The sequence below is a fragment of the Actinophytocola sp. genome (assembly GCF_036378875.1).
Taxonomy (GTDB): domain Bacteria; phylum Actinomycetota; class Actinomycetes; order Mycobacteriales; family Pseudonocardiaceae; genus Actinophytocola.
This window is the reverse complement of sequence record NZ_DASUVO010000168.1, coordinates 113411-228753: the sequence shown is the minus strand read 5'-3', so window position 1 is coordinate 228753 and position 115343 is coordinate 113411. Positions and strand designations below refer to the sequence as shown.

General features: G+C 69.7%; 97 protein-coding genes and 1 pseudogene (2 of these 98 running past the window's edge). 47 read left to right on the top strand and 51 right to left on the bottom strand.

Features of this window, described 5'->3' with window-relative positions; genetic code table 11:
- The 8 genes from VF106_RS47180 to VF106_RS47145 all read right to left on the bottom strand — a co-directional run.
- Positions 1-598, bottom strand: the start of a protein-coding gene (locus VF106_RS47180) for a PKD domain-containing protein (protein ID WP_330846643.1). It extends 998 nt beyond the left edge of the window; only the first 598 of its 1596 coding nucleotides appear in the window; it begins with the start codon at positions 596-598; its stop codon lies off the left edge, out of view.
- A 194-nt stretch (positions 599-792) separates the two neighbouring features.
- Positions 793-1692 (bottom strand): hypothetical protein, encoded by a 900-nt coding sequence (locus tag VF106_RS47175; RefSeq protein WP_330846642.1) that lies wholly within the window; start codon positions 1690-1692, stop codon positions 793-795.
- A gap of 56 nt (positions 1693-1748) precedes the next feature.
- On the bottom strand, positions 1749-6182 hold the full coding sequence (locus VF106_RS47170; RefSeq protein ID WP_330846641.1) for an nSTAND1 domain-containing NTPase: 4434 nt from the start codon (positions 6180-6182) through the stop codon (positions 1749-1751).
- Between the two features lie 42 nt (positions 6183-6224).
- Positions 6225-6782, bottom strand: coding sequence for a hypothetical protein (locus tag VF106_RS47165; protein WP_330846640.1), 558 nt, complete (start codon positions 6780-6782; stop codon positions 6225-6227).
- Between the two features lie 13 nt (positions 6783-6795).
- Positions 6796-7188, bottom strand: coding sequence for a hypothetical protein (locus tag VF106_RS47160; protein ID WP_330846639.1), 393 nt, complete (start codon positions 7186-7188; stop codon positions 6796-6798).
- Positions 7189-7322: 134 nt separating this feature from the next.
- On the bottom strand, positions 7323-7691 hold the full coding sequence (locus tag VF106_RS47155) for a VOC family protein (protein ID WP_330846674.1): 369 nt from the start codon (positions 7689-7691) through the stop codon (positions 7323-7325).
- A gap of 35 nt (positions 7692-7726) precedes the next feature.
- Positions 7727-8641 carry a ketopantoate reductase family protein gene (locus VF106_RS47150; RefSeq protein ID WP_330846638.1) on the bottom strand — a complete coding sequence of 305 codons (915 nt, stop codon included), beginning with the start codon at positions 8639-8641 and terminating at the stop codon, positions 7727-7729.
- Positions 8642-8985: 344 nt separating this feature from the next.
- The gene (locus VF106_RS47145) at positions 8986-10275 is read right to left on the bottom strand and encodes a hemolysin family protein (protein WP_330846637.1); all 1290 of its coding nucleotides are present in this window, start codon (positions 10273-10275) and stop codon (positions 8986-8988) included.
- A 152-nt stretch (positions 10276-10427) separates the two neighbouring features.
- On the opposite strand from VF106_RS47145, the gene VF106_RS47140 reads away from it, so the two are divergent.
- The gene (locus VF106_RS47140) at positions 10428-11213 is read left to right on the top strand and encodes a putative hydro-lyase (RefSeq protein WP_330846636.1); all 786 of its coding nucleotides are present in this window, start codon (positions 10428-10430) and stop codon (positions 11211-11213) included.
- Positions 11214-11220: 7 nt separating this feature from the next.
- Here the strand turns inward: VF106_RS47140 and VF106_RS47135 are convergent, their stop codons facing one another.
- Positions 11221-12189, bottom strand: a complete 969-nt coding sequence (locus tag VF106_RS47135; protein ID WP_330846635.1) for a GlxA family transcriptional regulator — start codon at positions 12187-12189, stop codon at positions 11221-11223.
- 43 nt (positions 12190-12232) lie between these two features.
- Here VF106_RS47135 and VF106_RS47130 point away from each other — a divergent pair, with 43 nt between their 5' ends.
- Positions 12233-12649, top strand: coding sequence for a cupin domain-containing protein (locus VF106_RS47130; protein ID WP_414639232.1), 417 nt, complete (start codon positions 12233-12235; stop codon positions 12647-12649).
- Here VF106_RS47130 and VF106_RS47125 read toward each other — a convergent pair.
- From VF106_RS47125 to asnB, 5 genes are all read right to left on the bottom strand, one after another.
- A complete protein-coding gene (locus tag VF106_RS47125) occupies positions 12640-13377 on the bottom strand; it encodes a hypothetical protein (protein WP_330846633.1) in 738 nt (245 codons plus the stop codon). The genes VF106_RS47130 and VF106_RS47125 overlap by 10 nt on opposite strands.
- A 16-nt stretch (positions 13378-13393) precedes the next feature.
- Complete coding sequence (locus tag VF106_RS47120) at positions 13394-14962, bottom strand: vWA domain-containing protein (protein ID WP_330846632.1); 1569 nt, start codon at positions 14960-14962, stop codon at positions 13394-13396.
- Positions 14959-16074, bottom strand: coding sequence for a hypothetical protein (locus VF106_RS47115; protein ID WP_330846631.1), 1116 nt, complete (start codon positions 16072-16074; stop codon positions 14959-14961). Before VF106_RS47115 ends, VF106_RS47120 begins: the two co-directional genes overlap by 4 nt.
- A gap of 159 nt (positions 16075-16233) precedes the next feature.
- A complete protein-coding gene (locus VF106_RS47110; protein ID WP_330846630.1) occupies positions 16234-18168 on the bottom strand; it encodes a sensor histidine kinase in 1935 nt (644 codons plus the stop codon).
- A 383-nt stretch (positions 18169-18551) separates the two neighbouring features.
- A complete protein-coding gene (gene asnB / locus VF106_RS47105; protein WP_330846673.1) occupies positions 18552-20477 on the bottom strand; it encodes an asparagine synthase (glutamine-hydrolyzing) in 1926 nt (641 codons plus the stop codon).
- 137 nt (positions 20478-20614) lie between these two features.
- Here asnB and VF106_RS47100 point away from each other — a divergent pair, with 137 nt between their 5' ends.
- The 8 genes from VF106_RS47100 to VF106_RS47065 all read left to right on the top strand — a co-directional run bounded on the left by VF106_RS47100 (position 20615) and on the right by VF106_RS47065 (position 29323).
- Positions 20615-21418, top strand: a complete 804-nt coding sequence (locus VF106_RS47100) for an MBL fold metallo-hydrolase (protein WP_330846629.1) — start codon at positions 20615-20617, stop codon at positions 21416-21418.
- 151 nt (positions 21419-21569) lie between these two features.
- Positions 21570-22112: a DedA family protein gene (locus VF106_RS47095; protein ID WP_330846628.1), complete on the top strand. Its 543-nt coding sequence runs from the start codon at positions 21570-21572 to the stop codon at positions 22110-22112.
- On the top strand, positions 22096-24192 hold the full coding sequence (locus tag VF106_RS47090; protein WP_330846627.1) for an alkaline phosphatase family protein: 2097 nt from the start codon (positions 22096-22098) through the stop codon (positions 24190-24192). The genes VF106_RS47095 and VF106_RS47090 overlap by 17 nt, the downstream gene beginning before the upstream one ends.
- Positions 24189-25289 (top strand): alkaline phosphatase family protein, encoded by a 1101-nt coding sequence (locus VF106_RS47085; protein ID WP_330846626.1) that lies wholly within the window; start codon positions 24189-24191, stop codon positions 25287-25289. Before VF106_RS47090 ends, VF106_RS47085 begins: the two co-directional genes overlap by 4 nt.
- 9 nt (positions 25290-25298) lie before the next feature.
- On the top strand, positions 25299-26069 hold the full coding sequence (locus tag VF106_RS47080; RefSeq protein ID WP_330846625.1) for a cyclase family protein: 771 nt from the start codon (positions 25299-25301) through the stop codon (positions 26067-26069).
- Positions 26066-27673 (top strand): thiamine pyrophosphate-binding protein, encoded by a 1608-nt coding sequence (locus VF106_RS47075; protein ID WP_330846624.1) that lies wholly within the window; start codon positions 26066-26068, stop codon positions 27671-27673. Before VF106_RS47080 ends, VF106_RS47075 begins: the two co-directional genes overlap by 4 nt.
- Before the next feature lie 97 nt (positions 27674-27770).
- A complete protein-coding gene (locus tag VF106_RS47070; protein WP_330846623.1) occupies positions 27771-28304 on the top strand; it encodes a hypothetical protein in 534 nt (177 codons plus the stop codon).
- A gap of 32 nt (positions 28305-28336) precedes the next feature.
- Positions 28337-29323, top strand: a complete 987-nt coding sequence (locus tag VF106_RS47065; protein ID WP_330846622.1) for a LuxR C-terminal-related transcriptional regulator — start codon at positions 28337-28339, stop codon at positions 29321-29323.
- On the opposite strand, the gene VF106_RS47060 is transcribed toward VF106_RS47065, so the two are convergent.
- Positions 29300-32749 carry a S8 family serine peptidase gene (locus tag VF106_RS47060; RefSeq protein WP_330846621.1) on the bottom strand — a complete coding sequence of 1150 codons (3450 nt, stop codon included), beginning with the start codon at positions 32747-32749 and terminating at the stop codon, positions 29300-29302. The two genes, VF106_RS47065 and VF106_RS47060, sit on opposite strands and share 24 nt — an antisense overlap.
- Before the next feature lie 164 nt (positions 32750-32913).
- Here VF106_RS47060 and VF106_RS47055 point away from each other — a divergent pair, with 164 nt between their 5' ends.
- The 3 genes from VF106_RS47055 to VF106_RS47045 all read left to right on the top strand — a co-directional run bounded on the left by VF106_RS47055 (position 32914) and on the right by VF106_RS47045 (position 34463).
- On the top strand, positions 32914-33462 hold the full coding sequence (locus tag VF106_RS47055; RefSeq protein ID WP_330846620.1) for a hypothetical protein: 549 nt from the start codon (positions 32914-32916) through the stop codon (positions 33460-33462).
- A 210-nt stretch (positions 33463-33672) separates the two neighbouring features.
- A complete protein-coding gene (locus tag VF106_RS47050; RefSeq protein ID WP_330846619.1) occupies positions 33673-34104 on the top strand; it encodes an STAS domain-containing protein in 432 nt (143 codons plus the stop codon).
- Positions 34065-34463 carry a hypothetical protein gene (locus tag VF106_RS47045; RefSeq protein ID WP_330846618.1) on the top strand — a complete coding sequence of 133 codons (399 nt, stop codon included), beginning with the start codon at positions 34065-34067 and terminating at the stop codon, positions 34461-34463. The genes VF106_RS47050 and VF106_RS47045 overlap by 40 nt, the downstream gene beginning before the upstream one ends.
- A 49-nt stretch (positions 34464-34512) precedes the next feature.
- On the opposite strand, the gene VF106_RS47040 is transcribed toward VF106_RS47045, so the two are convergent.
- The gene (locus VF106_RS47040) at positions 34513-34953 is read right to left on the bottom strand and encodes a DUF4383 domain-containing protein (RefSeq protein ID WP_330846617.1); all 441 of its coding nucleotides are present in this window, start codon (positions 34951-34953) and stop codon (positions 34513-34515) included.
- Positions 34954-35103: 150 nt separating this feature from the next.
- Positions 35104-36063, bottom strand: coding sequence for a magnesium transporter CorA family protein (locus VF106_RS47035; RefSeq protein WP_330846616.1), 960 nt, complete (start codon positions 36061-36063; stop codon positions 35104-35106).
- Positions 36064-36143: 80 nt separating this feature from the next.
- Between VF106_RS47035 and VF106_RS47030 the strand changes: the two genes are divergently transcribed.
- A complete protein-coding gene (locus VF106_RS47030; protein ID WP_330846615.1) occupies positions 36144-37178 on the top strand; it encodes an alpha/beta hydrolase in 1035 nt (344 codons plus the stop codon).
- Here the strand turns inward: VF106_RS47030 and VF106_RS47025 are convergent.
- The 3 genes from VF106_RS47025 to VF106_RS47015 all read right to left on the bottom strand — a co-directional run bounded on the left by VF106_RS47025 (position 37175) and on the right by VF106_RS47015 (position 41123).
- Positions 37175-37759, bottom strand: coding sequence for a hypothetical protein (locus VF106_RS47025; RefSeq protein WP_330846614.1), 585 nt, complete (start codon positions 37757-37759; stop codon positions 37175-37177). The genes VF106_RS47030 and VF106_RS47025 overlap by 4 nt on opposite strands.
- 16 nt (positions 37760-37775) lie before the next feature.
- Entirely contained in the window at positions 37776-39305 is a 1530-nt protein-coding gene (locus VF106_RS47020) for an alkaline phosphatase D family protein (RefSeq protein ID WP_330846613.1), read from the bottom strand.
- 153 nt (positions 39306-39458) lie between these two features.
- Positions 39459-41123, bottom strand: a complete 1665-nt coding sequence (locus tag VF106_RS47015) for a cytochrome c biogenesis protein DipZ (protein ID WP_330846612.1) — start codon at positions 41121-41123, stop codon at positions 39459-39461.
- 123 nt (positions 41124-41246) lie between these two features.
- Here VF106_RS47015 and VF106_RS47010 point away from each other — a divergent pair, with 123 nt between their 5' ends.
- Positions 41247-41894 carry a fasciclin domain-containing protein gene (locus VF106_RS47010; protein ID WP_330846611.1) on the top strand — a complete coding sequence of 216 codons (648 nt, stop codon included), beginning with the start codon at positions 41247-41249 and terminating at the stop codon, positions 41892-41894.
- A 67-nt stretch (positions 41895-41961) separates the two neighbouring features.
- Here the strand turns inward: VF106_RS47010 and VF106_RS47005 are convergent, their stop codons facing one another.
- On the bottom strand, positions 41962-43923 hold the full coding sequence (locus tag VF106_RS47005; RefSeq protein ID WP_330846610.1) for a Xaa-Pro dipeptidyl-peptidase: 1962 nt from the start codon (positions 43921-43923) through the stop codon (positions 41962-41964).
- 181 nt (positions 43924-44104) lie between these two features.
- Between VF106_RS47005 and VF106_RS47000 the strand changes: the two genes are divergently transcribed.
- The 4 genes from VF106_RS47000 to VF106_RS46985 all read left to right on the top strand — a co-directional run bounded on the left by VF106_RS47000 (position 44105) and on the right by VF106_RS46985 (position 47970).
- Positions 44105-44929, top strand: coding sequence for a hypothetical protein (locus tag VF106_RS47000; RefSeq protein WP_330846609.1), 825 nt, complete (start codon positions 44105-44107; stop codon positions 44927-44929).
- A 400-nt stretch (positions 44930-45329) separates the two neighbouring features.
- Positions 45330-46169 carry a hypothetical protein gene (locus VF106_RS46995; RefSeq protein ID WP_330846608.1) on the top strand — a complete coding sequence of 280 codons (840 nt, stop codon included), beginning with the start codon at positions 45330-45332 and terminating at the stop codon, positions 46167-46169.
- 78 nt (positions 46170-46247) lie between these two features.
- Positions 46248-47078 carry a hypothetical protein gene (locus VF106_RS46990; protein ID WP_330846607.1) on the top strand — a complete coding sequence of 277 codons (831 nt, stop codon included), beginning with the start codon at positions 46248-46250 and terminating at the stop codon, positions 47076-47078.
- Between the two features lie 73 nt (positions 47079-47151).
- On the top strand, positions 47152-47970 hold the full coding sequence (locus VF106_RS46985) for a hypothetical protein (protein WP_330846606.1): 819 nt from the start codon (positions 47152-47154) through the stop codon (positions 47968-47970).
- Positions 47971-48031: 61 nt separating this feature from the next.
- On the opposite strand, the gene VF106_RS46980 is transcribed toward VF106_RS46985, so the two are convergent.
- Both VF106_RS46980 and VF106_RS46975 read right to left on the bottom strand, forming a co-directional pair.
- The gene (locus VF106_RS46980) at positions 48032-49012 is read right to left on the bottom strand and encodes an NAD-dependent epimerase/dehydratase family protein (protein ID WP_330846605.1); all 981 of its coding nucleotides are present in this window, start codon (positions 49010-49012) and stop codon (positions 48032-48034) included.
- A 171-nt stretch (positions 49013-49183) separates the two neighbouring features.
- Positions 49184-49708 carry a sigma-70 family RNA polymerase sigma factor gene (locus tag VF106_RS46975; protein ID WP_330846604.1) on the bottom strand — a complete coding sequence of 175 codons (525 nt, stop codon included), beginning with the start codon at positions 49706-49708 and terminating at the stop codon, positions 49184-49186.
- Between the two features lie 752 nt (positions 49709-50460).
- Here VF106_RS46975 and VF106_RS46970 point away from each other — a divergent pair.
- The 5 genes from VF106_RS46970 (at position 50461) to VF106_RS46950 (ending at position 55563) form a co-directional block, all read left to right on the top strand.
- Positions 50461-51981 carry a DUF1996 domain-containing protein gene (locus VF106_RS46970; RefSeq protein WP_330846603.1) on the top strand — a complete coding sequence of 507 codons (1521 nt, stop codon included), beginning with the start codon at positions 50461-50463 and terminating at the stop codon, positions 51979-51981.
- A 182-nt stretch (positions 51982-52163) separates the two neighbouring features.
- Positions 52164-53492: a DUF1996 domain-containing protein gene (locus VF106_RS46965; RefSeq protein ID WP_330846602.1), complete on the top strand. Its 1329-nt coding sequence runs from the start codon at positions 52164-52166 to the stop codon at positions 53490-53492.
- Between the two features lie 38 nt (positions 53493-53530).
- Complete coding sequence (locus VF106_RS46960; RefSeq protein WP_330846601.1) at positions 53531-54058, top strand: ferric reductase-like transmembrane domain-containing protein; 528 nt, start codon at positions 53531-53533, stop codon at positions 54056-54058.
- Positions 54055-54261: a ferredoxin gene (locus VF106_RS46955; RefSeq protein WP_330846600.1), complete on the top strand. Its 207-nt coding sequence runs from the start codon at positions 54055-54057 to the stop codon at positions 54259-54261. The genes VF106_RS46960 and VF106_RS46955 overlap by 4 nt, the downstream gene beginning before the upstream one ends.
- Positions 54262-55563, top strand: coding sequence for an NAD(P)/FAD-dependent oxidoreductase (locus VF106_RS46950; RefSeq protein WP_330846599.1), 1302 nt, complete (start codon positions 54262-54264; stop codon positions 55561-55563). It begins immediately after the preceding gene.
- A 679-nt stretch (positions 55564-56242) separates the two neighbouring features.
- Here VF106_RS46950 and VF106_RS46945 read toward each other — a convergent pair.
- Positions 56243-57229, bottom strand: a complete 987-nt coding sequence (locus VF106_RS46945; protein ID WP_330846598.1) for a helix-turn-helix domain-containing protein — start codon at positions 57227-57229, stop codon at positions 56243-56245.
- A gap of 97 nt (positions 57230-57326) precedes the next feature.
- On the opposite strand from VF106_RS46945, the gene VF106_RS46940 reads away from it, so the two are divergent.
- Both VF106_RS46940 and VF106_RS46935 read left to right on the top strand, forming a co-directional pair.
- Entirely contained in the window at positions 57327-58358 is a 1032-nt protein-coding gene (locus VF106_RS46940) for a saccharopine dehydrogenase family protein (RefSeq protein WP_330846597.1), read from the top strand.
- Positions 58359-58389: 31 nt separating this feature from the next.
- The gene (locus tag VF106_RS46935) at positions 58390-59346 is read left to right on the top strand and encodes a pentapeptide repeat-containing protein (protein ID WP_330846596.1); all 957 of its coding nucleotides are present in this window, start codon (positions 58390-58392) and stop codon (positions 59344-59346) included.
- On the opposite strand, the gene VF106_RS46930 is transcribed toward VF106_RS46935, so the two are convergent.
- Positions 59301-60032, bottom strand: coding sequence for a hypothetical protein (locus VF106_RS46930; protein WP_330846595.1), 732 nt, complete (start codon positions 60030-60032; stop codon positions 59301-59303). The two genes, VF106_RS46935 and VF106_RS46930, sit on opposite strands and share 46 nt — an antisense overlap.
- 105 nt (positions 60033-60137) lie before the next feature.
- Positions 60138-60929 (bottom strand): helix-turn-helix domain-containing protein, encoded by a 792-nt coding sequence (locus VF106_RS46925; RefSeq protein WP_330846594.1) that lies wholly within the window; start codon positions 60927-60929, stop codon positions 60138-60140.
- Between the two features lie 68 nt (positions 60930-60997).
- Between VF106_RS46925 and VF106_RS46920 the strand changes: the two genes are divergently transcribed.
- Complete coding sequence (locus VF106_RS46920) at positions 60998-61966, top strand: aldo/keto reductase (RefSeq protein WP_330846593.1); 969 nt, start codon at positions 60998-61000, stop codon at positions 61964-61966.
- Between the two features lie 852 nt (positions 61967-62818).
- The gene (locus tag VF106_RS46915; protein WP_330846592.1) at positions 62819-64252 is read left to right on the top strand and encodes a gamma-aminobutyraldehyde dehydrogenase; all 1434 of its coding nucleotides are present in this window, start codon (positions 62819-62821) and stop codon (positions 64250-64252) included.
- Here VF106_RS46915 and VF106_RS46910 read toward each other — a convergent pair.
- The 6 genes from VF106_RS46910 to VF106_RS46885 all read right to left on the bottom strand — a co-directional run bounded on the left by VF106_RS46910 (position 64249) and on the right by VF106_RS46885 (position 69898).
- A complete protein-coding gene (locus tag VF106_RS46910) occupies positions 64249-64395 on the bottom strand; it encodes a hypothetical protein (protein ID WP_330846591.1) in 147 nt (48 codons plus the stop codon). The genes VF106_RS46915 and VF106_RS46910 overlap by 4 nt on opposite strands.
- A 61-nt stretch (positions 64396-64456) precedes the next feature.
- On the bottom strand, positions 64457-65653 hold the full coding sequence (locus tag VF106_RS46905; protein WP_330846590.1) for a saccharopine dehydrogenase family protein: 1197 nt from the start codon (positions 65651-65653) through the stop codon (positions 64457-64459).
- Positions 65650-66450, bottom strand: coding sequence for an ABC transporter permease (locus VF106_RS46900; RefSeq protein WP_330846589.1), 801 nt, complete (start codon positions 66448-66450; stop codon positions 65650-65652). The genes VF106_RS46905 and VF106_RS46900 overlap by 4 nt, the downstream gene beginning before the upstream one ends.
- Complete coding sequence (locus VF106_RS46895; RefSeq protein ID WP_330846588.1) at positions 66451-67350, bottom strand: ABC transporter permease; 900 nt, start codon at positions 67348-67350, stop codon at positions 66451-66453.
- 250 nt (positions 67351-67600) lie between these two features.
- Complete coding sequence (locus tag VF106_RS46890; RefSeq protein WP_330846587.1) at positions 67601-68737, bottom strand: ABC transporter ATP-binding protein; 1137 nt, start codon at positions 68735-68737, stop codon at positions 67601-67603.
- A gap of 3 nt (positions 68738-68740) precedes the next feature.
- Positions 68741-69898, bottom strand: coding sequence for a polyamine ABC transporter substrate-binding protein (locus tag VF106_RS46885; protein ID WP_330846586.1), 1158 nt, complete (start codon positions 69896-69898; stop codon positions 68741-68743).
- A gap of 107 nt (positions 69899-70005) precedes the next feature.
- Here VF106_RS46885 and VF106_RS46880 point away from each other — a divergent pair, with 107 nt between their 5' ends.
- Entirely contained in the window at positions 70006-70452 is a 447-nt protein-coding gene (locus tag VF106_RS46880; RefSeq protein ID WP_330846585.1) for an Lrp/AsnC family transcriptional regulator, read from the top strand.
- Positions 70453-70531: 79 nt separating this feature from the next.
- Positions 70532-71884 carry an aspartate aminotransferase family protein gene (locus VF106_RS46875; RefSeq protein ID WP_330846584.1) on the top strand — a complete coding sequence of 451 codons (1353 nt, stop codon included), beginning with the start codon at positions 70532-70534 and terminating at the stop codon, positions 71882-71884.
- On the opposite strand, the gene VF106_RS46870 is transcribed toward VF106_RS46875, so the two are convergent.
- Complete coding sequence (locus VF106_RS46870) at positions 71881-72960, bottom strand: serine/threonine-protein kinase (protein WP_330846672.1); 1080 nt, start codon at positions 72958-72960, stop codon at positions 71881-71883. The genes VF106_RS46875 and VF106_RS46870 overlap by 4 nt on opposite strands.
- 66 nt (positions 72961-73026) lie before the next feature.
- Here VF106_RS46870 and VF106_RS46865 point away from each other — a divergent pair, with 66 nt between their 5' ends.
- Positions 73027-74601, top strand: a complete 1575-nt coding sequence (locus VF106_RS46865; protein WP_330846583.1) for a phytoene desaturase family protein — start codon at positions 73027-73029, stop codon at positions 74599-74601.
- Positions 74602-74709: 108 nt separating this feature from the next.
- Here the strand turns inward: VF106_RS46865 and VF106_RS46860 are convergent, their stop codons facing one another.
- The 8 genes from VF106_RS46860 to VF106_RS46825 all read right to left on the bottom strand — a co-directional run bounded on the left by VF106_RS46860 (position 74710) and on the right by VF106_RS46825 (position 83814).
- On the bottom strand, positions 74710-75141 hold the full coding sequence (locus tag VF106_RS46860; RefSeq protein WP_330846582.1) for a hydrolase: 432 nt from the start codon (positions 75139-75141) through the stop codon (positions 74710-74712).
- Positions 75138-75581 carry a response regulator gene (locus VF106_RS46855; protein ID WP_330846581.1) on the bottom strand — a complete coding sequence of 148 codons (444 nt, stop codon included), beginning with the start codon at positions 75579-75581 and terminating at the stop codon, positions 75138-75140. Before VF106_RS46855 ends, VF106_RS46860 begins: the two co-directional genes overlap by 4 nt.
- On the bottom strand, positions 75574-77109 hold the full coding sequence (locus VF106_RS46850; RefSeq protein ID WP_330846580.1) for a sensor histidine kinase: 1536 nt from the start codon (positions 77107-77109) through the stop codon (positions 75574-75576). The genes VF106_RS46855 and VF106_RS46850 overlap by 8 nt, the downstream gene beginning before the upstream one ends.
- Complete coding sequence (locus VF106_RS46845) at positions 77102-78277, bottom strand: PP2C family protein-serine/threonine phosphatase (RefSeq protein ID WP_330846579.1); 1176 nt, start codon at positions 78275-78277, stop codon at positions 77102-77104. Before VF106_RS46845 ends, VF106_RS46850 begins: the two co-directional genes overlap by 8 nt.
- A 126-nt stretch (positions 78278-78403) precedes the next feature.
- Positions 78404-80671, bottom strand: a complete 2268-nt coding sequence (locus VF106_RS46840) for a phosphatidylglycerol lysyltransferase domain-containing protein (protein ID WP_330846578.1) — start codon at positions 80669-80671, stop codon at positions 78404-78406.
- A 41-nt stretch (positions 80672-80712) separates the two neighbouring features.
- The gene (locus tag VF106_RS46835) at positions 80713-82302 is read right to left on the bottom strand and encodes an ABC transporter permease (protein WP_330846577.1); all 1590 of its coding nucleotides are present in this window, start codon (positions 82300-82302) and stop codon (positions 80713-80715) included.
- Complete coding sequence (locus tag VF106_RS46830) at positions 82299-83189, bottom strand: ABC transporter ATP-binding protein (RefSeq protein WP_330846575.1); 891 nt, start codon at positions 83187-83189, stop codon at positions 82299-82301. Before VF106_RS46830 ends, VF106_RS46835 begins: the two co-directional genes overlap by 4 nt.
- Complete coding sequence (locus VF106_RS46825; protein WP_330846574.1) at positions 83182-83814, bottom strand: TetR/AcrR family transcriptional regulator; 633 nt, start codon at positions 83812-83814, stop codon at positions 83182-83184. Before VF106_RS46825 ends, VF106_RS46830 begins: the two co-directional genes overlap by 8 nt.
- Before the next feature lie 123 nt (positions 83815-83937).
- Here VF106_RS46825 and VF106_RS46820 point away from each other — a divergent pair, with 123 nt between their 5' ends.
- The 3 genes from VF106_RS46820 (at position 83938) to VF106_RS46810 (ending at position 89588) form a co-directional block, all read left to right on the top strand.
- A complete protein-coding gene (locus VF106_RS46820; RefSeq protein WP_330846572.1) occupies positions 83938-88281 on the top strand; it encodes an ExeM/NucH family extracellular endonuclease in 4344 nt (1447 codons plus the stop codon).
- 62 nt (positions 88282-88343) lie between these two features.
- Positions 88344-89222, top strand: a complete 879-nt coding sequence (locus VF106_RS46815) for a TIGR03619 family F420-dependent LLM class oxidoreductase (protein WP_330846571.1) — start codon at positions 88344-88346, stop codon at positions 89220-89222.
- Between the two features lie 42 nt (positions 89223-89264).
- Complete coding sequence (locus VF106_RS46810) at positions 89265-89588, top strand: ArsR/SmtB family transcription factor (RefSeq protein WP_330846570.1); 324 nt, start codon at positions 89265-89267, stop codon at positions 89586-89588.
- A 48-nt stretch (positions 89589-89636) separates the two neighbouring features.
- Here the strand turns inward: VF106_RS46810 and VF106_RS46805 are convergent, their stop codons facing one another.
- On the bottom strand, positions 89637-90275 hold the full coding sequence (locus tag VF106_RS46805) for a DUF397 domain-containing protein (protein ID WP_414639235.1): 639 nt from the start codon (positions 90273-90275) through the stop codon (positions 89637-89639).
- Positions 90209-90358 (bottom strand): annotated as a pseudogene (locus VF106_RS51105) (Scr1 family TA system antitoxin-like transcriptional regulator); the annotation flags it as partial. The gene VF106_RS46805 and the pseudogene VF106_RS51105, both read right to left, overlap by 67 nt.
- Before the next feature lie 70 nt (positions 90359-90428).
- Here VF106_RS51105 and VF106_RS46800 point away from each other — a divergent pair.
- From VF106_RS46800 to VF106_RS46790, 3 genes are all read left to right on the top strand, one after another.
- Complete coding sequence (locus tag VF106_RS46800; RefSeq protein ID WP_330846568.1) at positions 90429-90665, top strand: hypothetical protein; 237 nt, start codon at positions 90429-90431, stop codon at positions 90663-90665.
- Positions 90666-90760: 95 nt separating this feature from the next.
- Positions 90761-91609, top strand: coding sequence for a TIGR03620 family F420-dependent LLM class oxidoreductase (locus VF106_RS46795; RefSeq protein WP_330846567.1), 849 nt, complete (start codon positions 90761-90763; stop codon positions 91607-91609).
- Positions 91610-91778: 169 nt separating this feature from the next.
- Entirely contained in the window at positions 91779-93770 is a 1992-nt protein-coding gene (locus VF106_RS46790; RefSeq protein ID WP_330846566.1) for an APC family permease, read from the top strand.
- Between the two features lie 51 nt (positions 93771-93821).
- On the opposite strand, the gene VF106_RS46785 is transcribed toward VF106_RS46790, so the two are convergent.
- Positions 93822-94676 carry a hypothetical protein gene (locus tag VF106_RS46785; RefSeq protein WP_330846565.1) on the bottom strand — a complete coding sequence of 285 codons (855 nt, stop codon included), beginning with the start codon at positions 94674-94676 and terminating at the stop codon, positions 93822-93824.
- Positions 94677-94811: 135 nt separating this feature from the next.
- Between VF106_RS46785 and VF106_RS46780 the strand changes: the two genes are divergently transcribed.
- Positions 94812-97790, top strand: coding sequence for an AfsR/SARP family transcriptional regulator (locus VF106_RS46780; protein ID WP_330846564.1), 2979 nt, complete (start codon positions 94812-94814; stop codon positions 97788-97790).
- On the opposite strand, the gene VF106_RS46775 is transcribed toward VF106_RS46780, so the two are convergent.
- On the bottom strand, positions 97777-98238 hold the full coding sequence (locus tag VF106_RS46775; RefSeq protein WP_330846563.1) for a hypothetical protein: 462 nt from the start codon (positions 98236-98238) through the stop codon (positions 97777-97779). The two genes, VF106_RS46780 and VF106_RS46775, sit on opposite strands and share 14 nt — an antisense overlap.
- Before the next feature lie 121 nt (positions 98239-98359).
- Between VF106_RS46775 and VF106_RS46770 the strand changes: the two genes are divergently transcribed.
- From VF106_RS46770 to VF106_RS46755, 4 genes are read left to right on the top strand one after another with little or no spacing between them, the layout of a single operon-like run.
- Positions 98360-99388: an alpha/beta hydrolase gene (locus tag VF106_RS46770; RefSeq protein WP_330846562.1), complete on the top strand. Its 1029-nt coding sequence runs from the start codon at positions 98360-98362 to the stop codon at positions 99386-99388.
- Positions 99385-100113: an esterase family protein gene (locus VF106_RS46765; protein ID WP_330846561.1), complete on the top strand. Its 729-nt coding sequence runs from the start codon at positions 99385-99387 to the stop codon at positions 100111-100113. The genes VF106_RS46770 and VF106_RS46765 overlap by 4 nt, the downstream gene beginning before the upstream one ends.
- A 9-nt stretch (positions 100114-100122) precedes the next feature.
- A complete protein-coding gene (locus VF106_RS46760; RefSeq protein ID WP_330846559.1) occupies positions 100123-101352 on the top strand; it encodes an ATP-grasp domain-containing protein in 1230 nt (409 codons plus the stop codon).
- Positions 101349-104510 carry an AfsR/SARP family transcriptional regulator gene (locus VF106_RS46755; RefSeq protein WP_330846558.1) on the top strand — a complete coding sequence of 1054 codons (3162 nt, stop codon included), beginning with the start codon at positions 101349-101351 and terminating at the stop codon, positions 104508-104510. The genes VF106_RS46760 and VF106_RS46755 overlap by 4 nt, the downstream gene beginning before the upstream one ends.
- Here the strand turns inward: VF106_RS46755 and VF106_RS46750 are convergent.
- The 4 genes from VF106_RS46750 to VF106_RS46735 form a co-directional block, all read right to left on the bottom strand.
- Entirely contained in the window at positions 104476-105624 is a 1149-nt protein-coding gene (locus VF106_RS46750) for a GyrI-like domain-containing protein (protein ID WP_330846557.1), read from the bottom strand. The two genes, VF106_RS46755 and VF106_RS46750, sit on opposite strands and share 35 nt — an antisense overlap.
- A 76-nt stretch (positions 105625-105700) precedes the next feature.
- Positions 105701-106294 (bottom strand): dihydrofolate reductase family protein, encoded by a 594-nt coding sequence (locus VF106_RS46745; protein WP_330846556.1) that lies wholly within the window; start codon positions 106292-106294, stop codon positions 105701-105703.
- Positions 106295-106344: 50 nt separating this feature from the next.
- A complete protein-coding gene (locus tag VF106_RS46740) occupies positions 106345-107052 on the bottom strand; it encodes an isocitrate lyase/PEP mutase family protein (protein ID WP_330846555.1) in 708 nt (235 codons plus the stop codon).
- Positions 107049-107501 carry a carboxymuconolactone decarboxylase family protein gene (locus VF106_RS46735; RefSeq protein ID WP_330846554.1) on the bottom strand — a complete coding sequence of 151 codons (453 nt, stop codon included), beginning with the start codon at positions 107499-107501 and terminating at the stop codon, positions 107049-107051. Before VF106_RS46735 ends, VF106_RS46740 begins: the two co-directional genes overlap by 4 nt.
- 46 nt (positions 107502-107547) lie before the next feature.
- On the opposite strand from VF106_RS46735, the gene VF106_RS46730 reads away from it, so the two are divergent.
- Positions 107548-108909, top strand: coding sequence for an aminotransferase-like domain-containing protein (locus VF106_RS46730; protein WP_330846553.1), 1362 nt, complete (start codon positions 107548-107550; stop codon positions 108907-108909).
- 149 nt (positions 108910-109058) lie between these two features.
- A complete protein-coding gene (locus VF106_RS46725; RefSeq protein WP_330846552.1) occupies positions 109059-109700 on the top strand; it encodes a dienelactone hydrolase family protein in 642 nt (213 codons plus the stop codon).
- A 328-nt stretch (positions 109701-110028) separates the two neighbouring features.
- On the opposite strand, the gene VF106_RS46720 is transcribed toward VF106_RS46725, so the two are convergent.
- The gene (locus VF106_RS46720; RefSeq protein ID WP_330846551.1) at positions 110029-110568 is read right to left on the bottom strand and encodes a GNAT family N-acetyltransferase; all 540 of its coding nucleotides are present in this window, start codon (positions 110566-110568) and stop codon (positions 110029-110031) included.
- Positions 110565-112385: a molecular chaperone HtpG gene (gene htpG, locus VF106_RS46715; RefSeq protein WP_330846550.1), complete on the bottom strand. Its 1821-nt coding sequence runs from the start codon at positions 112383-112385 to the stop codon at positions 110565-110567. The genes VF106_RS46720 and htpG overlap by 4 nt, the downstream gene beginning before the upstream one ends.
- A 141-nt stretch (positions 112386-112526) precedes the next feature.
- Between htpG and VF106_RS46710 the strand changes: the two genes are divergently transcribed.
- From VF106_RS46710 to VF106_RS46700, 3 genes are all read left to right on the top strand, one after another.
- Positions 112527-114200: a PHP domain-containing protein gene (locus VF106_RS46710; protein ID WP_330846549.1), complete on the top strand. Its 1674-nt coding sequence runs from the start codon at positions 112527-112529 to the stop codon at positions 114198-114200.
- Positions 114200-114700 (top strand): hypothetical protein, encoded by a 501-nt coding sequence (locus VF106_RS46705; protein ID WP_330846548.1) that lies wholly within the window; start codon positions 114200-114202, stop codon positions 114698-114700. Before VF106_RS46710 ends, VF106_RS46705 begins: the two co-directional genes overlap by 1 nt.
- A gap of 107 nt (positions 114701-114807) precedes the next feature.
- Positions 114808-115343, top strand: partial view of an alpha/beta hydrolase gene (locus VF106_RS46700; RefSeq protein WP_330846547.1) — the start only. It continues 979 nt past the right edge of the window; 536 of the gene's 1515 nt are visible here — the first part of the coding sequence; it begins with the start codon at positions 114808-114810; the stop codon falls past the right edge of the window.

The window sequence follows — 115343 nt, the reverse complement described above, 5'->3', positions numbered from 1 at the left end:
GCACGTCCGGTGCGCCGGCGTCGGTGTACCGGGCGCTCACGACACCCGCGCCGGCGGTCAGCACGCCCGTGCAGTCCGGCCCAGCGGGCACCTCCGTCGCCTCGTAGCTCACGACGACCTTCGTGCAGTCGACGACACCGTCGTCGGTCACCGCGACCCGGAACGGCACGGGCTCGCCCGGCGCGGCCACGGTGCCGTCGGCCGGCGCCTCGATCACGACGGCCGGCCGGGCGTTACCCGCGACGACGGGCAGTTCGCCGGACGAGACGAGGCCGTACTCGTCCTTCACCGTCACCCGCGCGACGTGCTCGCCGGGCGTGGTGAACGTCCAGGACGCGGTCCGGCCCTCGGCGTCCTGGACGCCGTCGCCGGTGAAGTCCCAGGCATAGCTGAGGAAATCCCGGTACAGGTCGGCGTCCGCGACGAAGTCGACCGTGAGCGGCACGGGCCCGGAGTCCACAGTGGACGAGACGGCCACCGCGGGCGACGGTTCGATCGGGAGCGGGTCGAACGGCTGCGCCGAGGCGCCGGCCGTGCCGACCAACCCGGATCCGACGAGTGCGAGCACGCCGAGCAGGACTCTTCCGGAGCGCGACATTGCGGCCTCCGCAGGGGTAGAGGCTTTTGTGCGACTCACCCGAAACTATGCACGCCGTCACCGAAAGTCAACGATACTTCGCACACCGTGGCACGGCCCGGCGTCCTGAAAGACGCGATCAGGACGCTCAACGACATGACCGCGTCTTTCAGGACATCCCCCCGGGGCACCCCCAGCCCTCGGGACACCGGCGCTCAGCCCTGTGTGCGCGCGGCCAGTTCCACCTCGTCCAGGTCTTCCGCTGTCACCAGGCGGTATTCGGCCACTCGCTTGCCCACCGCGAAGCGGGGGTTCTGTATGCGGCCGTTGCGGGCCTCGGAGTACGGGTCGGCCAGCTCGCCGAAGGCGATCTGCGACACCGTGCGGATCGCGTCGTCGACGCGTTGGGGGCGTTCCAGGTTCCACGCGTCGCCGCGGCGCCAGTGCAGGATCCGTTCGTAGATCCGGCGGTTCGTCGGTGGGAACGGGGAGTCGTCGTCGCCGGCCAGCCATGGTTCGGCCAGTGCCAGGGCCACGTACCACTCCTTGGAGTGGCGGGTCAGCTGTCCCTTGCGCACGTGGGGCTTCAGCTCGGTGTCGTGGTGCATGGGCGTCGCCGGGCGTTCGGCCGGGAGTTCCGCGTGCACGGAGAACGTCATCAGCAGGTCCGTGTACAGGTCAACGCCGACCCGTTTGCCGGCCAGCACGACCAGTTCGTTCTTGCCGGCGTCCAGCAACGCCGTCATGCCCTGGATCAACGTCACCCGGCGCGCGCCGCCCGGGGCGTCCAGCAGGCTCGACAGGCGGCCCTCTCCGGCGCCCATCCACCGCAGCCACGCCGCCTCCGCGCCGACGACCACCTCGGCGAGCGTGCCGGACACGTGTGGCGCGCACCCCGGCAGCCGCAGTTCGAGCCGGCCCGGCCGTGGGCCCTCCGGCGAATGCGGGTCGCGCCCGAACACCATCCGCTCGCCGGGACCGAGCATCACCGGGTGCAAGTCGTTGCCCCGCACCATGACCTGCGGCATCCCGCTCCCCACCGCCAACCGACCGCCGAGAGAGCAGGCTACCTTGCGGGCACTCCCCAGCGGCGTCCGCACGTTCGACACCGTCATACCGGCGATCCTCCCAAGGTGGCGGGGAAACCGGAGGAGGAACGTTCCGCCGGGGGTCAGCAGCCGATCGAGGCGAGGTCCTTGGCGCCGGCGTCGGCGAGGTTGGCGCAGATCTGCTTCGCGGACTCCTCCGGGTCGAGCCGCCAGATGCCGACGTCGGTGTCGGTGCCACCGGTCGCGAGCAGACGGCCGTCCCGGGAGAACACGACCTCGTTGAGCGACGAGAGATGCCCGGTGAGGATGGCGGACAACCGGCGGTCCGGCAGGTTCCACAGCCGCACGAACGGGTCGTCCGTGGTGATCGTCGCGAGCGTGCGGCCGTCCGGCGAGATGGCGATCTCCCGGATGGCCGAGGTGTGCTGGCCGAAAGCCCCCCGCAGCTTGCCGGTCACGGCGTCGCGAATCTGGATGACGCCACCGGTGCCGCCCGTGAGGATCGACCGGCCGTCGGGGGTGAACGCCGCTGTCGTGAGCGCGTCGGCGTCCAGCGGGGTCCGTTTCTCGTCGGTGAAGTCGGGCGCCCGCCACGACACCATGGTCGCCGTGTCCTGGCCCTCGGTCTCGGTGCCGGGGAGGTCCTCGAGGTTGCCCAGCGCGAGCAGACGGCGGCCGTCCGGGGAGAACGTCAGGTCGGTCGGCGTCAGCGTGCCGATGTCCAGGTCCGCGCGCTTCTCGAGCGTGTCGACGTCCCAGACCCCGACCCTGGAGCTGAGCTCGTCCCCGACCGTGTTCAGCGGGGACTGGTGCGCGGCGGCGAACATCGACCCGTCCGGCGACACCGCGATGGCGCCGCGGAACTCGCGGTCGTCGAGGCTGATGGTCCGCGAGCGCACGACCCCGCCCTGTGTCTTCGAGATCGTGAACGTGGCGTCCGCGGAGCCGGCGATCCGTACCCCGTCCTTCGTGTACCGAAGGGCGAACGCGGCGGTGGGCAAGGTCATGTCGTCCCCGGACTTCTCCCCGTCGCCGACCGTCCAGGTCTCGAGCGCGCCGTCGGCGTCGGCGGCCGAGGCGGACCTGCCGTCAGGGGCGAAGTCGAGGCCGGTCACGGACGCCTTCGGGCTGGAGTTCCAGTACGGGCTGGAATGCCAGAGCAGTACCCGCCCGTCGTTGGTGCCGCCGACCCTGGTGCTCCCGTCGCGGGACACGGCGATCGCCTGCACCGTCTTACCGGCAGTCGTGCCACGCTGCGGCCCCTGCGTCAGGGCGCCGTCGAGGCTGCCGGTCTGCGGGTCCCACACGGTGAGCGCGGTGGTGTCGCTGTTGGTGTACAGCACGTTGCCGTCCGAACTGAACGCGAGCGCCGACGGCCCCTGACCAGGGTCGGTCACGTGCCGGGTGATGTCGGCGAACTCGCGCACCAACTCGCCGGTCGTCGCGTCCCAGAGCCGGATCGTGTTGTCGGAGATGCTGGCGCTCGCGAGCAGGTCGGCCGAGAAGTTGACGTTGACCGACACCAGCCGGTCCGGGTCGACCACGGCGGTCTCGGCGTGCTTCGTGTTGGTGGAGACGAGCGTCGCCGTCTCCGGGTCCCACAGGCTGAGGCGGCCGTCGCCGTTGCCGAGCGCGAGCCGGTGCCCGGTCCGGCTGTAGGCGAGGCTGAACGTGTTGGTCTGCCCGTCCGCCACCCAGCGGTTCAGGTTGCCGGTCTTCGGGTTCCACTCGCCTATCCCGACGGTCGCGTCCTCGCGCAGTGCCGGCGACGCGACCGCCGTGCCGTCCGGCTTCCACGCGACGGGCCCGATCGCGATCTGAGCGCCGTACACGAGGCGCCCGACCATCTTGCCGTCCGGGATCGACCAGATCGTCACGCCGCTGTCGTCGCTCTTCGAGTCAACGGCCGACACCGCGAGCATGCTGGCGTCGGGGGAGAACCGCACCGCGATCACGGTGTTGGCCACGGTGATGTCGATGTCCAGCCGCTTGCGGGCGTCCAGGTCCCAGACCACGACCTTGCCATCGCCCGAGCCGAGAGCCACCAACTTGCCGTCCGAGCTGACGTCGATCGTGTACACCTGCCCGAGACCCGATGGGAAGGTCGACGGGTAGGTGAGCGTGGGCGCGGACAGCAACGCGCCACGAGCCTCCACGGTCTGACTGGTGTGCCAGCCCTGGACGGCCTTGCGCATGGCACCGACCGGGTCGGTGTCGGCTTCCGCGAGCGACTCCGCCGCGAGTGCCTGGGACTCGGCGTCCTTGCGTGCCTGGTCGGCCTCGCCGCGGGCGATGAACGCGATGCCGCCTGCGACCAACGCGAGGACGAGCAGGGTCGCGAGGCCGACGACGACCCCGCGCAGCCTGCGGGTGTTGCGTCGCCGTTCCTTCTCACTGGCCAGCAGGAACGCGCGTTCGTCCTGCGTGAGGTCGACCCGTCCGTTCGCCCAGTCCAGCGCCGCGGCCAACCGTGCGCCCCGGTACACGTCGCCGCGGTCCTGCCCGCCGGCCCGCCAGCCGGCCGCCGCCTCGCCGAGCTGCTGGCGCACGAGAAGGCCGTGACGGTCCTCCTCCACCCACTGCCGCAGGCGCGGCCACGCGGTCAGCAGCGAGTCGTGCGACAGGGACACCGACTCGCTGTCGACGGTGACGAGCCGCGCGGCCACCAGGCTTTCCAGGATGCGGGGCGGCACCTCGGCACGGCTGGCGCGGCGTTTCGCGATGCCGCCGCCGTCGAGCAGGGTCACCATGCGTAGCAACGCGGCACGCAGCGCCCACCGGTCCGGTTCTGCGAGCCGGTTGAACACGCCGTCCGCGGTGAGCGCGACGGCCCGGTCGACCCCGCCCGTGCGCTGATATCCGTTGAGCGTCAACCGGTTCCCGCTGCGGTTGTGCCACGTCTCGCGCAGCGCGTGGGCGAGGCGGGGCAGCGCGCCGAGGTCACGTCCCGCACCGACGTCGGTGATGAGGCGGTCGACGAGGCCGGGCTCGAGTTCCAGCCCCGCCGCCTCGGCCGGCTTGGTGACCACCCGAGCCAGCTCCGCGGCGGTCAACGGGCCGAGCACGTACGGCGCGTCCAGCGACGGTTTCAGTGGCGGCAGCGTGATGCAGTGCTCGACGAAGTCCGCCCGCACCGCCACCACGACCCGTGCTGGCCACGCGCTCGCGAGCGCGATGGCGAACGCCTCCCGCTCACGGGTGTTGCGGCACAGGGTGAACAGTTCCTCGGCCTGGTCGATGGTCACCACCAGCGGCGCGTCACCGACCGCGGCACGGCACAGCTCGCCGAAGTCACCCGGCCGGCGCCACAGCCGCTGCGCGATCTGGTTGGCGTCCGTGCGGGTGAGGGCGGCGAGCCGCGCGGCCAGCGTGCCGAGCGGCCGGTCCCCCGGCGTCATGGCGAGCGACCGTTCCCCCGCTTTCGCCTGTGCGGCAAGCAGTCCGGCGTTCAGCAGCGACGACTTGCCGGCACCGGACGCACCGACGATGATCAGCGGTCCGTCGTTCGCGCGCTGGCGGGAGAGCCGGGCCAGCAGGTCGCGCACGGACTGCTCGCGGCCGAAGAACCAGTCGCTGTCCCGGATACCGAAGCTCTGCAGTCCCGGGTACGGGCAGCTGTCGGTGAACTGGCTGGTGTGCGGGCTCGCCTGTTCCCGCAGGAAGTTCATGAGCAGGCCGACGAAGTGGTCGCCGGAGGACGGCGCGTCCATCCGCACGGCCGTCGGCGCCTCCGCCGTGACCGCGGCGGCCGCAGCCATCAGCTCACCGGCCGACGGGTAGCGCCGCTTGGGGTCCTTGTCCATGCCGGTCCGCACGACGAGGTCCATGGCAGGCGGGATGCGCCGGTCGAACAGCGACGGCGCGGGCGGCGGGTCGTTGAGCTGGGCGGCGAGCTTGCCGACGGTGTCCGGCGCGGGGAACGGCACCCGTCCGGTGAGGCACTGGAACAGCACGCACGCCAGGGAGTACACGTCCGAGGTCGCGTCGATGGTGCCTTCGGAGCCGCGCATGAGGCGTTCCGGCGCCATGTAGTCGAGCGTGCCGACGTAGTCGCCCGTGTTGGTCAGCTGCGTGACGTCCTCGGCGAGCGGGCGGGCGATGCCGAAGTCGGCGAGGTAGGCGTTGCCGGCCTCGTCGAGCAGGATGTTGGCCGGTTTGACGTCCCGGTGCAGCACACCGGCCGCGTGTGCGGCGTCGAGCGCGCTGGCCACCTGGGTGAGTACCTGGATCGTGCGCTCTGGCGAGAGCGGGCCGTCGGCGAGCACCCGCTTGAGGTCCGGTCCCTCGATCAGGGCCATGTCGAGGTACAGCCGGCCATCGATCTCGCCGTGGTCGTGGATGGGCACGACGTGCGGCTGGTCGAGCGCGGCGACGAGCTTGGCCTCACGGCGGAACCGCGCCCGGAACTCGAGGTCGGCGAAGGTGGGCAGCCGTTTCAGTGCGACGTGTCGGTCGTGGCTGGTGTCGTAGGCGCGGTGCACCTCCCCCATGCCACCGCGCCCAAGCAGCTCTTCTATCCGATACGGACCGAAAATCTCCGGAACCGTATCCGTCATCTAGCGCCTCACCTTCGCGATTCTTTTGGGAGTGCGAGCCTACTAGCTACAGGCATCGATCATGGCGCTGATGGCGGCTGTGCGTGCTTCGCCCTCCAGGCCGTCCCACAGGTAGCGCTGCGTGGCCTCGACGCAGGGCTGGAGCGCGCCGTTCTTCGTCTCCAGGTCGCTGTTGTTCTGCTCGGCGGTCGACTTCTCCTCCTTCGCGGCGGAGACCTGGCCGCGGACGTCGGTCAGCTCGGACTTCTTGTCCTGCAACGTCGACGTCGCCTTCTCGTGCGCGCTGCCGGCGGCGATGTACAGGCCGCCGAGCACCCCGGCGGCCACGAACATGACCACCGCGACCACGGTCAGGACCAGTCGCGACCGGGACTTCCCGGTCGGCTGCGGCGTGGGTTCCTGGGGCGAGTAGTAGGAGGAGAACGTGGAGGCGTCGGGGAAGTTCGCGGTGCGCGGCTGTGAGGGGAACGGGAAGGACGGATGCGGCTGCCCTTGCGGCGGGGTGCCGGGCTGGGCGGGGAACGGGTAGGACGGGTGCCCCGACGAGTACGGCGGCGGCTGCGAGCCCGGCGGGTAGGACGAGGGCGGGTAGTTGGTCATCAGCCTTCTCCTCTCACCGCGCGCAGACGATCTGCATCTCGCTGTAGGCAGCCTCGAATTCCACGTCGGTGCCGTCCGCCGCGTCGATGGTCTTCCTCGACGCGTCCGCGCAGGCCTGGAGCTGTTCGTTCGTGGTCTGGAGGTCCTTCCCCTGCTGCTCCAGTTCGTCCACAGTGGACTGCGTGTCGGCCAGCGCGTCCTGTTCGGCGTCGATCTGCCGTTCGGTGACGCCGACCTGGGTCTCCACGTCGCCCACCTCGCCCCGCTCCATGATCCACAAGGTGAGGAACACCCCGGCCGCGACCACGAGCACCGCGACGAGAACACTGAGCACGATCGTGGTCCGGCGCTGCGTTCCGTTCGGCATCCCTGGTGGTGGCCCGGTCGGGTTGACTGGCTGAATCACGGCGACTCCCACGTTTCGGCGTGCACTCGCTGTCAGTCTCGTCGGATCCGACCATTGGGGTAAGCGGAAAGTTCCACGTCCGACTGAAATTGCGCCGACCGGACGAACGCGGGGCCCGCTCGGGGCAGTTACTTTCAGTCAGCTTCGTTCACCCAGAGGCAGAACGGGTGTCCCGCCGGGTCGAGGCACACGCGGACCAGCTCCTGCGGCTGGAAGTCCGCCACCTCGGCGCCCTCGGCGACCGCGCGCGCCAGCTCCGCGGGCAGGTCGTCCACCTCGATGTCCAGGTGCGCCATCATCAGCGGCGCACCCGACTCCGCCGGCCACGCCGGCCGCCGGTAGAGCTTCTCGGTCTGGAACGACAGGCGGGCCGTGCCGCCCGGTTCCCGCAGCGACACCCAGTCCCCGCCGTCCTCGATCACCTCCCAGCCGAGCAACCGCCGGTAGAAGTCCGCGAGCGCGCGGGCGTCCGGCGCGTCCAACACCGCGCCCGTGTAGGTCATCGTCATGCCGGATACGTTGACCTCGGCGCCATGGACTAAACGGCTGGCCCGAGTTCGAACGGCGCCAGGATGTCCGCGACCGTGCGGTTCCGCGGTGTCGGCACCCCGAGCCGCTCGCCGAGTGTGGCGACCGCGCCGGACAGCCACGGCAGCTCGAGCCGGCTCCCACGCATGAGGTCGTGGTGCATGGACGCGGCCATGTCGGCCGGCAGCGTGTCGACGAAGGCCATGCGTTCGTCGACGAAGTCGTCCGCAAACTCGATGCCGGACGCGCGGCCGACCGCCACGACCTCCGCCATCACGTCACGCAGGAGCGTGCGGGTCCTGGCGTTCGAACGCACGACGCCGATGGTTTGGCGGGTCGCGGTCGTCGTTGCGGACATGCCGACGAGGAACACGAACTTCTCCCAGGTCACGCGGGCGATGTCGGCGCTGACCGACGCGTCGACGCCGGCTTTCACGCACGCGGCGAGCAACTGGTCGGTCGTCGCCGACGGCTTCCCGTCGAACTCACCGAACACCAGCTTCTGCAGCGTGCCGTTGTGCGTGACCACGCCGGGCTCGGCGATGGCAGCCGAGATGTAGCTGACCCCGCCGAGCACCGCGCCCGCCGGCACGTGTGCGCGCAGGACGTCGTCCTTGTCCACCCCGTTCTGCAACGACATCACCCGCGCGCCGGCGTTCGGATCGAGCTGGGCCACGACATCCTCGGTGTCCCACAGTTTGACGGCCACGATCACGAGGTCGGCCGGCCCCGCGTCGGCGAGCTTCGCCACCGCGTTCGCGGTAGAGCGGAACTCGCCGAGCGGACTGCGCACGAGCAGCCCCCGTTCCTGGATGGCCGTGAGGTGCCGCCCTCTCGCCACGAACGTCACGTCGTACCCGGCCGCCGCCAGCCGCGTGCCGAAGTACCCGCCGACGCCACCCGCGCCCACCACCACGATCCGCATGTCCCCCACCTTCCCCGCACCCGCTCGCCCAGTGTCCACTCCAGACCGTCGCGAACGACCGCTCGCGGTCCGCCCCCCCCCCCCCCGCAGGTTACCTACTGCCCTTTCGGCCTTGCCCCTGACACCGGTGTGAACGCGCGCCGCGGGCGACGAAACATGGTGCGTCCTATACAGACGGTGGACTCATGTGCCCGGTGTCCTGAAAGACGCGATGGGGAGGTGCGCACTGCTGCGAACGGTGTGCCACCGGCGCTGTCCCGAAAGACGCTTTCAAGTCGTTGAACGTCATCAGCGCGTCTTTCGAGACATCGGCGATGCCCCGAACGCGTCTTTCGCCCTTGTCGTCAGGCGGTGATCGGCGGGCCGCTCGGGTGGTGGTGCAGGCGGACTTCCGTGATGGCGTGGTGCGCGACCGCGGTGACCTCGATCGTCCACTCGGTCAGTACCACGCGGTCACCCGGTTGGGTGGGGATGCGGCCCAGCGCGGTGAGCACGAGGCCGGCGACCGTGGCGTAGTCGCCGTCCGGGCGGTCGGTGAGTTCCACCCCGACGTCCACCAGGTCGTGGACCGGGAACGTGCCGGGCAGTTGGAGCGCGCCGTCCGGGCGGGTCTGGACGGCCATCACGTCGCGGTCGGTCTCGTCGTAGATCTCGCCCACGATCTCCTCGAGGAGGTCCTCCAGGGTGACGATGCCGTCGATGGCCCCGTGTTCGTTCGCGACCAGCGCGAACTGCTCCCGTTCGTCCTTGAACCGGCGCAGGGCGTCGGACACGCGCACGGAGTCCGGGAACACGACCGGCGGGCGGGCCACGTCCACGAGTGCCCGCCTGTCGTCCAGTAGATCGCGGAGGGTCACCACGCCGATGACATCGTCCAGGTGACCGTCCTGCACGATCGGGGCGCGGCTGTGACCGGACGAGGCGAGCGCGGCGCGGGCCTCCGCGATGGGCACGTCGGCGCGCATGGTGAACACGTTGCGGCGCGGCACGAGGACCTCCCGCAGGATGCGCTCGTGGATCTCCAGCGCACCGGTGATGATCGTGCGTTGCTCGGCGTTGAGTCCCCGGTGGCCGATGACCAGGTCACGCAGCTCCTCCGGGCTGAGCTGCTCGGACGCGGCTCTCGGGTCGCCGCCGAACAGCCGCACGACCAGGTCGGTGGTCCGGCCCAGCATCCACACGGCGGGCCGCGACACGCGGGACAGGAGGTCGAGCGGCCGGGCCACGCCGAGCGCCCAGCTTTCCGCGTACTGCATGGCCAGTCGTTTCGGGGCCAGCTCGCCCAGTACGAGGGTGACGAACGTCAGAATCAGCGTGATCACCCCGATGGCCACGACCTCCCGTGCGCTGCCGAGGAACGCGAACAGCGGCGCGACGCGCTCGGCGAGCGACACGGCCGCGGCCGCCGACGCGAGGAACCCGGCGAGGTTGATGCCGATCTGGATGGTCGCGAGGAACCGGTTCGGGTCACGCGCGAGCCGTACGAGTGTCCTGGTCGCGGCCGTCCCGCGTCGTTCCAGCCGCTTGAGCTGTCCTTCCCGCAGCGAGATCAGCGCGATCTCGCTGCCGGCGAACACGCCGTTGAGGACTATCAGGACGACGACCAGAAGGATGTTCCACCAATAGCCATTCACGTGGTCCCGCTCCCTGCACCCGACAGGGCGACAACGCTACCGAGTGGAAACAGTTCCATCCCCCGGCACACATTGTTCGTATCCGTAATTCCATCTGTTGTACTGGCTGGGCCAATCCGCAAGGGGCTGTCCGAAAGGGAAGGCGGCCGGTGATGACGCAGGAGACAACCCAGGTGTCGCACGACGGTCCGGCTGAGGTCCGGGCGCGGGCGACGGGTCCGACGGCCGGCCTCGCGCCGGGGTACACGCAGGCCAACCTCATCGCGGTGCCGCGTGACTTGGCGTACGACATGCTGCTGTTCGCCCAGCGCAACCCGAAGCCGTGCCCGGTGCTGGACGTGAGCGACCCCGGCAGCCCGCGCACGGTCCTCGCACCGGACGCCGACCTGCGCACCGACGTGCCCCGCTACCGGGTCTGGCGGGACGGCACGCTGGTCGACGAGCCAACCGACGCGACACCCCACTGGCGGGACGACCTGGTGGCGTTCCTGATCGGCTGCAGCTTCACGTTCGAGGCGGCGCTGGTGGCGGCCGGTGTGCCACTGCGACACGGCCGCAACGTGCCGATGTACGTGACGAACCGGGAGTGCCGCCCGGCCGGCCGCCTGCACGGCCCGATGGTCGTGTCGCTGCGGATGATCCCGGAGTCGCTGGTCGACACGGCCATCCGGGTTACCGCGCTGATGCCGGCCGTGCACGGCTCCCCGGTGCACGTCGGCGACCCCGGCGCACTGGGCATCGCCGACCTGGCGACGCCGGACTTCGGCGACGCACCCGTCGCCGAACCGGGTGACGTGCCCGTGTTCTGGGCGTGCGGGGTGACCCCGCAAGCGGTGCTGATGGCGTCCCGGCCACCGTTCGCGATCACCCACGCCCCCGGCCACATGTTCGTGACCGACGTCGAGGACTCCGAGTACCAGCTGCTCAGCCAGCGGTAGCCGGCGTTCACGCCGCCGGGCCGAAGCGGCGGCGATAGGCCGACGGGGACAGGCCGGTGTGGCGGCGCAGCTGCGCACGCAGGTTCGCGGCCGTGCCCAACCCGCTCGCCTCGGCGACGCGGTCCAGCCGCAGCTCACCCCGTTCGATCAGGCGGCACGCCAGCGTGACGCGTTCGTTCGTCAGCCAGGCCAGCGGGGTGGTGCCCAGCTCGGCGCGGAACCGTCGGTGCAGGGTGGCCGGGCTGGCGGCGGCGCGGGCCGCGAGGTCGGGCACGGACAGCGGCTGGTCCAGCCGAGCGCGTGCCCATGCGAGCACCGGCGCGAGCGAGCTGTCCGCGACCGTCGGCACGGGACGCTCGACGAACTGGCGCTGACCGCCGTCGCGGTGGCCGGTGAACACCAGTCGTCGGCTCACGGCGTTCGCGATCTCGGCGCCGTGGTCCCGTTGGATGAGGTGCAGCCCGAGGTCGAGCGCCGCGGCACTGCCGGCGGCGGCCGTGAGCACGTCGCCGTCGTCGACGAACAGCACGTCCGGTGTCAGGTGGACGGACGGGAAGCGGCGCGTGAACTCGTCCGCCCACTTCCAGTGCGTCGTCGCGCGGCGGCCGTCGAGCACGCCGGCCTCGGCGAGCGTGAACGCACCCGTACAGAAGCTCACCAGCCGTGCACCCCGTTCGGCGGCACGCAGCACCACCGCACGGATCGCCTGGCTCGACGGGTGCTCCGGGTCGGGACGGTTCGGCACGATCAGCGTGTCGGCCACCTCCGCGGCGGCCAGGCCGGCGATGCCGGTCATCGTGAACATGCCCAGGTGCATCCGGACCCTCGGCCTGGCCGCGCACAGCGTGAAGTCGTACCAGGGCCGGCCCAGCTCCGGGCGGCGCAGACCGAACAGCTCGGTCGCGACCCCCATCTCGAAGGGGTTCGAGCCCTCGTCCACGAGCAGCGCCACCCGGTGCGAGAATTCTTGCGGCATGTGCGATTCCTAGCACTCGCGTGGCGGACGCGCCACCGCGACGATGATCGGCATGAGCCAACCCCTGGACCTGCGGGCCGTCCTGGCCGGCTTCACGGAGGCGTGGAGCCCGCGGATCGTCGCGAACGTCAACGACTACGACGTCCGGCTCGCCCGGTTCGCCGGTGAGCACATCTGGCACGTGCACGAGAACACCGACGAGTTCTTCCTCGTGCTCGACGGGACGATCCACATCGGACTCCGTGAGCCGGGTGGCGAACGTGGTGTGACGCTTGGCAAGGGCGAGCTGTTCGTGGTGCCACGCGGCGTTTTCCACCGACCGTCCTCATCGGACGGCGCGGTGGTGCTCCTCGTGGAGCCGACGGGCACCCTCTCGGTGGGTGACGACCACGACGAGGTGCCCGACCACGTCACCGTGACCACCGGGCAGCCGGTGACTCACAGCTCCGGCTACCGGTAGAGCGCGAGGGCCGGGTCGATCACCAACTTGCGTGTGTCGGGGTCCCATCCCTGGATCCGGCCGAGACAGCGGGCCGAGAACGGTCCCGACGGGACGTCCGCGAGGAGTTGGCTGTTCAGACAGGTCACGCTGAGCAGCGGTTCGTCCCCGGGCGTGACGGGGTCGCCGTACGGCGCCGACAGCACGATCGTCTCATCCGTCTTGTCGGTCACCCGGAACCGGCCCGTCACCGAGACGAACACGAAGGAGCTGAGGTCGGAGAGGCGTGCTTCGCGGGCGGCGTTGCGGTGACGTGCCGACCGCAACGCGCGGTCGAGGCCCTTGCCCGGTTCGAGCAGCCGCTCGAAGAGGTTGACGTAGACGATGTTGTCCGTCCGTTCCAGTTCCTCGACGATGCGGCCGATGACCGTGATGGGGCCGACGTCCCGGATGTACCGGCTGATCTTCTCGCTCTCGGCGTCGCGGCTCGCGCGGCCCTGGATCCCCGCGACCTTGGCACCCAGGCTGGTTCCCGTCTCGGTCCGGGTCGTCTCCTCGACCTCCTGTTTGAGCGCCTCGTAGTTGCCCTGCAGGTAGAGGTTCATGACGTGCTTCTCGTGGAGGTAGAAGCAGATCCCCACATGCCCGGGATCCGGGGTGCGCTGGTGCCGGCGCACGGCGAGCAGGTACGCGCCGACGGTCAGCACGGCGGCGAGCAGAGCGGCGCCCGTCAGCAGCCACGGGATCATTCCTTCTCCCAAGGGGTTATCGGCAGCCACGGATTTCCGTGAAGGCGTCGTGCAGTGACGTGGCGGTGGCGTCCACCATGCGCCCGCCGGTCGTCCTCGCGGCACGGTCGAGCTCGCCGGGATCCGCGTCGCCGAACCGAATGGTGTACGTGTGCACCGTGCGGACCTCGGGCGGGAGCGCCCCGTAACGCCCGAGGAACTCGTCGAGGCTTACACCGACGTTGTTGCGGCCGTCGGTCATGAGAACGATCGTGACGGGCTGTCCGGGGTTCTCGCCGACGATCCGCGCGGCTAGCTGGTAGCCGTGGTCGAGTGTGGACCAGACGGCGGTGTGCCCGTCGAACTCGTCGGGCGCCAGAAAGTCGCGCATGGCAACGGCGTCGGTCGGGCCGTTGACGGTGAAGGTCTGTTCGGCGAGCACCTGCCCGCCGAACCGGGTGAGAGTGAAGGTCTCTCCTCGGTAGAACCGGACGAACCTTCCGGTCGAGGTGTCGTCGGCGCCGCTGAGCCCGGTGAACGTCGACCGCAGTGCCGCGATGCGCTCGCCTTTCATTGATCCGGAGAAGTCGAGGAGGAAGATCACGTGCCCCGGTTTCCTGGCGTCCGGCTCGTAGTTGGCCAGCAGTGTGTCGATGACTTCCAGCTGGGCGGGGAAATACAGGGCGTTGCCGATCGCGGTGTCCAGACGGGAGTCGCGCCGCACGTCCGGATCGACCGGGCGGCGCAGAGTCCGCGCCATGATCCGTTCCTGGACGGGTTCGCTCCTGAGCCAACCGACGACCGTGTCGTAGTCCGCGCGGCGCTCGGGATCGAGTAGCAGCAAGGGGTACTCGGAGAGCACCATGCCGTCTTCTGGGTAGATGATCTCCAGCGGTTCCTGGAGTTCGCCGCTGGCGTTGAGGGAGAGCAGCACCGACTCGTAGCTGATCAGCCCGTCGGCCTTGTCCTGGTCCGCGACGAAGTCGGACACCAGCTGGTTCGAGCTGGCCGAGGTGAGGGTCTGTCCACTGAGGAACCCGCGGAGCCGGTCGCACGCGACGTCCTCCTGGCGCAGCGCGCTCCCGGTGCCGGCGGCCGCGGTCGCCACCCCGACCAGCGCGGACATCCCGCTGTTGGTGCGACCGGGGTCGGCCATGCCGAAGCGGACCAGCCCGGCGGCCGCGCCGTCGGCGATGTCCGCCCAGGACAGTTGCGGGTCCGGGGCGTTGCGCCGGAGTTGTTCGGCCGTCTCCGCCCGCACCCCGAACACCACCGGGGACGTCATGATCTTCGTGGACAGCGGTGGCGGCTCGGTGGTGCCCGAGGCCTCGTACCGGAGTTGGAAGTAGCGGTCGGACGACAGCCACGCGAGATCGTGGTCGTAGTCGCCGGGCACGAGCTCGTTGGCGGCGTCCAGGCTGCCCTGGTAGTCCAGCACGAGCTCGATCCCGGTCTCCCGGCGCAGGTCGTCGAGCAGCGGCCGCATGTCGGCGAGCTCGGAGCTGGCCAGCACCCGCAACGTGGTGGTGGCCGGCTCGTCGGCCGTGCACCCAGCGAGCCCGAGAACCGCGCAGACCAGGAGCACGACCAGCCGGCGCCTGGTCATTGCGAGCACCTGCCGGCCTTGCGGATGAGGCTTTCCAGCAGGTCGAGGTTGGGAAGGAACGCCCTGGTGGCGTCCGTGCGGCGAGGGGCGGGAATGGCCTGGCCCTCGAGGTACCGGAACAGCTGGTTGCTCCCGACGGTGTCCGTCGCGTCGAAGACCCGGTAACCGAGCTGCATCATTCTTTCCCGCAACGCTTCATCCGTCGCGAGCAACTGGGCGAGCTTGTCGGCCGGGCCTGGCTTGAGCGAGATGAATTCGGGGTCGGTCTGGAATTCCTGTTCCGGATAGAGGAGCACTCGGTCGGTGTCCAGCACCTCGAAGCGATCCAGGTGGTCGATCTGGTAATTCAGGTACTGGTGCTCGTACACCACGACGATGGGGCCCTGACTCTTCCCCTCCGGGGTGACGTACGAGTTGAACAGGCCCGCCTCCGGCATGCCGGTCGCGGCGATGAGCGGCTGGATCTCCTGCGCGAGGCGGTCGATCTCGGCCTCGGTCTGCGGTGGGTTCCCGTTGTTCTTCACGAACGCGACCAGACCGAGGTAGGTGGCGCCCGAGTTCGACCGGCACACACCGGAGGTGTGCGCGAGGATCCGGTTCCCGTTCTTCACTCCCGCATCGAGTCCGGTCCACGTCTGGTCCAGTTCACCTCGTCTTATGAATTCGGCCATGTTGAGCGTGTAATAGAGCGGCGGCCCCGACCCCTGTTGCTGTGGTATAGCGATGTTCTCCAGTGCCAGCGCGTCGGCGTACTCCCGGTAGCTGGCGAGCACGATGGGACTGCTGAACAACTCGTTGGTCCTCTGGTACATGCCGTTCTGCCGGCGATGGTTCTTGATCAGGTCGGCCGCCGGTTGTCCGGACGGAAACGCGAAGTCGTACTCGTCGCCCGCCGAGTTGATCACCTCGAGCGCCACCTCGCGGGAACCCCGCGTGGTGACCTCGACCCGGAGATTGTGTTGGCGCAACAGCGTTTGGACCCTGTCGTCCTTGAAGAAGTCCTCCTTCGAGGCCATGATGCCTTTCACGGTCACGACCGCTTCGGCCGGTGTCCGGGTCTCACTGAGGTGGATATCGGCGAGGCCGACGAGCGCGACACACAGGGCCGCCACGAAAGCCCGTCCGAAACGGGATCCCCAGAAGCGGGGTGGAGGAGAGATAGTCAGCAGAGGTTCGTCAACGGTCGTCCTGCCAGCCGTCACACCCGAATGGTACGCGGCACCACCGACAATTCGTCGCCTTTTCCGCTGTCCCAGGAAGATCGGGTTTTGTCAGCGCACGCGGTAGGGGAACTCGGCGAGCAGTTCGAACTCGCCGACCATGTGCTGGGCCGTGAAGCGGCCGTCCACTGCCTCGACGCGGGCGCGGAGGTTGGTCAGGCCGTGACCGGTGGCGCGGCCGCCCTCCCGCGCGGCGTCCTCGGCCACACCGTCGTTGCTGATCCGCAGGCGGAGCATGTCGCCCTCGTCGACGAGCGCGATCGTGCAGAGCCGTGCCGCGCTGTGCCGGAGGATGTTGGTGACGGCCTCCCGCACCACGGTGGCCAGCACGGCGTCGACCTCCTTGTCGACCTCCGTCGCGGTCGGGGGTGGACGGTCGGGTAGGCGCACGACGATCCCCGACGAGGTGAGGATGTCGTAGGCCAGCCCCAACTCCGCGGCCAGCGACAGCCGCAGGCTCTCCTCCGCGACCAGACGGGCGTCGTTGCCGGCCTTCAGACAGAGCCAGAGCAGCTCGTCGATCTCGGTCCGCACCCTGGCGTCGTCCCTGCCGATCAGCGCGCCGATGAGGTCCGTCTTGAGCGCGACGGCGGAGAGTCCGAGCCCGAGCAGGTCGTGGGTGTCACGGGCCAGACGCAGGCGTTCGCGCACGGCCGCGAACTCGGCGAGCTCGACCCGCAGGTCCGCCAGCCGCACCGCGAGACGCGCGAGCCGGGACAGGCCGTACACGAGCAGCCCGAACGCGACCGCGATGGCGCTCGCGTATCCGGTCCACCGCAGCAGCACGCCGGTGATGGAGGTCGCGGTCGGCGCCAGCAGGCTGAGCACCGGCATGGTCGCGGCGATCACGCCGAACCAGAGCCACCGCCACCAGCCGTTGATCAACAGCAGTGCCGAGCCGGCGAGGAACGGGACGAAGATCAGCCCGATGCCATCGTCGATGAACGGATACTGCGCGTAGGTCAGCACCGCCTGGAGGGCGAAGGTCCACTGCCAGCCGCGTGGCCGGTGCCGGACGGAGTGCCGCAGCTGCAGCACGACGATCGAGACCGACACGACCGCGGCGAGCGCGAGCACACCCGGCGGGAAGGGGTCGCCGTCGGGTAGGGCGACGTTGAGCAGGTTCTGCGCGGCGAACATCATCACCACGGCGAGCAGCACGCCCTTGGCGAGACGTGGCGCGAGCATGGCGACGTCCTCCCGCGGTTCGCGTGCCGGCTCGGACCAGTCGTTGTGGTCCAAGGTCATCGCCCGTGCCTCGGCGATCATCTCCCGGGCGGTCACGCCGGCGGCACAGATCTCCGTGCGTGCCGCCGCCGGGTCGTCCGGCAGCGCGCGCTGCGCGGCCTTCGCGCGCTGCGCGACGATCTGGATCCGCTCGCCGATCATCGACCGCAGCCGCTCCGCCACCGCCAGCCGCTGCCGGGTGACCGCGGCGACCGCCAACTCGTCGCGGGTCGCGTTCACCTGCCGCACCAGCTCGGCCAGCCAGGTCAGGCCGAACAGGCCAAGAGCGTTGTCGGCGAACGTGAACAGCAGCCAGATGGACGAGTTCAGCTCCGGCTCGTACGGCAGGCCGACCGTGAGCCAGAGGATCTCCTCGAGCACGAGCAGCAGACCGAACACCACCCACGAGGTGGGTGCCGACACCGCGAGCAGCACGAGCCCGGCGAGCAGTCCGGACAGTCCGCTGACCCACCCGTTGCCGAAGATCGCGAACGGCACGTAGGTCAGCACGGCCTGGGCCCCGAGCAGCCACCAGCGCCACCTGGTCCACTGCTCACGCGCGAGCCCGCTGGCGAACCACACCGGCAGCACGAACAGCGCGAGGACGAACAGCATGTACCAGAACTCGCCGTGGTCCACCGCGTCGAGGGCTCTGCCCGTCAGAAGGGCGGCAAGGAAACCGAGCACGACGGCGCCGGTCCCGCGGATCGCGCGGGCGGCGCCGTCCGGTAAGCCGGAGGCATCCTCAACTGTGCTCACAGATAAGAACGTAGCCGACTACCCCCCGATTTCCTCATGCAAAAGGGGCAACTCGTGGACGCCGAGCAGGCGACCGTGTGGCCCAGCGGTCCTCTTGGGTATGACAGGCGTCATGACACCCGATCATGACGGTCGTCATGAACCGCCGGATTCTCCGTGCGCGTGGGGTTTTCGGGGCTTGGCGTCGTCGGCCGGCCACCAGCGCTCCACCATGCGCGCCACAGCACACCACTGACGATCTGGCACCCATCGTCCACGCCGGGCGTGGCGAATGACGAGCCCGGCCGGTGCGTGCACGGTCGCTCACACTCTGCTCATCATGCTGCTCGTTAGCGCGGTACCCCGGTCCCCGTGGCGCCGCGCGCCCAACCTGGCAGACCTGTTCAGAGCTTGATCGGGTAGGCCGGCTCCGGGACGCGGACCTTGATGCGGTTCTCCACGAAGATCCCGTGCCACAGCATGAACACCAGCAGGGCCCACAGCTGCCGGCTGCGGTCCAGCTCCCCGGCGCGGTGCAGGTCCAGCATGTCCATCACCGCGCGGCGGTCGAGGTGCTCGTCGGTCTGGGACTCGGCGATGATGGCGCGCGCCCAGTCGTACATCTCGTTGCGGAGCCAGTGCCGGATCGGCACCGGGAAGCCGAGCTTGCGGCGGTTGAGCACGTGCGGCGGGATGATCCGCTTCAACGCCTGGCGCAGCGCGAACTTCGTCGTCCCACCGGCCAGCTTCATGTACCTCGGCAGACGGGACGCGATCTCGAACACCTCGGTGTCGAGGAACGGCACCCGCAGCTCGAGCGAGTTGGCCATCGTGACCTTGTCGGCCTTGACGAGGATGTCGCCGCGCAGCCAGGTGAACAGGTCCACGTGCTGCATGCGTGCCACCGGGTCCCAGTCGCGGGACACCCGGTACCAGGGCATGGTGACGTCCTTGAACCCGATGTTCTCGTTGTAGTGGCGCAGCACCGCGCGCAGCTGCTCGTCGCGGAAGTTGCGGGCGTTGCCGTAGTAGCGGTCCTCCAGCGACAGCGCGCCGCGGCGGAGCAGGTCCTTGCCGCGCACGCCCTCGGGGATCTTGGTGGAGACCTTGCCGAGCACCTTGCGCATGCCGTCGGGCATCTTCTCGAACGGCGCCAGCGACACCGGCTCGTTGTAGATGGTGTAGCCGCCGAACAGCTCGTCCGCGCCCTCGCCGGACAGCACCGCCTTCACGTACTTGCGGGCCTCGCGGGCGATGAACCACAGCGGCACCAGCGCCGGGTCGGCCACCGGGTCGTCCAGGTACCACACGATCAGCGGCAGGGCGTCCATCATCTCCTGCGGCGACACGGTCTTCACGACGTGCCGCACGCCGATGGCCTGCGCGGTCTCGGCGGCCACGTCGACCTCGGAGTAGCCCTCGCGTTCGAAGCCGGTGGTGAACGCGATCAGGTTCGGGTTGTGCTCGCGGGCCAGCGTCGCGGTCGCGGTCGAGTCGATGCCGCCGGACAGGAACGCGCCGACCGTCACGTCCGGGTCGGAGATCATGTGCTTGCCGACCGAGTCACGCATGACCTCGGCGATCTCGTCGTACAACCGCTCGGAGTCCGGCACGGGCCGCGCGTCGAAGCGCGGGAAGAAGTACCGCTCGAACTGGATCCGCTGCCCCGGCCGCACGTGGAAGAACGTGCCGGACTCGACGCGGCGGACGGCCGTGTGCATCGACTCTGGCTCCGGCACGTACTGGAGCACCAGGTAGTGCTGCAGGGCCCGGCGGTCCAGCTCCTCGCGGATGCCGAGCGGGCCGGACAGCTCAAGCAGGCTCTTCTTCTCGCTGGAGAACGCGACGCCGCCGGGGCCGCCGGCCCAGTACAGCGGCTTGATCCCGAACTGGTCCCGCGCCCCGAAGATGACCTTCTCCTGCGCGTCCCAGATCAGGAACGCGAACATGCCCCGCAGCTTCCTGACCGCGTTCGGCCCGAGGTGGTGGTAGGCCGCGACGATCGCCTCGCCGTCACCCTTGGTGTTGAACCGCACCCCGAACCGGTCCGCGAGCTCCATGCGCAGCTCGCGGTAGTTGTAGATCTCCCCGTTGAAGTTCAGGGTGTAGCGGGTCGGGTTCTCCGGCGGACCCCAGATCAGCGGCTGGTGGCTGTGCTCGAGGTCGATGAACGCGAGCCGGTTGAAGCCGTAGACGACCTCACCCTGTGCCCAGGTGTCGGTCTCGTCCGGACCGCGGTGCCGCTGGCAACGCATGGCGGCACGAACGGCATCCCGCCTGGCGGTCGCGTGGTTCTCGGTGGCGCAGATCAGTCCAAGCAGACCGCACACGCGTGACTTCACCTCGTTACGTCATCGGGGGATGTCCACAACTATGCCTTATGGCGACTCCTGCGAGGACGTGCGGGGCGAGTGGCAGGTTGCTCACGGGGCGGGCGTCGGCCCTCGCGAGTTGTAATACTCGACAGGTGAGTTCTCTTGGGCTGCGGTTCGTCGGACACTCCACCGTGCGGGTTGAGCTGGGCGGACACGTCGTGTTGACCGACCCCGTGCTGACCAACCGGGTGTCGGCGCTCACCAGGGTGACGCCGCCCAGTACCGCCGCCGATCGGGCCGACGTCGACCTCGTGCTGCTCTCCCATCTGCACGGGGACCACGTGCACCTGCCGTCGCTGCGGCTGTTGCATCCGCATGTGCGGGTGATCGTGCCGCGCGGTGCCGGGGACTGGCTGCGTGCGAAGGGCATCCGCCGGGTCGACGAGCTCGCGCCAGGAGAGGAGCTGGAGCACGGCGACCTGCGCGTCATCGGGGTGCCGGCCGACCACTCCGGGCACCGCTGGGGGCCACGGCTGACCCACGGTCCGCAGGCGAAGGCCATGGGGCACGTCATCGAGGGCGGGGGCCGCCGGGTCTACGCCGCCGGGGACACCGACCTCTTCCCGGAGATGGCCGACCTCGGCGACCTCGACGTCGCGTTGCTGCCGGTCTGGGGCTGGGGGCCGACGCTGGGGCCCGGCCACCTCAACCCGGAACGCGCCGCCACCGCGGTCGGTCTCCTCAAACCGCGTGTCGCCGTGCCCGTGCACTGGGGGACGCTCGCGCTCACCGGTCTGACCAGGGCGCCGGGCAAGCACGGCCGGCGCATGCGGCACCTGCTCGAACACCCGCCGCGGGAGTTCGAGGCCGCCGTGTCCGAAGCCGGGTCACCGACGAAGGTGCTGGTCACACCGCCGGGCGAGGATGTCCGCCTGCTCGACGGCGTGCCTGAGTAATGAGCGCCGTTCGCGGAGCTTGCGGAGCGAACCATCGACACCACGCCGACGAGCACCGCCCCGGAGCCTGCGAGGGGGCGGCGTGAGCGGCGTCTTAGGGATTGACTGGACTCATCCGTCCTCTATCGGCTACCCCGTCATCTTCAGCGGGGTGCTGATCGGTTCGATCGTGCCGGTGCTGCCGACCGGCGCGGTGGTCGGCGCGGGGGCTGCGCTCGCGATGACCGGCCAGCTGAACCTCGTGCTCGTGGTGCTGCTGTCCATGGCCGGGGCGCTGGTCGGCGACCTCGTCACGTTCGCCGCGGGCCGGGGCGGGCGGGGGCCCATGACCAGGTTCTTCGAGCGGCGACAGTCGAGCGAGAAGCTGACGAGCGCGCGGGAGCGGTTCACCCAGCGCGGCTGGGTGCTCGTGGTGATCGGGCGCATGGTGCCGGCCGGGCGGATCCCCGTGCTGCTCGCGGCCGGCGCTTTGGACTACCCGTGGCGGCGGATCGTTCCCGCGGCCACCGGCGCCTGCCTGTTGTGGGCGGTCGCGTACGCGCTGCTCGGCGTCGTGAGCGGCGGGCTGTTCGACAACCCGCTCGTCGCCACGCTGATCGCGACGATGCTGATCCTCGTGATCACCATGCTCGTCGGACTGGTGGCGCGGCTGCGCGAACGCAAGCGGGAACGCGACCGTGTCCCAAGCAGCTGACCGGGGACGACTCCTTCGTGGCGGGCGGGTCGTCGCCCGCCTCGTGCTCGTCTGGGCGCTCGTCGCCGTCGCGCTGCACCTGCTCGACCTCTGGCTCGTCGACTTCTCCCTGCCGCGCTGGTGGCAGCCCACCGCGTTCGCCGCGATCCTCGGTGCGCTCAGCGCGGGACTCTGGCCGCTGATCATGCGGTTCGCGCCGCCCCGCGCGGTGCTGTTCCTCGGGCTCGGCTCGTTCCTGCTGCTCGGCGCCGGTGTGCTCGGCATCTCGTTCGTGGTGCCGGACGTGGTGGTGGCGACCCTCGAGACCGCCGTGATCGTCCTGGTCGTGATGGCCGCGGTCGCCGGCCTGGTCTCCAGCCTGCTCGCGATCGACGAGGACGAGCTGTTCTTCCGCCGCGCGGCCCGCCGGTTCCGCCGCGACGGCACGGACATGGCCGACGAGCCGCCCGGCGTGCTGCTGTTACAGATCGACGGCCTCGGCTACGACACCGTGCGCCGCGGCATCCGCGACGGCGACCTGCCCACCCTCGCCCGCTGGCTGGCCAAGGGCAGCCACGCCCTCACCGGCTGGCACTGCGACTGGAGCTCCCAGACGGGGGCCAGCGTGTGCGGCCTGCTGCACGGCAGCAACGACGACATCCTCGGTTTCCGCTGGTACGAGAAGGACCGCGACCACGTGATGGCGTGCGCGCACCCGACCGACGCGGCCGAGATCGAGCGCCGCCACTCGGACGGCCGGGGGCTGCTGGCCGGCGGCGGAGCGGCCCGTGGCGGCCTGTTCACCGGCGACGCCGACCACGTCAGCTTCACGATGAGCGCGATCCCGTTCCTGACGCGGCAGAAGCGCGGGGACACGATCGGCGCCGGCTACTACGCCTACTTCGCCAACCCGATCAACGTGGTGCGCACGTTCGGGTCCGCGCTCGTCGACGTGCTGCGGGAGATTTCCGCGTCGGTGCGGCAGAAGCGCGCCGGGGTGCGGCCGAGGGTCAAGCGCGGCCCCTTCTTCCCGTTCGCGCGGGCCGGGACCACGGTCATCGCCAGGGACCTGGTGGTGTCCGCGATCATCGGCGACATGCTGGCCGGGCGGCCGGTCGTGTACGCCGACTTCCTGGGTTACGACGAGGTCGCCCACCACACTGGCATCGAGCGGTTCGACGCGCTGGCCGTCATCCGGTCCATCGACCAGCAGATCGGCCGGCTGTTCCGTGCGGAGCGGCTCGCGCCCCGCCGCTACGAGCTGGTCGTGCTGTCCGACCACGGTGTCACGCAGGGCTGGGCGTTCACCGACCGGTTCGGCGAGTCGATCGAGCAGTACATCGGCCGGCTGTGCGGCGGGCACCCGGAGGACGGCGGCGCACGCAAGCCGCCGCGGTCGGCGTGGCAGCTTGGCGCGGCGATGGCCGAGGCGTCCACGGGCGACGGGCCGATCGCGATGGCGTTGCGGAAGCGGGCCGCGAAGGCCGGTGCGCCGGACCGGCACCGCACGGCGGAGGGCCACCCGGCGGCCGTCGCGCGCGCGGCACCCGGCGTGGTCGTCGTGGTGTCCGGGCATGTCGCGATGGTGTCGTTCACCGAGCATCCTGGCCGGGTCGACATCGAGACCGTCGAGCGGGACTTTCCCGACCTGCTGCCGGCGCTCGTGGACCATCCCGGTGTCGGGTTCATGCTGGTCCGCAGTGTTCGGTCGGGCCCGGTCGTGCTTGGCCGGGACGGCGTGCGGCGGCTCGACATGCCCGGCGACGACGGGGTGAAAGGCACGGACCCGCTCGCCGGCTACGGGCCGCACGCGGTGGAACTGATCCGGCGCACGAACGGGTTCGCGCACTGCCCGGACATCGTGATCAACAGCCGGTACAACGAGATCACCGACGACGCGTCACCGTTCGAGGTGCACGTCGGCTCGCACGGCGGGCTGGGCGGCGGACAGTCGCGTGGTTTCCTCATGTACCCGGCCACACTGCCCAGCCCGGGCGAGATCGTGGGCGCCGAACAGCTGCACCGGGTCGTGCGGGACTGGCTCACCCATCTCGGCCACCCGGTGCCGCAACCCGAGGGAGAGTTGGTGGCGGAGACGTGATCCCCGACTACGACCGTTCACTGGCCCAGGTGCTGCCCGCGCTGCTCGATGGCGGCCTGTCGATCGAACCGGCACGAGCCGCCGCGTTGTTGCTGGTGGACGGGCTTGGTTCGGAGCTGTTGGCCGCGCACGCGGCCGACGCGCCGTTCCTCGCGACACTGACCGACGCCGGACCGCTCACGGTCGGCTTCCCGTCCAGCACGGCGATCAGCATCGCCTCGCTCGGCACGGGCCTGCCACCGGGTGGGCACGGGCTGCTCGGCACGTCGATGCTGGTGTCCGACGGGGTCGTGATGGACACGCTGCACTGGACCGAGCACGGCACGCAGAAGAAGGTCGACCTGCGCGAGCCGTTCCCGCCCGAGTCGCTGCAGCCGGCCGGCACGGTGTTCGAACGGGCCGCCGCGGCCGGGGTCGAGGTGACCGTGCTGTCGCCACCGAAGTTCGAACGGTCCGGCCTGACGAGGGCGGCGCTGCGGGGCGGGCGCTACCTCGGCGCGTTCGCGTTCGGCGACCTGGCCGCCGGGATGCTGGCCGGCCTGGCCGAACCGGGCCGGCGACTCGTGTACGGCTATCACTCGGACCTCGACACGTTGGGGCACGTGTACGGGCCGGGATCGCCACAGTGGCGGCTGCAGCTCGCACAGGTGGACCGGCTGGTGGAGAGCATCGCGACCCGCCTGCCACCGGACGCCCTCCTGGCGGTGACGGGCGACCACGGCATGGTGACCATGGACCACACCTTCGACGCCGAGTCCGATCCGAACCTGCTCGCGGGTGTGCGGGTGTTGAGCGGGGACCCACGGGGACGGCACGTGCACGCCGAACCCGGCGCGGCGACGGACGTGCTGTCCGCGTGGCGGGACGTGCTCGGGGACGCGGCCTGGGCGGTGTCCCGTGAGCAGGCCGTCGACGAGGGCTGGTTCGGGCCGCTGTCCTCCCGGTACGCCGACCGGATCGGGGACGTCGTCGTCGCCGCCCTCGGCACGGCCGGCGTGATCCGTCCAAGGGCGGAGCCGCTGCTGTCCGGGCTGATCGGACAGCACGGCTCACTCACCTCGGCGGAGCAACTGGTGCCACTGCTCGTCGTGCGGTAGACCACAACCATGCCGCTGCTCACGGACCTGCTCGACGCGATCTCCGGTGGGCGGGTCGAGATCGTCGACCTGACCGCTCCGCTGTCCGCCGACACCCCGATCCTGCAACTGCCGCCGCCGTTCTCGAACACGATTCCGTTCTCGTTGGAGCTGATCAGCCGCTACGACGACAACGGGCCCGCCTGGTACTGGAACAACATCCACACCGGCGAGCACACCGGCACGCACGTCGACGCGCCCGTGCACTGGGTGTCCGGCAAGGACGGCGTCGACGTGTCGAAGGTGCCGCTGCCCAACCTCGTGGCGCCCGCTGTGGTGGTCGACGTGTCGGAGCGGGCCGCCGCGGACCCGGACTTTCTGCTGTCGATCGACGACGTCAGGGCGTGGGAGGCCGAGCACGGTTCGCTGCCCGCCGGCTGGTTGCTGCTGCGCACCGGCTGGGACGAGCGGTCGACCGACGCCGAACGCTTCCTCAACGCCGACGACACCGGTCCGCACACGCCCGGGGTGTCAGCGGAGTGCGCGCGGTGGCTCGCTGAGGAGACCCCGCTCGTCGGGCTCGGCGTTGAAACGGTCGGGACGGACGCCGGTGCCGCGCACGGTTTCGAGCCCGCTTTCCCGTGCCACCACTACTTTCTCGGCGCCGGCAAGCTGGGGCTGACCCAACTGCGGAACGTGGCGTCGCTTCCGCCGACCGGTGCCGTGCTGGTGGTCTCGCCGCTGCCGATCGTCGGCGGCTCCGGCAGTCCGGCCCGGGTGTACGCGCTGGTCGAGCGGTGACCTCCACCGCAGAACTCGTTGGCGCGACACTGGCGGAACTCGGGGTGGCGCAGGCGTTCGGCGTGGTCGGCAGCGGCAACTTCGCGGTCACCAACGCGTTGCGGGCGGGTGGGGTGCCGTATGTCGCCGCCCGCCACGAGTGTGGCGCGACGGTGATGGCGGACGCGTACGCGCGGATGAGCGACCGGCTGGCCGCGGTGACGCTGCACCAGGGCTGCGGGCTGACCAACGCGCTGACCGGCATCACGGAGGCCGCCAAAAGTCGGACGCCGCTGCTGGTGCTGGCCGCGGACACCGCGGGCGCGGCGGTGACCGCCAACTTCCGCATCGACCAGGCCGCCGCGGTGACGACCGTCGGCGCGGTCGCCGAGCGGGTCCACTCCCCCGAGTCCGCGGTGGCGGATGCGGTGCGGGCGTACCGGACGGCCGTGCACGAGCGGCGGACCGTGGTGCTGAACCTGCCGCTTGACGTGCAGGCGGCGCCGGCCGTGCCGACACCGGTGATGGTTCCCGTTGCGCCGCAACCGGTTCGGCCCAACGCCGAGGCGGTTTCCGCGCTGGCGGCGGCGTTGCGTGCGGCCCGGCGGCCGGTGTTCGTCGCGGGCCGCGGGGCCCGGCACGCGGGGCGTGAGCTGCGCGAGCTGGCCGACGCGGTCGGCGCGCTGCTGGCCACATCGGCCGTCGCACATGGACTGTTCGCGGATTCGGTGTGGTCGCTGGGCATCTCGGGTGGTTTCGCGTCGACCCGCACGGCGTCGCTGATCGCCGACGCCGACCTGGTCGTCGGCTGGGGCTGCGCGTTGAACAAGTGGACGACCAAGCGCGGCGAGCTGCTGGGCGGGACCGTCGCTCAGGTGGACGTGGACCCGGCGGCGTTCGGCGCGCACAACCGGTGTGACCTGGGCGTGGTCGGCGATGCGGCCCAGACCGCGGCGGACGTCCTCGCCGCACTGGAGGGATACACGCAGGACGGTTACCGGACTGCGCCGGTGGGCGCGGTGCGCCTGCGAGACGAGCGATTCGACGACGAGTCCACAGCGGACCGTATCGATCCGCGCACGCTGAGCGCACGCCTCGACGACCTGCTGCCCTCGGCACGGGTCGTGTCGGTGGACTCCGGCAACTTCATGGGCTACCCGAGCGCGTACCTGTCGGTGCCGGACCAGTACGGCTTCTGCTTCACGCAGGCGTTCCAGTCGATCGGCCTCGGCCTGGCCACCGCGATCGGCGCGGCGCTGGCCCAACCCGACCGCCTCCCGGTGGCCGCACTGGGCGACGGCGGTTTCCTGATGGGCGTCGCGGAGCTGGAAACCGTGGTACGCCTGGGCATCCCGATGGTGATCGTGGTGTACGACGACGCGGCGTACGGCGCCGAGATCCATCATTTCGGCCCGGACGCGGACCACTCGACCGTCACGTTCCCGGACACGGACCTGGCCGCGCTGGCCACCGGTTTCGGTTGCTCGGGCCTGACCGTCCGCACGGAAGCCGACCTGACCGGCGTCACCAACTGGCTGTCCGGCCCCCGCGACCGTCCACTACTGATCGACGCGAAACTCACCAACGACGGCGGCTCCTGGTGGCTGGCGGAGGCGTTCCGGTAGCGCTGATCTACCCTCGCCGCTGTGGATCTTCCTCTCGTAGCCGTGGCCATGGACCACGGGCTGCGGAGCAGACTTCCCAACGACGAGACGAGTGCCGATGCTGACCGACTTCTTACGTGACCAGGTTTTCACCACCGCGTGGTTCGGGCTCATGGCCTTCGTGTGGTTCGGCTGGTCGCAGGAGGACCCGCCCAAGCGCTGGCGGGTCTGGCTGGGTCTTGGATCAGTGCTGGGCCTCGGGTTCGCCGCCGCCTTCGGCGTGTTGACCGCGACGAACTGGGACGAGCCGACCGCGCTGGAGGGCAAGTACGTCTGGTTCGGGGTCCTGGTCGCGGCCGAGGTCGTCGCCGCCGGGGTCGGGTGTCTCGTGCTGGCCAGGCGTGGCGCGTCGCGGTGGATGGCCTGGTGGGTGGCGGTCGTCGTGGCGGCGCATTTCCCGCCCCTGGCACTGTTTCTCGACGACATCGGGGTGGCCTTGGTCGGCGTCGTCCAGCTGGTCGCGCTCGGGATGGTGGCGCGGCGCCTGCGGGGCGACACCGTCACGAGCAGCCGCCTGGCCGGGCCGGTCATGGGCGCGACTCTGCTGCTGAGTGCCGCGATCAGCGCCGTCCTCACCGTGCCGGGGCTGTGACAAACGTCGGGACGCGGTGTTTCAATCCGGCCATGTTGGAAGCCATTGGGTTGACGGCTGACCAGGAGCGGGTCTACCGCGTCGTGCTCACCATGTACCGGGCACGTCCGGCTGAGCTGGCGGATCGGGTCGGGTTGGGCATGGACGCCGTCGCGGGCGTGCTCAGCTCACTGCACGACCTCGGCCTGCTCAGTCGGACCGGCCGGTCCGAGTACATGCCCGTGCCGCCGGACGCCGCGTTCGGACCGCTGCTCCTGCGGGGTCAGGAGGCACTCGAGGCGGCGCGGGGCAGCGTGCACGAGCTGGTCGACACCTACCGGGTCGGGGCACGGCGGCGGGACTCGGCCCGGCTGGTCGAGGTGATCACCGGCGCGGCGGCGATCCGGCAGCAGGTCATGAACATGCAGCTCGGGGCTCGCAGCGACCTGCGCTGGTTCTGCCGCTCCGGGCACGTGGCCATGCCGTCCGAGGACAACGCCGAGGAGTTCGAGGCGCTCGCGCGCGGGGTCTCCTACCGCGTGCTGTACGAGACCGCGCTCGTCGAGGAGCCCGGCATGATCGAGAACATCGAGCGGGGTGTGCGGCACGGTGAGATCGCGCGGGCCACGTCCACCCTGCCGATCCGGCTCATGATCGCCGACAGTGCGGTCGCGCTGTGTCCGCTCGTGCAGCACACCGCGAACGGCGACGAGCCGACCGCCGCCCTGGTGCACGACAGCAGCCTGCTCGCCGCGCTCATCGCGTTGTTCGAGGCCTACTGGGAACGTGGCTCGCCGCTGCGATTCGACGGGGCGCCGGTCGGCCCACTGGCCGGCGACGAACGCCAACTGCTGTCGCTGCTCGTCGCCGGCGTCACCGACAAGGCCATCGCCACGCAGCTGCGGGTCAGCCAGCGCACCGTGCAGCGGCGCATCTACGAGCTGATGCGCCGCACCGGCGCCGACACCCGCATCCAGCTCGGCTGGGAGGCGAGCCGGCTCGGCTGGCTCGACGGGCTACCGCACGCCGTACGCACGTAACACCTTCTGCTCCACCGAGTTCCCGGCCCGGTCGGTCGCCTGTACCTTCAGCGAGACGAACCCGCCACGCCGGTGGTGCACGGTGGCCGCGTGCCGCCGGTCGAGCCGGACCTCCGTCCATGTGCGACCGTCGTCATAGGACAGCCAGGCCCGCACGTCCGCCTGCGTGCTCGGGGTGAACGTGAGCCGGGTGACGCGGGCGGCCTCGTTGTTCAGGTCGGTGTCCACGTCGTAGTCCACGTTCAGCAGCGGCAGCGTCGCGTGCTCGACCCGCTGCGACCGGAACGTCCACGCGGTCTCGGTGGCGGTGGCGTACAACCACTCCGGGGTGGCGCGGGCCGTGGTCAGCTCCAACCGGTAGGTCGCGCGTTCCGACGCCACCGCGAACTCACCCCACGCCGACGGTGCCTCGGCGACGAGCCGCCCGTTCCGGTACAGGCGCGCCGAGGTCCTGTCCGGTGGGGTGTCGTCCCAGCCCGCGCCCTCCGCGCGGCCGTAATGCCCTGCCGCGTCGACGAAGTCGGGGACGCGCACGGTCAGCGTGTCACCGTCGCGAGTGGACTCGAGCGCGGCGGGTCGGACGACCGGGGCGAACCACGACTCGGTGACCCGCTCTCCCGCCCGGAAGGTCCTCGGCGTGTCCACGAGCCCGTTGGCGAGCGGGTTCATGCTTTCCCAGCTGCGGTAGTGGCGGACGCGGTGCTGCCAGATCGTGTCTCCCGAGGTGACCGTTTCCGGGCGAACGCGCCCGGTCTCGACGATCCGCTGGTACTGGTTGATCGCCGTGGTCTGCCATGGCCGCCACGCGAACCGCTGCTCCTTGGCGTACGGGTCGCCGCCCGAGTTGTGGTACTCGGCCCGCACGGTCGCCGAGTTGTGGCCGGACACCCGGTGCACGACCTCCCTCGGCACCCGGTCGCGCTCGACCTGCATGACGTCGTACAGGTACGGGCTGTCCGGGGTGCCGTCCAACGACATCCGCACCCGGCCACGGTCGAGCGCGGCGGCGAGGCGGGCGCCCTCGGCCGGGAGGACAGTCGCCATCGGCACCGGCAGCTGCGGGACGGCAGCCCTCGACACGCCCGGCATCGTCAGCAGTACGAGCACGGCGCCGCCCTTCTTCGCCGCGGCGGCAATTCCTTCCCAGTCCGGGTTCGGGTCGGGCGCGACCAGTGCGATCTTGCCGCGTACCCGCGTGAAGTCCCCGGCCGGCACCAGGTCCAGCGTGCGCCGCCCGTCGATCCGTGGCGAGTCACCGAGATACCGCGGCTCGAAGTCGAGACCGCCGGCACTGGCCCACAGCGGCGGCGCGACCAGGCTCCACCGGGCACCGAACTCCAACACGCCGGTGGTCTTCGCCGTGGGCGTGACCCACAGCTCCCGCGTGTTGTCGAATTTCATGGCGTAGTTGGTGATGTGACGGTCGCCGAACTCGCGGTGCGCGTAGAAGCTGAAGATTCCTTGCTGTGTGGCCCTGTGCGGGGTCTCGACGCGCACCTTGGTGGTTCTGCCGGCGTCCAGTGTGTACTCCCGCGGTCCCGTGACACGGAACGCCGGGTCGATGATCTGGTAGGAGACGCTCTCGTCGGGTGAGGAGAGCAGTGCGGTCAGGTAGTTGTCGCCTTCCGGCACCGACAGGGTGACCGACCCGCCGGCGTGGATGTAGTCGAGGACGTCCTGTCGGCGGTCGGCGCCGTACACCGCGACGTACTCGGTGAACAGGGGTTCGCCGTTCGGACCCTTGGCACGGAACGTGATCTCGTGCGTGGGGGCGGTCTCGGTGACGCCGATGGAGGTGCGGACGGTGATGGTGCCGGCGGTCGCGACGAGGCGGCCGCCGTGCGCGCCCGGGGTGAGCCTGGCGGGGTCGGCGGTCACGGTCGCCGTCGCGCTGCCGTTCGCCGGCACCTCCACCGTGGACTGTCCGAGTTGGACGGCGTCGGTGGTGGTGCTCAGCCGCAGCGACACGGGGACGGCCGTCGTGTTGACGTAGGTGACCTGCTTCGTGGTGATCTCGCTGACCTCACCGAAGTCCAGTGTGCCGGTCGCGTACACGCCCTGGCTGACGGCCCGGTCGACGGCGACCCGGCCGGCGCCGTGCTCGTACACCGACCGGGCCGTGTCGCCGACCGCCGTGCTGACCAGCGCGTCCTTGAGTCGCTGGCCGGTCCAGTCGGGATGTTGCCCGGCGAGGATCGCGGCGGCGCCGGCCACGTGCGGCGCGGCCATCGAGGTGCCGGACGCGGCGGTGTACTGGCCGTCGACCGGCGAGCCCATGCTGGTGCCCGCCGCCCGCGCGGCCACGATGTCCACGCCGGGCGCGGTGAGGTCGGGCTTGACGGCAAGGTCACCGAGGCGGGGTCCCGTGCTGGAGAAGTACGCGAGCTTCTCGTCGCGGTTGACGGCGCCGACGGTCAGGGCGGACGACGCGGCGCCCGGCGAGCCGATCGTGTTCGGGCCGGTCTCGCCGGAGTTGCCGGCGGAGACCACGAACAGCGTGCCGGTCTCGGCGGTCAGAACGTCGACGGCCTGGCTGAGCGGGTCGGTGCCGTCGGTCGGGTCGGCGCCGAGGCTCATGTTGACCACGTCGGCGCCAGAGCGGGCCGCCCATTCCATGCCGGCGAGCACCCACGACTCGTAGCCGGACCCGTTGTCGTCGAGCACCTTGCCGACGATGACGTCCGCGCCGGGGGCGACCCCCTTGCGCCGCCCGCCGGACGCCGCTCCCGTGCCGGCGACCGTGGCCGCCACGTGCGTGCCGTGTCCGAAGCGGTCGGTCGCGTCCGGCGTGTCGGTGAAGTTCTCGGCCGCGGTCACCACCCCGGCCAGGTCGGGATGGGTCGGGTCGTATCCGGTGTCGAGCACGGCGACCGTGGTGCCCGTGCCGTCGTGACCGGCGGCCCACGCCGCGGGCGCGCCGATCTGGGGCACGCTGTGTTCGAGGGTGGCGCGCAGCTTGCGGTCCAACCGGATGTTCTCGACGCCCGGGTCCGCCAGCAACGCGGCGTCGGCGGCGACGGCTCGCGCGTTGATGCTGGGCAGGTCCCGTCCCCTGGCTTTCGGTGCGCCCTCGGCGTAGGTGACGATCAGCGGCAGCGCGCCGTCGTAGCCCTGCGCCGCGAGCCCGGTGACGTCGAACAACGCCGGGTCGAGGCGGTCGCCGAGCCGCGGCAGCACGTCGGCGGGCAGCACGGACAGCCGGCCGTCGACCTCCTGCTGGTGGAACGTGACGTGCTCGCGTCCCGGCCCCGGCACGACGGTCGCGGCCTGCCTGCCGTCGGCGAACCGTTCGAGGTGCACCACGTCCCCGGTGACGAGGGTGACGGAGAAGGTCGAGCCGCTGGTCGTCGGTACCGGCTCGGCCGCGGCCTGGGGCGCGGACAACCCGGCGAGGACCAGTGCCCCACCGGCGACGACGGCTGACACCCTGCTTCTCCACTGCATGCCCCGTAGGCTCGTGGCACCGCCGGCCGCTGTCAGTACCAACGTGATGGCCAAGCTGCGACATGTCGGACATCCGTCAAAGTGATGAGTCCGTCCGCGACGTTGTCCTGACGAGAATCCGCCGCGGCCCCGGCACGCTGTGGATCATGCTGGAGCTGTTGCGGGACAACCCGATCGCGGCCGTGATCGTGCTGTGCGAGGTCGGCCTGTGGGTGATGGTCGGCGCCGGTCTGGTGCTGCGGTACCTGATGCGGTCGCGGCGCACGAGCACGGTGGTGCTGGCGGCCATCCCGCTGCTCGACCTGGTGCTCGTGGTCGCGGTGGCCCTCGACCTGAACCGGGGGACACCCGTCTCGTCGATCCACGGCCTCGGCGCCGTCTACCTGGGATTCAGCGTCGCGTTCGGCCCCGCGCTGGTGCGGTGGGCGGACGTGCGGTTCGCGCACCGGTTCGCGGGTGGGCCCCGGCCGGTGAAGGTGCCGAAGCACGGGCCGGAACGACGGCGACACCTGTGGCGCGAGTGGTATCGAGTGGTGAACGCGGCCGCCATCGCGTCGGTCACGCTGCTCGGGCTGGCCTGGCTGTTCACCAACGGTGACCAGCATCTGTACGGGTATATCCAGGGGTTGTGGATGCTCGTGGGGATCTGGCTGGTCGCGGGTCCGCTGTGGGAGCTGGGAAAAAGGTCCGAGTGACCGTCCTCAGGAGAACCCGGCCGTCGACGGACCACCGCCCCGCTCGGTCCAGGTCATTGAGTGAGGCAGTGGTCCGCGTGGTTCGGAGTACCCATGGGTCCGCCGTTACAACGCGCGGGTGGATTGTTTGCACCGAACGGGCTACGGTCGTGGTTGTTACCAGTTAAGCCGCAGCTGGAGTTGGCACCCCTTCCGAGGAGGCACGGGCGGGTGGACTCTCCTTATCTGCGTGTGCGGCACGCTTGCCACGACAAGGGTCGCGAGGTGTGGACCCTCGTCGGCGAGGTTGATCTGGCCACGATCCCTTTACTGCGCTACGCCCTGGGCGAGGCCGAGGCCACGCACACGGTGGTGAACCTCACCCACGTCGAGTTCCTGGACCTGGCCGGAGCGCGGGCCATCGCACTCGCCGCCGGGCACGCGCGGGACACCGGGCGGCGGTTCTCCGTCGTGGCTTCCACCACGGCGGTGCTTCGTGTGCTGGTGGCGAGCGGTCTGGCCGACGGGCTGGAGATCCACTCCGACCTCCGTGAGGTGTTTCCGCCGGGGAAATCCGGGCATTCCCGTGGTGATCTCGCCCCGCCGACGGAGGAGGAGACACGATGGCGACCACACCGTCCGAATCGGATCCGGCGGCGTTGAACGCCGCGGAGGACCTGGACGAGGACCGGCTGCGGCTCGACCCGCTCGAGGAGGGCATGGACCCGCCGGAGCACTGGTCACCGGCGATGGACCAGGCCACGACCGCCCGGGACGAGCGCGAGGGCCGCGACCTCGACGACCGGCTGCGCGAGGAGCAGCCGGACGACACGACTCCCCCACCCGAACCCCGCGACGAGTTGGACCGCATGGACGCCGAGGGCGAGCTGGAAGGCCGCCCGGCGACCGGCGACGGCGAGATCCCGTTCGCACGCGACTTCGAGGAGGGAGCGCGCCGGGGTCAGACCGAGGACGAGGGCTCGGTGGCGCGGGAGTTGCGGACACCTCGACGCTCGGAGTAATGCACACGAAAGGGCGGGGTCGGACAGCCGGCCCCGCCCTTTCATGTGCTCACGCCACCCGACGCGAGGTGCGGCCGCGCAGCGCGACGCCAAGACCGATCATGGCCACCGCGAGGATGAGGTGCAGCCAGTTGTCCGCGCCGTTGACCGGCACGAAGTTCGCCGCGCTGTCCTGGTCGATGAACAGGCCGTACAGCCACAGCACCGCGTACACCACACCACCGCCCACCAGGAAGTTGCTCGCGCCGGAGACCGTGCGCGCCAGCGCAAGGCCGACGATGCCGAACAGCAGGTGGACGATGTTGTGCAGAATCGAAACGTGGAACACGCCGAGCAGCATGGCGGTGGACTCGTGGCCGGCGAACGTCATCCCGTCGTAGTCCGTGGTCACCCCTGGAATGAAGCCGGCGAGGCCGACCAGGAGGAACACGACAGCGATGACCATGGCGGCCAGCTGCACGGGGCGTCTCGTACTCATGGTGTTGGTCATGACAATCCCTCCTCGAAGCTGAGAACCAGACGCCCCGAATACCCCGGTTCCGGAGGCCAAACCGGGGGTGTTTCAGCCGTTATGGACGAATTACCCGGCATTCACGTACCGAGCTGGCGCCATCACGCGTCGCAACGGCAGACGCGCCCGTCACAGCCAGTCCCGGCGCTTGAACATGAGGTAGAGCCCGCCGCCCACCACCACGATGACGGCGGTCGAGGTCCAGAACCCCCACGGTGCGGCGAAACCGGGATACGGCACGTTCTGTCCGTAGAACCCGGTGATGGCCGTCGGCACGGCGATGATGGCCGCCCAGCCGGTCACCTTCTTCATGATCATGTTGAGCCGGTTGCTCTGCAGGCTGAGCTGCGTCTCGCGAATCGTGGCGACGAGCTCGCGCAACGACTCCGTCCACTCCGCCACGCGCAGCACGTGGTCGTAGACGTCCTGGAAGTACGGCGCCATGGCCGGGTCCGTCGCGCGCCGCAGCACGGTGGTCACGACGTCCTGCATCGGCAGCACGACGCGTCGCAGCGTCACGAGTGACCGGCGCAGAGTGAGAGCCCGGCGCTGCATGTCGCGGTCGATCGGACGCTCGGCGAAGACCATGTCCTCCAGGCCCTCGATGTGCTCGTCGAGGGCTTCCACGACGTCGAAGTGCGAGTCGACGACATGGTCCAGCAGGCCGTGCACCAGGAAGTCGACGCCGTTCTTCGCCAGGTGCGCCTGGTTGTCCCAGCGCCTCACCACCTCGTCGATGTCGAACACCTCGCCGGGGCGGACCGTCACCACAGCCCGGTCCGTGATGAACACGCCCAGCTCGGCCTTGGTCAGCTCGAAGGTGTCCTGGTGGAACACGGCCGAGTAGGCGGTGAGGTAGCAGTGGCCTTCGTACTCGTCGACCTTGGGCCGCTGCCGCGAGTCGACGGCGTCCTCGACCGCCAACTCGTGCAGCCCCAGTTCGTCGGCCACCAGCGCGAGGCCCTCCTCGTCCGGCGACCCCAGGTCCAGCCAGACCACCAGCTCCTCGTCGCGCAGGTACTCGGAGATCTCCGTCGCCGGGACGTCCTCCGCCTCGAGCACCCCGTTCCGGTACAAACGTGTACGCACAGGGTTCACCGTAGTGACCGGGGCATCGCCGCGCCGGGCGGCCGAAACCGCCGGGGCCCGGATCCCCTACGCTCCGCGGCATGCTGCCCTGGTCCTCGCCGCTCGCCGGCCGCATCGAGCACTCGACCGTCCACAGTGAACTTCTGCGGGACAACCCGCTCGGCGACCCGCACGAGCGGCCGGTCTACGTCTACCTGCCGCCCGGCTACGACGAATCGGGGCGGAACTACCCGACCGTGTACGTGATCCAGGGCTACACCGGGCACGTCGGCATGTGGTTCAACCGAGTGCCGTTCCGCCGGCCGTACCCCGAACTGGCCGACGAGGTGTTCGCCGCCGGTGACACGCCGGCCGCGATCGTCGTGTTCGTCGACGCGTGGACCGCGTACGGCGGCAGCCAGTTCCTCGACTCCCCCGCCACCGGTCGCTACCACTCGTACCTGTGCGAGGAGGTCGTGCCGTGGGTCGACACCCACTACCGCACGCTCGCCGACCGCGCCCACCGAGCCATCACCGGCAAGTCCAGCGGCGGCTACGGCGCGATGATCACCCCCATGCTGCGCCCGGACCTGTTCAGCGCACTGGCCACGCACGCGGGCGACGCGTTGTTCGACGTCTGCTACCCGCCGGACTTCCCGCGCCTGGCCCGCATCCTGCGCGACGAGTACGGCGGTGACTACCGGGCCTTCCTGACCGACCACGGCCAGCGCCTGCACGGCACCAGGGACAGCGACCTCGACCTCATCGAGATATACGGCTACGCGGCGGCATACTCGGGCAACGAGGACGGCACGGTGTCACTTCCCTTCGACGACACCGGCGCCCTCGTGCCCGAGGTGTGGGCCCGCTGGCTGGCCTGGGACCCGGTCCGCATGGCCGCCGAACCCCGGTACGCGGAAGCCCTCCGCTCCCTGTCCGCGATCTGGATCGACGCGGGCCGGTCGGACGAGTACTACCTCGACCTCGGCGCGACCGCCTTCCACCGCGCACTCACCGACGCCGGCGTACCGGACGACCGCGTCCACTTCGAACTGTTCGACGGCCGCCACGGAGCCATCGAGTACCGCTACCCACTGGCACTGACCTGGTTGTGCCATCGAATCGCGGCGACCTAGTCGGTGGCGCGGATCTGGATCGCGATCAGGTCGTAGTGGGAGTACGAGTTGATGTCGTCCGTCATCTCGAGGCGGATCTCGAAGCCGTCGCGGTGCCAGGTTTCCTCTGGCTCCAGGCCTTCGGTGCGCTTGTCCGGTTCGCCGAGTTCGGCGCGCAGGAGGTTGGACAGGCGGGCGAACTCGTCCTCGAAGGCGTCGCGGTCCGCGTCCGGGTCGCGTTCCCACGACTCGGCGTACTCGTCGTCGAGGTCGTCGACGTCCTCGACGTCGGACTCGAAGTCGTCGTCGAAGTCGTCGGCGTCCTCGTCGATGTCCAGTGCCGGCCAGGACAGCGCGCACGGCAGCCGGAGCGACCCGCCCGGCTCGCCGGGCGGGTCACCGAGTTCCAGCCGCCACCCGTTCTCCTCGTCGCCGAAGAAGTGGGGTGAGCCGGCGCCGCCGGACCATTCGACAGGGGTGCCGGCCACGGCCCAGCCCGCCTGTAACAGCGCGGCTTCGACCCCGGCGGGGGTCCAGTCGCTGGTGAGGGAGAGCAGCACCCTGATTTCCGCCGGTCCGACCGGCAGCTTCTTCATCGACACGCAGTGCAGGGTACTACTACCGCTGGGGCACAAGGGTTTTCGACCACAGGCTGACTCCCTGTCCATCACGGAGGTCGACCGTGAGCGCCCCGCTGCCCCCGTCGACGTTCACCTCGCCGAAATGCTGGAACCCCTCCAGCGGTGAGGTGTTGGCACGTGGCGGGACGTGCGTGAACACGGCCTCGGGCCCGAACGTCGGGTCGAGGGTGTTCGGGCCGAAGGCGCCGGCGTGCAGCGGGCCGGACACGAACTCCCAGAACGGGTCGAAGTCGCCGACGGCCGCGCGGTCCGGCGAGTAGTGGTGGGCGGCGGTGTAGTGCACGTCCGCGGTGAGCCACACCACGTTGCGCACCCGGCGGCGCGCGAGCGTGCGCAGGACGCCGGCCAGTTCGTGTTCCCGGCCACCCGGCACGCCAGGCAACCCGTTCGCGACGCCCTCGATGTCGGTGCCGTCCGGGACGGTCAGGCCGATCGGCAGGTCGGCGGCCACGATCTTCCACGTGGCCCGGCTGCGGGTCAGGCCATCGACCAGCCAGCGCGCCTGCCGCGCGCCGAGGATCACGCCCTGCCCGTCACGCGGCGAGGTGTTGGCGTCCTTGTAGGTGCGCATGTCGAGCACGAACATCTCGACGTGCTTGCCGTAGCAGAAGCTGCGGTACACGCGACCGTCGACGGCCCGGTTCTGGTCGATGGGCTGCCACTCGTGGAACGCCTGGAACGCGCGGGCTGCGAGCACGTCGACCCGCTTCTCGGTGTACTGCGGCAGCGTGAGGATCTCGCCCGGGTACCAGTTGTTGGTGACCTCGTGGTCGTCCCACTGGACCACGCTGGGCACCTGCGCGGCGAACGCGCGCACGTTCTCGTCGAGCAGGTTGTAGGCGAACTGGCCGCGGAACTCGTCGAGGGTCTCGGCGACCTTCGTCTTCTCCTGCGTGACGAGGTTGCGCCACACGCGGCCGTCGGGGAGCGTGACGGTCTCCTGCAGCGGGCCGTCCGAGTACACGGTGTCGCCGCTGTTCAGGAAGAAGTCCGGCCGGCGGGCGAGCATGGCGCGGTAGGCGGTCATGCCACCGATGTCCGGGTTGATGCCCCAGCCCTGCCCGGCGACGTCACCGGACCACGTGAACCGGACGTCGTCGCGGCCGGTGGGCGCGGTGCGGAAGGAACCGATGAGCGGCACGCTCCGGGTCCGCCCGTCGATGTCCTCGGCCGTGACGCGGTAGTGCACGGTCCGGCCGGGTGCCAGGTGCCGCAGCCGCAGCTTGCCGGTGCCGCCGGAGTCCGGGGTGAGCAGCGGGCCGCGGATGGTCCTGGCCCGCCGGAAGTCGTCGTCGTAGGAGACCTCGACGAGCATGCGTGATGGCCGGTCGGCGCGGGTCCACACGACGGCGCCGTCGGTGGTCACGTCCCCGGTCTGCACGCCGTGCGTGAGCGCCGGCCGCTGCCCTGCCGCCAGCGCGAACCCCGGCACCCCGGCCGCGAGCACCCCCGCCCCGACCGCACCCGCCCGCAACACCGTCCGCCTGCTGACCCGCTCATTCGTCATGCCGTCTCCTCGCCCGCTGCGTGGCGCCGGAACGCTCCGCAGGCTCCGCTACTCCGGCGCCCTCCGCGGGCTCCGAGCCGACCTGGACATCGATGACTCGCTCCGCAAGCTCCGCTCATAGGCGCTTTCTAGCCGCTTTCGGCGAACGACGCATCAACCAAAGGTGAACGAATAGGCCTGGACACCGGCGCCGACCGAGACGGTCAGCGCGCCATAACGCACGTCCTGAGTGGACACAAGGCGGTACGACCGTGGCGTGCCCGACACCTCGATGGGTGCCTCGCCACACGTGCAGCTGACTGTGCCGGTGCCGGACAGGACCATCCGCACCTCCTTCGCGCGGTAGCTGAGGCTGATCAGCGCGCCGGGGCCGCCCGGCGTGATGTGCTGGCTCGTGACCGTCCACGGTCCTGACAGGACGAAGCTGTGCATCGGTCGCTTGTCCGGTGGCACGAAGGTCCCGGTGCGGTAAGGCTGTGTGCCGGCGAAGTTCACCTCTTTCGTCCCACCCAGGTAGGTTTCGCGGGTGATGACCGATGTGTCCGGCGTGTCGTCGGCGGTGTCGGTCGGCTTCGGCAGCGCGGTCGACGGGTCCGCGGCCACGAGCAGCTCACGGATCAGCCTCTCCGTGGTGTCGTAGCCGCCCTCACCGAACCTGATGTGCCGCACGGTGCCAGACGCGTCGACGAGATAGTGCGCCGGCCAGTACCGGTTGCGGTAGTTGGTCCACGTGGCGAGCGAGTTGTCCAGCGCGACCGGGTAGCGGATGCCGAACCGGCCGACGGCGTCGGCGACGTTGCCAGTCTCCTTCTCGAAGGCGTACTCCGGCGCGTGCACGCCGATCACCCGCAGGCCCACGTCCCGGTAGGCGGCGTCCCAGGCGATCACGTGCGGCAGCGAGCGCTGGCAGTTGATGCACGAGTACGCCCAGAAGTCGATCAGCACCACCTTGCCGCGCAACGACTTCATGTCGACCGGTTGGCTGTTCAGCCACTGCTGGACGCCGCGGATGTCCGGCGCGGTCCCGCACCGCTCCAGCTCGGTCGCGCCTTCCGTGCACAGGTCCAGTTCCTTGTTCTGCTCGTTCTCCAGACCGCCGAGCTCCAGCGCCGCACGCACCTGTCCGTTCTCGTTGATCCGCTCCTGCAGGCCGGCCGTGTAGTCGGGCACCGCGCGCTGCAGCAGCTGAGGCAGGTTGAACACCAGGCCGACCGCCAGCACGAGCATCACGACGCCGGCGGTGACGCGAACACCGCGCTGCCGCTTGCGGAAAGCCTGTACCCGCTGGGTGATCCCGCGCCCGGCCAACGCGAACACCAGCAGGGGCGCGGCGGCGCCGAGCGCGAACGAGACGGTCAGCACGACGGTGTCCACGCCGATCCGCCCGGTGGCGCCCGCGACGGTGATGGCGGCGAGAATCGGCCCCGCACAAGGAACGTAGACGGCGCCGAGCGCGAGTCCGAGCGAGAAGCCGTTCCTGCTCGCGTCCGGGCGGCGCTGCGGGAGCCAGGCAAACGGTTTCTCCAGCACATGGGAGAACCTCGGCACGATCAGCCCGATCCCGATGAGCGCGAGCACGACCAGACCGGCCCAACGCAACACGTCCTGCGGCAGCCCGAGCACCGACAGGAGCAGCGACCCGAACAGCGTGACGAGCGTGAAGCTCACGACGAGACCCGCGATCACGAGGTACGGCCGCGCCTTCCTCTGTCCTTTCTCGACGGAGGAGAAGAACACGACCGGCAGCACCGGGAGGATGCACGGCGAGATGCCGGTGACAAGACCACCGACGAGCCCGATCAGCGCGAGTGTGAGCATGCCCGTGGTTCGGCGCCGGCACTGTCGCGGATTGCCCAGTAACGAGTGGGTAACGCACCCATCCGCCGCCGAACGGTCCCCGAATCACCGACGTTCGCAGGACAACAACAGGGAGACCAACTCATGAAGTCCACCATCCGACGCGGCGCGTTGGCTGTTGGGATCGCGTTCGTCGCGCTCCTCGGCACTGCGTGTGGGAACTCCGAGGAGCCGTCCGCGTCCACCCCAGCTCCCGAGACGACGTCGACGTCCAGCGCGACGGGCATGGCCGATCCGGCCGCCGACCTGGTCGGGCCCGGCTGCGCGGGCTACGCGGACCAGGTGCCGGACGGACCCGGTTCGGTGGCGGGGATGGCCGCCGACCCGGTCGCCGTGGCGGCGAGCAACAACCCGCTGCTCACGACGCTGGTCTCGGCCGTGTCCGGACAGCTCAACCCGAACGTGAACCTCGTCGACACGTTGAACGGCAACGAGTTCACGGTGTTCGCCCCGGTCGACGACGCGTTCGCCAAGGTCGACGCCGCGACGATCGAGATGCTGAAGACCGACTCGGACACGCTCACGAAGATCCTGACCTACCACGTGGTGCCCGGCCAGGTCACCCCGGAGGCGATCGTGGGCGAGCAGACCACCGTCCAGGGCGGCAAGGTCACGGTCTCGGGCTCCGGTGACAACCTGAAAGTCAACGACGCCAACGTGGTCTGCGGCGGCGTCCGCACCGCCAACGCGACGGTCTACCTGATCGACTCGGTGCTCACGCCGCCGATGTGACCGTCCACTCAGGCTGGAGGGACCTCTTCGTGTCCCCTCTCGGAGAGGTCCCTCCACTCCAGTGAAATCAGCCGATCGGGACGCGATGGGCGTCCCGGTCGGCCTCCCGTGCTTCCGGCGCGACCACGTTCGTCGCCGAAACCGTTGGCGCGACAGAGGTTTCCGTCAGGGCCGTGGCACCCGGCGCCAGCGACACCGGCAGACCCAGCCTGCTGCGGCCGAGGTCGACCTCGACCGTCGCGCCCGTGTCGAACGGCACGGTGTACTGCGGGTCGGACACCGTCAGCACGAGCCCGAGCACGCGACCCGCCGGCAGCACCACGTCGTGCGCCATGAGGTCGAACTTCACCGTGTACCAGCGACCCGGTTCCAACTGGGTCGGTTTGGTCAGCGAGTCGCGGTGTGCCGCGTCCACCCAACCTCGGGTCAGTACCGCGGCGTCGGCGGTGACGACGTCCTTGACCGTGTCGCGGTAGCAGGCGTCATCGGCCGGGGTGGACACGCCGAAGCAGGACTCGGTCGTGAGGTCGCGGATGCCTTCCTTGGGCCCGAGGTAGTTGATCCGGGTGGCGGCACCGTAGTCGACGAGACGTGCCGACAGCTCGGTGTTGGGCCGGTCCACCTTGACCCGCAACGAGATCGTGGTGGTGCCGCTGATCCGCAGGTCTCTCGGCAGCGGCGCGGACAGGAACACCTGCCGCCCCGCGACGGCCGCGTTGGGGTTGGCGATCGCGTCCCGCTCCCGCAACGCGGGGGTGTCCACCATGGTCTTCACGGTGCCGGGCCGGCTCGGTGCGAGGCCGAGCGTGCCGGTCGTGCCGTCACCGGCGCCGAGCGCAACGGGCAGCGTGAACGTGCCACGCGCCGGCCAGGTCGGCTCGTCCACCCACGTGTCCGGGGCGCGCTCGATGGTCGCCATCGGCTCACGCATGACGCCGTTCGGCAGGTCCTGCAGCCAGTAGTCGAACCAGCGGTGCAGGGTGGCGACCCACTCGGTGCGGCGGAAGTCGAACGGGTCGACGTGCCCTTCCTGGCCGAGCCAGATCTTGCGCGGCACCCGGTGCTTGGCCAGCGCGTCCCACCACTGCGCGAAGTGCTTGGTCTCGACGTTCTGGTCGTTGATGCCGTGCACGACGAACACGCTGGCCTTGACCTTGCGCGCGTCGGGCACGAAGTCCCGCTCGGCCCAGAACGCGTTGTAGTTGCCGGTGGCGTTGTCCGACCCGGCGAGGATGGCGTCGCGTACCGGCTGGCACACCTCCTGCGGCCGGCCGTTGACGAACCCGGAGAGCCAGTGCGGGCCGCCGCTCACGGTGTAGAGAGCGCCGTTGTCGCGGTAGTAGTCGTACCAGCTGGAGATGGCCGCGATCGGCACGATGGTCTCGAGCCCCTCGACGCCGGTGGCGGCGACCCCGTTCGCGACCGTGCCGTCCCACGACTTGCCGATCATGCCGACCTTGCCGCTGGTCCAGGTGGCGCGGGCGGGGGTGCCGTCGGCGTAGGCGCCCTTCGCGCGTCCGTTCAGCCAGTCGATGACGGCCCTTGTCCCTTCGATCTCCTCACGGCCGCCGACGTCCCCGCACCCGGTGGACCGGCTGGTGCCCGCGAAGTCGACGGCGGCGAACGCGTACCCGCGCGGCACGAAGTAGTTGTCGTAGAAGAGCGGGAACTTGGTGACCGTGCCGTCGGCGGCGTACACCTTCCGCTCGCTCTCGTTGCCCCGCCCGCAGCACTGGTAGTAGGGCGAGGCGTCCATGATCACCGGCACCTTGCCGGCCGCCGCCTCCCTCGGCCGCACGAGGTCGACCACGACCTTGTCGGGGGCGCCGTCGCCGTCGTTGTCGAGCCGGGTGGTGACCCAGACGCTCTCCCGAATGGCGCCGGCATAGTCGTAGACGGGAACGGTCCGGGTGCCCTGGACGTGCGGTGGGCGGGGTGTGGCGGTCGCGGCCGGCGGTGAGAGCAGCGGTCCGGCGAGCGCGGCCGCCAACACGATCAGACCGGCCCTGCGCAGGGAAAAGGAGGCCATGGCCGCAACCTACCGGCGGCCCTCTCCCAGTGGAAGTTTCACCATTTGCCGCCCGTGGCTGCGCCGAACGGCCCAGCGGCTGGAAGTAATTGTGCGGACAATTCGCGGGCGCACAACCCCGGGCCCGCGGCGGACTATATTCACCTTTGCAATCGTTCGATTCGAAACACTGGGGAAATAAATGAAGAAGCTCAGATTCGGCGCTGTCGCGACTGCCGTCGCGACAGCAGCACTGTCCGTCGTCATCGCGCCCGCCGCGAGTGCCGCACAACCGGAAATCCGGTCCAGCGCCGACGGCGTGCAGGTCACCGGCGACTGGGACGGCGACGGCATCGACACCGCGGGCTGGTTCGACTTCGAGACCGGCACGTGGTCGCTGCGGAACACCAACTCCTCCGGCGGAGCCGACGTGCAGTTCACGTACGGCGGCCCATGGGAAGGTGGATACCCGATCGTCGGCGACTGGGACGGCGACGGCGACGACACCATCGGCCTGGTCCGTGGCGGCAACTGGCTGCTGCGCAACAGCAACTCCACCGGCACCGCGAACCTCGACTTCCTCTACGGCAACGCCGACTTCGAAGAAGGTCACAAGGTGGCCGGCGACTGGGACGGGGACGGGGACGACACGCCGGGTCTGCGCCGCGGCAACAACTGGCTGCTGCGCAACTCCAACAGCTCCGGCGTCGCGAGCCTGGACTTCACCTACGGCGACCCGTTCGACGGGTTCACCGTGGCCGGCGACTGGGACGGCGACGGTGACGACACCATCGGCGTGGTCCGCATCAACGACTGGCAGCTGCGCAACTCCAACAGCACCGGTTTCGCGGACGTGGAGTTCCTGTACGGCAACGGCTTTCCCAGCCACTGGCCACTACCCGGCGACTGGGACGGCAACGACAGCGACACCGCGGGGGTAGTCGAGGAGAGGCCGTCCCCCTTCACGTGGTTCTTCCGCAACGAGAACTCGACCGGACCGGGAACCATCGTCTTCGACTTCGAGTGACATGACGGGTGGGTGGGGGGCAGTGGGGAGCCCTCCACCCTCGTCACGCACGCCGTCGGTGATCATCGGCACAGCGGGATCGGCCGGCCCATCGAGTCGTCGGCCACCTTACCGGGACACACTGCGCCATTCGGGCGAATGACTGGTCCGCTGAGACCATTCGGCTGGACGATATGCATGGTTTCCGTGCGTACGACCGCCACGGATTACCCGGAAGTTTCATACTCGTTGACGCCGTCACATTCATCCGGTAGGTTTGCGGCGCAATGTGGGGACGATCAACTGGGGAAGAATTTTGGCCGCCATGCGGCCTTCACTGACGCGTCGGGGTATTCGCGCGATCGACTGCGTGCGAATAGTTTTGTGAATCCAATTTATTGAAGAAAGGCAAGAATTGAGCATGCCTCGATTCGCTGTCGTGGCGACCGCCGCGGCAGCGCTGGTTGTTGTCACCGGCACCACCGCCACCGCCGCGCCCGAGGGCACCGAATTCGGCATCCAGTCCACGTCCACCGGCCAGTTCCTCAGCGGTGACTGGGACGGCGACGGCGACGACACGCCGGGCCTGTACGACTACGACTCGGGCACCTGGTTCCTGAAGAACAGCAACGAAGCCGGCGACCCGGACCTGATCTTCACGTTCGGCAACGCTCCGGAAGAGGGCTGGGCGATCGTCGGCGACTGGGACGGTGACGGCGACGACACCATCGGTCTGCTCCGCGGCGGCACGTGGCTCCTGCGGAACACCAACGACACCGGTGTTGCCGACCTGACCTTCCAGTACGGCGACGACGACGAGTCGGGCCTCCCGGTGACCGGTGACTGGGACGGCGACGGGGACGACACCCCCGGCCTCGTCCGGGACAACGTCTGGTTCCTGCGCAACGCCAACAGCACCGGCAACGCCAACACCGCGTTCGTGTACGGCGACCAGAACGAGGTCGGTATCCCCGTCACCGGCGACTGGGACGGCGACGGCGACGACACGCAGGGCCTGGTCCGCGTGGGCAACTGGCTCCTGCGCAACGACACCACCACGGGCCCCGCGGACATCGCGTTCGCCTACGGTGACGCGTTCCCGAGGCACTGGCCGGTGCCCGGCGACTGGGACGACAACGACACCGACACCCCGGGTGTCGCAGAGCCCCACGAGGACGGAACCGTCCGGTGGTTCCTCCGTGACGAGAACAGCAGCGGCCCGGGCACGACAGTCTTCGACTTCCCCGGCGCCGAGCAGTAATTCAGACAGTTGACGAGCGGGGAGCCTTTCCCGGGCTCCCCGCTCGTACTGTGTCCAATGAAAGGCAAGACATTGCACATGCGATTCGCGGTCGCGGCAACAGCCGTGACAGCACTGGTGGCCGTCAGCGGCACGGCGGCCACCGCCGCGGCCGAAGACCGGAACGGCAACCCTCGAGTGGGCGTCCAGTCCACCGCCGCCGGAGTCCTCCTCACCGGTGACTGGAACGGCGACGGCATCGACACCGCCGGCTGGTTCAACTGGGAAACGGGCACCTGGTACCTGAAGAACGCCAACACCACCGGCTTCCCGGACCTGGCCTTCAACTTCGGCGACAGCCACGAGATCGGCGACCCGGTGGTCGGCGACTGGGACGGCAACGGCACCGACACCATCGGGCTGGTCCGGGGCGGCACCTGGCTCCTGAGGAACTCCAACTCCACCGGCGCCGCCGACCTGGCCTTCGGCTACGGCGACGCCGACCCGGGCGGGTTCCCGATCGGGTACCCGGTGACCGGTGACTGGGACGGCAACGGCACCGACACCCCGGGGCTGCGCCGGGACAACGTCTGGCTCCTGAGGAACTCCAACTCCTCCGGCGGCGCTGACGGGACCTTCACCTACGGCGACCAGTTCGAGACGGGCTACCCGGTGGTCGGTGACTGGAACGGCGACGGCTACGACACCATCGGCCTGGTCCGTGCCGGCACCTGGCTCCTGCGAAACTCCAACTTCTCGGGCGGTGCCGACGTCGCCTTCTCCTACGGCGCCCCGTTGCCGGAGCACTGGCCGGTTCCCGGCGACTGGGACAACAACAACACCGACACCGCGGGCGTCGCGAACGCGACCACCTGGTACTTCCGCAACTCGAACACGAGCGGCGTCGCCGAGATCGTCTTCGACTTCTGATCACGCTGACGTCTGACCCAACAGCACGGGCGGGTTCCCCCGCCCGTGCTGTTGTCCAAGAAAGGTAAGACCTTTGAGCACACGTCGACTCGCTGTGGTGGCGAGCACCGTGGCGGCGCTGGTGGCCGTCACGGGCGTCTCCGCCACCGCCGAACCCGGCCCCGGCATCCAGTCCACCACTGGGGTGTTCGTCACCGGTGACTGGGACGGCGACGGCATCGACACCGCCGGCTGGTACTTCAACCCCACGGGCGTCTGGCAACTGCGGAACTCCAACACCGACGGCCAGGAGGACCTGTCGTTCACGTTTGGCGACACCAACGAGGTCGGCTACCCCGTTGTGGGTGACTGGGACGGTGACGGAGACGACACCATCGGCCTGGTCCGCGGCGGCACGTGGCTGCTCCGGAACTCCAACACCGCGGGCACGCCCGACGTGACCTTCACCTACGGGGACACCGGCTCGAACGGGCGCCCGGTCGGGCGTCCGGTGGCGGGTGACTGGGACGGCAACGGCACCGACACGCCCGGCCTGCGCCGGGACAACGTCTGGCTCCTGAGGAACTCGAACTCCACCGGCGGCGCCGACGGCACGTTCACCTACGGCGACCAGTACGAGACGGGCTTCGAGGTCGTCGGCGACTGGAACGGCGACGGCTACGACACCATCGGCCTGGTTCGCGCGGGCAACTGGTTCCTGCGCAACTCCAACTCCTCGGGTGCCGCCGACGTTGCCTTCTCCTACGGCGCCGAGTGGCCGGACCACTGGCCGGTGCCGGGTGACTGGGACAACAACAACACCGACACCGCGGGTGTCGCCGAGCCCGGCACGTGGTTCTTCCGCAACTCCAACACGACCGGCGTCGCCGAGATCGTCTTCGAGTTCGTCTGACCCGACCAGCACCAAGACGAAGGCGGGGAGCCCGGAAGTGGGGCTCCCCGCCTTCGCTGTGTCAGCGCACCGTGTACACGCCGGTCGTCTCCGCGTGGTAGCCCTTCGCGCCGACGGCCAGTGCGAGCGGGCTGCGGAAGTCCTCGCCGGCACGCAGGCAGGACAGCACGTGCGCGAAGTCGTACCTGGGGGTCCAGCCGAGCGCGGCCCGGGCCCGGTCGTTCACGTACACCCGGTCGATCTCGTCGAACATGCGCCAGCCGCGGCGTGCGTACTCCGCCGGCTGGTCGGGGAACAGGCGGGCCACCACGGACGGTGCCGCGCCGTGCAGGTCGGCCAGGTCGGCGCGGGTGAACGGGGTCGTCGCGCTCACGATCAGGCGGGTGAAGCCCAGGTCGGGCGCGCGGGACAGCGCGAGCAGGTGCGCGTCCACCACGTCCTGGATGTCCACCCGCCGGTACAGGTACTCGTTCGCCTTGAGGTTCGCGTCCTCGTAGGCCTCGCGGACCTCGTCGCGGTCGTCGGGCTCGGGGAAGAAGCGAGACGTGCGCAACACCACCACGGGCAGCCCGTGGTCGCGGTGCACGAGCTCGCACAGGTTCTCCGCGGCCGTCTTCGTGACGCCGTAGATGTTGCGGGGCACCGGCACGACGTCCTCTGTGATCCACGTCGCCGGCTGGCCGTCGCCCGGGGTCAGTGCCTTGCCGAACGCGCTGGTCGTGCTGGTGAACACGAAGCGGTCGACACCGGCCGCCACGGACTCCTCCAGCAGGTTCAGCGTGCCCGTGACGTTGGTGTCGACGAAGTCCTGCCGGTCGTGCGATCCGACGTGCGGCTTGTGCAGCGTCGCGGGGTGTACGACCGCGGTGACACCGCGTAGGGCCGCGCGAACCACGTCCCGGTCGGCGATCGAGCCGACCACCGTCGTGTACGGCGAGTCCATGACATCGAGCCCGACGACGGATCGACCCTGGTCAGACAGCACTCGTACCAACGCTTCACCGAGATGCCCGGCGCTTCCTGTGACAAGAATGCGTTCCACGACGCCTCACGTTACGTAGGCCGCGCAACCGGAATTGTCGAAAGGAGCTGAGGCGGGTAGGCGCTGTCACCATCTGAAAAGATCAACAAAAGGAAAATCCTTGCCGGTAGACCATGCGAGCCCTCCCAGAAGCGGCTGTTCGGCCTACCGTACTTACGCCAAAAGGCGTTGTCACTCCTTTTCCAGCGCGTTACGGAGTGCCTTCAGCGCGTAGTAGACGCGGGACTTGACCGTTCCCTGCGGCACACCGAGGACCTTCGCAGCTTCCTCGATGGTGCGATCGCGCAGGTAGGTCTCCGCGAGGGCCTCGCGGTGCTTGGGGCTCAACGCCTGCAGGGCGTCGGCGATGACCATGGCGGACAAGGAGTTCTCCGAATCGTCGGGTACTGCCATCGTCTCGAGCGGCGCGGCGTCTACCTCGGTGGGACGCACCCTTGAGCTGCGTCTTCCGTCAATCACGAGGTTGCGTGCGACCGTGTACAACCACGCGCGCACGCCGAGGGACTCGCGGTCGAGTCGATCCGCGTTTCGCCAGGCGCGGACCAGAGTCTCCTGTACTACGTCTTCGGCCCATTGCCGGTCGTTGCCGGTCAGGTACAGTACGTGACCAAACAACGCTCCGCCGAACTCTCTGTAGAGAGTCCTGATGAGCGCCTCGTGTCTATCCGAGACATCTTCCGCGCCGACGGATTCCAATCTTGGACGCCGGCTCACGGGGAGACATCTTTGCCGTAGATGCCCCCGGAAGTCGAGTGACCCAGGTCACACTTGTTTTCTTGTCGTGACTGAACCGTGATTCTTCGTTGTCCGTACTTGCTGGTGACCGCACGTGCTGGTGTTCCCGGAGGAACTCCTTGCAAAGAAAGGAAAACTCATGAGCACCCGATGCGACCGGCGAGCGGAGGTCGCGACGATCGCCCCTCTTGATCACCGTGCCACCGCTGGCGATGCTTGATCCAGTATGGACGGAGAACGCCTCGGTCGTGTCGTGGCGGTGACGCTACTGGCGCCGCCCACCCCGGTTGCCTACGCGGCCGGCGGGGTGGGCGGACCAGGAGCGTCCGGCCTCCCGCCGTCCCCCAGCAGCGCATCCCCCGCCGTGCAGTTGGGCGGCGGCGGGGAGGCCACCACCAACGGAAAATTCCTCACCAGCGTGCGGTCAACCGGGTACTGGGCGGTCCCGGTGAGCCAACAGTCCAGACGATACGCGAGCAACGCGGGTCCGCGTGATCGTTCCCTCCGACAACCTCGTGGTCGACCACCTGATCGGCCGGGATAGCACCCGGCCCATCACGCCGCTGCGCCAACGGAGCCGGCGCCGGCGAGGTTCGAGCACACAACCGCACTGGGACCGGCGACCTCGTCACCCGAGGTAACGCCCGTCGCGATGCGCCACCTCCGCTCGCGACGACAAGTCCTGCGCAACACATGAAACGAGGCAACCATCGATGGCTCGACACAAGAACCCGCAATACAACCGGAAACGCCTGGTGATCGCGGGTATCGCGGCCGTGGCGACGCTCGGTGCCGCGGTCGGCATCGGCATCTACGGCAGTGCATTCGCCGATCGTGGGGGCAACCAGAACCCGGTCGCGAGCGAGGAGTGTCTGCCAGCACCAGGGGACAACGCGAACCCGGAACAACCGCCCGAAGAGAACGCTCCGCCCGAGCAGGGCGACAACCAGCAGGGCGACCAGCAAGGTGACCAGCAGGGCGACCAGCAGCAGGGCGACAACCAGCAAGGTGACGACCAGCAGCAGGGCGATGACCAGCAGGGTGACCAGCAGCAAGGCGACCAGCAAGGTGACCAGCAGCAGGACGACCAGCAGCAGGGTGACCAGCAGGGCGACCAGCAGCAGGGCGGTCAGGGCGGCTACGGCTTCGCCGCGAACGCGCCTCTGTCCCTGAACGGCGAGCGGCCGAAGGGCAGCCAGCCGGGTGGTGACGGCGACCAGAACGGTGGCGGCCAGAACGGTGGCGGCCAGAACGGTGGGGACGACGATTACAGCGGCCCGAAGCCGCCCACGCAGGCGCCTGAGCCGCCGGCCGACGCGCCCGTGGACGAGTTCCCCGGTGGCGAGGAGTGCGAGGACCAGCTCGGTCCGGTAGCGAACGACTTCATCGACATCAACAAGGTCGAGCCGAACAACCTCGCGGACTCCCCGGAGACCCAGGATGGCGGTTCTGAGGGCACGTTCGTGTCGGATTGCGGCGTCAACGAGGAGGGCCACTTCAACTCGGCCAACTTCATCGTCGCGCCGGGTAACGAGAACGGCGCCGAGCACACCCACGACTACGTCGGCAACGAGGACTCTGACGGCTTCTCCGACAACGACAGCCTGGCCGCGGCCGGCACGACCTGTGAGAACCAGGGCGACAAGTCGGCGTACTTCTGGCCGGTCATCCGCGTTCGCAACGAGGGCTCGGACGCCGTCGACCCGCTGAACGCGCACAACGTCGGTGACATCCAGCGGCCGGTGTCGGCGAAGCTGGAGTTCCGCGGCAACGCGGTCGACCAGGTCGAGGCCATGCCGCAGTTCCTGCGGGTGCTGACCGGTAACGCCAAGTCCTTCAGCCAGAACGGGACCAACCAGAACGCGAAGTGGACCTGCACCGGGTTCGAGAACCGCATCACCGCGAAGTACCCCCTCTGCCCGGAGGGCAGCAACACCGTCCGGATCGCGGACTTCCCCGGCTGCTGGGACGGCAAGAACACCGACAGTGCCGACCACCGTTCGCACGTGGCGTTCGCCAACCAGAACGGCGAGTGCCAGAACGGCTTCGTGGCGATCCCGCAGCTGCGGATCACGATCACCTACGACCTGCCGCAGGGCGAGATCTTCGCTCTGGACGCCTTCCCGACCGAGTTCCACAGCCCAGTCACTGACCACAACGACTTCGTGAACGTGTTCGACGAGGACCTGATGGACCAGGTCGTCGACTGCATCAACAACGGACAGCAATGTTAGTGAAGATCAACGGCTACTAGCCGACGACGAGGCGTACGCGAGCCGACCGGCTCGCGTACGCCCACGTCTGCGTTCCCCGAACTACCGAAATTCCCCGCACTGAAAGAGGCAAGCCAACGATGGCGCGACACAAGAATCCGCAGTACAACAAGAGACGTTTGGTGGTCGCCGGGGTTGCTGCCGTGACGGTGCTCGGTGCCGCGGTCGGCATCGGCATCTACGGCAGCGCTCTGGCAGACCGAGGAGCGCCCGCGGCGAGCCAGGGGTGCCTGCCGGCCCAGACGGCCGCCGCCGTGGCGCCGGTCACCACCACCACCGAAGCGCCACCGCCGGCGGAAACGACTCCGCCGCAGGCCCCGCCCACCACCCAGACCCCGACCGAGACCGCTCCGCCAGCCTCGACGTCCCAGAGCCAGAGCGCCGAGACCACGACGCCGCCCGGCACGGTGATCTCCGACACCTCCACGTCCCAGACACAGGGACTGGCCGGCGACGACGTGCTGTCCCTGAACGGCCCGCGCGGGGGTAGCCAGCCGACCACGCCGAACGACTACGGCGGCCCGAAGCCTCCCGACCAGGCGCCCGCGCCGGATGCCGCCTCGACGGAGCGGACCTTCGGTAGTGGACAGCAGTGCCAGAACCAGTTCGGCCCGTTCGCGAAGGACTTCATCCGGATCCAGAACGTCCGCCCGAACAACCTCGCGGCCTCGCCGCAGGTCCGCCGCGGCGGTTCCGCCGGCACGTTCAACGTGGCCTGCGGCAACAACGAGAACAAGCACTTCAACTCGGCGAACATGATCGCCGCGCCGGGCAACGTGAACGGCGCCCAGCACACGCACGACTACGTCGGCAACCTGACCACCGACGGCTTCTCCAGCAACGAAAGCCTTGCCGCGGCCGGCACGACCTGCCGCAACGGCGACAAGTCGGCGTACTTCTGGCCGGTCATCCGCGTGCGCAACCCTGGCTCGAAGGCCGTGGACCCGCTGAACGCGCACAACGTCGGTGACATCGCCAACGTGCGCGCCACGCTCCAGTTCCGCGGCAACGCACGCAGCAAGGTCGTCGCGGCGCCGCAGTTCCTCCGGATCCTGACCGGTGACGCGAAGTCCTCGACCAACGGTGGCGCCAACGCCAACGCCAAGTGGACCTGCACCGGCTTCGAGAACCGCATCACCACCAAGTACCCGCTGTGCCCGCGCGGCAGCCAGACCGTCCGGATCGCGGACTTCCCCGGCTGCTGGGACGGCAAGAACACCGACAGCGCCAACCACCGCACCCACCTGGCGTTCGCCGACCGCAGCGGCGCCTGCCCGAGTGGCTTCGTGGCGATCCCTCAGTTGAGGATCACCTTGAAATACAACCTCCCACAGGGCAGGGTGTTCGCGCTGGATGCTTTCCCCGACGAGAAGCACAACCCGATCACTGACCACAACGACTTCGTGAACGTCATGGGCGACAAGCTCATGAACCAGGTTGTCAACTGCATCAACTCAGGACGGCGATGCTAGAACTGGCTGCTGCCAGCCATGATGACGGTGTACGCGAGATGTCCGTACTTTCGGCACGGCTCGCGTACACCCTCATGTGCCTGACGCTCACGTGGGGCGTGCTGACCTCGACGGGCTGGTTCGACCGGCTCACGGGTCGGCAGGCCGTGCGTGCGACGCATCAGGTACTCGCGACCATCACGCTCACGTTCGTGTTCGTGCATGGCGTCGCGTTTCTCGTGCTGGACTCCTCCCTGCCCCTCGGGCGGCTCATCTTCCCGTTCACCGGACCACTGCGGGACACGTTCGGGACGCTGGCCTTCGAGGGGATGCTGGCGGCGTCCATCGCGGTGGGACTGAAGCGGTGGACCACCTACTGGCGCTGGCTGTGGATCCACCGGCTGGCGTACCCCGCGTTCGTGTTGGGCGTGCTGCACGCGTTCTTCCAGGCGCTCGCCCGAGGCACGCTCTCCGCGGTGTACCTGGTCGGGTTGACGCTGCTGGTGCCCACGCTTGCGGTGATGTTCTTGAGGTTCGTGCCACCGAAGGCACTCGAAGCCGCCGGACTCGCGGAAGGTGGACCATGACCCGTTCCCGGTTTCGACTGAGTGTGGACAACGACCGCTGCCGCCGGTACGGCATCTGTGCCGCCGAGGCAGCACAGCTGTTTCGCCTGACCCCGAGTGGCGGGCTGCGCTACCTGCGTGCTGTGCCAACGGACGCGCTCCCGGACGCCAAGGCGGCCGTGCGTAGCTGTCCGACGCTGGCGATCGAGTTGGAGGAGAGGTAAATGAGTGAGCGCATCGTCGTCGTCGGCGCCGGCCCGTCCGGTCTGCGGGCGGCGGAGCGGTTGCGGGAACGGGGGTTCGATGGCGAACTGACCGTCGTCGGCGAGGAACCGTACCGGCCCTACCACCGGCCGGGGCTGATCAAGCCACTGCTGACCGGCAAGATGCGGCCACGTGACCTGCGTCTCCCGGTGCTGGAGGAGCTCGACGCGACGTGGCGGTACAACACCCGCGCCTCGCACCTCGAGCCGGACGAGCACCTGCTGCACCTGCCGGGCGGCGAGGAGATCCGCTACGACGGCCTGATCATCGCGACCGGCGCCCAGGCGCGCCACCTGCCCGGCGCCCCGCGCCACGACCCGCGCGTGCACGTCATGCGCACCGTCACCGACGCCGTGGCGATCCAGAAGAACCTGTCCCGCACCAGGCACGGCCTAGTCGTGATCGGCGGCGGGTTCGTGGCATGCGAGCTGGCCTCGGCAGCCCGCTCGATGGGCCGCGACGCGACGATCATCGTCCGCGGCCCCTCCCTGCTCCGCCACGTGCCCGGCGACGACTTCAGCGACACCGTCAGCGCCCTCCACCAGGCGAACGGCGTGCAGATCGTGACGAACGCGTGGGTCCACCACTGGGTGCCCCAGCCCGACGGGATCGCGATGCACCTGAACACCGGTCAGGTCGTCTTCGCGGGCTGCGTGGTCCTGGCCGTTGGCAGCGTCCCGGCGGTGAGCTGGCTACGCGGCTCGGGCCTGATCCTGGACGACGGCGTCATGTGCGGCCCCACCTGCCACGCCATCGGCGCGTCGGACATCGTCGTGGCCGGCGACGCCGCCCGCTGGCCGAACCTGCGCTTCGACACCGCGCCCCGCCGGGTCGAACACTGGCTGAACGCGTCGGAGATGGGCCGAGCGGCGGCGGAGAACCTGCTGGCCGGCCAACAGGACGCGAAGCCGTACACCCCGCTCCCCCGCTTCTGGACCGAGCAGCACGGCATGCGCATCCAGGGCGCGGGCACCCCGGCCCTCGCGAAGGACACGGTCCTGCTGACCGGCCCGGTCGCCGTCGGCCGCCGGGTGACGGGCTACGTGACGAACGGCAACCTGGTCGGCCTCATCGGCTGGGACACCCCGGCGGCCATGCTCAAGTGGACCAAGGAACTGGAAGCCCAGACCACGAAGGCGATGCGCCTCCGCATGGCCCGCCGCGTCCCCCCACGCCGCCCATCGGCCGGCGAAACCACCACCCGCCTCCCGCTCGCGGCACTGACCCCCACGATCGAGGAACTCCCCCCAATCCGCCCCTGACACCCCAACAACCGGGCGCGAGGCCCGCCCCTGCCCCCGGCGGCCTCGCGCCCAAACCCACTACACCCGCGAGTCTCGCGTTCGGCCCCGGCGAGTCTCGCTTTCAGCCCCCGCGAGTTACGCGTTCGGCCCCCGCGAGTCTCGCTTTCAGGCTCCGCGAGTCCAACACTCAGGACCCGCGAGTCCAACACCAGAACCCGGCGAGTTCGACAACAGAGCCGGCGAGTTCAACCGCGAGAATCATTTCTCCGGGCGGGCGGCCTGGGTTGCGCCACCCGGCTGGGGGCCCGATGTCTCAAGGGTGCCCTTGAGGACGCTGAACGTCCCGAGGGTGCCCTTCAGCGCATCCGGGAACCGGACCTGGCCGAGGGCGGTGCGGTGAGCCTTTCCTCGCACGGCCACCGACTCGAAGTGCCCGCGAAGCGGGCTCTGCCCGCCATCGGACCGCACAACCGCGAAACCACCACACAGGCTCAACGCCCCGAACATCGCCTGAGCCGTTCATGATCAACGCCAACACAGATGGTTGCGTAGGCATCCCCCACCCATACCCGGGGGGCCACCCCGAGGCCATCGTACCAACCGACACAGACAAAACCCCAGGTCGCGGACCCCTGTGGACAACTTTCGCTGGCCAGTCCGAGCGAAAGGGACACTCGTGCACCTTCTTGCCGGAGACCTAGCTAGGCCGCGCCGGTGACATCCCCGAACGTCGGGGCATGGGGACAGTCAGCCGTGGGGTGCGGAACGTGCGGCGGTAGGTGTCCGGTGGCACGCCGACCGTGCGGTTGAAGTGACGGCGCAGTGTCGTTGCGGTGCCCATGCCCGTCGCCGACGCGATGGTGTCGACGCTGTCGTCGGTGGTCTCCAGCAACTCCTGTGCGTGCCGGATTCGCTGCGTCAGCAGCCATTGCAGCGGAGTGGTGCCGGTCACCGACCTGAAGTGGCGGCCAAGGTTGCGTGAGCTCATCCGCGCCTGTCGGGCCAGGTCATCCACGGTCAGCGGGTGGTCCAGTCGTTCGATCACCCATGGGAACAGTTCGGCGAGCGGGTGGTTGTCCGGCGCGGGCACTGGGGTGGTGACGAACTGGGCCTGGCCGCCGTCCCGGTGCGGCGGCACGACCAGGCGCCGGGCGACCTCGTTGGCGACCGAGGAGCCGTGATCGAGGCGGACCATGTGCAGGCACAGGTCCATGGCGGCGGCTTTGCCCGCGGAGGTGAGCACGCTGCCGTTGTCCACGTACAGCACGTCCGGGTCCACGTCGATCTTGGGATAGCGGGCGGCAAGCGCCTCCGTGTGCGCCCAGTGCGTGGTCGCGCGCTTACCGTCCAGCAGCCCGGCGGCGGCCAGCACGAACACCCCCGTGCAGAGGGAGGCCACACGTGCGCCTGCCTCGTGGGCCGCACGGATCGCGTCGACCAGGCCGGCCGGGGGATCCACCTCGACGTCGGCCCAGCCCGGAACGATCACGGTGTCGCTGCGCCGGAGCTGGTCGAGGCCGTGGTCGGGCACCAGCCCGAATCGGCCCGCTCGCACGTCACCCGGCCCGCAGAGGACGAGGTCGTACCGGGCCAGGCTGGCGGGACCCGCGCCGAAGACCTCGTACGCCAGGGACAGCTCGAAGTGCAGCATGCCGTCGGTGACGGCGAGCGCGACAGTGTGCATGTCCGGAATTGTATGGGTTGTGGCGTTCCGGACACTCGTGCCGAACACGCGTCTCCGTCAGGATCTCCGCAACAGAGATCATTCGGAGGAGAACCCCATGGGAACAGGACAAACGGTTGCGGTGTTCGGCGCCTACGGGCACACCGGGCGCTTCGTGGTGGCACGGCTGCTGGAGCGCGGGTTCGTTCCGATCCTGTCCGGGCGCGACGCCGACAAGCTGAAGGTGCAGGCGTACGAATCAGGGCTCGACGCCCGCCCCGCGTCGGTCGATGACCCGGCTTCGCTCGACCGCGCACTGGCCGGTGCGGCAGCCGTGATCAACTGCGCCGGGCCATTCGCCACGACGGCCACACCCGTGATCGAGGCGGCACTGCGTGCCGGGATCCCGTACGTGGACGTGGCGGCCGAGATCGAGGCCAACGTCGACACGTTCACGCACTTCAGCGAACGCGCCCGCGCCGCGGGAGCCGTGATCGTCCCCGCGATGGCCTTCTACGGCGGCCTGGGCGACCTGCTGACCACCGCCGCGATGGGTGACTGGACGACGGCCGACGAAGCGCACATCGCGTACGGGCTGAACAGTTGGCACCCCACCGCCGGGACGCGTGCCGCCGGCGTGGTCTCCCGGCAGCGGCGGGACGGCCGACGCGTCCGCTACACGAACGGCCAGCTGGAATACCGCGATGACGAGCCGCCGACGCTGGAGTGGCCCTTCCCCGACCCGATGGGAGCCCGAACCGTCATCGGCGAGTTCACGATGGCTGACGTCGTCACCGTTCCCAGTCACCTGTCGATCCCCGAGGTGCGGACCTACATGACCGTCGAGGCGGCCAGGGACATCTCGACCCCTGACGCTCCCACGCCGGCCGCGGTCGACGAGGATGGTCGGTCCGCGCAGACCTTCGTGGTCGACGTCGTCGTGCGGTCCGGCGACCGTGAACGGCGCGCCGTGGCTAGAGGACAGGACATTTACGCCGTCACCGCGCCGCTCGTGGTGGAGGCGGTTGACCGCATACTCACGGGGCGGACCAGGACGGTCGGCGTCGCCTCGGCCGGTGAGATCTTCGACGCGCCCGACTTCCTCCGCGCGCTGTCCCCCCACATTTCCACGCACCACTCCGGTACCTGAGTCTCGGCTCCGGGCGCGGGGCTCTGAGATCATGCGTGCTGTGTCGCGAGCCCTGTCGAGCAGGACGATTGTCGTGTGGGCCGTGGGCCTCGTGGTGGCCGCGGCGGTGGCGGTGACGCTGCTGTGGATGTTCCTCGGTGGTGACGACCCCGCCGACGCTCGCCGGCTCGACGCGATCCGGACGGCGTCGAGCCTCGTGATCGGTGCCGGCGGGGCGGCGGCGTTGCTGCTCGCGGCGCGGCGTCAGCGGTACGTCGAGCTCGATCTCGAGCAGAAGGAGTACGACGCGAACGAGCGCCGCCTGACCGAGTTGTACGGCAAGGCGGCCGACCAGCTCGGCAGCGACAAGGCGCCGGTGCGGCTGGCCGGCGTGTACGCGCTGGAACGGCTGGCGCAGGACGAGCCGAAGCACCGCCAGACGGTCGTGAACCTGCTCAGCGCCTACCTTCGCATGCCGTTCAAGCCTGACCAGGACCCGGTTGCCGAGGAGGAGCGCCAGGTCCGCAGCAGCGTGCAGGAGGTTCTCGAGTCCCACCTGCAACCGGCGGAGCCGGACCGTTTCTGGCCGGACATCGACCTGAACCTGATCGGCGCCTTCCTGGAGTTCTTCTGGTTCCGCGACTGCGAGGTCCGCAAGGTGGACTTCCGTTACGTGACCTTCCACGGGATCGGGGCGCTGCGCGGCACCAAGGTCACCGGACGCGCCTACTTCCAGGGGGTCCGCTTCGCCGGCACGGCCGACCTGCGTGGGATCACGTTCGAGCGCGCGTTCTTCCAGAAGGCCTCGTTCGAAGGCAAGGTCGACTTCGGCGAGGATCCGCCAGCCGGACGCACGGTGAACCTGACGGACGCCACGGCGGTCGCGACCGCGGAACGGCGCTGGCCGGCGGGCTGGCAGGACGAACCGGACCCGGAGGTGGCCGACCGGCTACGGGTGGTTCCTCAAAGCGTCGCCGACCACTCGACCGTCACCTCGTCGGGTTCGTAGCTGGTCGTGGCGCCATGATCCGCGGCGGTTTCCTTGAGCGTGGTCGGGTCGTCCGGGGCGGTGCCGGTGATGAGGACACGCAGTTGGCCGTCCGCCGTGGTGACCGCGATCCGCACCGCTGACGGGAACTGCGGCAACAGTTCCCGGAGGAAGGCCTCGCACTCCTGCGACGCGGGCACGTCGACCTCGCCGTCCACCCTCGGCTTGGCCGCCAGCTCGGGGTCGAGTTCCGTCAGCACCTCGGCGATCGTCGGGTCGCCCTCGAACACGTGCGACCGGATCTCCCGCAGCACCCGATCCATGTCGGCCGTGACCGCCCTTAACGCCGGCGCCGCCGACGGGTGCCGTGCCGCGGCGGACTGCAGCGCCAGACTGATGCCGAACAGGTCACGAACCGTCGTCGACCCGAGGCTCTGCGCGATGCGGTCCGCCTCCCGCAGGCGCACGCGTTTCTCGGCAGACCTGTTCTCCCGCATGATGCGTGCCCACGTCGAGTCGACCCACCGGCCGAAGGTGACGATCACCAGCGCACCACCGATGACGGCGAGGGCCGCCGCAGGAACAGCCACCAGACGAGCCCACGTCTGGTGTGTCGAGAGCCAGGTCGCCGCCAACGTCAGGAGAAGCAGCGTCATCACGCCGCCTACGAGGACGTAGACGCGCCATCTGAGCGTGCTCAGCCGCATGGAACAAATCGTAGTTATCTGTCCCGTGCGCACAACCGTTGCGCCGCAAGGGAAACATTTGTCAACTCGCGGTTGTGGGAAAGCATCTGACCATCGCCTGAACAGTCAGTGAGCGGGTACCGCGATTTCCGTGGCGTCGTCGGGGAGGTACACGACGAGTCGGAGTTCCTCGACGCCGGGCACCGCAAGGGTTTCGTACGCCAGCCGCATCTGCGCCCACTGTTCGACGCCCGTCAGTGCCGGCAGCGTGGCGGCCGCGGCGAACCGGTCGGCGAACTCGGCCCCGGCCGTGATCGACAGTTCCACCGCCAGCGCGCCCGCGGCGGGGTCGCCAAGGTCGGCCGCGGCACGGACGGACGCGGCGCGGACGTCGGCGATCCGGTCCCACTCCGGGTACACCGTGCGAGCACGCGGGTCGGCGAAGACGAAACGCGCCAGGTTCGGTGGGTCGTCGTCGAGCAGGCCGGTCGGCGCGGCAAGAGTCTGGAACCCGGCGGTGCTGGCGAGCACGTCACCAGCCGCGTCGACGAGGAGGGCCGCGGTGGGTTCCAGCCGGTCGAGGAGCGCGAGCACCGTGGGCCGTGGGACCACGGCCGGCGCCGTCTGCTGGCAGGCCCCGCCACTGCTGGCCTTGATGAGCCGGTACAGGTGCACGCGTTCGTCGGGACTCAGCGTGAGGGCGTCGGCGAGCGCGCCGAGCACCTGGCCGGACGGGTAGCGGTCGCTCCCCCGTTCCAGCCGGGTCAGGTACTCGACGCTGATGCCCGCGCGTTCGGCCAGCTCACCGCGGCGCAACCCCGGTGTGCGGCGCCGGGTGCCGGTCGGCAGCCCGAGCGCGGCCGGCGTGGTCGCCTCCCGCCTGGCGCGCAGGAACCTGCCCAGTGCGTTGTCGGCCATGATCACTGATAGTAGAGGGCCCCTGCCACGGTCTCCCTAGCTTTGGCGGTCCAGGCGATGGTTTCGGCATGCGTTATCGACTGTTCGGCCGAACCGGCCTGCGCGTGTCCGAACTGCTACTCGGCACGATGACCCTCACCGACGAGCAGGAGGCCCGACGCGTCCTCGACACGTACGCGGACGCGGGCGGCAACGTCCTCGACACGGCCTCGGCCTACGGCGACGGCGAGAGCCTGCTCGGCTCGATCATCGAGCGGCGCGACCGCTTCGTGATCGCCACGAAGTACACGCTGTCCCGCGACCCCGCCGACCCGAACGCCTCGGGCAACCACCGCAAGAACCTCGTGCCGTCACTGGAACGAAGCCTGCGCCGGCTGCGGACCGACTACGTCGACATCCTCTGGGTGCACGTGTGGGACCGCCACACCCCTCTCGAGGAGACGATGCGTGCACTCGACGACGTCGTGCGCGCCGGCAAGGTCCTGTACGTCGGCATCTCCGACGCACCGGCCTGGGTCGTCGCCCGCGCGAACACGCTCGCCGAGTGGCGCGACTGGACGCCGTTCGCGGGCCTGCAGGTGCCGTACAACCTGCTGAACCGCGACATCGAGCGAGAGCTCCTGCCCATGGCGGAGGGCCTGGGCATGAGCGTGGCCGCGTGGGCACCGCTCGCCGCCGGCGTGCTCACGGGCGTCGCGGGCCGACGAGCCGACCCCGACAAGCTCACGCCGCGACAGCTCACGGCCCAACGCGCAGTCCGTGAGGTCGCCGGTGAGTTGGGCGCGAGCCCGGCGCAGGTCGCGCTGGCCTGGACACGAGCCAAGTCGCCAGCGGTGCTCCCACTCGTCGGCGCGAGCCGCGCGGAACAGCTCACCGAGAACCTCGGTGCCCTCGACCTCACGCTGCCGCCCGAGGCAGTCGCCAAGCTGGAAGCGTCGACGGACTTCGAGCGCGGCTTCCCAGCAGACTTCATCGCCGAATGCGAGCCGAGCCCGTTCGTGTTCGGCAACGCGGCGACAAGCGTGGTCGGCCGCTGACCACCGGCCGCTGACCACGAGGAGCCCCGCCTCCGCCTCAGCAGCCCTCCACCACGGCGACCCAAGGCAACGGAGGGCTGCGAGTGGGGCCCGGGAAAGCACAGGCCCGGCGACGGACCCCGCCGGCACCCGAACCCGCCCCGCACCCGAACCCGCCAGACACCCAAGCCAAAGCGGCACCCGAACCCAACGCAGCACCTGAACCAACGCGGCACCCGAACGAACGCGGCACCCGAGCCAGTCAGACACCCAAACCAGCGCGGCGACCGAGACCGCTCTGACGGGCGAGGAGCCCCGTCTCCCCCTCAGCAGCCCTCCACCACGGCGACTCAAGGCGACGGAGGGCTGCGAGTGGGACTCGGGAAAGGACCAGCCCGGCGACGGACCCCGCCGGCACCCGAACCCGCCCGACACCCCAAGCCAGCCCGACACCCAAGCCAACGCGGCGCCCGAGCCAGCCAGACACCCAAGTCAGCGCGGCGACCGAGACCGCTCTGGCGGGCGGGGCCCTCGCCCGCGAGCGTGCCTGTGTGTCTCGATGGCTGGGTAGCCTGATGGCTCGATGGCTCGACGGCCAGTCACTCACCGCCCTCGATGCGGCGCCGGCCTGCACAGCTCCACGACGTCCCGTATTCAGTTGTCGGTTCAGCAGTCCACGCAGTCTCCCTTCGTCAGCGGTTTGGCACTGGGTCTGCTGCCCAGTCGGCGGTCAAAGCTGCGATTCGACCATGTGGGCGATATTAGGCGCGAGCACCGACACGCGCGCGCGACAAACCTTCCACTCGCGAAATTCCGCGAAAACAGTTGCGATGAGGCTTGTCGGGTGCGGAATCAGTCGAGAAGATGGCAGACATGAGCGAGAAGCGTGTACTGCGGAACTTCGTCGACGGCACGCACGCCGACCCGGCCGACGGGCGCTACACAGACGTGATCGATCCCAGTACCGGGGAGGTCTTCGCGTGCGCGCCCCTGTCCGGCCCGGAGGACGTCGACCGCGCGATGCGGGCCGCCGGGCGCGCGTTCGAGGGGTGGCGCACCACGCCGCCGAGGGAGCGCCAGCTCGCGATGCTGAAGTTCGCGGACGCGATCGAGGCACGTGCCGAGGAGCTCGTCGACGCCGAGTGCCAGAACACCGGCAAGCCGCGCCAGCTCACGCTCGACGAGGAGCTTCCGCCCTCGGTCGACCACTTCCGGTTCTTCGCGGGCGCGTCGCGGCTGCTCGAGGGCAAGTCGGCCGGTGAGTACCTCGCGGACCACACCAGCTACGTGCGCCGCGAGCCGATAGGCGTGTGCGCGCAGGTCACCCCGTGGAACTACCCGCTGATGATGGCAGTGTGGAAGATCGCGCCGGCGTTGGCGGCGGGGAACACGGTGGTGCTCAAGCCGTCGGACACGACGCCGCTGTCCACGCTGTTGCTGGCCGAGATCGCGGCGGAGTTCTTCCCGGCGGGCGTGTTCAACGTGCTGTGCGGCGACCGGGACACGGGCCGCGCGCTCGTGGCGCACCCGACGCCGCAGCTGGTGTCGATCACGGGTTCTGTACGTGCCGGCCGGGAGGTCGCGCAGGCCGCGGCGGCCGACCTGAAGCGTGTCCACCTGGAACTGGGTGGCAAGGCGCCGGTGGTGGTGTTCGATGACGCCGACATCGCCGCGGCGGCTGAGGCCATCGCGGTCGGCGGCTATTTCAACGCGGGCCAGGACTGCACGGCGGCGACCCGCGTGCTCGCGGCGCCGGGTCTGCACGACGAGCTGGTCGCGGCGCTCACCGAGCAGGCACGCGCCACCCGCACGGGCCCGCCGTCGGACCCGGACGTTCTGTATGGACCGTTGAACAACGCGAACCAGCTGGCACGGGTGAGCGGCTTCGTCGACCGCCTCCCCGACCACGCGTCACTCGAGGTGGGCGGGACGCGGGTGGGCGATCGCGGCTACTTCTACTCCCCCACAGTGGTTTCCGCTCTGCGCCAGGACGACGAGATCATCCAGGACGAGGTGTTCGGGCCGGTGATCACGGTGCAGCGGTTCGGTGACGAGGACGAGGCCGTGGCGTGGGCCAACGGCGTCGAGTACGGGCTGGCGGCGTCGGTCTGGACGAAGGACCACAGTCGCGCCATGCGCATGACCGCGGCACTGGACTTCGGATGCGTGTGGGTCAACACGCACATCCCGTTCATCTCGGAGATGCCGCACGGTGGATTCAAGCACTCCGGGTACGGCAAGGACTTGTCGATGTACGGCCTGGAGGACTACACGCGCGTCAAGCACGTGATGCACAACATCGGTTAGGGCTCGGCGGGGCTCGCGCTCGCCTTCTCGGGCTCTTCCGCCGGCTGTGGCGGTTCGGTCGGGAGCGGTTCGGGAGGGCGGTCGAGAAGTTTCCGGGTCTCCCGCTCGCGGATCGTCTTGGCCTGGATTCGTTGACGCCACACGGCGCACTCCTTTCGTCACTGCCAACGGTAGGCGCATGACGCCGGGAGGGCTCCCGTATTTCTACTTCTCTCGCATCCCCCACGGCGATCCGTACTCGGTCAGCAGCTCCAGGAACGGAACCGCGTCGAACGCCTCCGGGCCGAGCACACCGGTGCCCGACCACTCGCCGGACGCCAGGAGTTCCAGCGCCACGACCGGGTTGACCGCCGTCTGCCACGCGACAGCCTGGTGGCCGTACTCGCGCATGGACCACTCGTTGTCGACCACGTGGTACAGGTACACCTCGCGGGCCGCGCCGGTCACGTCCCGCCCGCGAACCCACGTGCCGGCACAGGTCTTCCCCCGCATGAGCGGGCCGAGCCCGGCCGGGTCCGGCAGGCACGCGGCGACCACGTCCCGCGGCGACACCGACACGTCGCCGACCCGGACCGGCGTGACGGAATCGAGACCCAATTTGTGCAGTGTCCGCAACACGTCGACGAACTCACGACCCAGCCCGTACTTGAACGTCACCCGACCGACGGGAACCCAGCGTGGGATCAGCAGCACCTCCTCGTGCTCGACGTTCACACACTCGACCGGGCCGATGCCCTCCGGGAAGTCGAACACCTCCGGTTCCGAGAATGGTTCCGTGGTGTACCAGCCACGGTCGGCCTCCCAGATCACCGGCGGGTTCAGACATTCCTCGATCGTCGTCCAGATCGAGAAGGTGGGGGCGAAGGCGTGGCCGTCGACGACGAGGTTCGCGCCGTCGCGCACGCCGATCTCGTCGATCGTCGAGAACAGGTGGTCGGCGGCGTAGCGGGCGAAGACGTCCGACAGGCCGGGTTCGACGCCGATGCCCACCAGCGCAAGGCGATCACGAGACGCCCACCGCGGGGCCTGCGCGAACTGCTCGTCACCCAGCTTCACGCCCGTTCGCGAATGCGGCTTCTCGGAGTCCGGGGTGGACAGTGACATCGCCATGTCGAGGTAGTCTGCGTCCGCTTCGAGCGCGCCTTCGAAGATCGGCAACACGAAGCGCGGATCGACGGCGTTGAACACGTGGGTGATCCCGTGTGCGCGGCACAGCTCGGTGATCGCCGCGGCCGACGACGCGTCGACCGTCACCGACGTGAAACGGTCGTCGACGACGCAGGCGTCCGCGCGGACCGCCGAGTGGTCGGCGACCACATAGGACTCGAAGAACCGCCGGCGCGCGGCGATGTCGACCGCCGCGGAACCGACCGCGCCGGCGCCGATCTGCAGCACCCTCATACAACCCGCGCCTTTCTCCGTCCGCGCGTCTGGACGACGATCACCAGCACCAGCGCGACGAGGAACACCGCCGTGCCGATCACGTTGACCTGCCGGGGAATCCCGCGCTGCGCCGCGCCCCACACGTACATCGGGAACGTGACCGTCGTGCCGGAGTTGAAGTTCGTGATGATGAAGTCGTCGAACGACAGTGACAGGGACAGCATGGCGGCGGCCGCGATCCCGGGGAGCACGAGCGGCAACGTCACCTTGCGGAAGGTCTGCCACTCGTTGGCGTACAGGTCCATCGCCGCCTCCCGCAACCGAGGATCCAGTCCGGCCAGGCGCGCCTTCACCGTGACGACCACAAAGGACAGGCAGAAGAGCACGTGCGCGACCACGACGGTCCAGAACCCGAGCGGCACCCGCAGCGTCACGAACAGCGCCAGCAGCGAGGAGCCCATCACCACCTCCGGGGTGGCCATGGGCAGGAATATCAACACGTTCGTCGTCCCGCGACCGCGGAACCGGTGCCGCGCCAGCGCGAACGCCATCAGCGTGCCGAGCACGGTCGCGACGATCGTGGCGAGCAGCGCGATGCCGACGCTGACCCGCAGCGCCGCGCCGACTCCTGGCGCACCGAACGGGTCCAACCAGTAGTCGAGAGTCCACTCGGGAGAGAGGTCGTAGGACAGCCGGTTCGCGGGACGGTTCACCGACAGCAGGAACACGACGACGATCGGCAGGAACAGGTAGGCCAGCACGAGCAGGCCGACGACGAGCACCCAGTGGTCCGCGACCCAGCGCCAGAACCGCAATCAGACCACCTCGTCCGTGCCGGCCGCGCGGATGTAGGAGAACACGAGCACCAGGATCGTTGCCATCAACAGAAAAGACAGGGCCGCGGCCTGCGGGTAGTCCAGCCGCACGAGGAAGGCCGAGTCGATGACGTTGCCGATCATGTACTCGTTGGGTGTGCCGAGCAGCTCGGCGTTGATGTAGTCACCGGCCGCCGGGATGAACGTGAGCAGTGTGCCGGCGATGACCCCGGGCATGGACAACGGCAGTGTCACACGGCGGAACGTGGTGGCGGGCTTGGCATACAGGTCGCCGGCGGCCTCCAACAGCCTGCCGTCCAGGCGTTCCAAGCTCGCGTAGAGCGGAAGCACCATGAACGGCAGGAAGTTGTACACGAGCCCGCACACGACCGCGGCCGGCGTGGCGAGCAGCCGGAAGTCGTCGGGGAAGAACGGCAGCGACCGGAAGAAGCCGACCACCGGGCCGTTGTCGGACAGGATCGACTTCCACGCAAGCGTACGCACCAGGAACGTGGTGAAGAACGGTGCGATCACGCACACCAGCATCAGGTTGCGCCAGCGGCCGGCCTTCCGCGCGATCGCGTACGCCAGCGGGTAGCCGAGGACGAGGCAGATGACCGTGGCGATACCGGCGTACACGGCGGACCGCACGAGATGCGGCCAGTACGTGGCGATGGCGTCGGCGTAGTTGCCGACGGAGAACGTCTGCGAATAACCGAGTTCCAGGCTGCCGGACCGGTCGTAGAGGCTGGTGCCGGCGAGCTGGACGGCCGGCACGACGAAGAAGAGCAACAGCCACAGGCCGCCCGGCAGCAACAGGAGGTAGGGGAGCCAACGGCGGCGCGTCGGTGGTGGTGGGGACGCGGTCGCGGGTGGACCGGCGTGGACGATGGCGGTCACGCTGCCGCCCCGGATGGACAGAGCCCCACCACGGCACCGCCCACGTTCCCGTGCAAGCGGTTCATGATCAACGCCAACACAGATGGTTGCGCAGGCATCCCCCACCCATACCCGGGGGGCCACCCCGAGGCCATCGTACCAAGCAACACAGACAAAACCCCAGTTCGCGGGGCCCTGTGGACAACTTTAGGTGGCCAGTCCGAGCGAATGGGACACTCGTGCACCGGCGCGGTCCTGAAGGGCCTGCGGGTCATGGGGCCACCCCCAACGGGTCGGCCGAGTACTGGGTGGCCTCGTCGCCTTCGCCGGCTGGGCGGTCCAGCACGAACGAGTGAGGTGGGTACCAGTGCGCGACGACCTCGGTGCCCGGGGCGAGTGGCTCGCCGGCTGCCGCGTTCGCCGAGAACACCGACATCTCCTGTCCCCACGGGGTTTTCAGCAGGTACTCGGTGCTCACCCCGGCGTAGCAGGTGTCGGTGAGGACGCCGCGGACCCGGTTGTGCGCGGCCGGCACCTCCTCGCCGGGCATGGCTAATCGCACCTTCTCCGGCCGCACACCGAGCCACACGCGCCCGTCGGCTGAGTGGGCCCGGGCGACCGGCGCCGCGAACCGTTCACCGTATGCGGCAAGGTGGATGTCGCCGTCGGAGGTACCTGACACCTCGGCGGCGAACAGGTTGGACTGGCCGAGGAAGTTCGCCACGAACGGCGACGCGGGGAACTCGTAGATCTCGGACGGCGCACCGAGCTGCTCGATGCGGCCGTGGTTCATGACCGCGACCGTGTCCGCCATCCACATGGCCTCGTCCTGGTCGTGGGTGACGTGCAGGAAGGTGATGCCGACCTCGGTCTGTATGCGCTTCAGCTCGATCTGCATCTGCCGGCGCAGCTTGAGGTCGAGCGCGCCGAGCGGTTCGTCCAGCAGCAGCACCTGCGGCTCGTTCACCAGCGCCCGGGCAAGCGCGATCCGCTGTTGCTGGCCACCGGATAGCTGCGCCGGCTTGCGCTTGCCGAACGCCGGCAGCTGCACCAGCTCCAGCATGTCCGCGACCTTCTTCGCCACGTCCCGCTCACCCCGTTGCCGCGGCCCGAACGCGATGTTGTCCTCGATGTTCAGATGCGGGAACAGCGCATAGCTCTGGAACACCGTGTTGACCGGCCGCCGGTAGGGCCGCAGATGAGTGATGTCCTTGTCCCCCAGGCGAATCGTGCCAGCGGTCGGCTCCTCCAACCCCGCCACCATCCGCAGTGTCGTGGTCTTGCCGCAGCCGGAAGCGCCGAGCAGCGCGAAGAAACTGCCCTGCGGCACCGTCACGCTGAGATCGTCGACGGCGACCATCGCGCCGAACCGTTTGGTCACGTTCTCCAGAACGAGATCATCCGCCATGGCTCACGCTCCGATCACCTGCTGGAACTTCTGTTCGAAGATGCGTTCCTGCGCCTCGTTCAGTGCCATGAACACCTGGGCGCTCGACAGTGTGGACTCGCTCGGGAAGATCAGCTCGTTCTCGGCCAGCTCAGGATCGATCCGCGTCATCTCGTCCTGCGCGCCGAGCACCGGGCAGATGTAGTTGACGTACGCGGCCAGCTCGGCGGCGACGGCCGGCTCGTAGTAGTAGTTCATGAGCGCTTCGGCGTTGGCCTGGTGCGTGGCGCGGTTGGGGACCTGCATGTTGTCGGAGAACAGCATCACGCCCGACTCCGGCGTCACGAACTGGATCTTCTCGTCCTCGAAGTTCAGCTGGATCACGTCACCGGACCAGCCGACGCACGCCGCGATGTCGCCCTTCGCCAGCTCCTGGGCGTAGTCGTTGCCGGTGAAGCGGCGGATCTGTCCTGAGTCGACGGCCCGCTGGAGCTTGGTCAGGGCCTCTTCGAACTCGTCCTCGGTGAAGTTCGTCGGGTCGCGGCCCATCGACTGGAGGATGAGGCCCATCGTGTCGCGCATCTCCGCGAGCATCGTGACCTTGCCCTTGAGGTCGGGCCGGGTGAGCAGCTCGTCGACCGTCCGGACCTCCTTCGACACGTTGCCGTTGAACGCGATGCCGGCGAGCCCGGTCTGCCACGGCACGGCGTACTCGGTGTGCGCGTCCCACGGGCGGTCGCGCAGCGTTGGCAGTAGGTTCGCCTCGACGTTCGGGATCCTGTCCTTCCGGAGCGGCTGCACCCAGCCGAGCCGGATCAGCCGCGCCGCCATCCAGTCGGTGAGGACGACGATGTCCCGGTCGATCGACTGGCACGCGGAGAGCTGGTTGCGCACCTTGCCGAAGAACTCGTTGTTGTCGTTGACGTCCTCCTGGTACGCCACCCGGATGCCGGTCTCGGCCGTGAACGCGTCCAGCGTGGGCCGCCTGTTCTCGTCGTCCTCGTCGACGTCGATGTACAGGGGCCAGTTGGAGACGACGAGGTCCCGTTCGGACCTCGACACATCGGCGCTGCGGCACGCCGCGGGGTCCTGGCGGGTGCCGGGCATGCCGCAACCGGTGGCGGCCAGTCCCGTCGCGGCCAGCAGGCCACTCAGAACAGTCCTGCGGGACGCGGTTCGCATGGCGACTGATACTGACAGGCACCTCGGTCTTCGACAAGGGATTCCGTTGTTACGGTCGCGGAACACAACGAAATGCGCCAGACTTTGGGCGCAATGAGGAGGACTGAATGGCGGAACTCGACGACGTCTCCAAGGCGATCATCGAACAGTTGCAGCAGGACGGTCGGCGACCGTACGCCACGATCGGACGCGCGGTCGGGCTGTCGGAGGCGGCGGTGCGCCAGCGGGTCCAGCGGCTGCTCGACGCGGGCGTCATGCAGATCGTCGCGGTGACCGACCCGCTCCAGCTCGGGTTCCCCCGCCAGGCGATGGTGGGCGTGCGCACGTCGAACGACCTGGAAGCGGCGGCGGACCAGCTGGCCGAGATCGCCGAGGTGGACTACGTCGTGATCACGGCGGGCTCCTTCGACCTGCTGGTGGAGGTCGTGGCCCGCAACGACGACCACCTGTTGGAAATACTGAAGGCGATCCGAGCGGTACCGGGTGTCACGACCACGGAGACGTTCACCTACCTCAAGCTGAGGAAGCAGACGTACTCCTGGGGCACCGCCTGACAACGAAATCCGTTTCATGTATGCGCGTTCACAACGCTAACCGCTTGATTCGACCCGCTTCATGTGCGGTAATCGAAGCATGGCCGACAACCTCTGGATGCACTTCACCCGCCGGTCGTCGTACGCCGACGCCCCCGTGCCGACGATCGCACGCGGTGAAGGCGCCTACGTCTGGGACACCAACGGCAAGCGCTACCTCGACGGGCTGTCCGGGCTGTTCGTCGTGCAGGTCGGGCACGGGCGCGAGGAGTTGGCGGACGCGGCGGCCAAGCAGGCGCGGGAGCTGGCGTACTTCCCGATCTGGTCCTACGCGCACCCGAAGGCGGTCGAGCTGGCGGAACGGCTCGCGACCCTGACGCCCGGGGACCTCAACCAGGTGTTCTTCACGACCGGCGGGTCGGAGGCGGTCGAGAGCGCGTGGAAGCTGGCCCGCGCGTACTTCAAGCTGGTCGGCAAGCCCGGCAAGCACAAGGTGATCTCCCGGGCGATCGCCTACCACGGCACGACGATGGGCGCGCTGTCGATCACCGGGCTGCCGGGACTGAAGGCGGACTTCGAACCCCTTGTCCCGTCGACGATCAGAGTGCCGAACACGAACCTCTACCGGGCGCCGGCCGGCACGGCGGGGCCGGACGGCACGGACGCGGAGGCGTTCGGCCGCTGGGCCGCGGACCGGATCGAGGAAGCGATCCTCTTCGAGGGCGCGGACACCGTGGCCGCCGTGTTCCTGGAGCCGGTGCAGAACGCGGGCGGCTGCTTCCCGCCGCCCCCCGGGTACTTCCAGCGGGTACGGGAGATCTGCGACCGGCACGACGTGCTGTTGGTGTCGGACGAGGTGATCTGCGCGTTCGGCCGGCTCGGCGAGTACTTCGGCGCCACGCGGTTCGGCTACCAGCCGGACATCATCACCTGCGCCAAGGGTCTGACGAGTGGTTACGTCCCGCTCGGGGCGATGCTGGCGAGTGATCGCCTCGCCGAACCGTTCCGCCACGGCACGAACTCGTTCGTGCACGGCATCACGTTCGGCGGCCACCCCGTGGCGTCGGCGGTGGCCCTCGCGAACCTGGACCTGTTCGTGCGCGAGGACCTCAACGCACACGTGCGGAAGAACTCCCCGCTGTTCCGCTCGTACCTGGAACGCCTGCTGGACCTGCCGATCGTCGGCGAGATCCGCGGTGACGGCTACTTCTTCGGCATCGAGCTGGTGAGGGACAAGGCGACCAAGGAGACGTTCACGAACGCGGAGTCGGAGGCACTGCTGCGTGGCTTCCTGTCCAAGGCCTTGTTCGAGAAGGGCCTGTACTGCCGGGCCGACGACCGCGGCGACCCGGTCGTGCAGCTGGCCCCGCCACTGATCTGCGAGGAAACGCATTTCGTCGAGATGGAACAGATCCTGCGCGAGGTGCTGACAGAAGCAGGCAACCGGGTCTAGCCCTTGCCGGACTTGCCTTTTCCTTTGTCTTCCTTGGACTTGCCCTTGCCCGACTTCTCGCCGGCCTGCTCCTCTTGTGCGGTCGGCGGTGGCTGGGCTGATGACGGCTGGGTCGTCGGTGGTGGCGGCGCGGGAGGTTCGACCGGGGCCTGCTGTTCGGGTTCGCGGATCACCTGCGCCGGATCCACGGTCGGCTCGCCGGTCAACGGCTCAGGCCCCGCGCCGAGCACGAAGATCCCGGCAACGGCCGCGGCCAGGGTGGCCACGCCGGCGTAGACGCGGGGTGCGCGGCGCACCGGCACCACCATCGGCACGGTCTGTCCTTTTTGGAGGGCACGCAGCAGCTCCACGCACCGCGCGGCGTCGGGGCGCGCCGTGGGATTGGAGTCCAGCATCGCCGACAGGACCGCTCGCCACTCCGGACCCCACGTGTTGGGCACCCGGGGCGGGCGGGACAGGCGGGCGAGAGCCACCTCCACGTCGGTGCCGGTGTACTCCGGTTCGCCCGTCAGGGATTCCAACAGCGCCAGGCCCAGCGAGTACACATCCGCCGCGGGACCTGGTGAGGAGGCCGACACCTGCTCCGGCGCCAGGTACGCCGCGGTGCCGACGAACTCGTGCGAGTCGGTCACGCGGTCGGCGTCCAGGGACCGGGCGATGCCGAAGTCGGCCAGGTAGCACTCGCCGTCCTCGTCGAAGAGGATGTTGGAGGGCTTGATGTCGCGGTGCACGATCCGGTGTTCGTGCACGTACGTCAGCACGTCGGCGATCGCCGCGCCGATCTCCGCCACCCGTTCCGGCAGCAGCGGGCCCGTGTCGAGCCGGTCGCGCAGCGTGCCGCCCTTTGTCAGGCGCAGCACCAGGAACGGGCGCTCGCCGTCGAAGCTCACGTCGAAGACCGTCAGCAGGCCCGGATGTGACAGCCCGCCAAGCATTTCCGCCTCCGCCAGGAAGCGGCGCAGCCCGATGCCGTACGGGGTCTCGCGGAATCGCTTGATCGCCACCTGACGTCCCAGACGCGTGTCCCATGCCTCGAACACGTCGGCCATCCCGCCTCGCCCGAGCCTGGAGCCCATTCGGTAACGGCCGTCGACGATCACACCAGTGGCTACCCCACCGTGCGATGTGGAAACGTCGTCACCGTGGAGGATGTCGATGTTGTCGTGATCGGCGCCGGGCACAACGGGCTCGTCGCGGCCAACCTGCTCGCCGACGCCGGGTGGCGGGTGTTGGTGTGTGAGGCGACCGGCGCGCCCGGCGGTGCGGTGGCGTCGGCCGAACTGGCAGCGCCGCAGTACGTCGCGGACCTGTGCAGCTCGTTCTATCCACTGGCAGCCGCGTCGCCCGCGCTGCTGTCGCTTCGACTGGAGGAGCACGGGCTGCGGTGGCGGCACGCGCCCGCCGTCCTCGCGCACGTCTTCCCCGATGGCCGGCACGTGGTCCTGGCTCCCCATACTGAAGAGACGGCCAAATCGGTCGGGCAGTTCGCTGCGGCGGACGCCGAGGCCTGGCACCGGGAGTTCGCGTACTGGCGACGCGTGCGGGACGACGTGCTCGACGCGGTCCTGTCCCCGTTCCCGCCGGTACGGCCGGTGCTGCGGCTGGCCCGCACGCTCGGCCCGGCTGAGTTCTTACGTCTGACCAGGATGTTGACGTTGCCGGCCCGTGCGCTCGCCCGTGAGCGGTTCGCCGGGGAGGGAGCGACAGCGCTGTTCGCCGGCTGTGCGCTGCACACCGACCTCGGTCCGGACAACGCGGGCAGCGGCGTGTTCGGGTGGCTACTCACGATGCTGGGGCAGGACGTCGGGTTCCCCGTGCCCGAAGGCGGGGCGGGCCAGCTCACGGCGGCGCTCGTGCGGCGGCTGACCTCCCGGGGCGGCCGGGTGGACTGCGGCCGGCCGGTCACGTCGGTGCTGGTGGCGGGCGGACAGGCGTTGGGGGTGCGGGACGCGGAAGGGCAGGTCGTGCGGGCACGGCGAGCGGTGCTGGCCGACGTGCCGGCGCCGACGCTGTACCGGAAGCTGGTCGGTGAGGCACACCTGCCGGCGCGGCTCGTCGCCGACCTGGCGAACTTCCACTGGGACGACGCGACGATCAAGGTCGACTGGGCGTTGTCCGGGCCGATCCCGTGGTCGGCGCCCGAGGTCGGCGAGGCGGGCACGGTGCACCTTGGCGCGGACGTCGACGGGATGGCCGACTTCGCCAACGACCTCGCGTGCGGCCGGGTGCCGCGTCACCCGTTCCTGCTGCTCGGCCAGATGACCACGGCCGACCCGACCCGGTCGCCGGCGGGCACCGAGGCGGTGTGGGCGTACACGCACGTCCCGCGCGGGTCGGAGTGGAGCCGGTCGCGGCTGCTGCGGTACGCGGACCGGATCGAGCAGGTGTTCGAGGACCATGCGCCGGGCTTCCGGTCGCTCGTCGTGGGGCGGGCGGTGTCCGGACCGGCGGAGCTGGCGGCACACAACCCGAGCCTGGTGGAGGGCGCGATCAACGCGGGCACGGCCGCGATCCACCAGCAGCTGGTGTTCCGGCCGCTACCGGGGCTGGGTCGCGCCGACACGGTGATCGACCGCCTGTTCCTGGCCGGCGCGTCGGCCCACCCGGGCGGCGGCGTCCACGGCGCCCCGGGCGCCAACGCGGCCCGCGCCGCCCTGGCCCGCCACAACCTCCCGGGCTACCACCTGATCACCAAAGCCCAAGCCCACCTGACCTGAACCCCCGCGAGTCTCGCTTTCAGCCCCTGGGAGTTGCGTTTTCGGGAACACCGGGGCGTACACGAAAACGAAACTCATAGGGGCCCAACGCGCGACTCGCGGCGGTTGTTACACGGGGGTGGGGTTTGTTGTGCGGGCTGTTACTCGTTTGAAGCCCACTAGCGCTCGGTAGCTGGGGCGGGCGGCGAACATGGCCATGTTCCACAGGGCTGGGTGGCCCACCTCCGCGCAGAGGTGCAGTACCTTGTCGTCGCCGGCCCAGACGCCGATGTGGGCGCCCCAGGGGTCCGGGGTGGTGTTGACCAACACCAGGTCCAGAGGGCGAGGAACCGCCACTCTCTGGGTGGCGGCCGTGTCTGTCCACAGTTCACTGGAACGCAGGTCCGGTGGGGCCAGACCGAAGTGTCGCAGGACCTCGAAGGCGAACAGCTGGCAGTTCGCCCCTTGGGTGAGGCCGGGACGCGAGCGCACGGCCGGTGAACCCGGGTAGCGGGCACCGACATACCGGACCTCCCAGAAGGTGTCCGGCAGCTCGATCATCCGGGAAGTTTCACCACCGTCACGAAGAAGTCGTCAATCTGGCGAATCACGTCGATGAAGCGGTCGAAGTCGACCGGCTTGCTGATGTAGGCGTTGGCGTGCAAGGAGTAGCTGCGGAGAATGTCCTCCTCCGCCTCGGAGGTCGTCAACACCACCACGGGGATCACCCGCAGTTCGGGGTCGGCCTTCAACTCGGCGAGCACCTCGCGGCCGTCGCGCCTCGGCAGGTTCAGGTCCAGCAGGATCAGTCCTGGCCTCGGCGCGTCCGCGTAGTCGCCTTCGCGGTGCAAGAACTGTAGCGCCTCCACCCCGTCCCGCACGACGTGCAGATTGTTGCGGATCTTGTGATGTTCGAACGCCTCTCGCGTCATCAGCACGTCGCCGTCGTCGTCCTCGACGAGCAGCACGTCGACCACGTCGAGCGGAGTGAGGTCAGCCATCGGAGTCCTTATCCTCTTCGATCACTGGCAGAGTGAAACAGAACCGGGATCCGGATTCCACCGTCGTGTCGAGCCAAATCCTGCCGCCGTGGAACTCGATGATCTTGCGGCACATGGCCAGACCGATCCCGGTGCCCGGGTAGTCCGCTTTGTTGTGCAAGCGTTGGAAGATCACGAATATCCGTTCGGCGAACTCCTCGTCGATGCCGATCCCGTTGTCCGACACCGCGAACTCCCAGAAGTCGCCGGCGCGACGCACGGTGATCCGCACGCGCGGCGACTCCTCGCCTCGGAACTTCAACGCGTTGCTGATCAGGTTCTGGAACACCGTGGTCAGCAGCGGCACCTCGGCTGACACCGTCGGCAGCGGATCCGCCTCGACCGCCGCCTCGGCCTGCTCGATGGCGTACGACACGTTCGCGATCGCCTGCTCCAGCACGTCGTCGCACGACACCTTCACGTGCTCGCGCACCACGCGACCGACCCGGCTGAACGCGAGCAGGTCGTTGATCAGGATCTGCATGCGCTTGGCGCCGTCGACGGCGAACGCGATGTACTGGTCTGCCCGCTCGTCGAGCTGCCGCTTGTACCGCCGCTCCAGCAGCTGGCAGAAGCTCGCCACCTTCCGCAGCGGCTCCTGCAGGTCGTGCGAGGCGATGTAGGCGAACTGCTCCAGCTCGGCGTTCGACCGCTCCAGGTCGGTGCTCCGCTGGTCCAGCTGGGTGTGCGCGGCCTTCAGCGCGGACAGTTCCTGCAGGATCCGCTCACGCATCATGTTCACGTCGGCGCCGAGCTCACGCACCTCCCTCGGCCCGCTCTGCTCGACCGGATGGGCGAAGTCGCCGCGCGAGACCGTGCGGACCTCCTCGGCCAGCCGGGAGATCGGCCGGATGACGGCGGTCCGCAAACCGATCGCGAGCCCGATGATGATCAACGCGAACGCGATCGCGATGCCGATCAGCACGGCGTTCGCGGTGGTGGCCGCACTGTCGAGCGTGCCGGCGGCACCCTCACGGGCGGTGTTGAGGTTGTCCTGGAGCGCGTCCAAGGCCCGGCGGACGGGGGCGAAGTACTGTTCGCCCTCCTCGACCGACTGGTTCGCCACCGGCTGGTTGGTACGGGCGATCTCGGCGATCGTCGGCTGCGCGTAGCCCGAGCGCCACGAGTCGGCCCGCTCGACGACCCGGCGCAGTTCGGCCTCGGCCGACGGCACGCCGGGGAGCAGCTGGTGCAGCTGTGACACCGCTTCCTGCTGCGAGCTGACCCCGGAGACGTACGGGGTGAGCACGCCCTGGTCGGCGCCCAGTGCGTAGCCACGCACCCCGGTCTCCTGGTCGACCAGAGCCGACTCCAGCCGCAGCGCCTGCTGCAACGCGGGGTCGATGCGCTCGACCACGGTGGCGCGGGCGTCCGCGAGCCGCGACAGCGCGTACCCGCCGAGCATGAGCGCGGCCAACAGGAACAGTGCGAGAGTGGCGAGTGCGACGCTGATCATCCGTCGCAGCGGCCAGCGCGTCATCTCACCCATGGCTCAACGCCACCACGGCCATGTCGTCGTCCAGTGGGCCGCCGTTCAGCTCCTGGGCGGCGCTGATCACGTGGTCCAGCAGGTGGTCGTCCCGCAGACCCTGTGCCAGCGCCGCCTCGACGAGCTCGATCAACCCGTCCACGTCCAGCCGCCTGCGCTCGGTCCCGACCCGGCCCTCGATCAACCCGTCGGTGTACATCATGACGGTCCACTGCTCACCGAGCTCGACCTCGCTGCTCGGCCACCGCCGCCCGTCGCCGACCCCGACCGGCGTGCGCACCGGCGCCTTCATCTCCCGCACGCCGCTGCCGGTGATCAGCAGCGGCGGCGGGTGGCCGACGAGGTGCAACGTGCCGGCCGTGCGGGACGGGTCGACCGAGAGCATGCACAGTGTGGTGAACAGGTTCGACCGGTACCGCTCGTGCGTGAAGACCTGGTCGACGACCGTGAGCACCTCGGTCGACGGGCGGGCGGCGAGCACCATCGTGCGCCACGCGACCCGCATGGACACGCCCAGCGCGGCCTCGTCCGGGCCGTGTCCGCAGACGTCGCCGACCACGGCGTGCACGGTCCCGTCCTCGGTCTCCACGATGTCGAAGAAGTCACCGCCGAGCAGCAACCGCTGCCCGCCAGGCGAATAACGCGTGGTGACCCGCAGCCCGGAGTCCGCCACGATCGGTGTCGGTAACAGGCCACGTTCGAGGCGGCCGTTCTCCTCGGCGTAGATCTGGGCGTCGCGGAGCTGGCGCTGCAGCTCGTCGGACCGCTCGCGTTCGACGGCGTAGCGGATCACCCGGTCCAGAAGTGGTCCGTCCACCTGACCTTTGACCAGATAGTCCTGCGCGCCGAGCCGGACGGCCTCCTCGCCGAGGTACTCGTCGGACATGCCGGTGAGCACGACCACCGCGACGCTGGGCACGTTCTGCTGGAGCCAGCGCAGACCGTCGAGCTGGTAGGTGTCGGGAAGGCCGAGATCGAGTAGCACGCACGCGGCGTCCTGGACGGCGGCCTTGGCCTCGGCGAGCGTGCGGACCCGTTGCATGTTGAAGGTCTTGCCGGTCTCGAGCAGCAGCTCCTCGACCAGGAACGCGTCACCGTCGTCGTCCTCGATCAGCAGCACTCGCGTGGCGGTGGATCTTCCGCGGGTCCCGCTGAACGCATCAACCATGTCCTGGCCTGCTCGTCCCTCACTCCCCGGGTGTCGACCACGGACGGTCGATACGGTTCCCGCAATCCTAGCCAGACCTCTGGCCACGATCGGGTAGCGGTTCGGTCTCGGCGTGTGGTCAGCGGCTCATGAGGTGTCGGTCGGGACGGCCCGGTCGGCGGGACGGCGGTACGGGGCGGTCAGCTCCGCCACCGCGAGCGTCCACACTGGATCCAAACTGAACCAGCTGTGTCGCCGCATCGCTTGTCGCGGCGCGGTAATACCATCTGCCGGACACGGATCGAGCAGCCGCCACTCGGCGCCGCAACGGCGAACGCCCGTCCTCGGGTCGTGTTCGTCGACGCCCACCTCGTCGCTGCCCAGTCGCCGTGACGTGAACTCCGGCGTGTCGGTCCGGTCCCAGCTCAGCACCGGTCCGCCGATGGGATCGGTCTCCCGGTACAGGGACAGCCACCGGTTGCCGCCGAGGACATCGTTCTTCAGCCAGCACAGGAACCGGTGGTTCACGTACGCCGGAAAGGCACGGGAGTACGCGATCTGCAGCTGCGAACCGTGGGTCAGCAGCGCGACCTTCCCCCGCTGCCGGGGCGACAGCCTGGTCAACGCGGCGGCCGCGATCAGGCTGCCCTGGCTGTGCCCGGCGAGCACCACGAACGTCCCCGAACGCGAAAGGTGCCACTCGATGCGGCGGCGCAGGTCCTCGATCACCTTCGGGGAGTACGGCGGTGGTACGTACGGGTGCACGGCGGCAGGCCAGAACGCGACCACGTCCCAGATCACGCAGGCGACCCGGCGGACGGCGCTGTCGCCGACCGCGCGCCGCCCCAGGTACAGGAGGAAACCGCACAGCAGCAACAGGGCCACGGTGCCGATGGTCACCAGGTCCATGCCGGGTAGGTCGCGGCAGTCGGACAGCCAGGTGCCGCTCGGCCGGCACGTGGCCGCGGCCATGTCCATGACGGCCTCGACCACCGCGGCGAACGTCAGCACGGTGCCGGCGGCGGCGATCACGATGGCCAGCCAGTGCACCGAGAACTTGAGCCGCGCCAGCCACCACGCCCGCGACACCCCGCGCACCTGTTCCTCCGGCAGCAGGTCCGCGTCGGCGGAGGCACGCACCATCGCCGTGAACCGCTTGGCGGACAAGGACATCCAGGCCACCAGCACCAGCGCGATGGCCACAGTGAGCACCACCGCGGCCCCGGCGGCGAACGCGATCCGCAGGTAGAAGACGGGCAGCGTCATCGCGGCGGGATCGCCGGACGGGCGCAGGAGCCGCAGCACGCCGTAGTCGAGCGCGGCGGTGAACCCGACCCCGAGGAACATGCCCAGCGCGGCGACGACCGGTCCCGCCATACCGCCCAGAAACCGACGAAACGGCCGTGGGGTGTGAGAACCACGGGTGAACACAGCGAGCACGGCGGTCGCGGCGATCAACACCAGCAGCGTGAAGAGCGCGAACCCCGCCGCTCCCCTGCCGAGCGAGCCGATGCCGGGCATGATGCCGCGCCGGCCGTCCGGATAGGCGGACACCGACACCATCGCGACAACCGACGCGATCAGCAGCGCGACTCCGGCCAGCAACGCGACCACCGGCAGGCGGACCGCGAAGAACTCCCGCACGCCACGGCGTTCCCGCATGGGGTCGCCGAGCAGCATCGTGTGGACCACCGTCCACCCGAGCAGGCCGAGCGTGACCCAGTACAGCCAGCCGACCCCGCCGAACTCCCTGGCGAGCCCCGCGGCGAGTACGGATAGGACAGTCAGCCCAGCGGTGAGGTGCAGGTGGCGCAACGCGGGCATGTCACGGTCGCCGGTGTAGAACTCGCCACCCGCCAGCCCGGTCATGGCAGCGGCGTCAGAGGCTGCGCCGTTGGGCGGGAGCTTTCGTGGTGGCCCGACGAGGAAGCGGATCACCAGCAGTGCCACCACGACCGTCGCGAACCCACCGACCAGCCACCAGCGCGGGTCGCCGCCGCGTCCGCCGACACCGGTCCACTGCCAGGCGAACAGGTCGACGGCGGCCTGCGCGAGGCTCAGCACGACAAGGCCGGTGAGGACGAGCGCGAGAACCCGCAGGGCCGCGCGGGCGACTTCCCGCGCGGCCCTTCCCTCGCGCTCCCCACGCGGCAGCATGAAATACGACGCGTTGACCAGCCCGAACGGCACCAGCGCGAGCCACAGCGCCTGCCGCCAGGTGCCGGAGGTCAACGGCCCCCAGTGATATCCCTCGAGGATGTGCCCGTCGGCGGCACGTACCTCGTTTCCCGCGGCGTCCACGGGCCGGAAGAACCGGCCGTCCGTATCGCCCGCGACCTGCTTCACCAGTGGATGGTCGAGCATGTCCACCGGCGGCGTGCCGCTCACCCCGTGGACCCGCAGTTCCACGAACATATAAGGGGGTCGCTCCCCGCGACCGGTTCGTTACAGGCGGCTCAGCTCGGCACGTCTCTGCGACGGAAACCGGTCAGCCCGGCCGCGACGACCACCAGCGCGATCGCGGACAGCACGATCAGGGGCCCGGCGGTCACATGGCCGCCCGGCAGCTTCGGCAGGTGAGTGAACGGCGAGATGTCCAGCACCCACTGGTCGAGTCCCATGGCCGTGCCGACGAGCGTGACCAGCACGCACGCCGCGAGTGCGGCCCACGCCACGGCCGCGAACCGGGGCAGCACGCCGAACAGCAACACCGCCACGGCGGACAGGGTCCACACGGCCGGCAGCTGGACCAGCGTGCCCGCCAACAGCCGGGGCAACTCGCCACCGACGTCCCGGACGTTGAGGCCGTGGGTGATCCCCATCGAGACACCCACGACGACCAGCACCACGGCCGGCCCCAACAGGGAGAAGAACAGGTGGCTGCCCAGCCAGCGCAGCCGCCCGGCCGCCGTCGCCAGCACCGGTTCGACGCGGCCCGACGTCTCCTCCACCCGCGCCCGCAACATCGCCTGGATCCCGTAGGCGCCCGCGACGAGCCCGAACATGCCGGAGATCCCGGCCAGATAGCTGTCGATCAGGCCGGACGCGCCACCGAGCCGGGCGAACGCGTCGCGCATCGCCTGGTTGTCACCGACCAGGTCACCGACGCCTTCCGCCAGGTAGCTCATCACGACCCCCAGCGCGATGAACCCACCGACCCAGGCGGCGAGCAACCCGCGGTGCAGCCGCCAGGCCAACCCCAGCGGCGTGCCCAACGCGCCTTCGGCCGGGCCCGGCCGTGGTGGCAGCAGACCGGCGCCGACGTCCCGACGGGCGGACAGCGCGACCGCGGCCGCCGCCAGCACGGCACTGATCACGAGGACCACCAACACGAGCCACAGCCGGTCGTCCCCGTACGGGCGGATCGCCTGCACCCAGCCGATCGGCGACAGAACGGTCAGCCAGGCGAGCGGCCCTGACGTGACGCCGCTGATGTCGCCGACCGCGCGCAGCACGTAAGCCGCGCCCAGCACGGTGATCGCGATACCGCGCGCAGTGGATGAGTTCGCGGTCAGCTGCGCGGCGACCGCGGCGACGGCCGCGAACACCCAGCCGGACGCGGCCATCTGGAGCCCGAACGCCAGTGAACCGGCACCCGGCAACCCCTGCCCGGCCATCGCGGCGGCCAGCAGCAGACCCATCACCAGGCTGGCGACACACGTCGTGATCATGGCGGCGGCGAGCTGTGCCTGGCGGCCGACCACGCCAGCACCGACCAGCTCTCGACGGCCGGCCTCTTCGTCGGCACGGGTGTGCCGGATGACGGTGAGGATCACCGCGAGCCCGATCATCACGGGCAGGAACCCGGCCCGCCACACCACCAGCTCGCCGATGCTCGACCCGAACAGCTGCCCGTACAGCGCGACGAAGCCGGCGTTGTTGGCGCTGGTCGCCGCGTACCGGGCCTTGTCGGCGGCGGAAGGGAACAGGCCCTCGATCGTGGTGATGTACGACAGGGGCACCACGGCGAAGAAGATCACCCACAGCGGCATGATCACCCGGTCACGCCGCAGGACCAGCCTGATCAAGGACCAGGTGCCCGTCACCGGTTCACCTCGTAGTGCCGCAGGAACAGCTCTTCCAGCGTCGGCGGCTGGCTCACGAGCGACCGCACCCCGGCGGCCGTGAGCGCCCGCAGCGCCTCGTCAAGCGCGGGAGTGTCCACATCGAACTTCACGTGGTGGTCGCGCACCTGGAGGTCGTGTATGCCGGGCAGGTCCGCGAGCCCGTTCGCCTCGCCGGACAGGTCCGCCTGGATCGAGGTACGGGTCAGGTGGCGCAGGTCGGCGAGCGAGCCGGTCTCGACGGAGCGGCCGTCCCGGATGATGGTGACCCGGTCACACAGCGCCTCGACCTCGGCGAGGATGTGGCTCGACAGCAACACCGGCCGGTCGCCGCGCTGCTTCTCCTCGTCCACCGCCTCCCGGAACACCTCCTCCATCAACGGATCCAGCCCCGAGGTCGGCTCGTCGAGCAGCAGCAGCTCGACGTCGGAGGCGAACGCCGCCACCAGTGCCACCTTCTGCCGGTTGCCCTTCGAGTAGGTGCGGCCCTTCTTGCGCGGATCGAGGTCGAAGCGCTCCAGCAGCTCGTCGCGACGCTTGCGGTTCAGCCCGCCGCGCAGGCGACCGAGCAGGTCGATCACCTCGCCGCCGGACATGTTCGGCCACAGGGTCACGTCGCCGGGCACGTACGCGAGCCGGCGGTGCAGGTCCGTCGCGTCGGTCCACGGGTCGCCGCCGAGCAGGCGCGCGGTGCCGGCGTCGGCACGCATCATCCCGAGCAGCACGCGGATGGTGGTGGACTTGCCAGCGCCGTTCGGCCCGAGGAAGCCGTGCACCTCGCCGGTCGCCACGGACAGGTCGAGGCCGTCGAGAGCCTTGGTCCGGCCGAACGTCTTGACCAGACCGGTGACGCTGATCGCGTCAGTCATGTCGCAGTCCTTTCAACCCGGCCCGCGCGGCGGCGGCCTCCTCCGGGCTCATCAAAGGGTGGGAGTAGAGGTCGAGGAGCGCGCTGGCGAGCCGCACGTCGCCCTCCGGCGTGGACAGATCGACGCCGAAGGCCCGGGACAGGTGCTCGAACATGATGGGAATGGCGAGCCCCCAGGCCGTGCCGATGGCCGCCCTGTCCCTCAGCGGGACGTCCGACTCGGCACCTTCCCTGGGAAAGGCCGTCAACCAGGCCTCGCTCATCCGGACCATCTCGTCGAACAGCTCGCTCGCACCACCGTCGACAAGGGAACGAGCGATGTAACGGTGGTAGGCGCCGCTTGGTCTGCGCACCGCCGCCGCTTTGCCGAGGTCGCCCTCCCGCATGGCCGCCCAGGTCTCGTCGTTGAGCTTGCGGACGGTGCGCAGCACGTAATCGTCGCAGGCCTTGCGGAGTTCTTCCTTGCTGCCGAAGTGATGCCGGACGAGCCCGGACGACACCCCTGCCGTCTCGGCGATACCCCGGATCGTCGTGCGTTCGAACCCGTGCTCACCGAAGTGCCGCATGGCGGCGTCGCGGATGCGGGCTCGGGCGGTGAGGTCCTCAGGATCCGGTGCACTACTCACACGTGCAGCGTACTACACACGTGTGTAGTGCGTGATTAACGATCGAGCAACGTACATCCAGGCGCGTTTTTCTGGACACCTTTCACATTTAGGCTCCGCTGGTTGTTCCTGGATGGAGGCCTGATGCCCAGTAGTAGACGTGTCCGTTCGTTACAAACCGTCGGGGCGCTGACCGCGATAGCAACCTTCGCGTTGGTCGGTGCCTCGACGGCGACGGCAGCCGAGCCGACGGACCCGTTCCTGAGTGAGATCCACTACGACAACGTCGGCACCGACACCGGCGAGGCCCTGGAGATCGAGGCCCCGGCCGGCTTCGACCTGACCGGCTGGCAACTCGCCCTGTACAACGGCAACGGCGGTGGCGTTTACACCACGACCACGCTGTCCGGCACGGTTCCCGCTGCCGGCGTGGTCGTCCAGACCTACCCGACCGACGGCCTCCAGAACGGTGTCGCGGACGGCGTCGCGCTCGTGCGCCCGGATGGCACGGTCGACGAGTTCCTGAGCTACGAGGGCCCCCTGACCGCGACGGGCGGCCCCGCCAACGGCATGACCTCGACCGACATCGGCGTCGCCGAGACGAACAGCACCCCGCTCGGCTACTCGCTCCAGAAGCTCGACGGCGTCTGGCAGGCCGCCGCCCCCAACACCTTCGGCACCCGCAACGGCGGCGACCCCGACCCGGACCCGGTTGGCTGCGACGCGCTCCCCGTGAACCGGACGATCGCCGAGGTCCAGGGCACCGGTGACGTCTCCCCGCTCGCGGGCAGCACGGTCACGGTCGAGGGTGTCGTCACCGCCGACCACCGCACCGGCGGCTACAACGGCATCTACGTCCAGACCGCCGGTTCCGGCGGGCAGGCGCCGGCGGCCGGCGTCGCGTCGAACGGCGTCTTCGTGTTCCTGACCTCGAACGCCGCGAACCACCCGAGCGTCGCGCTCGGCGACCTGGTGCGGGTGCGTGGCAAGGTCAGCGAGTTCAACGGGCTGACCGAGATCACCATCGGCGCGAAGGCGGACGTTGGGGTGTGCGCGAACAACGCGACCCTGCCGGCGCCAGCCCCGCTGACGCTGCCGGTGGACGCGGCCGTGCGCGAGTCGGTCGAGTCGATGCTGGTGGCGCCGGTCGGCGACTTCACGGTGTCGGAGGTCTTCAACACCAACCGCTTCGGCGAGGTCGTGCTCGCGGCCGGGGACCGGCCGCTCCCCAAGCCGACCGACGTGTTCCGGCCGGGGACGCCGGAGGCGATCAACCGGCAGGCCCAGAACGCACTGGACAAGGTGCTGGTCGACGACGGTTCCTCGGTGAACCTGGCCAACTCCGGCACGCTGCCGCCCTACGTGTACCCGGACGCGCCGCTGCGCGTGGGTGACCAGGTGGAGAAGTTCGCGCCGGCCGTGCTGTCGTTCGGGTTCAGCGAGTGGCGGCTGCAGCCGACGACCCCGGTGACCGCGACGACCCCGGCGTTGCAGCGCACCACGTTCAAGTCGACCAACCCGCGCACCCCGGCGCCGGAGGCGGTCGGCGGTGACATCAAGCTCGCGAGCTTCAACGTGCTGAACTACTTCGTCCACTTCGGCGGCGACGCCCGCGGCGCGGACGACGAGGCCGGGCTCGCCAAGCAGGAAGCCAAGATCGTCGCGGCACTGTCCACGCTGGACGCGGACGTCGTCGCGCTGGAAGAGGTCGAGAACTCGCTGCGGTTCGAGGCGAACGACCCGCAGATGGCGTTGAAGCGGCTCGTCGCCGTGCTCAACGCGAAGGACGGCGCGGGCACCTGGGACTACGTGCGCTCGCCCGCGAACCTACCGCCCGCGGATCAGCAGGACTTCATCACCGCCGCGATCATCTTCAAGCCCGCCGCGGTGACGCCGGTCGGCGCGTCGAAGACGATCAACGACGAGACGGTGTGGTTCAACGCCCGCGAGCCGATCGCGCAGACGTTCACGGCAGGCGACATCACGTTCACCGTGGTGGCCAACCACATGAAGTCGAAGTCCGCTTCGGACTCGGCGACCGGCGACAACGCGGACATCGGGGACGGGCAGGGCCCGTTCAACGGCGACCGGATCCGTCAGGCGCACTCGCTCATCACGTTCGTGGAGGCGCTGAAGGCCGAGTCCGGCAGCGACGACGTGGTGATCCTGGGCGACTTCAACGCCTACACGCAGGAAGACCCGATGAAGGTCTTCTACGACGCGAACCTCACCGACCTGTCCAACGGTGAGGCGAGCTACGTGTTCACCGGCGAGTCGGGCACGCTCGACCACGCCGTGGCGACGCCGTCGCTCGCCGCGCGCGTCACCGGTGTGGACGTGTGGCAGATCAACTCCCACGAGTCGTTCGCGTTCGAGTACGACGGCCACCCGGCGTTCTACGCGCCGGACCCCTACCGGGCCAGTGACCACAACCCGAAGGTGATCGGCGTCAAGACGGGTCCGGTCGAGCTGCAGCTGTTGGGTATCAACGACTTCCACGGTCGGCTCGAGTCACCGCGTAGCGGGCCGTCCGGTCCGATCGGTGGCGCGGCGCAGCTCGCGGGGCTCGTGGACCAGCTGCGGGCGCAGAACCCGAACACACTGTTCCTGTCGGCCGGCGACAACATCGGCGCGTCGACGTTCATCTCGGCCATCGACCAGGACAACCCGACGCTCGACGCGTTGAACCTCATGAGGTTGGACGCGTCCGCGGTCGGCAACCACGAGTTCGACAAGGGCATGGCGGACCTGACCGGCCGGGTGATCCCGCGTTCCCAGTTCGCCTACCTGGGTGCGAACGTGTACCGCGGTGCCGAGCGTGCGTTGCCGGCGTACGAGGTGAAGACCGTCGCGGGCGTTCGCGTCGGCATCGTCGGCGTGGTGACCGAGCAGACCGGTTCGCTGGTGAGCCCGGACGGCATTGCCGGGCTGACGTTCAAGGAACCGGTGGCGGAGGCCGAGTCGGTGGCCGCGGCGCTGAAGGACGGCGACGAGGCCAACGGCGAGGCGGACGTCGTGGTGCTGCTGTCCCACGAGGGCGCGGCGACGGAGAACATCGACTCGGTCGCGGAACTACAGGCCGACCCGGTGTTCGGCAGGTTCATGTCGATGAGCGGCAACGTCGACGCGATCCTCAGTGGACACACGCACCAGCCGTACGCCTTCGAGGCGCCGATCCCCGGCACGGACCGGCTGCGTCCGGTGCTGCAGGCCGAGGACTACGGCGAGAAGCTGGGCAAGGTGTCGCTGTCGGTCGACCCGGTGACGAAGACGATCGTCGCGTCCGACGCCGCGCTGCTCGACGTGGTCGGCGCGCCGTCCGACCCGGAGGTGGCGGCACTCGTCGCGCAGGCCAAGGCGAACTCGGAGGAGCTGGGCAAGCAGCCGCTGGGGTCGATCACCGGTGACGTCCGTCGGGCGTACACGGCGAGCGGCACCGAGGACCGCGGCAGCGAGTCGGTCCTCGGCAACTTCGTCGCGGACGTGCAGTTGGCCGGCACTCGCGATCCGGGTCGGGGCGGGGCGCAGATCGCGTTCATGAACCCGGGCGGGCTGCGGGCCGACCTGATGTACGCGCCGGACGGAGTGGTTACCTACGCGGAGGCGTTCGCGGTGCAGCCGTTCGCGAACGACGTGGTGACGAAGACCTACACCGGCGCTCAGATCAAGCAGGTGCTGGAGCAGCAGTGGCAGCCGGCCGGCGCGTCGCGGCCGAAGCTGCACCTGGGTGTGTCCAAGGGCTTCACCTACACCTACCTGCCGGACAACCCGGCGGGCCAGCGCATCACCGGGATGAAGCTGAACGGTCAGCCGATCAGTTCGACGGCGACGTACCGGGTGACGGTCAACGCGTTCCTGGCCGCGGGTGGGGACAACTTCCTCACGCTGGCGCAGGGCACGAACCCGGTCACCACGGGCGACAACGACCTGACGATGCTGAACGCGTACCTGGGCGCCAACTCGCCGGTGACGGCGGACCCGGCGCCGCGTTCGTCGGTGGGCCGGGCCTGTGACGTGACGGTCACGGGCATGAAGTTCGGCCCGGTGACCGTCTCGTCCGGACTGACCTGTGTGGACAACGCGACCATCTTCGGTCCGGTGACGGTGAAGCCGGGCGCGTCGCTGGTCGTGACCGGCGGCCTGATCGCCGGTCCGGTGACGGCCACCGGCGGCGGTACGTTCACGATGACGGGCACGCAGGTGTTCGGCCCGGTGACGGTGACCGGCGCGACCGGCGCCGTGCTGATCGACCAGGCCAAGATCACCGGCCCTGTCCTGCTGCACGCCAACAAGGCGGGCGTGAAGCTCGTCTCGGCAAAGGTGACTGGCCCGGTCTCGGTGACGAACAACACCGGCGGCACGGCGGTCATCGCGGGCAACACGGTCGCCGGTCCGCTCGCGTGCTCGGGCAACAACCCGGCACCGGGCAACGACGGCAAGAAGAACACGGTGTCCGGCCCGAAGTTCGGGCAGTGCGCCAAGCTCTGATTCGCTGACCGGAAGGCCCGTCCCGGTTCGGGGCGGGCCTTCCTTTTGTTAGCGTGGGTTTCGTGAAGATCGGGCTGGGTGCGCCGGTGGCCGGCGGGTGGGCGACGCCGGAGACGCTGGCTGTCTTCGCCGCGCATGCCGAGGAGCTGGGCTACGACTCGCTGTGGACGTTCCAGCGACTGCTGGTGGGCGTGGACGACGACCTCGACCCGGTGTACCAGAGCGTGTTGGACCCGATGCTTGCGCTGACGTTCGCGGCCGCGCACACGAGCCGGATCCGGCTCGGGGTGGCGCTGGTGAACATGCCGTTCGTCTCGCCGACCTACCTGGCCAAGCAGGCCGCGACGCTCGACGTGCTCTCGCAGGGCCGCCTGGATCTGGGGTTGGGCGTCGGCTGGTCCCGAACCGAGTTCACGGCCACCGGAGCCGACCGGGCCCGCCGAGGCGCGCGGACCGAGGAGTACGTCCGGGTACTGCGGACACTGTGGACGGACGACCCGGCCCGGTTCGACGGCGAGTTCTACACGGTGCCGCCGAGCCGGATGGCACCCCGCCCGGTGCAGCCGGGCGGCCCACCGATCCTGCTGGGCGGCGTGGTGCGCCCGGCACTGACGAGAGCGGGCCGGCTCGCCGCGGGCTGGATGAGCCGCGCCGCCACGGACCTGTCCCGCATCGCCGAGGACATCGCGGTAGTGCGCGAGGCGGCCCCCGACCCGTCGGTACGGATCGTGACGCGTGGCGTCGTCCGCCTCGGTCCCCGGGATGGCCGGCTGTCGGGCACGTTCGAGGACGTGCGTGCCGACACGGAATGGCTCGCCGAGCAGGGCGTCACCGAGCTGTACTACGACCTCAACTGGGACCCGCGGATCGGCAACCCGGCCGTGCCCGCCGGGGAGGCCACGGCCCTCGCCCTGGAGATCGCCACGGCACTGGCACCCTGAGTTGATATCGACGTCTCGCGAAATGTCGGTACGCTGGATGGCGTGGCGGACTCCCCAGACCCCGACGTGGTTCGCGCGCTCCGAGCGCTGTCGAACCCGCTGCGCCTGCAGCTGCTGTCGTGGTTACGTGAGCCGGAGCGCCACTTCTCGCTCGAGGGCGCCATCGCCGACCCGATGGATGTCGGGGTGTGCGTGACCCACATCCAGGCCAAGGTGGGGCTGGCGCAGTCCACCGTCTCGGCGTACATGGCGGAACTGCAACGAGCAGGCCTGGTCCAGGCCACCCGAGTGGGCAAATGGACCCACTACAAACGCGACGAACAGCGAATCACCGAACTGGTCACAACCCTGGGCCAAACGCTCTAGCGGCCAGCCAGTGTCCCGAGGGACATCGCACAACGGGTGCTGGCTGAGTCAGCGGCCGAGGTGGTCGGCCTTGACCGCGGCGAGCAGGGCGTCCAGGTCCACACGCACGGACGGACCGGCCGGGTTCTTGCTGTCCCGCACCCTGTCCCGCGTATGCGCGAACTCGACGCACCCGTTCGCGTTGGCGCCGCTCCGACTGGACTTACGCCACCTGATGTGGTCGGTCATCTCTGCTCCAAATCCCTTACCTCGGCGATCAACGCCGCGCTGTTCGCCGAGGGCAGGGCCTGGCCCGCGATCTCGTCGAACATCGCGCTGAATCGCCGACATCACTCTCATTTCCACCCACACGCCACCAGCCGCGTGCTCCAGGTAGACGGCTGGGAGATCGTCGTCGCCCGGGTAGCCAATGATCATGATCGCGCCTGACATCGTGCCGTAGGCGCCCACATCGAACGGCACGACCTGGATCGTCACGTTGTCGCGCTTCCCCATGTCGAGCAGGTGATCCAGCTGCTCCGCCATGACCTGCGGCGAGCCGACGACGCGGCGGACGACCGCCTCGTCTATCAGGGCGTGCAGCTTGAGCGGTGACGGTCCCGTCAGCCGCGCCTGCCGGCTCATGCGCGCTGAGACGTAGCGTTCCGTCCGTTCGGAAGCGTGGAACTGGCGTCCCGACGAGTTGATGCTCGCGCATACGCCACTGTCTGTAGCAGGCCCGGGATGGCGAGCGGCGTGAGCATGCGTTCGTTGTCCGCTTCGGCCTCCGCGCGCGGATAGGCGTCGACGGTCCCTTACCTCAACTCTCCCGCTCGCCCGACCACAGCCTGGGAGACACTCATGCACCTACGCACCGACCAGTACACGCACGTGAACCGCGACTGCCCCATGCACGTGGACATGTACCCCGTGGACAACCTCGTCGAGATCGCCCTGGGAGAGCACCGGATCGGTGCCGCGACCCTGCGGCTCGTCGTCGACCACCCGGATACCTGCCTGCGGCTCGTGGCGGCGTTGCACGACGCGCGCAACCGGCTCATCGAACATCTGCGGCTCAAACCGGGACACATGACGTAGTCGACCGCGCACACATCGTTGGCGCGGGCACACGTGGGTCAGCCATGGTAGCTTCATATCGAGATTCTCCGATACTTCGATTCGAAGGGACTGGCATGGACCTGGGCACGTTCGGGATCTACACGTTCGACTTCGAGCGCCAGCCGGCCGCGCTGATGCGTGAGTCGGCCCAGGAACTGGAGGAGTTGGGCTGGCGGTCGGTGTGGTTCCCCGAGACCGGCGGCGGGCGCGAGGCGTTCTCGCAGGCCGGCTTCCTGCTCGCCAGCACAGAGCGACTGCACGTCGCCAACTCCATCGCGCGGGTCACGGAACGGACGGCCATGGCGACGCACGGCGCGAGTGCCCTGCTCACCGAGGCCTACCCCGGCCGCTACACGCTGGGGCTCGGCATCGGCGGAGGGCGGCCCGGCGTCAAGCCGCTCGCGGTGATGGCCGAGTACCTCGACGAGCTGGACGCGTTCGAGAACCCCACGCCCCGCATCCTCGCCTCGTACGGGCCCAAGATGCTCGAGATGGCCCGCGACCGCGCCGTCGGCGTTCAGGCCTACCACGTCAACACGACGTTCACGGCCCAGGCGCGGGAGATCCTCGGGCCGGACCCGTTCCTGAGCGTGGAGCACGCGGTGCTGTTCGAGCCGAACCCCGACAAGGCACGCGCGATCGCCCGCCAGCACATGCACACCTACCTGACCACGCCGTTCAACGTCGCGAAGTTCCGCCGGCTCGGCTACTCCGAGGACGACATCGCCGGCGGCGGCAGCGACCGCATCATCGACGACCTCGTCTTCTGGGGCGACGCGCACGTGATCGTCAAGAAGCTCCACGCGCACCTCGACGCCGGCGCCGACCACGTCGCCGTGCAGGTGATAGGGATCGAGCCGGGACAGTCGGCGATGCCGTTCTGGCGCGTACTCGGCGACGCGCTCCTGCCGAAGAACGGCTGAACCTACGGTCGTCCGTACAGTTATGGCACCCCGCGCGGTCATTACCCAGGCAGGGCCCCAATCACGCCAGATAACTGTACGGACGACCGTATAGTTCGGGATACACGGTTCGCCGCACGGCTGATTTTCTTGTCCGGCATGCTTACGCCCACACGGGTGGAGGAGCTGAATGGACGCGGAGACGGAAGCCGGCGAGCGGTTCGTGTTACCGGCGAGTGTGGACAGTCCGGCCAAGTCGGACGAGCCGCGCGGTGTGGGCAAATGGTTGCTGCACCACCAGGTCGCGCCGATCGGGCGAGCGACGGAGGAAGGGCACGGGAAACCACAGTCGTGGTGGAAGGTCATGTGCCTGACCGGTGTGGACTATTTCTCCACATTGTCCTATTTGCCCGCGATTGCCGCACTCGCGGCCGGCGCGCTTTCTCCGCTCGCCACTTTGCTGATCGTGGCGCTCACGTTGTTCGGCATGCTGCCCATGTACCGGCGGGTGGCACGCGAGTCGCCGCACGGGCAGGGTTCCGTCGCGATGCTCGAGAACCTGCTGCCGTTCTGGCGCGGCAAGATCTTCGTGCTGGTGCTGCTCGGGTTCGTGGCCACCTCGTGGATCATCACGATCACGCTGTCGGCCGCGGACGCGTCGGTGCACATGGTCGAGAACCCCGCGTTCCCCAGCTTCCTGCACGGCCACGAGGTACTGATCACGACCGTCCTGCTGCTGATCCTGGGCGGGGTGTTCCTGCTCGGGTTCTCCGAGGCCATCGGCGTCGCGATCCCGCTCGTCGCGATCTTCCTCGTCCTCAACGCGGTGATCGTGGGTGTCGGCGTGGTCGACGTGCTGGGTGAGCCGGACGCCGTGTCGCGGTGGGTCGACCGGCTCACCGAGAACGGCGGCGGCTTCCTCGACATCGCCGGGCCGGCCGTGCTCGCGTTCCCGCTGCTGGTGCTGGGTCTGTCCGGGTTCGAGACGGGCGTGTCCATGATGCCGCTCATCAAGGCCGACGGGGCGACCGAGGAAGCGCGGATGGAGTCGAAGGTCCGCAACACCGGCAAGCTGCTCGCCACGGCCGCGCTGGTCATGTCGGTGTACCTGATCGCGACGAGCTTCATCACGACCGTGCTCATCCCGGCGGAGGCGTTCGAGGAGGGCGGCGAGGCCAACGGACGTGCGCTCGCCTACCTGGCGCACGAGCACCTCGGCCAGGCGTTCGGCACGGTCTACGACATCTCCAGCATCCTGATCCTGTGGTTCGCTGGCGCCTCCGCGATGGCCGGGCTGATCAACATCGTGCCGCGCTACCTGCCGGCGTACGGCATGGCGCCGGAGTGGGGCCGCGCGGTGCGGCCGGTCGTGATCGTGTACACGGTGATCAGCATCGGCATCACGTTCGCGTTCGGCGCGGACGTCAACGCGCAGGCCGGCGCGTACGCGACCGGGATCCTCGCGATGATGGTGTCCGGCGCGGTCGCGGTGACGATCTCCGCCTTCCGCAAGGGGCAGCACAGGGCCGGCGCCGCGTTCACCGTGCTCACCCTGATCCTGCTGTACGCGCTGGGCGCCAACGTCGTCGAGAAGCCCGACGGCATCGCGATCTCGGCGGCGTTCATCGCGGGCATCGTCGTCGTGTCGCTGATCTCCCGTGTCACCCGCACCACCGAGCTCCGCGTGGAACGCATCGAGTTCGACGAGACCGCCCGCCAGTTCATCACCGACAGCATCGAGCACGACGGCCGCATCGACCTGCTGGCGAACAAGCGGCAGGCAGGCGACGAGACGGAGTACGCGGCGAAGGAGAGCGAACAGCGCGGCATGAACCCGCTGCCGGGCACCGCGGACGTGCTGTTCCTGGAGATCGACGTGGTGGACCCGTCGGAGTTCAGCGACGTGCTGGAGGTCCGTGGCGTCACCGTCGGCCGGCACCGCGTCCTGCGTGCCGAGGCCCCGGCGGCCCCGAACGCCATCGCGGCGATCCTCCTCGCACTGCGGGACGCCACGAACGTGCGTCCGCGCTGCCACTTCGAGTGGTCGGAAGGCAACCCGCTCGGCCACCTGTTCCGCTACCTGATCCTCGGCCAGGGCGACACACCCCCGGTGGTCCGGGAGATCATCCGCCAGCACGAACCGAACCCGACCAAGCGCCCGGGCGTCCACGTAGGCGGCTGAAGCGACGGAAGCCTGTGCCGGCCCGCCCAGCATCGGGCCGGCACAGGCGGGTCACTCGACGACCGCGGTCAGTTCCAGGCCACCGACGTTCCTACCCTGCGTGTCGGTCTGGATCACGCTGACCGGGTACTGGTCGCCGCTGCCGCCCGCCGCGGCGGTGACCCACAAGCCCAGGTTCACGTCGAGCTGGTCATCCGGGTACAGCAGCAGGTTCTGGATGACCGCCCGCCGCGGATCGCGGATCTCCACCTGGGTCCCGCCGGCAGGCCGTACTCCCACCCCCGGCTGACCGACCTGCTGCCAGCGCGTGGTGAGAGTCGGGCCGAGGTCGAGGACGAGCCGGCCGACGGACGTGCGGTCCGGCCGTGCCAGCACGAGGTGGAACAGCCCCGGGCCGGGTTCCGGGTTGCGGATCCGGACCTTCGACCAGAGCCAGAGGTCGAACCTGAACCTGACCAGGTTGACGTTCTTCCACGCCAGGTTGTTGTGGAACGTCATCGGGCCCTGGACGGGCGAGTCCCACCGCGCCAGCAGGCAGAAGTGGCCGGGCGCCGGCACGTTCTCCCACAGCACGTCCATGACGCGGCCACCGCTCGGCACGGTGACGTTGCCGATCACCTTGATGGTTTCCCAGTCGTTCCACCACTTCGCCGCCGTGCCCTGTTCGGTGTAGAACAGCTGCAGGTCACCGGTGATCGGATCCGGGCCGTTGTTCCTCAGCCGCACCCGCAGGAGGCTGGTGCCGCCGATGACCAGGTACGGCACCTGGATGTCCGGGCCGTTCCAGGGGTTCGGCCAGGTGTCCACGCCGTTGTCCGTCGGCCAGCCCGGCCCGCCGGGGGCGGCGACGAGCAGGGTCCCGACGAGCGCGACGACGAGCGCCGGGAAGCGCGTTTCTCGGCTCACGAGCGGAATCCCCTTTCTCGCTGGGGAGGTGTCCCCTTCGAGGTTGACCCGGTGCGGTTGTGAATTGGTTGTCGCGAAGGCGGTTCCGGCGCGGCGCACCGGCGTTACGCTCTGGTCACAGGGAAGGAGCCGGGGGTGACCGAGCTACGCGTCCTGGGGGCCGTCGACGCCGTCGGCCCCGGTGGCCGAGCCGCCCTGCACGGCAACCGGCAGCGCGCGATCCTCGGCGTGCTGGCCCTGCACGTGGGCACCGTGCTGCCCGTCCCCCGGCTCATCGACGCACTGTGGGGCGAGGATCCGCCACGCACGGCCGTCCGGACACTGCACAGTCACGTGGCACGGATCAGGCAAGCCCTTGCCGCGTGCGGGTTCCCTCCCGTCCTGGTCACGAAGGACGCAGGCTACGCACTGGCCACCCCGCCGGCCGCGGTCGACTCACACCGGTTCGAGCAGCAGGTGAACGCGGCCCGGCTCGATCTCTCGGTCGGGGAACCGGAACGCGCCAGGGCCACGCTGCGGTCGGCTCTCGGGCTGTGGCGCGGAGAGGCGTTCGCGGACGTCTCCCTCGCCGGGTGGATGGTGCGTGAGGTCGAGCGGCTGCACGAGCTGCGTCTGTCGGCCATGGCTGACCTGTGGGACGCAGAGCTGCGGCTGGGCAACCACGACCACGCCGTGCGGGAGCTGCCGCGCCTGCTGGCCGCCCAGCCGACCAGGGAACCGTTGGTGGGCCTGTACATGAGGGCGCTGTACCGGTGCGGCCGCCACGTCGACGCACTCACCGCGTTCCAGGAGCTGCGTGAGCGGCTGGCCGGCGAGCTCGGCGTCGACCCCAGCCCGGAGCTGGTCGCCCTGCACACGTCGATCCTGCGCCGTGAGGGCGATCTCGAGCCCGTTTCCGGTGCCCCGGCTCAGCTTCCGGCCAGAGTGGGGCACTTCACCGGACGTGCCGCACAGCTCGAGGGGCTGGACCGCGTGCTCTCCGACCGGCCGGTCGTGGTGATCACCGGCGCCGCCGGCATGGGCAAGACCTCGCTCGCCGTCCACTGGGCACACCGGATCGCCGGCCGGTTCCCGGACGGCGCCCTGTTCCTCGACCTGCGCGGGCACGACCCGGAACGCGGGATGCCGGCCGCCGAGGCGCTCGCCCACCTGCTGCGTGGGCTGGAGGTGCCGGACGACCGGATGCCCGGCGAGGTGGACGAGCGGGCCGCGTTGTACCGGTCGCTGCTGCGTGGCAGGCGCTGCCTGATCCTCGCCGACAACGCGGGCACGCTGGCCGACGTGCTGCCGCTGGTGCCCGGCGCCGGCGGCAGCCTGCTCGTGGTCACCAGCCGGAAATCCCTTACCGCACTCGGCATCCACCACGCCGTGCACACCGAGGTGCTGAACCCGCTCGGGCACGCAGAGTCGCTGTCACTGCTGTCCCGGGTGCTCGGTGTGGCGCGCGTCGAGCGCGAGCACGGCCCGTCCGCCCGGTTGGCCCGCCTGTGCGGTGGCATGCCGCTGGCGTTGCGGATCGCGGCGGCCCGGCTGGCCACCGAACCGGCTGGCTCGATCGCCGAGGCGGCGGCGAACCTGGCCGCCGGCAACAGGTTGGACCACCTCGCGGTCGACGGCGACGCCCGCACCGTGCGGACCGTGCTGGCGAGTGCCTACCTGCCGCTCGGCGCGACGCAGACCCGCATGTTCAACCGGCTGGGGCTGGTTCCCGGCGCCACGTTCAGCACGTGGCTCTGCTCGGCCATGTGCGGCCTGCCCGTGTCGGAAGGGCGTCCGGCCATCGCCGAGCTGGCGGAGGCGCACCTGGTCACCGGGGCCGGTCCGGACCGGTTCCGGTTCCATGACCTGATCCGGGACTTCGCCAGGCAGTGCGGGCGTACCGACGAGCCGAGGGCCGGCCAGGTGGAGGCGGGTGAGCGGCTCGTCGACTGGTACCTGTTCGTGGCCGCGGCGGCGAACGAGGTCATCGACCCGAGCCGGGACCGGGTGCGTCCGACACCGCGGCACGCCGCGCCGGAGGTCCCGTTCGCCCGCGACCGGCAGGCGGCGGTCGCGTTCCTCGCCGAGGAGCGGGACAACCTGTTGCCGGTGGTGCGCTACGCGCGGGAGAACGGCTGGCCCACCGCCGCCTGGCAGCTCACCTACCTGCTGACCAGCTTCTACGACACGACCGGGCACTGGCACGAGCGGGTGGAGCTGTGCCGGCACGGCACGGCCGCGGCCAGCGCGCTCGGTGACCCGCTGGCCATGGCGGAGATGCTGCGTGCGCTCGGCGTCGCGTACTTCATGACCAGACGACTGAGCGACGCCGTGGACACCAACCTGAAGGCGTTGCGCGCGGTGCGGGAGGCGGGCGACCTGGCCGGTGAGGGCCACGTGTACAACAACCTCGCGAACGCCCACGCCCAGTCGCGCCAGTTCGACGAGGCGCTCGCCGCGCACAAGCTGGCGGTCGAGCGGTGCACCTCGGCCGGCAACGACCTCGGACTCGCGCTGTCACAACGAAACCTCGGCTACACCTATGTCCAGATGGGACGCGCGGAGGAGAGCTTCGAGCCGCTGACCGCCGCGCTGGCCGCGTTCCGGGTGCTCGGTGTGGACCGGTTGACGGCCGGCACGCTGTACAGCCTCGGCGAGGCGTACCTCCAGCTCGGCCGGCACGACGTCGCACTCGCGCACTTCGACGACGCGGTCGCCGCGAGCAGGGACTGCGGCGACCGGATCATCGAGTGGGAGTCCCTGCTGCACGCCGGCCGCGTGCACCTCGCCTCCGGTGATTCCGCCGCCGCGGTCGCGCGGTTCGAACGAGCGCTCGACATCGCCGGGGACGCCGGCGACCGGCACGGCGAGGCGTGCGCGCTCGCCCGGCTCGGACGCGCGCACCTGCTGGCCGGCGACCTCGACGCGGCTCGGGCGTGCCTGGAGCGGGGCATGCGGGTCCGGGCCCGAGTCCCGGACCCGTACGAGGAAGCCCACCTGCACCGCGACCTCGGCGACCTCGAGGCGCGCTGCGACCGCCCGGCCGACGCGTCGCACCACCGGAGCCTGGCCATGGAGCTCTACCGGCGGGCCAACGCATCGGCCGAGGCAGAGGAGCTCGCTAACCTCGCCTGATCATTAATTCCGCGGTGAGCACCGGGTCGCCGCCGTAGCGGATCTGAACCAGCGCACGTTCCTCGAGCAGCGGGGAACCCGCCAGGAGTTGGACGGGAACCGCGCCGCCGGTCGCCCCTGCCGCGATGGTGGCGCGGTTCCCTAGTACAGGGACGAAGCCGCGTGGCGGCCCGTCCACCGGGAGCACGTCGTACATGAACGTCATCGGTGTGGGTGCCACCATCGGCCGAGGTGGGTTGAAGCGCAGGTCGACGACGGTGAGCGGGAGCCGGCAGCCTTCGTCGGCCGCGTAGCTGGTGCCGGGTAGGTAGCAGATGTGGTTCGGCTTGAAGTCGAACCCGGGACAGATCCCGCCCGCCATGCACCGGGGCGGGACCGCTTCGGCGGCCGGTGCCACCAACGTGAGCAGGACTGCGATGGCGATCAGTAGTTTGATGGTTGCCCTCATGCCCGTCTGACTACCGAAGGCCGCCTGTGGATCGGTTGTGGCCCAGGTCGGAGGCCCTGACCTTGACTTCCGTGGTGGACCGTGGCTGCATGGACCGGTGATCGCCGAGACGGAGCCGCGGGTGACCGATGACTCGGTGACGTTCCAGCTCTCGGACGCCGACTCGGCGCTCGACGGGACCCGGCTGCTGCCGGCACTGTCCCTACCGGACACAACGCTCGACTTCACCCTGGACGAGGGCATGTGGCGGCTCACGCTGCCCAGGCCACCCGTGCACCGCATGGAGTACCGCTTCCAGCTGCGGCACCGGGCCGGTGACCTCGAGGAGATCTGCGACCCCGCCAACCCGCGCCGCGCACCCGGGGCGTTCGGCGACAAGTCGGTCATCGAGTTCCCCGGTTACGCCGCCCCGGCCTGGCTCACGGCGGCGACCGAACCCGGCGAGACCGCGGACCTGACGATCCACGCGCCATTGTTCGGCCGTGACATCGCCGTCCGGCTCTGGTCCCCGGCGCCGCCGGACGAGCCGCTCCCCCTGCTCATGGCGCACGACGGACCCGAGTACGACCGGCTCGCGAACCTGACCACCTACGCCGCCGCCATGATCGCGAGGGGGGACCTGCCGCCGTTCCGGCTCGCGTTGCTGGCGCCCGGTGACCGTGACGACGAGTACGCGGCCAACCCGCGGTACGCCGCGACGCTGCACCAGCGGGTCGTGCCGGCGCTGCGGCAGGCGGTCAACGTGCGGGACCCCATCGCCGGGATGGGCGCGAGCCTCGGCGGGCTGGCCATGCTGCACGCCCAGCGGGCGCTCCCCGGCCTGTTCGGCGCGTTGTTCCTGCAGTCGGCGTCGTTCCTGACCGTCGACCTCGATCCGCAGGAGCAGCACCGGTTCAGCCGGTTCGGGCAGGTCAGCGTGTACGTGGCGGACGTGTTGCGCACGGTGCCGTACGAGCCGGTGCCCGTCACCATGACCTGCGGTCTCGCGGAGGAGAACCTCGCCAACAACCGGCAGATGGCCGTCACGCTCGCCAAGCAGGGCTACCGCGCCCAGCTGGTCGAGGTGCCGGACGCGCACAACTACGTCGGCTGGCGCGACGCCTTCGACCCCGCCCTGACCGCCCTGCTGCGGGACACCTGGACGTCATGATGCGCCGCGACCAGTACGACCTCGGCGGCGGCACCGTGATCGCCTACGGCCACTATGGCCGGCCGTTCCTCGTGTTCCCGTCCGAGCAGGGCCGGGCGTGGGACTTCGAGTCCAACGGCATGATCGACGCGGTCCGCCCGCTCATCGACGACGGCCGGGTGAAGCTGTACTGCGTCGACTCGTTCGACGCCGAGTCATGGTCGAACCGGTCGCTCCCGCTCGAGGAACGCGCGCACCGGCACGGCGTGTACGAGTCGTGGATCCTCAACGACGTCGTCGCCTCCATCCACGGCGACTGCGGCGGTCCCGTCGAGATCGCGACCGTCGGGGCGTCACTCGGCGCGTTCCACGCGGTGCTGTTCGCGTTGCGCCGCGCCGACCTGTTCCCGCTCGCCATCGGCATGTCCGGCAACTACGACCCGGCCACCTGGCACGGCTGGGGCGACCGCGGCGACGCGGCGTACTTCACCAACCCGGTCGACTTCGTACCGAACCTGCACGGCGACCACCTCGACTGGCTGCGCGAGCGGCTGTCGGTGCTGCTCGTCGTCGGGCAGGGACAGTGGGAGGACACGACCGGCGCGCTGGACTCCACCCGAGGATTCGCGAACCTGTTGCGGGACAAAGGTTTGCGCTGCGAGCTGGACGTGTGGGGGCACGACGTGCCGCATGACTGGCCGTCGTGGCGGGTACAACTGGCTCATCACCTACCCCGGTTCTGTTAGGAGGATTGCGTGGACCGCACCGAACATCTGCTCGGCCTCCTGTTGGGCACCGAGGAGGACTGGCCGAGGGCGTTCGAGGAACTGGTACGCCGGCTCGGCCCCGTGGACCATGCCGGCACCGAGCATTCGCTGCGCACCGAACGGATCACCATCGAGCCGTTCGACCTGCGCGCGAAACCGCGGTACCACCTGGTGATCGACCGGCTCGCGTACTGGTACTACGTGCCGCGCGAGTGGCTCAAGAAGGTCGCGCTCATGGACGACGTGTACCTGCTGAACAGCCCGTTCACGTTCCAGTCCATGGAGAAGCACGCGGCGTACTGCGCGATGATCCGGCTCGGGCTGAAGGTGCCGGAGACGTGGCTGGTGCCGTACAAGAACCCGGTCGACAACGCCAGGTACGCGTACACGGCGGCCAAGTACAACCGACCGTTCGACCTGGACGAGATCGCCGAGCGGATCGGCTACCCGCTCTACATGAAACCGTACGACGGCGGCGCGTGGCGGGGCGTGTCCCGCATCCGCGGCCCGAAGCCGTTGCACCAGGCCTACGACCAGTCCGGCGAGATGCTGATGCACCTGCAGGCCTCGGTCGAGGGCTACGACGTGTTCGCCCGGTCGCTGACGATCGGTCCGGACAGCATGGTGATGAAGTTCCAGCCGGACGAGCCGATGCACAGCCGGTACGCGGTGGACCACGCGTTCCTGTCCCCGTCCGCCGGGGACGAGGTGCTGACGATCTCCCGGCTGATCAACGCGTTCTTCCGGTGGGAGTTCAACTCCTGCGAGAGCCTGGTCGTCGGCGACGCGGTGCACCCGATCGACTACGCCAACGCGTGCCCGGACATCTCGATCACCTCGCTGCACTACTACTTCCCGTGGGCGATCTCGGCCCTGCTGAAGTGGTCGGTGTTCTGCGCGGTGACCGGGCGGCGGCCACGCCTGGACCTGGACACCCGCACCTACTTCGAGGTCGCCGACTCCGATCGCACCTACTCCGAGAAGCTCGTCGAGTACCGGCGCCTCGCCGACGAGTACTTCGAAACCGAGCGCTACCAGGAGTTCTGCGCGACGTCACTGTCGGGAGTCGACGATCTGGTGCGGGACTGGGTGACCTCGCCCGCGTTCGACGAGCTGCTCGTGTCGACGGTCCGTTCGACCTATCCCACGTTCGAGCACGACAAGTTCGTGGCCCACTTCCGCGGGCTGCTCGGGTTGTGGGTGAAGGAAAACGCGTGAGGTTCGGAGTGCTGGGGCCGTTGGCCGTCTGGACCGACCATGGCGAGCCGGTGGCCGTCCCCGGACGGAAGGTGCGTGCCCTGCTGGCCGACCTGATCGTCCACGAAGGACGTGCGGTGTCGGTGGACCGGCTGGTCGAGGACCTCTGGGGTGACACGCCGCCCGCCGATCCAACGGCCGCACTGCACGTGCGGGTGTCCCAGCTGCGCCGGGCGCTGGCGGAAGGCCGTGACCTTGTGGTGTCGCAGCCGCCGGGATACGCGCTGGGCACCGACGACGTGGACACGACCCGGTTCGCGGCTCTGGTCGAACGCGCACAGGCGGCCGGTGACCCACGCACGCGGGCCGGCCTGCTGACCGAGGCTCTGACGCTGTGGCGCGGCCCCGCGCTGGCCGACTTCGCCGACGAGGAGTTCGCCAGCACGTTCGCGACGCGGTGGGAAGAACTGCGACTGTCCACACTGGAAGCGTACGCCGAGGCAAGGCTGGCGCTTGGCGAACACCGGGAGCTGGTCGGCGAGCTTGGTGAGCAGGTGACCAGCCACCCGTACCGGGAACGGCTGCGTGCGGCGCACATGCGTGCCCTCCACCGTTCCGGTAGGACTGGCGAGGCACTGGACAGCTTCGGCGAGCTACGCACCCAACTCGCGGACGAGCTGGGCCTGGATCCCAGCCAGGAGCTGACCGCGTTGCACCAGGCCATCCTGGCCGGCGACCCGGCAGAGGACGCGCCGACACCGCGCCCTGTCCGGCACACCACGAACCTGCCGGCGCCGGTGACCGAGCTGATCGGCCGGGAACACGCGGTCACGCGGGTGGGGGAACTGCTGGCGGCGGGGCGGCTGGTCACGCTCACGGGGCCGGGCGGGGTCGGCAAGACGAGCGTGGCCCTGGCTGCCGGCCGAGCGTCGACGAGCACGTACCCGGACGGTGCGTGGCTGGTTGACCTGACGACGTGGGACGGCACGGGCGACCCGGCGGAGCTTGTCCTGTCGGCACTGTCCGTTCCGGACAACTCCGATCTGGCCGCCGCGCTGCGGGAACGCAGGATGCTGCTGGTGCTGGACAACTGCGAGCACGTGATCGAGCCGGTGGCGGAACTGGTCGGCACGCTGCTCCGGGCCGCACCGGACCTGCGGGTGCTGGCCACGAGCCGTGAACCGCTTCGCCTGCGCGGTGAGGTCCGCTTCGACGTGCCGCCACTGGACATCCCGGACACCGACGACCCTTCCCGGCTGGCCAACTCCCCCGCGGTGCGGCTGTTCCTGGAGCGGGCGGGATTGTCAGCGGTCGGAGCCACTGAGCCCGCTCAGCACCGAGCGGAGGCGAGGCAGTTCGACACTGTCACGGGCATCGCCGAGGTGTGCCGGCGGCTGGACGGCATCCCGTTGGCGTTGGAGCTGGCCGCGGGCCGGGTGCCCGCGCTTGGCGTGGCCGAGCTGGCGACCCGGCTGCGGGTGCCGCACGACCGGTTCGGGCTGCTGGGCACCGGTCCGCGCGACGCACCGGCCCGGCAGCGCACGCTGACCGCGGTGATCGACTGGAGCTGGCAGCTGCTCACCGAGTCCGAGCGGGCCGTGCTGCGCCGGCTGGCCGTGCATTCCGGCGGGTCGACGCTGGCCGCGGCCGAGACGGTGTGCGCCGGCGACGGGATCGACGTGCTGGACGTGCTCGCCGGGTTGGTGGATCGCTCACTGGTGGTGCGGGACGCCAGCTCCCGGTTCCGGCTGCTGGAGTCGGTGGCCGCGTTCAGTGCCGACCGCCTGCGCGAGGCCGGCGAGGAAACGGCGCTGCGGCAGCGACACGCGGACTACTACCTTTCGCTGGCCGAGCAGGCCGAGCCGCTGTTGCGCGGACCCGACCAGCGGGAGTGGCTGCGCCGCCTGGACGCGGACGCGGCGAACCTGCGGGCGGCGTTCGACACGTTCAGCCGTGCCGGCGCGGCGGAGCAGGCGCTGCGGCTGGCTGTCGCACTGGTGTGGTACTGGTTCCTGCGTGGCCGGCTCAGCGAGGCGTCACGGACGCTGACCGCGGCGCTGGCCGTGACGGGCGAGGCTCCGCCCACGATCCGCGCCAGCGCCGAGGTCTGGTCCGCCGGCCTGGCGATCCGGCTGGGACAGGCCGGTCCGGAACGGGTGGCGGAGGCGCTGCGGTGGTACGACAAGGTCGCCGACCCGGTCGGGTTGGCCAGGGCACAGTGGTTCCTGGCCGCGTCGACGATCGACTTCGGCGACGAGAAGGCCACCGGCGACCTGCTGGCGCGGGCACTGGAGACGTTCGAGTCGGCCGGTGACCGCTGGGGCGAGGCGGCGGTGCTCAGCACCAGGGCGATGCTGGCGCACATGCGTTTCGACGTGGCCGCACTGGAACACGACGCCCGGCGCGGCGCGGAGCTGTTCAGCGCGGTGGGTGACGACTGGGGTGTGCTGCAGGCCGAGGACTGGCTGATCGGCCTGGCGGACATGATCGACGATCCTGCGGAGGCGACCCGGCTGGCCAAGGAAAACCTGCGCACGGCGGAGGATCTGGGCCTGTGGTCCGATGTGGCGGGTCGTCTCGGCTGGCTGGCCTGGGTGTCGTCGCAGGTGGAGGACTACCCGCGGTGCCTGGAGTACGCGGAACAGGCACTACGGCTGGCCTCCGAGCAGGGCCGGTCCGGAGAGGTGTTCACCACGCTCTGCCTGGCCGGCGCGGCACGCAGGCTCGGGCAGCTCGACCGGGCGGACAGCCACCTGCGTTGGCTGCTGGCGACAGCCCGGGAACAGCAGGCCAGCAGCGGCAGCAACCCGCCGTACCTGCCAATCGTGTTGGGGGAGCTGGGTTTGCTGGCCGAACAACGAGGCGACCCGGCGACCGCGCTGTCGTGGCACGGCGAAGGCTTCGAGGTGGCAAGGGACTCCGGCTCCGACCCCGAGATGGGCCAGGCACTGTTGGGAATGGCGGCGGCGTTGGCTCTCGACGGTCGGACGGCGGTGGCGGCGCAGCTGTTCGGGGCCGCGGAGACCGCCCGGCAGACCGGGCGGAGCCTGTCCGCCGCCGACCGCACCGAACTGGCTCGCGTCAAAGCCGTGGTATCGGACGCGGAACCCGATTTCGCCGCCCTGCAGGCCCGCGGCACCGAACTCACTCCGGAGCAGGCCCGGTCCCTGTTGGACTGACCGGCTGCCTCAGGATCGTCTTGAGCTTGGCGGGTGGGGTTCGCCGTGCGTCGCTGAGGTAGATCTCGTGATGATCACCGTTGAAGGTGAGGCCGTTCTCGGGAAGATAGTGGTTGTGAAGGCGGTCCAGGGTCGGGGTTTCGTCGTCGTAGGAGCCAATGTGGAGGATCTGGACGCAGGTCCCTTCGACGAGGGTGATCAGCCTGAGGTCGCCGCGTACCTTCTTCTTCTCGATCGCGGCCTGGACCATGTCCTCGGTGATCCAGTCCGGCTGGCTGATCATCATGGTCCACTCCCAGGTCTCCTTGCGCCGCGCGACGAACACGGTGGGGTCGTCCGCTCGCCACAGTCCCTCCAGCGGGCCGACCACGAAGTCCCGACCGAGGGTGTTCTTGCTGGCGAACTTCAGCGTGTAGGCCACGCCGTACAGGGCTTCGACCGCCTCCGCGTACGCGGGTGACGTGTTCGGATCCCCTCGGCCGTCGACCGCGATGTACCGCATCTCGGGCACGTCGACGACGGTGAACTCCCGCGAGGACGGGGAGTAGAGCTTCTTGTGGCTCTTCTTGATGTCGTACTTCTCCACGGCGGTCTCCTTGGCCAGTGTGGTTTCGGTCCAGCCGATGTCAGCCCGGAGCATCGCCTCGCCGTAGTCGAAGATCGCCGAGGCGGCTGACGGCAGGGGTTCCTGGCTGGCGCGAGCAGTCCGGACCTCCCCGAGTTGGTGCTGGAGCGCGTCCAGGCGCCGGGTCAGCCCGGTCACCACGTCCGCCTCCGGCAGGCCGGGACTGTTGGCCATCCCGATCAGCACACGCGCGTGCACCGGTGTCAGCGTCGTCAGCGCCTCCCGGGTGGCGGCGGCACACAGCTCACGCCCCACCGCCGTGGCACGGAAGGTGGCACGCGACTTCCCGGACGACCTGGCGCCGGTCGCCTCGATCAAGCCGCGCTTGGCCAGCTTGTCGAGCACGTAGTAGATCGAGGAGAACCCGAGCGCCGTCCATGCGCGCACGCCCCGCTCCTCGATGACCCGTTCCAGGTCGTACCCGTGCCGAGGCTGCTCGACGAGCAGCCCGAGCACCGTCAGCTCACCGTCGGTCAGCGCTGAGGACATGCCGCTATTCTAGCGCTAGAATAAAGCGTCAGGCCCGGCCCCCCGCACAAGGGGGACCGGGCCTGAAACGGTCAGGTCACTTCGGCACGTAGATGTGGACGACGATGCCCGAGTCGAAGCGGTTGATGTCGGCCAGCTTGAGATGGGTGGTGTCGAAGCCCGCGCCCTCGAACAGGTGCTTGCCGGCGCCGACGATGACCGGGTAGTACCAGAAGTGGAACTCGTCGACCAGGCCGTGTTCGACCAGGGTGCGGTCCAACTCGCCGGTGCCCCACTTCAGGATGTTGCCGCCCGGCTCCGCCTTCAGCTTCGCGACCTCCTCGGCCACGTCGCCCTGGAGGAGGACCGAGTTGTTCCACGTCACCTCGGTGAGGGTCCGGGACGCGACGTACTTCCTCCCGTTGTTGAACACGTCGGCCTCCGGACCCTCGCGGCTCGACCACGCCTCCGCGAAGCCCTCGTAGGTCAGGCGACCCATCAGCGCGGCGTCCGAGCCGGCCATCAGGCCCCCGACGTAGCCGTTGTGGTCCGCGTCCCAGTACGGCTGGCCCCAGTGCTGGGGCTCCGCCCGCGACGCGGTGGATGGGCGGGTGTCGTCGATGACGCCATCCAGCGAGACGAACGTCGACTCGATGAGCTTGCGCATTTCCTGCTCCTTCGTGCTGGTCACCTTGTTGGCACCAGCTTCTCGGAGACGCCTTACGGTTTCCTTTCGATCACCTACACCAGGCCCTGAAGGGTCTCCCGCAGCATCGCCTGCGTCCGGCGCCACAGGCCCGAGCCGAGCGACACACGCGCCACCCCGGTCGCCGCCACGTCCGGTAGTTCCGGCAGCCGCAACGCGTTGACCGGGCCGTCCACCTCGGCCACGAAGGACCGCAGCAGGTCGGTCGACCGGATGAGGATCGGGTAGACGCAGTCCGCGCCCGCGGCCAGGTATGCGCGGGCGCGTTCGACACCCTCGTCGAGCACGGTGTCCCCGCCCCGCACGAAGACGTCCACCCGGGCGTTGACCACGAGGTCCTGACCGGCCGCCGCGCGGACCTCAGCCAGGTACGCCGCCTGCTTGCCCACCGGGGTGAGCCCGCCGCCGGCGTGGTCGGTGTCCTCGAGGTTGCAGCCCACCGCGCCCGCGTCCAGCAGCCGGGACACCAGCTCGGCGGGCGGCAGCCCGTACCCGGCCTCCGCGTCGACGGTCACCGGGACGTCGACGGCACGGGTGATCCGGCGGACCGCGGCGAACATCTCGTCGACCTGTCCGCCCTCGTGGTCGGTGTACCCGAGCGACTCGGCCACGGCCGCCGAACTCGTTGCCACCACAGGGAACCCGGCCTCGACGACCAGCCGGGCGGTCCCCGCGTCCCAGGCGTTCGGCAGCACGAGCGGCCGGCCGGGGACGTGCAGGGACCGCAGCAGCTCGGCGGTCACGGCAGGGCCGGGCGGGCCGGCACGCCGAGGCGGTTCCAGCCGTTGATGATCATCACGAGCCAGCAGACCGCCTGGTACTGCGCGTCGGTGAACACCTTCGTCGCGTACTCGTACACCTCGTCCGGCACGTCGCGGATCTCCGAGAGCCGGGTGATCGTCTCGGTCAGCTCCAGCGCGGCCCGCTCCTGCTCGGTGTACAGGTCGGTCTCCCGCCACGCGGCGACCAGGTTCAGCCGGCGGATGTCCTCGCCGATCTTCAGCGCGTCCGCGGTGTGCATGTCCAGGCAGTACGCGCAGGCGTTGATCTGCGACGCCCGGATCTTGACCAGCTCGACGAGCTTCTTGTCGAGCCCCGCCGCCTCGGCTGCCTTCTCGACCTCCATCGACGCCGTGTAGAAGGCCTTCATCGCCGCCGGGATGCTGTTGGTGATGCTGATTCGCTCTGTCATGTGATCGACACTAGTGCGAACTTGTCCACGCGTAGAGTCCAGTTCCGTGGCAGAAACGTGGACCAGTTCGTCGGTCGACGCGCATCTCGACTGGACGCCGGGCAGCGGGCGCAAGGCACTCGCCGACGCCATCCGCACGGCCATCAGGGGCGGCCGGTGGCAGCCGGACGCCGTGGTCCCGTCCACCCGCGCGCTCGCGGCCGACCTCGGCGTCGCCCGAGGCACGGTGACGCGCGTGTACTCCGACCTCGCCGCCGAGGGCTACCTGCGGACCAGCCAGGGCGCGCCCACCAGGGTCGCGACGGTTGGCGCGCTACCGCCGTCCCCGACGCCGACCTACCCCCGCACGACGGCGCCGCGCTGGACACTGCAGGCCGGACAGCCCGACCCGTCGCTGTTCCCGCGCGACCAGTGGCTGGCGTCGACCCGCCGGGTGCTGGCGCACACGCCGAACGACACGTTCGGGTTCGGGGACCCACGCGGGTCGCTCGTGCTGCGGACCACGCTCGCCGCGTACCTTGGCCGCAGCCGCGGTGTGCTCGCCGACCCGGCACGCATGGTGGTCGTCTCGGGCTTCAGCCATGCCCTTGCCGTGCTGGGCCGCGCCTTCGGCGACCTCGGCATGCACGAGCTGGCGTTCGAGGACCCGTCGATCGACGTGTTCCGGCGGTTCGCGCAGGACAGCGGGCAGCGCGTCGTCGGGGTGCCCGTCGACCGGGAGGGACTGGTGGTGGATCGGCTGGAGAGCCCGGCCGTCGTGGTCACCGCAGCACACCAGGCACCGCTCGGCGTGACGATGGCGCCCGCCCGCCGCACCGCGCTGGCGAAACACGGGGCGATCGTCGTGGAGGACGACTACGACGGCGAGTTCCGCTACGACCGCCACCAGGTCGGCGCGCTGCAGGCACTTTCACCGGAACGGGTGATCTACGCGGGCACGGCGAGCAAGTCGCTGTCCCCGTCGCTCCGGCTGGCGTGGCTGGTCCTGCCGCGCTTCCTGGTGGACCCGGTGGTCTCGGCGCTCGCCGGTAGCGGCGCACGGCCCGCCATGCTCGACCAGCTCGTGCTCGCGGACCTGATCAGCTCCGGCGCGTACGACCGGCAGGTGCGTCGTTGCCGCCTGGAGTACCGGTCCCGGCGGGACCGGCTGGTCTCCGCGCTGCCGGAACACCTTGTCCCGCACGGGATCTCGGCCGGCCTGCACCTGTTCGTGCCGCTGCCCCCGGAGGCCGAGGCGGCACTGCCCGTGGCCGCGGCACGGCACTCGCTCGCGATCCAGACCGGCACTCCCCACACCCTCACCGAGCCGTCCTCCGGCCTGCTGATCGGGTACGGCGCCCCGTCACGCCCGTCGTTCGGCGGCGCGCTGACCGCGCTGCTCGCGGTGCTGCGGGAGGTCGGCGTTTAGCGTTCCCTGCCTCGGGTAGGCCGAATCCCATGAGCGGAGCTTGCGGAGCGCATCATCGTTGTTCAGGCCGACTCGGAGCCCGCGGAGGGGCGCCGGTGGAGCGGAGCTTGCGGAGCGTTCCGGCGCCCCAGAGCGGGTGAGGAGACGGCATGATGCTCGACGCGGGAGATGTGCGCCTGGAAGCGGACGTGGTCGTGCCCGAGGGCGCGGTGGGCGTGGTGCTGTTCGCGCACGGCAGCGGCAGCTCGCGGCACAGCCCACGCAACCGCGCGGTGGCGGAGGAGCTGAACCGCCGAGGGCTGGCGACGGTGCTGATGGACCTCCTGACCGCGGACGAGGACCGCGTGGACGAGGTGGACGGACGGCTGCGGTTCGACATCGGGCTACTGTCCGACCGCCTCGTCGGCGCGATCGACCGCCTCGGCACCGAGCCGACGACCGCGAACCTGCCGATCGGGCTGTTCGGCGCGAGCACGGGCGGCGCGGCCGCACTGGTCGCGGCGGCGACCCGGCCGGACGTGGTGCGTGCGGTGGTGTCCCGTGGCGGCAGGCCGGACCTGGCCGGGCCGGCACTCACACAGGTGCGGGCCCCCACGCTGCTGATCGTGGGTGAGCACGACCCGAAGGTGGCCGACCTGAACCAGCAGGCACAGCACGTGCTGACGGCCCCGTCGGAGCTGCGGATCGTGCCGGGCGCGTCCCACCTCTTCGAGGAACCGGGTGCGCTGGAGGAAGTAGCGGCGCAGGCAGCGGACTGGTTCACCGGAACGCTGCCACGCAGCATGTCCTGACGGGCGGGCGCCGCCAGCGGTGTCCCGAAAGACGCGATAGGAACGTTCAACGACACGAGCGCGTCTTTCGGGACATGCAGGTGGCGTGAACACGCCATTCGTGCGCTGCCAGCACGCTTGAGCGGGGGACGCCTTCCTCACGCTGGCGGTGATGAAGGACGCTTCCTCGTACGGCTGCCGGCCGAAGTCGCCACCGCCCGTGACGACAGGCGGTTTCGGGCGCTTCGCGCCCGAAACCGCGCAGCAGCGAGTCCACCGGACCGCACCTCGAGCAACCAAAACCATCGGTGGATCTGGGTTGAACATCATCAGCGCGTCCAAGACATCGTCACCGCACCGCCTGACCAAGCCACTCCTCTTTGGACAGTGCGTAGACCACGTCGCCGTGTTCCGCGCCGGGGACGGGGTTCGGCCAGTCGGCGAAGAACGTGTCCACGTGTCGCAGGCCGGCCTTCTCCAGGACCCGGCGTGACGCCACGTTGGCGGCCATCGTGGTCGCGGCCACCCGGGGCACGCCCAGCTCCGCGAACGCGCGCCGCACCAGCAGGCGCGCGCCCTCGGTGGCCAGGCCGCGACCCCACGCCGACGGGTGCAGCCGGTAACCCAGCTCCACATCGGACGGATCGAGACCCACGCTCGTGGCCGGTTTCAGCGCGAACCAGCCGACGAAACCCGGGGCATCCGCGGCGAAAACGCCGAACCCTGCCGGCAACTCCGCGTACTCCCGCAGAATCGCCGGCAGGGTTTCCCGCACCACGACGTCGGCCGGCACGGGGCGCCCGTCGTCGATGTGACGCATCACCGCGGCGTCGCCGTGCAGTGCCGCGAGGGCATCGGCGTCCGCCGCGGTGAAACGTCGTAGTATCACAAGGTTTTCGCGAGTCGGGCGGCCATCAGCTTCGTGAACCGCGGCGGGTCGGCCAGGTCCCCACCCTCGGCGAGCAACGCCATCCCGTACAGCAGCTCGGCGGCCTCCGCGAGGTCCGGCTTGTCCGCCGCCTGCGCCTCCCGCAGCGCGACAACCAGCTCGTGCGTCGGGTTCAGCTCCAGGATTCGCTTGATGGGCGGCATTTCCTGCCCCATCGCGCGGTACATCTTCTCCAGCGTGGGCGTCATGTCATAGCTGTCACCGACGATGCACGCTGGCGAGGTGGTGAGGCGCGAGGACAGGCGCACGTCCTTGACCTGCTCCTCCAAAGTGGACTTCAGCCACGTGAGCAGGCCCTCGAACTCCTTCTGCTGCTCGGGATCCTGCTCCTCGTCGAGGTCGACCTGCCCCTTCGCGATGGACTGGAACGTCTTGCCCTCGAACTCCGGCACCGAGTCGACCCACATCTCGTCGATCGGGTCGGTGAGGATGAGCACCTCGTAACCCTTGGCCTGGAACGCTTCCAGGTGCGGCGAGTGCTCGACGGCCTGCCGTGTCTCGCCGGTCAGGAAGTAGATGTGTTCCTGACCTTCCTTCATCCGCGAGATGTAGTCCGACAGCCTCGTCTGCTCCTCGGCCGAGTGTGTCGAGTCGAACGACGCGATCTCGAGGATCGTCGAGCGGTTGTCCGCGTCGTCGAGCAGGCCCTCCTTGATCGCGCGGCCGAACTCCTGCCAGAAGGTCTTGTACTTCTCCTCCGGCAGTGCCTTGATCGTCTGCAGCACCTTCTTCACCAGCCGGCGGCGGATCCGCTCGATCTGCCTGTCCTGCTGGAGAATCTCGCGCGACACGTTCAGCGACAGGTCCTGCGCGTCGACCACGCCCTTGACGAAACGCAGGTACTCCGGCATCAGCGCTTCGCAGTCGTCCATGATGAACACGCGCTTGACGTACAGCTGCACGCCACGCTTGCGCTCCCGCATGAACAGGTCGAACGGCGCCTTGGCCGGCAGGAACAGCAGCGCCTGGTACTCGAACGTGCCCTCGGCCTGGAGCCGGATGGTCTCCAGCGGCGCCTGCCAGTCGTGGCTGACGTGCTTGTAGAACTCGGTGTACTCCTCCTCGGTCGCGTCGGCGCGCGCCCAGAGGGCCTTCATCGAGTTGAGCGTCTCGTCGCCGAGGCGCACCGGCCAGGTGATGAAGTCCGAGTACCGCTTGACGATCCGCGTCAGCTCACCCGAGTCCGTGTAGTCGAAAAGGCGGTCTTCCTTGTCCTCCGGCTTGAGGTGCAGCGTGACGGCCGTGCCCTGCGGCGCGTCCTCGACCGGCTCGATCGTGTAGGTGCCCTCGCCGGTCGACTCCCAGCGGACGCCCTCGGTCGTGCCGGCGCGGCGGGTCACCAGCGTGACCTTGTCCGCGACCATGAAGCTCGAGTAGAAGCCGACGCCGAACTGGCCGATCAGCTCCTCGGTCTGCTTGGCTTCCTTGAGCTTGGCGAGGAACTCCGCGGTGCCGGACTTGGCGATGGTGCCGATGAGGCTGACCACCTCGTCCCGCGTCATGCCGATGCCGTTGTCCCGCACGGTCAGCGTGCGCGCGGCGGCGTCGGTTTCGAGCTGGACGTGGAGATCCGAGGTGTCGACCTCGAGCTCCTTGTCACGGAAGGCTTCCAGTCGGAGCTTGTCGAGCGCGTCCGAGGCGTTCGAGATGAGCTCACGCAGGAAGGTGTCCTTGTTCGAGTACACCGAGTGGATCATCAGCTGCAAAAGCTGTCGCGCCTCGGACTGGAACTCGAGAGTCTCGACCTGCGCGGTCACGGGCTTCCCCCTTTCGACGTGGTTTGACCGGACGATTTTACGAGGCCCGACTGTTCATTTGTTGTTCAGGCCGACGCCCGCCCCGACACATGCCACCGGAGCAATACTTCCGCTGGTCATAGCACGAAAGAGGGAGTGAAGATGGGCGCCGGTCACGATCACCACCACCACGAGCTGGAACCGGTCGACGGGAGCTGGCGCGACGAGGCCGACGACCGGCCGCTGTCGGTCGCCCGGCGGCGCTTCCTCACCGGGATGGGGGTGGCCGCCGCCGCGACGGCGGTCGGCGCCGGCACGGCCGCCGCGGACCAGACACCCCGCAACCAGTGGAACTCGGGTGACCGCTGGTACGCGGGCGACCACCACATCCACACCAAGTACTCCCCCGACGCCCAGTACGAGGTCGCGACCCAGGTCGCCAACGCACGCAGGTACGGCCTGGACTGGGTCGTGATCACCGACCACGGCGGCGTCGCGCACCAGAAGTTCTCGATCGACCAGGTCGCCCCGGACATCGAGGCGGCCCGCCGGCAGTTCCGCGACACGCTGGTCTACCAGGGGTTGGAGTGGAACATCCCGGGCGCGGAGCACGCGACCGTGTTCCTCCCGCCCGGCCGGCACACGGTCGACATCCTGCGTGCGTTCGAGGCGGCCTACGACGGCGGTGTCCTGTCCACGCCGGTCGCCCAGGGCGGGCTCGGCAAGATCCAGCGCGCCACGTCCGCCGACGGCGAGCCGTACGCGCTGGCCGCCCTGCGTTACCTCGACGCGCAGGTGTTCGCCGGCCGGGCCGAGATCGCGCTGATGCTGGCCAACCACCCGGCCCGCCGTGGCGTCGACAGCCCGCACGAGCTGCGTGGCTGGCGCGACACGGCCCCGGACGTGGCGATCGGCATGGAGGGCGCGCCGGGTCACCAGGCCTCGGCCATCACCGAGGCGAACGGCGGCCGGGGTGACGGCCGCGGTTTCTACGAGGCGTCCCCGGGCGTCGACAGCTTCCCCGGCTACGCGCCGACCGCGATCGAGAACCCGTACCGCACCTACGGCGGCTTCGACTGGATGACCGCGAAGGTCGGCGGCGTGTGGGACTCGCTGCTCGCCGAGGGCCGCCCGTGGACGATCACCGCGACGTCCGACAGCCACCAGGTGTTCGGTGACACGTTCGCCCCGGGCACACAGGACCACGCCACGACGGGCAGCCGAGGCGCGCCGATCGACTCGGGTGTCGTCCAGCAGTACGGCGACTACTGGCCGGGCCAGTACAGCAGCACGCTCGTCGGCGCCCGCTCGCGGTCCTATGTGGACATCATGCGGGGGCTGCGGGCTGGGAAGGTCGTCGCCGTGCACGGCCGCCTGATCGACGGGCTGGAGCTGCGTGTGCGGGCGAGGTCCGACGGCGACACGCGCGGTGTTTCCATTGGTGGCAGGACGTTCGTGCGGCGCGGCACGGACGTCGAGGTGACGATCGAGGTGACGCTGGCCAGCCGGGCGAATTTCGGCGGGTTCGTGCCGAAGCTCGCGAAGGTGGACCTGATCGCGGGCGCGGTGACCGGCCCGTCCGCCGACCGGGACGCGATGACCGCGCCGGGCACCGCGGTGGTCGAGACGTTCGCGGTGCCGGCCGGCGCGCGCGGCAAGATCCGCTTCACACACGTCTTCCCCCGGGTGGACCGCGCGTTCTACCTGCGCCTGCGGGGCAGCGACGGCAAGCAGCTCGACGCGGCGGGCAACCCGCTGATGGACGTGCCGGGCGACGACGACCCGTGGTCGGACCTGTGGTTCTACGCGAACCCGGTATTCGTCGACGTGATCTGATGGTGCGGTGGCTCGGGGCGGTCTGCCCGCCGGTGGACGGCTCCGCCGCACACGTCGACCACGTCCTGCTGTCCACTGTGGATATCCTGGCCGCGGATCTCGTGTGCACGCACGCCGACCACACCGGCGCGGTGGCCAGAACCGTGATGACCGCCCGACTCAACCACGAGCCGACCGCTGCCGTGCTCGCCGAACTCGCCGACCGCCTCGGCCTGCCGGCGGTGTGGGTGGCCGGCCCGCCGGAAGGTGCCCGCTGTGTCCGGTTTCCCGGGCAGGAGGCGCTGACCGGTGTCCACTCCGCCGCCGAGATCGTGGCCGCCTCGGCCATCGACGAGGTCGTCGGCATCGGGGTGGCGGTCGACTCGCCCATCGACACGCGAGGCTTCCTGCGTCCGACGTTCACCGAGGGCCGACTGGTCCTGCTGGTCGAGCAGGCGGCCGGCGGCGTGCTCCGTCCCGTGGAGATCGCCGCGCCGCACCAGTGCTGCGGCGGCCACTGAGACCGTGCAATGTGGAGTGCACAAGCGGGCAGGATCGTGGCGAGCGCGCCATCCCAGCGGCATGATGGCGATGTTCATGATCCTCAACTGGGATGGGGGAAAATCACATGCGAAGGCGAAGTCTGCTCACGTTGCTGGCAGGCACGCTGGTGGCGACGGGGACGGCGCTCATGCCGGGCACGGCGGTGGCCGAGCCGGCGGCGGCCATCAACTGGCAGCCTTGCCCGGAGCCCGAGGCCGCGGGTGTCGACTGCGCGACCATCGAGGTCCCGCTGGACTATTCGAAGCCGCGCGGCGAGAAGGTCCAGATCGGACTCGCGCGCAGGCCGGCCACGGACCCGTCGAAGCGCATCGGCTCGATCCTCGTCGACCCGGGCGGGCCGGGTGGGTCCGGCGTCTCGATGATCAAGTTCTCCGAGCCGTTCACCGACGAGGTCAACGCCCGGTTCGACCGGATCGGCTTCGACCCGCGCGGTATCAACACGAGCAGCCAGCTGCGCTGCGACGTCGACCTGCTCGGCTCGGCGCTCGACGCGCGGCACCCGACCAGCCAGGCCGACTTCGACGAGCTGGCCCGGCGAAACCGCGCGCTGCACGACAACTGCCGGGAGAACTCCAGCGGGCTCGCGAACCATGTGGACAA

What these genes read in the sequence shown, in the direction of transcription:
- VF106_RS47175 (WP_330846642.1), bottom strand. Translation starts at nt 1,692, where the DNA reads ATGACGGTGTCGAACGTGCGGACGCCGCTGGGGAGTGCCCGCAAGGTA.
- VF106_RS47170 (WP_330846641.1), bottom strand. Translation starts at nt 6,182, where the DNA reads ATGACGGATACGGTTCCGGAGATTTTCGGTCCGTATCGGATAGAAGAG.
- VF106_RS47165 (WP_330846640.1), bottom strand. Translation starts at nt 6,782, where the DNA reads ATGACCAACTACCCGCCCTCGTCCTACCCGCCGGGCTCGCAGCCGCCG.
- VF106_RS47155 (WP_330846674.1), bottom strand. Translation starts at nt 7,691, where the DNA reads ATGACCTACACGGGCGCGGTGTTGGACGCGCCGGACGCCCGCGCGCTC.
- VF106_RS47150 (WP_330846638.1), bottom strand. Translation starts at nt 8,641, where the DNA reads ATGCGGATCGTGGTGGTGGGCGCGGGTGGCGTCGGCGGGTACTTCGGC.
- VF106_RS47140 (WP_330846636.1), top strand. Translation starts at nt 10,428, where the DNA reads ATGACGCAGGAGACAACCCAGGTGTCGCACGACGGTCCGGCTGAGGTC.
- VF106_RS47135 (WP_330846635.1), bottom strand. Translation starts at nt 12,189, where the DNA reads ATGCCGCAAGAATTCTCGCACCGGGTGGCGCTGCTCGTGGACGAGGGC.
- VF106_RS47130 (WP_414639232.1), top strand. Translation starts at nt 12,233, where the DNA reads ATGATCGGCATGAGCCAACCCCTGGACCTGCGGGCCGTCCTGGCCGGC.
- VF106_RS47125 (WP_330846633.1), bottom strand. Translation starts at nt 13,377, where the DNA reads ATGATCCCGTGGCTGCTGACGGGCGCCGCTCTGCTCGCCGCCGTGCTG.
- VF106_RS47120 (WP_330846632.1), bottom strand. Translation starts at nt 14,962, where the DNA reads ATGACCAGGCGCCGGCTGGTCGTGCTCCTGGTCTGCGCGGTTCTCGGG.
- VF106_RS47080 (WP_330846625.1), top strand. Translation starts at nt 25,299, where the DNA reads ATGCCGCTGCTCACGGACCTGCTCGACGCGATCTCCGGTGGGCGGGTC.
- VF106_RS47070 (WP_330846623.1), top strand. Translation starts at nt 27,771, where the DNA reads ATGCTGACCGACTTCTTACGTGACCAGGTTTTCACCACCGCGTGGTTC.
- VF106_RS47065 (WP_330846622.1), top strand. Translation starts at nt 28,337, where the DNA reads ATGTTGGAAGCCATTGGGTTGACGGCTGACCAGGAGCGGGTCTACCGC.
- VF106_RS47055 (WP_330846620.1), top strand. Translation starts at nt 32,914, where the DNA reads ATGCTGGAGCTGTTGCGGGACAACCCGATCGCGGCCGTGATCGTGCTG.
- VF106_RS47045 (WP_330846618.1), top strand. Translation starts at nt 34,065, where the DNA reads ATGGCGACCACACCGTCCGAATCGGATCCGGCGGCGTTGAACGCCGCG.
- VF106_RS47040 (WP_330846617.1), bottom strand. Translation starts at nt 34,953, where the DNA reads ATGACCAACACCATGAGTACGAGACGCCCCGTGCAGCTGGCCGCCATG.
- VF106_RS47030 (WP_330846615.1), top strand. Translation starts at nt 36,144, where the DNA reads ATGCTGCCCTGGTCCTCGCCGCTCGCCGGCCGCATCGAGCACTCGACC.
- VF106_RS47020 (WP_330846613.1), bottom strand. Translation starts at nt 39,305, where the DNA reads ATGACGAATGAGCGGGTCAGCAGGCGGACGGTGTTGCGGGCGGGTGCG.
- VF106_RS47015 (WP_330846612.1), bottom strand. Translation starts at nt 41,123, where the DNA reads ATGCTCACACTCGCGCTGATCGGGCTCGTCGGTGGTCTTGTCACCGGC.
- VF106_RS47010 (WP_330846611.1), top strand. Translation starts at nt 41,247, where the DNA reads ATGAAGTCCACCATCCGACGCGGCGCGTTGGCTGTTGGGATCGCGTTC.
- VF106_RS47005 (WP_330846610.1), bottom strand. Translation starts at nt 43,923, where the DNA reads ATGGCCTCCTTTTCCCTGCGCAGGGCCGGTCTGATCGTGTTGGCGGCC.
- VF106_RS47000 (WP_330846609.1), top strand. Translation starts at nt 44,105, where the DNA reads ATGAAGAAGCTCAGATTCGGCGCTGTCGCGACTGCCGTCGCGACAGCA.
- VF106_RS46995 (WP_330846608.1), top strand. Translation starts at nt 45,330, where the DNA reads ATGCCTCGATTCGCTGTCGTGGCGACCGCCGCGGCAGCGCTGGTTGTT.
- VF106_RS46990 (WP_330846607.1), top strand. Translation starts at nt 46,248, where the DNA reads ATGCGATTCGCGGTCGCGGCAACAGCCGTGACAGCACTGGTGGCCGTC.
- VF106_RS46970 (WP_330846603.1), top strand. Translation starts at nt 50,461, where the DNA reads ATGGCTCGACACAAGAACCCGCAATACAACCGGAAACGCCTGGTGATC.
- VF106_RS46960 (WP_330846601.1), top strand. Translation starts at nt 53,531, where the DNA reads ATGTCCGTACTTTCGGCACGGCTCGCGTACACCCTCATGTGCCTGACG.
- VF106_RS46955 (WP_330846600.1), top strand. Translation starts at nt 54,055, where the DNA reads ATGACCCGTTCCCGGTTTCGACTGAGTGTGGACAACGACCGCTGCCGC.
- VF106_RS46950 (WP_330846599.1), top strand. Translation starts at nt 54,262, where the DNA reads ATGAGTGAGCGCATCGTCGTCGTCGGCGCCGGCCCGTCCGGTCTGCGG.
- VF106_RS46945 (WP_330846598.1), bottom strand. Translation starts at nt 57,229, where the DNA reads ATGCACACTGTCGCGCTCGCCGTCACCGACGGCATGCTGCACTTCGAG.
- VF106_RS46940 (WP_330846597.1), top strand. Translation starts at nt 57,327, where the DNA reads ATGGGAACAGGACAAACGGTTGCGGTGTTCGGCGCCTACGGGCACACC.
- VF106_RS46935 (WP_330846596.1), top strand. Translation starts at nt 58,390, where the DNA reads ATGCGTGCTGTGTCGCGAGCCCTGTCGAGCAGGACGATTGTCGTGTGG.
- VF106_RS46930 (WP_330846595.1), bottom strand. Translation starts at nt 60,032, where the DNA reads ATGCGGCTGAGCACGCTCAGATGGCGCGTCTACGTCCTCGTAGGCGGC.
- VF106_RS46925 (WP_330846594.1), bottom strand. Translation starts at nt 60,929, where the DNA reads ATGGCCGACAACGCACTGGGCAGGTTCCTGCGCGCCAGGCGGGAGGCG.
- VF106_RS46920 (WP_330846593.1), top strand. Translation starts at nt 60,998, where the DNA reads ATGCGTTATCGACTGTTCGGCCGAACCGGCCTGCGCGTGTCCGAACTG.
- VF106_RS46915 (WP_330846592.1), top strand. Translation starts at nt 62,819, where the DNA reads ATGAGCGAGAAGCGTGTACTGCGGAACTTCGTCGACGGCACGCACGCC.
- VF106_RS46905 (WP_330846590.1), bottom strand. Translation starts at nt 65,653, where the DNA reads ATGAGGGTGCTGCAGATCGGCGCCGGCGCGGTCGGTTCCGCGGCGGTC.
- VF106_RS46890 (WP_330846587.1), bottom strand. Translation starts at nt 68,737, where the DNA reads ATGGCGGATGATCTCGTTCTGGAGAACGTGACCAAACGGTTCGGCGCG.
- VF106_RS46885 (WP_330846586.1), bottom strand. Translation starts at nt 69,898, where the DNA reads ATGCGAACCGCGTCCCGCAGGACTGTTCTGAGTGGCCTGCTGGCCGCG.
- VF106_RS46880 (WP_330846585.1), top strand. Translation starts at nt 70,006, where the DNA reads ATGGCGGAACTCGACGACGTCTCCAAGGCGATCATCGAACAGTTGCAG.
- VF106_RS46875 (WP_330846584.1), top strand. Translation starts at nt 70,532, where the DNA reads ATGGCCGACAACCTCTGGATGCACTTCACCCGCCGGTCGTCGTACGCC.
- VF106_RS46870 (WP_330846672.1), bottom strand. Translation starts at nt 72,960, where the DNA reads ATGGGCTCCAGGCTCGGGCGAGGCGGGATGGCCGACGTGTTCGAGGCA.
- VF106_RS46860 (WP_330846582.1), bottom strand. Translation starts at nt 75,141, where the DNA reads ATGATCGAGCTGCCGGACACCTTCTGGGAGGTCCGGTATGTCGGTGCC.
- VF106_RS46855 (WP_330846581.1), bottom strand. Translation starts at nt 75,581, where the DNA reads ATGGCTGACCTCACTCCGCTCGACGTGGTCGACGTGCTGCTCGTCGAG.
- VF106_RS46850 (WP_330846580.1), bottom strand. Translation starts at nt 77,109, where the DNA reads ATGGGTGAGATGACGCGCTGGCCGCTGCGACGGATGATCAGCGTCGCA.
- VF106_RS46845 (WP_330846579.1), bottom strand. Translation starts at nt 78,277, where the DNA reads ATGGTTGATGCGTTCAGCGGGACCCGCGGAAGATCCACCGCCACGCGA.
- VF106_RS46840 (WP_330846578.1), bottom strand. Translation starts at nt 80,671, where the DNA reads ATGTTCGTGGAACTGCGGGTCCACGGGGTGAGCGGCACGCCGCCGGTG.
- VF106_RS46830 (WP_330846575.1), bottom strand. Translation starts at nt 83,189, where the DNA reads ATGACTGACGCGATCAGCGTCACCGGTCTGGTCAAGACGTTCGGCCGG.
- VF106_RS46820 (WP_330846572.1), top strand. Translation starts at nt 83,938, where the DNA reads ATGCCCAGTAGTAGACGTGTCCGTTCGTTACAAACCGTCGGGGCGCTG.
- VF106_RS46800 (WP_330846568.1), top strand. Translation starts at nt 90,429, where the DNA reads ATGCACCTACGCACCGACCAGTACACGCACGTGAACCGCGACTGCCCC.
- VF106_RS46795 (WP_330846567.1), top strand. Translation starts at nt 90,761, where the DNA reads ATGGACCTGGGCACGTTCGGGATCTACACGTTCGACTTCGAGCGCCAG.
- VF106_RS46790 (WP_330846566.1), top strand. Translation starts at nt 91,779, where the DNA reads ATGGACGCGGAGACGGAAGCCGGCGAGCGGTTCGTGTTACCGGCGAGT.
- VF106_RS46775 (WP_330846563.1), bottom strand. Translation starts at nt 98,238, where the DNA reads ATGAGGGCAACCATCAAACTACTGATCGCCATCGCAGTCCTGCTCACG.
- VF106_RS46765 (WP_330846561.1), top strand. Translation starts at nt 99,385, where the DNA reads ATGATGCGCCGCGACCAGTACGACCTCGGCGGCGGCACCGTGATCGCC.
- VF106_RS46750 (WP_330846557.1), bottom strand. Translation starts at nt 105,624, where the DNA reads ATGTCCTCAGCGCTGACCGACGGTGAGCTGACGGTGCTCGGGCTGCTC.
- VF106_RS46735 (WP_330846554.1), bottom strand. Translation starts at nt 107,501, where the DNA reads ATGACAGAGCGAATCAGCATCACCAACAGCATCCCGGCGGCGATGAAG.
- VF106_RS46725 (WP_330846552.1), top strand. Translation starts at nt 109,059, where the DNA reads ATGATGCTCGACGCGGGAGATGTGCGCCTGGAAGCGGACGTGGTCGTG.
- VF106_RS46710 (WP_330846549.1), top strand. Translation starts at nt 112,527, where the DNA reads ATGGGCGCCGGTCACGATCACCACCACCACGAGCTGGAACCGGTCGAC.
- VF106_RS46705 (WP_330846548.1), top strand. Translation starts at nt 114,200, where the DNA reads ATGGTGCGGTGGCTCGGGGCGGTCTGCCCGCCGGTGGACGGCTCCGCC.